General features: G+C 48.9%; 102 protein-coding genes, 4 tRNA genes, 3 pseudogenes and 1 riboswitch (1 of these 110 running past the window's edge). Of the genes and pseudogenes, 56 read left to right on the forward strand and 53 right to left on the reverse strand.

All coding sequences use genetic code 11. The annotated features are described in order from the left end of the window. Positions 1-4,016, forward strand: a 4,016-nt coding sequence (locus tag H8L32_RS21215; RefSeq protein ID WP_186949269.1) for a beta strand repeat-containing protein, incomplete at its 5' end; no start/stop codon positions are given. Positions 4,017-4,604: 588 nt separating this feature from the next. On the opposite strand, the gene H8L32_RS21220 is transcribed toward H8L32_RS21215, so the two are convergent. The 3 genes from H8L32_RS21220 to H8L32_RS21230 form a co-directional block, all read right to left on the reverse strand. Then, positions 4,605-4,680: transfer RNA gene (locus H8L32_RS21220), tRNA-Asn, on the reverse strand. 76 nt (positions 4,681-4,756) lie between these two features. Further along, positions 4,757-4,832 (reverse strand) — tRNA-Asn (locus H8L32_RS21225). 59 nt (positions 4,833-4,891) lie between these two features. Next, positions 4,892-6,106 carry an amino acid aminotransferase gene (locus tag H8L32_RS21230; protein WP_186949270.1) on the reverse strand — a complete coding sequence of 405 codons (1,215 nt, stop codon included), beginning with the start codon at positions 6,104-6,106 and terminating at the stop codon, positions 4,892-4,894. Positions 6,107-6,204: 98 nt separating this feature from the next. On the opposite strand from H8L32_RS21230, the gene uvrB reads away from it, so the two are divergent. Continuing rightward, positions 6,205-8,310, forward strand: coding sequence for an excinuclease ABC subunit UvrB (uvrB, locus tag H8L32_RS21235; RefSeq protein WP_186949271.1), 2,106 nt, complete (start codon positions 6,205-6,207; stop codon positions 8,308-8,310). A gap of 9 nt (positions 8,311-8,319) precedes the next feature. Further along, positions 8,320-8,817, forward strand: coding sequence for a DinB family protein (locus H8L32_RS21240; RefSeq protein ID WP_186949272.1), 498 nt, complete (start codon positions 8,320-8,322; stop codon positions 8,815-8,817). Between the two features lie 52 nt (positions 8,818-8,869). Here the strand turns inward: H8L32_RS21240 and H8L32_RS21245 are convergent, their stop codons facing one another. Then, positions 8,870-10,147 (reverse strand): GGDEF domain-containing protein, encoded by a 1,278-nt coding sequence (locus H8L32_RS21245; RefSeq protein WP_230412346.1) that lies wholly within the window; start codon positions 10,145-10,147, stop codon positions 8,870-8,872. Between the two features lie 392 nt (positions 10,148-10,539). Between H8L32_RS21245 and H8L32_RS21250 the strand changes: the two genes are divergently transcribed. Both H8L32_RS21250 and H8L32_RS21255 read left to right on the forward strand, forming a co-directional pair. Beyond that, a complete protein-coding gene (locus H8L32_RS21250; RefSeq protein ID WP_186949274.1) occupies positions 10,540-11,109 on the forward strand; it encodes a DJ-1/PfpI family protein in 570 nt (189 codons plus the stop codon). A gap of 58 nt (positions 11,110-11,167) precedes the next feature. After that, positions 11,168-11,512 (forward strand): ribbon-helix-helix domain-containing protein, encoded by a 345-nt coding sequence (locus tag H8L32_RS21255; RefSeq protein WP_186949275.1) that lies wholly within the window; start codon positions 11,168-11,170, stop codon positions 11,510-11,512. 121 nt (positions 11,513-11,633) lie between these two features. Here the strand turns inward: H8L32_RS21255 and cphA are convergent, their stop codons facing one another. After that, entirely contained in the window at positions 11,634-14,204 is a 2,571-nt protein-coding gene (cphA, locus tag H8L32_RS21260; protein ID WP_186949276.1) for a cyanophycin synthetase, read from the reverse strand. Between the two features lie 219 nt (positions 14,205-14,423). Beyond that, positions 14,424-16,601, reverse strand: coding sequence for a cyanophycin synthetase (locus H8L32_RS21265; protein WP_186949277.1), 2,178 nt, complete (start codon positions 16,599-16,601; stop codon positions 14,424-14,426). Between the two features lie 450 nt (positions 16,602-17,051). Here H8L32_RS21265 and H8L32_RS21270 point away from each other — a divergent pair, with 450 nt between their 5' ends. Next, positions 17,052-19,322 carry a cyanophycin metabolism-associated ABC transporter gene (locus H8L32_RS21270; RefSeq protein ID WP_186949278.1) on the forward strand — a complete coding sequence of 757 codons (2,271 nt, stop codon included), beginning with the start codon at positions 17,052-17,054 and terminating at the stop codon, positions 19,320-19,322. 4 nt (positions 19,323-19,326) lie between these two features. After that, the gene (locus H8L32_RS21275; RefSeq protein WP_186949279.1) at positions 19,327-19,797 is read left to right on the forward strand and encodes a cyanophycin metabolism-associated DUF1854 family protein; all 471 of its coding nucleotides are present in this window, start codon (positions 19,327-19,329) and stop codon (positions 19,795-19,797) included. A gap of 39 nt (positions 19,798-19,836) precedes the next feature. Here H8L32_RS21275 and H8L32_RS21280 read toward each other — a convergent pair whose 3' ends face one another. Further along, on the reverse strand, positions 19,837-20,334 hold the full coding sequence (locus tag H8L32_RS21280; RefSeq protein WP_186949280.1) for a GNAT family N-acetyltransferase: 498 nt from the start codon (positions 20,332-20,334) through the stop codon (positions 19,837-19,839). A gap of 264 nt (positions 20,335-20,598) precedes the next feature. Here H8L32_RS21280 and H8L32_RS21285 point away from each other — a divergent pair, with 264 nt between their 5' ends. After that, positions 20,599-21,036, forward strand: coding sequence for a hypothetical protein (locus H8L32_RS21285; protein ID WP_186949281.1), 438 nt, complete (start codon positions 20,599-20,601; stop codon positions 21,034-21,036). Positions 21,037-21,283: 247 nt separating this feature from the next. On the opposite strand, the gene xth is transcribed toward H8L32_RS21285, so the two are convergent. Continuing rightward, positions 21,284-22,057 (reverse strand): exodeoxyribonuclease III, encoded by a 774-nt coding sequence (xth, locus tag H8L32_RS21290; RefSeq protein ID WP_186949282.1) that lies wholly within the window; start codon positions 22,055-22,057, stop codon positions 21,284-21,286. A 578-nt stretch (positions 22,058-22,635) separates the two neighbouring features. Between xth and H8L32_RS21295 the strand changes: the two genes are divergently transcribed. After that, a complete protein-coding gene (locus H8L32_RS21295) occupies positions 22,636-23,496 on the forward strand; it encodes a substrate-binding periplasmic protein (RefSeq protein ID WP_186949283.1) in 861 nt (286 codons plus the stop codon). 212 nt (positions 23,497-23,708) lie between these two features. Here H8L32_RS21295 and H8L32_RS21300 read toward each other — a convergent pair whose 3' ends face one another. Next, a complete protein-coding gene (locus H8L32_RS21300; protein WP_186949284.1) occupies positions 23,709-25,217 on the reverse strand; it encodes a leucyl aminopeptidase in 1,509 nt (502 codons plus the stop codon). 50 nt (positions 25,218-25,267) lie between these two features. Here H8L32_RS21300 and lptF point away from each other — a divergent pair, with 50 nt between their 5' ends. From lptF to H8L32_RS21320, 4 genes are all read left to right on the forward strand, one after another. Next, positions 25,268-26,401 (forward strand): LPS export ABC transporter permease LptF, encoded by a 1,134-nt coding sequence (lptF, locus tag H8L32_RS21305; RefSeq protein ID WP_186949285.1) that lies wholly within the window; start codon positions 25,268-25,270, stop codon positions 26,399-26,401. Then, on the forward strand, positions 26,398-27,531 hold the full coding sequence (lptG, locus tag H8L32_RS21310) for an LPS export ABC transporter permease LptG (protein WP_186949286.1): 1,134 nt from the start codon (positions 26,398-26,400) through the stop codon (positions 27,529-27,531). The genes lptF and lptG overlap by 4 nt, the downstream gene beginning before the upstream one ends. Then, positions 27,531-27,902 (forward strand): sirohydrochlorin chelatase, encoded by a 372-nt coding sequence (locus tag H8L32_RS21315; RefSeq protein WP_230412347.1) that lies wholly within the window; start codon positions 27,531-27,533, stop codon positions 27,900-27,902. The genes lptG and H8L32_RS21315 overlap by 1 nt, the downstream gene beginning before the upstream one ends. An 82-nt stretch (positions 27,903-27,984) precedes the next feature. Further along, complete coding sequence (locus tag H8L32_RS21320; RefSeq protein WP_186949287.1) at positions 27,985-28,755, forward strand: substrate-binding periplasmic protein; 771 nt, start codon at positions 27,985-27,987, stop codon at positions 28,753-28,755. 25 nt (positions 28,756-28,780) lie between these two features. Here the strand turns inward: H8L32_RS21320 and cobA are convergent, their stop codons facing one another. The 7 genes from cobA to H8L32_RS21355 are packed head-to-tail and all read right to left on the reverse strand — an operon-like array spanning position 28,781 to position 35,591. After that, positions 28,781-29,497, reverse strand: coding sequence for a uroporphyrinogen-III C-methyltransferase (cobA, locus tag H8L32_RS21325; RefSeq protein WP_186949288.1), 717 nt, complete (start codon positions 29,495-29,497; stop codon positions 28,781-28,783). 51 nt (positions 29,498-29,548) lie between these two features. After that, a complete protein-coding gene (locus tag H8L32_RS21330; protein WP_186949289.1) occupies positions 29,549-30,865 on the reverse strand; it encodes a sulfate adenylyltransferase subunit 1 in 1,317 nt (438 codons plus the stop codon). Continuing rightward, a complete protein-coding gene (gene cysD / locus H8L32_RS21335) occupies positions 30,865-31,800 on the reverse strand; it encodes a sulfate adenylyltransferase subunit CysD (RefSeq protein ID WP_186949290.1) in 936 nt (311 codons plus the stop codon). Before cysD ends, H8L32_RS21330 begins: the two co-directional genes overlap by 1 nt. A 12-nt stretch (positions 31,801-31,812) precedes the next feature. Further along, positions 31,813-32,526: a phosphoadenylyl-sulfate reductase gene (locus tag H8L32_RS21340; RefSeq protein ID WP_186949291.1), complete on the reverse strand. Its 714-nt coding sequence runs from the start codon at positions 32,524-32,526 to the stop codon at positions 31,813-31,815. After that, the gene (locus tag H8L32_RS21345; protein ID WP_186949292.1) at positions 32,523-33,044 is read right to left on the reverse strand and encodes a DUF934 domain-containing protein; all 522 of its coding nucleotides are present in this window, start codon (positions 33,042-33,044) and stop codon (positions 32,523-32,525) included. The genes H8L32_RS21340 and H8L32_RS21345 overlap by 4 nt, the downstream gene beginning before the upstream one ends. Positions 33,045-33,061: 17 nt before the next feature. Next, on the reverse strand, positions 33,062-34,768 hold the full coding sequence (locus tag H8L32_RS21350) for a nitrite/sulfite reductase (protein ID WP_186949293.1): 1,707 nt from the start codon (positions 34,766-34,768) through the stop codon (positions 33,062-33,064). A 49-nt stretch (positions 34,769-34,817) separates the two neighbouring features. Further along, positions 34,818-35,591 (reverse strand): sulfite exporter TauE/SafE family protein, encoded by a 774-nt coding sequence (locus tag H8L32_RS21355; protein WP_186949294.1) that lies wholly within the window; start codon positions 35,589-35,591, stop codon positions 34,818-34,820. Between the two features lie 555 nt (positions 35,592-36,146). Next, positions 36,147-36,351, forward strand: a riboswitch (FMN riboswitch). 105 nt (positions 36,352-36,456) lie between these two features. Between H8L32_RS21355 and ribB the strand changes: the two genes are divergently transcribed. The 3 genes from ribB (at position 36,457) to H8L32_RS21370 (ending at position 38,625) form a co-directional block, all read left to right on the forward strand. After that, positions 36,457-37,140 carry a 3,4-dihydroxy-2-butanone-4-phosphate synthase gene (gene ribB / locus H8L32_RS21360; RefSeq protein ID WP_329605217.1) on the forward strand — a complete coding sequence of 228 codons (684 nt, stop codon included), beginning with the start codon at positions 36,457-36,459 and terminating at the stop codon, positions 37,138-37,140. Between the two features lie 63 nt (positions 37,141-37,203). Next, positions 37,204-37,398: a hypothetical protein gene (locus H8L32_RS21365; RefSeq protein WP_186949296.1), complete on the forward strand. Its 195-nt coding sequence runs from the start codon at positions 37,204-37,206 to the stop codon at positions 37,396-37,398. Between the two features lie 303 nt (positions 37,399-37,701). Then, a complete protein-coding gene (locus tag H8L32_RS21370; RefSeq protein ID WP_186949297.1) occupies positions 37,702-38,625 on the forward strand; it encodes a methyltransferase domain-containing protein in 924 nt (307 codons plus the stop codon). 107 nt (positions 38,626-38,732) lie between these two features. Here the strand turns inward: H8L32_RS21370 and H8L32_RS21375 are convergent, their stop codons facing one another. Together H8L32_RS21375 and yiaA are read right to left on the reverse strand one after the other, a co-directional pair. Then, the gene (locus H8L32_RS21375) at positions 38,733-39,188 is read right to left on the reverse strand and encodes a hypothetical protein (protein WP_186949298.1); all 456 of its coding nucleotides are present in this window, start codon (positions 39,186-39,188) and stop codon (positions 38,733-38,735) included. 59 nt (positions 39,189-39,247) lie between these two features. After that, complete coding sequence (gene yiaA / locus H8L32_RS21380; protein ID WP_186949299.1) at positions 39,248-39,688, reverse strand: inner membrane protein YiaA; 441 nt, start codon at positions 39,686-39,688, stop codon at positions 39,248-39,250. A gap of 263 nt (positions 39,689-39,951) precedes the next feature. Here yiaA and H8L32_RS21385 point away from each other — a divergent pair, with 263 nt between their 5' ends. After that, positions 39,952-40,896, forward strand: a complete 945-nt coding sequence (locus tag H8L32_RS21385) for a peptidylprolyl isomerase (protein WP_186949300.1) — start codon at positions 39,952-39,954, stop codon at positions 40,894-40,896. Between the two features lie 98 nt (positions 40,897-40,994). Here H8L32_RS21385 and H8L32_RS21390 read toward each other — a convergent pair whose 3' ends face one another. The 5 genes from H8L32_RS21390 to aat all read right to left on the reverse strand — a co-directional run bounded on the left by H8L32_RS21390 (position 40,995) and on the right by aat (position 45,124). Beyond that, positions 40,995-41,336, reverse strand: coding sequence for a hypothetical protein (locus H8L32_RS21390; protein ID WP_186949301.1), 342 nt, complete (start codon positions 41,334-41,336; stop codon positions 40,995-40,997). Between the two features lie 147 nt (positions 41,337-41,483). After that, complete coding sequence (locus H8L32_RS21395) at positions 41,484-42,527, reverse strand: aldo/keto reductase (RefSeq protein ID WP_186949302.1); 1,044 nt, start codon at positions 42,525-42,527, stop codon at positions 41,484-41,486. 19 nt (positions 42,528-42,546) lie between these two features. Then, entirely contained in the window at positions 42,547-43,593 is a 1,047-nt protein-coding gene (locus H8L32_RS21400; RefSeq protein WP_186949303.1) for a quinone-dependent dihydroorotate dehydrogenase, read from the reverse strand. 86 nt (positions 43,594-43,679) lie between these two features. Next, on the reverse strand, positions 43,680-44,411 hold the full coding sequence (locus tag H8L32_RS21405) for an arginyltransferase (protein WP_186949304.1): 732 nt from the start codon (positions 44,409-44,411) through the stop codon (positions 43,680-43,682). Then, the gene (gene aat, locus H8L32_RS21410; RefSeq protein WP_186949305.1) at positions 44,408-45,124 is read right to left on the reverse strand and encodes a leucyl/phenylalanyl-tRNA--protein transferase; all 717 of its coding nucleotides are present in this window, start codon (positions 45,122-45,124) and stop codon (positions 44,408-44,410) included. The genes H8L32_RS21405 and aat overlap by 4 nt, the downstream gene beginning before the upstream one ends. Positions 45,125-45,312: 188 nt before the next feature. Between aat and H8L32_RS21415 the strand changes: the two genes are divergently transcribed. Continuing rightward, positions 45,313-46,515 carry an ammonium transporter gene (locus tag H8L32_RS21415; protein ID WP_186949306.1) on the forward strand — a complete coding sequence of 401 codons (1,203 nt, stop codon included), beginning with the start codon at positions 45,313-45,315 and terminating at the stop codon, positions 46,513-46,515. 77 nt (positions 46,516-46,592) lie between these two features. Here the strand turns inward: H8L32_RS21415 and H8L32_RS21420 are convergent, their stop codons facing one another. Next, positions 46,593-47,165: an NUDIX hydrolase gene (locus H8L32_RS21420; RefSeq protein WP_186949307.1), complete on the reverse strand. Its 573-nt coding sequence runs from the start codon at positions 47,163-47,165 to the stop codon at positions 46,593-46,595. A gap of 127 nt (positions 47,166-47,292) precedes the next feature. Here H8L32_RS21420 and H8L32_RS21425 point away from each other — a divergent pair. Then, a tRNA-Met gene (locus H8L32_RS21425) sits at positions 47,293-47,369 on the forward strand. 137 nt (positions 47,370-47,506) lie between these two features. On the opposite strand, the gene H8L32_RS21430 is transcribed toward H8L32_RS21425, so the two are convergent. The 8 genes from H8L32_RS21430 to H8L32_RS21465 form a co-directional block, all read right to left on the reverse strand. After that, the gene (locus H8L32_RS21430) at positions 47,507-48,235 is read right to left on the reverse strand and encodes a hypothetical protein (RefSeq protein WP_186949308.1); all 729 of its coding nucleotides are present in this window, start codon (positions 48,233-48,235) and stop codon (positions 47,507-47,509) included. 159 nt (positions 48,236-48,394) lie between these two features. Further along, on the reverse strand, positions 48,395-48,862 hold the full coding sequence (locus H8L32_RS21435; protein WP_186949309.1) for a hypothetical protein: 468 nt from the start codon (positions 48,860-48,862) through the stop codon (positions 48,395-48,397). 234 nt (positions 48,863-49,096) lie between these two features. Then, positions 49,097-49,852 (reverse strand): IS21-like element helper ATPase IstB, encoded by a 756-nt coding sequence (istB, locus tag H8L32_RS21440; protein ID WP_186949310.1) that lies wholly within the window; start codon positions 49,850-49,852, stop codon positions 49,097-49,099. Continuing rightward, positions 49,852-51,417, reverse strand: a complete 1,566-nt coding sequence (istA, locus tag H8L32_RS21445; protein ID WP_186949311.1) for an IS21 family transposase — start codon at positions 51,415-51,417, stop codon at positions 49,852-49,854. Before istA ends, istB begins: the two co-directional genes overlap by 1 nt. A 292-nt stretch (positions 51,418-51,709) precedes the next feature. After that, positions 51,710-52,099: a helix-turn-helix domain-containing protein gene (locus H8L32_RS21450; protein WP_186949312.1), complete on the reverse strand. Its 390-nt coding sequence runs from the start codon at positions 52,097-52,099 to the stop codon at positions 51,710-51,712. A 397-nt stretch (positions 52,100-52,496) separates the two neighbouring features. After that, the gene (locus H8L32_RS21455; RefSeq protein ID WP_186949313.1) at positions 52,497-53,735 is read right to left on the reverse strand and encodes a Shedu immune nuclease family protein; all 1,239 of its coding nucleotides are present in this window, start codon (positions 53,733-53,735) and stop codon (positions 52,497-52,499) included. Between the two features lie 170 nt (positions 53,736-53,905). Beyond that, positions 53,906-55,111, reverse strand: coding sequence for a phospholipase D family protein (locus H8L32_RS21460; RefSeq protein ID WP_186949314.1), 1,206 nt, complete (start codon positions 55,109-55,111; stop codon positions 53,906-53,908). 152 nt (positions 55,112-55,263) lie between these two features. Then, the gene (locus tag H8L32_RS21465; protein WP_186949315.1) at positions 55,264-57,228 is read right to left on the reverse strand and encodes a hypothetical protein; all 1,965 of its coding nucleotides are present in this window, start codon (positions 57,226-57,228) and stop codon (positions 55,264-55,266) included. A gap of 502 nt (positions 57,229-57,730) precedes the next feature. On the opposite strand from H8L32_RS21465, the gene imuA reads away from it, so the two are divergent. From imuA to H8L32_RS21490, 7 genes and pseudogenes are all read left to right on the forward strand, one after another. Then, positions 57,731-58,477, forward strand: a complete 747-nt coding sequence (imuA, locus tag H8L32_RS21470; protein ID WP_186949316.1) for a translesion DNA synthesis-associated protein ImuA — start codon at positions 57,731-57,733, stop codon at positions 58,475-58,477. Between the two features lie 19 nt (positions 58,478-58,496). Further along, a complete protein-coding gene (locus tag H8L32_RS21475) occupies positions 58,497-58,694 on the forward strand; it encodes a hypothetical protein (protein ID WP_186949317.1) in 198 nt (65 codons plus the stop codon). A gap of 35 nt (positions 58,695-58,729) precedes the next feature. Then, positions 58,730-58,858, forward strand: coding sequence for a hypothetical protein (locus H8L32_RS28375; protein ID WP_408058960.1), 129 nt, complete (start codon positions 58,730-58,732; stop codon positions 58,856-58,858). A gap of 353 nt (positions 58,859-59,211) precedes the next feature. Continuing rightward, positions 59,212-59,580, forward strand: coding sequence for a CU044_2847 family protein (locus H8L32_RS21480; RefSeq protein ID WP_186949318.1), 369 nt, complete (start codon positions 59,212-59,214; stop codon positions 59,578-59,580). A 142-nt stretch (positions 59,581-59,722) separates the two neighbouring features. After that, positions 59,723-60,223, forward strand: a pseudogene (locus tag H8L32_RS28380) (S1 family peptidase); the annotation flags it as partial. Positions 60,224-60,433: 210 nt separating this feature from the next. Beyond that, positions 60,434-62,047, forward strand: a complete 1,614-nt coding sequence (locus H8L32_RS21485) for an NACHT domain-containing protein (RefSeq protein WP_230412348.1) — start codon at positions 60,434-60,436, stop codon at positions 62,045-62,047. Between the two features lie 13 nt (positions 62,048-62,060). Beyond that, positions 62,061-63,245, forward strand: coding sequence for a hypothetical protein (locus H8L32_RS21490; RefSeq protein ID WP_186949320.1), 1,185 nt, complete (start codon positions 62,061-62,063; stop codon positions 63,243-63,245). Between the two features lie 564 nt (positions 63,246-63,809). Here H8L32_RS21490 and H8L32_RS21500 read toward each other — a convergent pair. The 7 genes and pseudogenes from H8L32_RS21500 to H8L32_RS21530 form a co-directional block, all read right to left on the reverse strand. Continuing rightward, positions 63,810-63,941 (reverse strand): annotated as a pseudogene (locus H8L32_RS21500) (IS66 family transposase); the annotation flags it as partial. 586 nt (positions 63,942-64,527) lie between these two features. Further along, positions 64,528-65,199 (reverse strand): hypothetical protein, encoded by a 672-nt coding sequence (locus tag H8L32_RS21505; RefSeq protein WP_186949322.1) that lies wholly within the window; start codon positions 65,197-65,199, stop codon positions 64,528-64,530. A gap of 56 nt (positions 65,200-65,255) precedes the next feature. Next, the gene (locus H8L32_RS21510; RefSeq protein WP_186949323.1) at positions 65,256-65,699 is read right to left on the reverse strand and encodes a hypothetical protein; all 444 of its coding nucleotides are present in this window, start codon (positions 65,697-65,699) and stop codon (positions 65,256-65,258) included. Between the two features lie 535 nt (positions 65,700-66,234). Then, entirely contained in the window at positions 66,235-66,708 is a 474-nt protein-coding gene (locus H8L32_RS21515) for a 3'-5' exoribonuclease (RefSeq protein ID WP_186949324.1), read from the reverse strand. 110 nt (positions 66,709-66,818) lie between these two features. Further along, positions 66,819-66,992, reverse strand: a complete 174-nt coding sequence (locus tag H8L32_RS21520) for a hypothetical protein (RefSeq protein ID WP_186949325.1) — start codon at positions 66,990-66,992, stop codon at positions 66,819-66,821. 72 nt (positions 66,993-67,064) lie between these two features. After that, positions 67,065-67,553 carry a cyclic-phosphate processing receiver domain-containing protein gene (locus H8L32_RS28210; protein ID WP_329605214.1) on the reverse strand — a complete coding sequence of 163 codons (489 nt, stop codon included), beginning with the start codon at positions 67,551-67,553 and terminating at the stop codon, positions 67,065-67,067. A 55-nt stretch (positions 67,554-67,608) separates the two neighbouring features. Beyond that, the gene (locus H8L32_RS21530; RefSeq protein ID WP_186949326.1) at positions 67,609-68,394 is read right to left on the reverse strand and encodes a metallophosphoesterase; all 786 of its coding nucleotides are present in this window, start codon (positions 68,392-68,394) and stop codon (positions 67,609-67,611) included. Between the two features lie 113 nt (positions 68,395-68,507). Here H8L32_RS21530 and H8L32_RS21535 point away from each other — a divergent pair, with 113 nt between their 5' ends. Further along, positions 68,508-68,981: a 3'-5' exonuclease family protein gene (locus tag H8L32_RS21535; protein WP_186949327.1), complete on the forward strand. Its 474-nt coding sequence runs from the start codon at positions 68,508-68,510 to the stop codon at positions 68,979-68,981. A 28-nt stretch (positions 68,982-69,009) separates the two neighbouring features. Here H8L32_RS21535 and H8L32_RS21540 read toward each other — a convergent pair whose 3' ends face one another. From H8L32_RS21540 to H8L32_RS21550, 3 genes are all read right to left on the reverse strand, one after another. Further along, positions 69,010-69,501 (reverse strand): hypothetical protein, encoded by a 492-nt coding sequence (locus H8L32_RS21540; protein WP_186949328.1) that lies wholly within the window; start codon positions 69,499-69,501, stop codon positions 69,010-69,012. 36 nt (positions 69,502-69,537) lie between these two features. Further along, positions 69,538-70,128 (reverse strand): hypothetical protein, encoded by a 591-nt coding sequence (locus H8L32_RS21545; protein ID WP_186949329.1) that lies wholly within the window; start codon positions 70,126-70,128, stop codon positions 69,538-69,540. A gap of 68 nt (positions 70,129-70,196) precedes the next feature. Next, complete coding sequence (locus H8L32_RS21550) at positions 70,197-70,955, reverse strand: hypothetical protein (protein ID WP_186949330.1); 759 nt, start codon at positions 70,953-70,955, stop codon at positions 70,197-70,199. A 74-nt stretch (positions 70,956-71,029) separates the two neighbouring features. Here H8L32_RS21550 and H8L32_RS21555 point away from each other — a divergent pair, with 74 nt between their 5' ends. The 7 genes from H8L32_RS21555 to H8L32_RS21585 all read left to right on the forward strand — a co-directional run bounded on the left by H8L32_RS21555 (position 71,030) and on the right by H8L32_RS21585 (position 79,902). Next, positions 71,030-71,272, forward strand: coding sequence for a helix-turn-helix domain-containing protein (locus H8L32_RS21555; RefSeq protein WP_186949331.1), 243 nt, complete (start codon positions 71,030-71,032; stop codon positions 71,270-71,272). 1,084 nt (positions 71,273-72,356) lie between these two features. Continuing rightward, a complete protein-coding gene (locus H8L32_RS21560; RefSeq protein WP_222619450.1) occupies positions 72,357-73,373 on the forward strand; it encodes an HlyD family efflux transporter periplasmic adaptor subunit in 1,017 nt (338 codons plus the stop codon). 102 nt (positions 73,374-73,475) lie between these two features. Then, the gene (locus H8L32_RS21565; protein ID WP_186949333.1) at positions 73,476-73,736 is read left to right on the forward strand and encodes a hypothetical protein; all 261 of its coding nucleotides are present in this window, start codon (positions 73,476-73,478) and stop codon (positions 73,734-73,736) included. 197 nt (positions 73,737-73,933) lie between these two features. Next, a complete protein-coding gene (locus H8L32_RS21570; RefSeq protein WP_186949334.1) occupies positions 73,934-75,121 on the forward strand; it encodes a radical SAM protein in 1,188 nt (395 codons plus the stop codon). After that, a complete protein-coding gene (locus H8L32_RS21575; protein WP_186949335.1) occupies positions 75,118-76,809 on the forward strand; it encodes a hypothetical protein in 1,692 nt (563 codons plus the stop codon). Before H8L32_RS21570 ends, H8L32_RS21575 begins: the two co-directional genes overlap by 4 nt. Before the next feature lie 55 nt (positions 76,810-76,864). After that, positions 76,865-78,985, forward strand: coding sequence for a peptidase domain-containing ABC transporter (locus tag H8L32_RS21580; protein WP_186949336.1), 2,121 nt, complete (start codon positions 76,865-76,867; stop codon positions 78,983-78,985). 116 nt (positions 78,986-79,101) lie between these two features. Then, positions 79,102-79,902 carry a TIGR02391 family protein gene (locus H8L32_RS21585; protein ID WP_186949337.1) on the forward strand — a complete coding sequence of 267 codons (801 nt, stop codon included), beginning with the start codon at positions 79,102-79,104 and terminating at the stop codon, positions 79,900-79,902. An 82-nt stretch (positions 79,903-79,984) separates the two neighbouring features. Here H8L32_RS21585 and H8L32_RS21590 read toward each other — a convergent pair whose 3' ends face one another. Then, positions 79,985-80,317 (reverse strand): metallophosphoesterase family protein, encoded by a 333-nt coding sequence (locus H8L32_RS21590; protein ID WP_186949338.1) that lies wholly within the window; start codon positions 80,315-80,317, stop codon positions 79,985-79,987. A gap of 224 nt (positions 80,318-80,541) precedes the next feature. Here H8L32_RS21590 and H8L32_RS21595 point away from each other — a divergent pair, with 224 nt between their 5' ends. The 3 genes from H8L32_RS21595 to H8L32_RS21605 are packed head-to-tail and all read left to right on the forward strand — an operon-like array spanning position 80,542 to position 86,667. Then, positions 80,542-84,903 (forward strand): P-loop domain-containing protein, encoded by a 4,362-nt coding sequence (locus H8L32_RS21595; RefSeq protein WP_186949339.1) that lies wholly within the window; start codon positions 80,542-80,544, stop codon positions 84,901-84,903. Next, on the forward strand, positions 84,900-86,345 hold the full coding sequence (locus tag H8L32_RS21600) for a hypothetical protein (RefSeq protein ID WP_186949340.1): 1,446 nt from the start codon (positions 84,900-84,902) through the stop codon (positions 86,343-86,345). The genes H8L32_RS21595 and H8L32_RS21600 overlap by 4 nt, the downstream gene beginning before the upstream one ends. 40 nt (positions 86,346-86,385) lie before the next feature. Continuing rightward, positions 86,386-86,667 (forward strand): hypothetical protein, encoded by a 282-nt coding sequence (locus H8L32_RS21605; protein ID WP_186949341.1) that lies wholly within the window; start codon positions 86,386-86,388, stop codon positions 86,665-86,667. 47 nt (positions 86,668-86,714) lie between these two features. On the opposite strand, the gene H8L32_RS21610 is transcribed toward H8L32_RS21605, so the two are convergent. From H8L32_RS21610 to H8L32_RS28215, 3 genes are all read right to left on the reverse strand, one after another. Then, positions 86,715-86,936: a hypothetical protein gene (locus H8L32_RS21610; RefSeq protein WP_186949342.1), complete on the reverse strand. Its 222-nt coding sequence runs from the start codon at positions 86,934-86,936 to the stop codon at positions 86,715-86,717. Between the two features lie 37 nt (positions 86,937-86,973). Continuing rightward, complete coding sequence (locus H8L32_RS21615) at positions 86,974-87,396, reverse strand: hypothetical protein (RefSeq protein ID WP_186949343.1); 423 nt, start codon at positions 87,394-87,396, stop codon at positions 86,974-86,976. Positions 87,397-87,695: 299 nt separating this feature from the next. After that, on the reverse strand, positions 87,696-89,360 hold the full coding sequence (locus H8L32_RS28215) for a methyl-accepting chemotaxis protein (protein WP_329605215.1): 1,665 nt from the start codon (positions 89,358-89,360) through the stop codon (positions 87,696-87,698). Between the two features lie 581 nt (positions 89,361-89,941). Here H8L32_RS28215 and H8L32_RS21625 point away from each other — a divergent pair. Further along, the gene (locus tag H8L32_RS21625) at positions 89,942-90,547 is read left to right on the forward strand and encodes a lysozyme inhibitor LprI family protein (RefSeq protein ID WP_186949344.1); all 606 of its coding nucleotides are present in this window, start codon (positions 89,942-89,944) and stop codon (positions 90,545-90,547) included. 157 nt (positions 90,548-90,704) lie between these two features. Continuing rightward, a complete protein-coding gene (locus H8L32_RS21630; protein ID WP_186949345.1) occupies positions 90,705-91,088 on the forward strand; it encodes a VOC family protein in 384 nt (127 codons plus the stop codon). Between the two features lies 1 nt (position 91,089). Here H8L32_RS21630 and H8L32_RS21635 read toward each other — a convergent pair whose 3' ends face one another. Then, a complete protein-coding gene (locus H8L32_RS21635) occupies positions 91,090-91,524 on the reverse strand; it encodes a hypothetical protein (protein WP_186949346.1) in 435 nt (144 codons plus the stop codon). 584 nt (positions 91,525-92,108) lie between these two features. Here H8L32_RS21635 and scpB point away from each other — a divergent pair. The 13 genes from scpB to H8L32_RS21700 all read left to right on the forward strand — a co-directional run bounded on the left by scpB (position 92,109) and on the right by H8L32_RS21700 (position 107,799). Beyond that, positions 92,109-93,266 (forward strand): SMC-Scp complex subunit ScpB, encoded by a 1,158-nt coding sequence (gene scpB, locus H8L32_RS21640; protein ID WP_186949347.1) that lies wholly within the window; start codon positions 92,109-92,111, stop codon positions 93,264-93,266. Continuing rightward, entirely contained in the window at positions 93,256-95,097 is a 1,842-nt protein-coding gene (locus tag H8L32_RS21645) for a pseudouridine synthase (protein WP_230412350.1), read from the forward strand. Before scpB ends, H8L32_RS21645 begins: the two co-directional genes overlap by 11 nt. A gap of 310 nt (positions 95,098-95,407) precedes the next feature. Beyond that, a complete protein-coding gene (gene rimP, locus H8L32_RS21650; RefSeq protein WP_186949349.1) occupies positions 95,408-95,893 on the forward strand; it encodes a ribosome maturation factor RimP in 486 nt (161 codons plus the stop codon). Beyond that, entirely contained in the window at positions 95,890-97,449 is a 1,560-nt protein-coding gene (nusA, locus tag H8L32_RS21655; protein WP_186949350.1) for a transcription termination factor NusA, read from the forward strand. Before rimP ends, nusA begins: the two co-directional genes overlap by 4 nt. A gap of 47 nt (positions 97,450-97,496) precedes the next feature. Continuing rightward, positions 97,497-100,373, forward strand: coding sequence for a translation initiation factor IF-2 (gene infB, locus H8L32_RS21660; RefSeq protein WP_186949351.1), 2,877 nt, complete (start codon positions 97,497-97,499; stop codon positions 100,371-100,373). Between the two features lie 57 nt (positions 100,374-100,430). Further along, on the forward strand, positions 100,431-100,820 hold the full coding sequence (rbfA, locus tag H8L32_RS21665) for a 30S ribosome-binding factor RbfA (RefSeq protein ID WP_186949352.1): 390 nt from the start codon (positions 100,431-100,433) through the stop codon (positions 100,818-100,820). 56 nt (positions 100,821-100,876) lie between these two features. Then, positions 100,877-101,809 carry a tRNA pseudouridine(55) synthase TruB gene (truB, locus tag H8L32_RS21670; RefSeq protein WP_186949353.1) on the forward strand — a complete coding sequence of 311 codons (933 nt, stop codon included), beginning with the start codon at positions 100,877-100,879 and terminating at the stop codon, positions 101,807-101,809. Positions 101,810-101,932: 123 nt separating this feature from the next. After that, positions 101,933-103,765 carry a translational GTPase TypA gene (gene typA, locus H8L32_RS21675; RefSeq protein WP_186949354.1) on the forward strand — a complete coding sequence of 611 codons (1,833 nt, stop codon included), beginning with the start codon at positions 101,933-101,935 and terminating at the stop codon, positions 103,763-103,765. 120 nt (positions 103,766-103,885) lie between these two features. Continuing rightward, positions 103,886-104,749: a DMT family transporter gene (locus H8L32_RS21680; RefSeq protein ID WP_230412351.1), complete on the forward strand. Its 864-nt coding sequence runs from the start codon at positions 103,886-103,888 to the stop codon at positions 104,747-104,749. An 88-nt stretch (positions 104,750-104,837) separates the two neighbouring features. After that, positions 104,838-106,226 (forward strand): prephenate-dependent tRNA uridine(34) hydroxylase TrhP, encoded by a 1,389-nt coding sequence (gene trhP / locus H8L32_RS21685; RefSeq protein ID WP_186949356.1) that lies wholly within the window; start codon positions 104,838-104,840, stop codon positions 106,224-106,226. 82 nt (positions 106,227-106,308) lie between these two features. Next, positions 106,309-106,605 carry a DUF1294 domain-containing protein gene (locus tag H8L32_RS21690; protein ID WP_186949357.1) on the forward strand — a complete coding sequence of 99 codons (297 nt, stop codon included), beginning with the start codon at positions 106,309-106,311 and terminating at the stop codon, positions 106,603-106,605. 91 nt (positions 106,606-106,696) lie between these two features. Further along, positions 106,697-107,080, forward strand: coding sequence for a cupin domain-containing protein (locus H8L32_RS21695; protein WP_186949358.1), 384 nt, complete (start codon positions 106,697-106,699; stop codon positions 107,078-107,080). 47 nt (positions 107,081-107,127) lie between these two features. Then, positions 107,128-107,799, forward strand: a complete 672-nt coding sequence (locus tag H8L32_RS21700) for a hypothetical protein (protein WP_186949359.1) — start codon at positions 107,128-107,130, stop codon at positions 107,797-107,799. A gap of 240 nt (positions 107,800-108,039) precedes the next feature. Here the strand turns inward: H8L32_RS21700 and H8L32_RS21705 are convergent, their stop codons facing one another. After that, the gene (locus H8L32_RS21705) at positions 108,040-109,026 is read right to left on the reverse strand and encodes a DUF4214 domain-containing protein (RefSeq protein WP_186949360.1); all 987 of its coding nucleotides are present in this window, start codon (positions 109,024-109,026) and stop codon (positions 108,040-108,042) included. Between the two features lie 174 nt (positions 109,027-109,200). Between H8L32_RS21705 and H8L32_RS21710 the strand changes: the two genes are divergently transcribed. Beyond that, complete coding sequence (locus H8L32_RS21710) at positions 109,201-109,743, forward strand: hypothetical protein (protein ID WP_186949361.1); 543 nt, start codon at positions 109,201-109,203, stop codon at positions 109,741-109,743. Between the two features lie 100 nt (positions 109,744-109,843). Here H8L32_RS21710 and H8L32_RS21715 read toward each other — a convergent pair whose 3' ends face one another. Both H8L32_RS21715 and H8L32_RS21725 read right to left on the reverse strand, forming a co-directional pair. Next, positions 109,844-110,128: a hypothetical protein gene (locus H8L32_RS21715; RefSeq protein WP_186949362.1), complete on the reverse strand. Its 285-nt coding sequence runs from the start codon at positions 110,126-110,128 to the stop codon at positions 109,844-109,846. 924 nt (positions 110,129-111,052) lie between these two features. Further along, positions 111,053-111,232, reverse strand: a complete 180-nt coding sequence (locus H8L32_RS21725; RefSeq protein ID WP_186949364.1) for a hypothetical protein — start codon at positions 111,230-111,232, stop codon at positions 111,053-111,055. Between the two features lie 89 nt (positions 111,233-111,321). Here H8L32_RS21725 and H8L32_RS21730 point away from each other — a divergent pair, with 89 nt between their 5' ends. Then, entirely contained in the window at positions 111,322-111,669 is a 348-nt protein-coding gene (locus H8L32_RS21730; RefSeq protein WP_186949365.1) for a hypothetical protein, read from the forward strand. Between the two features lie 362 nt (positions 111,670-112,031). Beyond that, a pseudogene (locus H8L32_RS21735) lies at positions 112,032-112,376 on the forward strand (helix-turn-helix domain-containing protein); the annotation flags it as partial. A gap of 177 nt (positions 112,377-112,553) precedes the next feature. Here the strand turns inward: H8L32_RS21735 and H8L32_RS21740 are convergent. From H8L32_RS21740 to dusA, 3 genes are all read right to left on the reverse strand, one after another. Further along, positions 112,554-112,629, reverse strand: a tRNA-His gene (locus H8L32_RS21740). A gap of 107 nt (positions 112,630-112,736) precedes the next feature. Next, positions 112,737-113,303, reverse strand: coding sequence for a hypothetical protein (locus H8L32_RS21745; RefSeq protein ID WP_186949366.1), 567 nt, complete (start codon positions 113,301-113,303; stop codon positions 112,737-112,739). 307 nt (positions 113,304-113,610) lie between these two features. Continuing rightward, the gene (gene dusA / locus H8L32_RS21750; protein WP_329605216.1) at positions 113,611-114,651 is read right to left on the reverse strand and encodes a tRNA dihydrouridine(20/20a) synthase DusA; all 1,041 of its coding nucleotides are present in this window, start codon (positions 114,649-114,651) and stop codon (positions 113,611-113,613) included. 312 nt (positions 114,652-114,963) lie between these two features. Between dusA and H8L32_RS21755 the strand changes: the two genes are divergently transcribed. Further along, positions 114,964-115,343, forward strand: partial view of a Crp/Fnr family transcriptional regulator gene (locus H8L32_RS21755; RefSeq protein WP_186949367.1) — the 5' portion only. It continues 340 nt past the right edge of the window; 380 of the gene's 720 nt are visible here — the first part of the coding sequence; its start codon is at positions 114,964-114,966; its stop codon lies beyond the right edge, outside the window.

Raw genomic sequence — 115,343 nt, forward strand, 5'->3', positions numbered from 1 at the left:
AAAACGGTGTGAACCTCAATGCACAATCCACAGCAACAGCAGTGGCCCGTGTAGTGACAGACACCATCAACCTGGGTAACGGTAACGATACACTGGTCACTTACGGTGCGATCAACCTGGCTGGTGCACAACTGTCCGGTATTGAAAACATTACCTCTAATTCAGCCGTGGTCATTACAGCTAGCCAGTATGCAGCCCTGATCGCTGCACGTGCTGCATTGAACCTGTCCGGCCCTGTGCTGACTTTCGCTGGTGCCGGTCCGCATCAACTGACTATCGTTGATGATGTGGCGGGTGTGAATAATATTGATCTGTCCTATATATCCATCACTGGTGGCGTATTGGTCTATGACGTGACATCAGCTTCCAATGCGACCGGTGGTGGTATCAATAACACGACGACTTCCGGTACTGTAACGGTATCTGGCAGCGGTGCCGCGATTGCAGGCACGATAGGTACGAGCCCGACGAATGGCGGTGGCCAGGCTTCCAATTCCACCGCGTTGACTGCGGGTGGCACATTCAACGGCAAAGCCGGTCTGAATGAAAATTTCACCGGCAGTGTCGCGTCGCTGGTTGGCACTACCGTCAACGGTAACAACGGTGACTCTGACACTATCACCATCTCTGGCGGTGGTACGGTGAATATTGGTAGTGGTAATACCATCACCAATATCAAGACACTGACGATGGACAGTACCGCTGCCAATGTTGTTTTCTTCTCAGTAGCGAATTCTGGCATTACCACCATCAATGGCGGCTCAGGCAGTGATTATGTTGATCTGGCGAATAGTGGCAACTCCATGCTGGCTGGCAATGTCAATCTGGGGGCTGGCACCAATACCCTGGTCATGGAAGGCAAAACCTATACCGGCACCTTTGTGGCTGGTTCGGGCACATCTGATACCTTGTATCTGTTCAATGGCAGCAATATCAGCGCGGCCAATGTCAGTGGTTTTGAAGCCGTCAATATCAACAATAACGCGTCTGTCACCATGACAGCGGCACAGTTTGCCGGCTTTACCACCTTCACGGCCGCAGGCACAGAAACAGTCAACATCACGACTACCGGCAGTATTACTGGTAATAGCAATGTAGAAAATTATGTACTGGCAAATGGCGGCAACACCTTCACCGCAGCAAGCGGTCTGGTTTCTGTAACGGGTGGCACGGGTAATGACACCATCACTGCGAGCTCAGCCATCATCGCTGCTGCTGCAACCATCAATGGTGGTGCGGGGACGGATACTCTCAATGTCGGTGCTGTGACAGCGGCTCTCGACCTGTCTGCCAAAGTCAGTGGTGTAGAGGTCATTAACGTCACTGGTGGTACGACGCCAACCTGGACCGTGACAAATGAGAATGGCGCAGGTGTAACTCTGAACTACACCAAGTCTGCTGCTAACGACATCAACAACATCACCCTTGGCTCAGGCGGTCAGACCCTGAATATCCTGGGTACAGGCACAGGGCGCACGACCATCACTGGCGGTTCTGGTGCGGATATCATCAATTTGTCTACCACTGCAACTGGTGCGGATGTCATTGCGGTTGGCTCAAACATCGCTGCTATTGATACGGTCAATAATTTCAAGGCAGCAGGTGCCGACATTTTTGCTACCGGTGTTTTGCCAACTTCATTGTTTAATCTGACTATTGCCAATGCCGACAGCAGCAGTCTGGCAGCAGCCATCGCTACAGCAGCAACTGCAGCGGGTGCGAGCCTGGCAAATACAGGTCAGGCTTATACCATCACCGTGAACAGCGGTACCGCGGCAGGCATTTATGCCTTCCAGAATATTGGCGGCAGTGTCGGGACAGTTGATGCCAGCGATTTCATCGTCAAACTGGGTGGCACAACAGGTACTATCTTTGCCACGGATTTTGGCATTGCCAATGCGGTTTCAGTCACAACAGGCGGTACTTACAACGGTACGGCGAGTACCAACGACATCTTCATGTCCACCATCCCTGGCCTCAATGGTACTACCATCGCTGGTAATGCTGCGGACACCGATATACTGACCCTGACTACGGCAGGCACAGTCAGCATCAACAATGGCTCGACTGGCGGCACACTCAGCAATCTCAAGGTATTGAACCTGGCTAATGGTACCAATACCATCACCTACAATACTTCTGCGGGCTTCACCACCATCAACGGTGGCTCAGGCAACGACACCTTCATCCCTAATACTGCCTTGCTGCCTATCGTGATCAATGGTGGCCTGGGTACCGACACCATCGTGCTGTCGGCAGCCTATGCTGCTGTTGCCTCCGGCTCGGGTACTTTCGCCGGCAATGTGACAGGTTTCGAAAAATTGCGTCTGACCAGTGGCACCACCCAGACCGTAGACGTACAAACCCTGGGTAACTACACCGACATTACTCTGGGCGCAGGTGCTAACGGGCTGACCTTGAGCAACCTGGCCAGTAATAGTACCGTGACACTGACGGGTTCCAGTACCGCAATGACCTTTTCCAATCCGGCATTTACCGGTGGTGTCAACGATATCGTCAACCTGGTACTGACAGATGCCAGTACTACTGCCGTTGCCTTTGCCACCACTGGCATTACGGCATCCGGCGTCGAGACTTTCAATATCACCACCGTTGACGGCCAGGCCACGCCTACAGGTCTTTTCAATGACACGCTGACCATACTCGGTAACTCGGTCAAGAACATCTATGTCAGCGGCAATGCAGGCCTGACCATGCCAGCCACCAGCACCTCGCTGATTAATGTCGATGCCAGCGGCATTACCCTCGGTGGCTTTACCTGGACAGCCAATGCCCTGACAAGTACGGCGACCGTCAAAGGCAGTGCCACCGGTACCAATACCGTCAACATGAACTCCGCTACGGCGGGTGTTGACTACACTGGTGGTAGTGGTAACGACAATATCACGATCAACGGCACGGTTTCCAGCACAGCGGCATTGGGTGGCGGCAATAACAGCCTGGCCTTGAATGGCGTGACCATCCTCGGCACTTATACTGCTGGTAATACTGGTACAGACAGCCTGGCGTTCTTCTCGTCCATACCAGATATCAGCAATGCCACCGTCACAGGTTTTGAAAACCTGACCGTGGTCAATAATGCCAACATCACCATGACAGCAGCGCAGATGGCGCAATTTACCGGCACCGTCAATGCATCAGGAACCGAGACCATTAACCTGACAACCGCTGGTACGGTCACAGCCTTTAGTACCGTAGAAAAGTACAACCTCGCCAACGGCACTAACAACTTCACTTCAGCCAACGTGGCTGTCAGTGTTATTGGCGGTACCGGTACGGATGTCTTCAATTTCACGGCCAACCAGATCGCCAACTTCCTGACCACCATTGATGGCGGCAATGGTATTGACGTTCTCAATGTTGGCACCACCAGCGTCCAGAATCTGGACTTCAGCACCAAGATCGCCGGCATAGAAATCATCAGCGTGGCGGGCAGTACAGGTACAACCAGCATCACCAACCAGGATGGTGCGGGCGTGACCTTGAACTATACGAAGAGCACAGGCGACAACACCATTATCATGGGTAGTGGCGGCCAGACCCTGAACCTGCTGGGTTCCAGCTCCTCTTCCACGACCATCACAGGTGGTGCGGCGGTGGATACCATCAACCTGCAGTTCTCCGGTGCTGGTTCTGAAACGCTGATAGAAACCGGTGCCAATATGTCGAACAGGACACAGGTCGACATCGTGGGTAACTTCAACTCCACAGGCACTGACTACTTCAAGACTGGCGTCAATGCGTCGATTGTGGGTTCCTTCATCATTGGTAATGCCGACACGGGCAATTACCAGACCACCATCGCTGCAGGTCTTGCCGTCGTTTTGAACCAGGCAAGCCAGGCTTACCTGATCACCATACAAACAGGTACAGCAGCCGGTACTTATCTGTTCCAGAACACCGGTACAGATACCAGCCAGTTTGACAATACTGACTTCTTTGTACAATTGACGGGAACGATTGGTACCATCACTACTGGCAATCTGATTGCATAAGAGGGCATTGTTACCGGGTAGCCAGGGCGTATTGACGGTGCCATTGCTGCTGGTTATATCCGCTTAAGCGTATCTGATGATACGAGCAGAATAGCCTTGGAATGAGTGTGTTTGGAAAAAGAACGGCCCGGTCAGATTGTTGACCGGGCCGTTTTTCTTTATGGAGAAAGATGCGCCTGCTTCGCGTTCAGCTTTAGTAGCCGGAAGGGGAAAATGGGCCGCAGCAATGTAGCAGGCAAGCGAACGGATTGCAATCCATGCACGGGAAGTATCTGCTCAGAAAATGATGATGGCTAAACTAAAGAGTATCTGTTGAAGCAGAGGGATTTTTGCGAGCTTGCTTTTGAATGCTGACTGGAAGAGAGGGGAGGCTTGTACAATTTTTGGGGGCCGGAGATGTACTTTAACCGGTAAATTTGTAGCAGCCGCCATATCTGAATTGCCTGTTTGATTTTACGCCGCGTACATAAAAAACAAAGCTTTGAATTCTGACAGACTGACTGTGCCATGGAGCATGGCGGAAAAAGAACGAAAAAAGGGCGGAAAAAAAAGAGTTACTGGCCTGGGCAAGTAACTCTTTCCTAAATTTGGCTCCCCGACCTGGACTCGAACCAGGGACCTGCGGATTAACAGTCCGTCGCTCTACCAACTGAGCTATCAGGGAATAGAAGATTTGATCATCTTCGTTAAACTTTTTTGTAGTGATTTTTTATTAAGTTCACTACTTACTTCAAATTCTGTGGCTCCCCGACCTGGACTCGAACCAGGGACCTGCGGATTAACAGTCCGTCGCTCTACCGACTGAGCTATCAGGGAACAGAGACAAAGATTATATTCGTCGGACCCGTGTTTGTCAACACTCTGGCCAAATCGAATTACAAAACCTGAGTAATCGCTGCTATGACATTGTCTATATTTTTGCTGTTGAGGGCAGCAACGCAGATGCGTCCTGTATCAACGGCATAGATGGAGTTCTTGTCGCGCAGCTGGCCAACCTGTTCTTTTGTCAGGCCCGAATACGAGAACATGCCGCGTTGCTGGATGACGAAATCAAAGTTGTGGCCCGGTGCCTTGTCCTTGAGCTTGCTGACGAAGGCAGTGCGCATTTCGCGTATGCGTACACGCATGCCTGCCAGTTCTTCTTCCCACAACTGACGCAGTTCTGGTGTTGCCAGCACAGTTGCCACGACCTGCCCACCATGGGTAGGCGGGTTGGAGTAGTTGGTACGGATCACGCGTTTCAATTGTGACATGATGCGTGCAGCTTCTTCGGCGCTGGATGCGGCAATGCTCAGGGCGCCTACACGTTCGCCATACAGTGAAAAAGACTTGGAGAAGGAGTTGGATACAAACAGGGCACCGCCAGCCTCTGCAAAGCGGCGTACGACCTTGCCATCCGCTTCGATGCCGTCACCAAAGCCCTGGTAAGCCATATCGAGGAAAGGAACCAAATTGCGTGTGCTGACGACTTCAATCACTTGTGTCCATTGATCATCAGTCAGGTCGGCACCGGTAGGGTTGTGGCAGCAGGCGTGCAACAGGACGATAGAGCCTTCAGGCATGGATTTCAGTGCATCCAGCATGCCGACGAAATTAACGCCACGGGTGCTTGCATCGTAATACGGGTAAGAATTGACCTTGAAACCAGCCGATTCAAACAGGGCACGGTGATTTTCCCAGCTTGGATCGCTGATCCAGACTTCAGAAGTCGGGCTGAAACGTTGCAGGAAATCAGCACCCAGCTTCAGGGCACCTGTGCCACCGATGGCTTGTGCGGTAATCGCCCGTTTTTCCCTGACGACATCGCTGTCTGCGCCAAATACCAGTTCCTGCACTGCCTTGTCATAGGCCGCCAGGCCTTCGATAGGCAGGTAAGTGCGTGGAGAGAATTTTTCCATCAAAATAGCTTCCGCTTTTTTGACGCATTCCAGCAATGGCACTTTGCCATTGTCGTCATAATATACACCTACGCCCAGGTTGACCTTGGTGGCGTTCTGGTCAGCATTGAAGGCTTCGGTGATGCCCAGGATAGGGTCGCGGGGGGCCATTTCTATGGCAGAAAACAGGGGGGAAGAAGCAGGAGCGGTCATCGTGATAATATTGAAAGAGTTGTCGTTGCCGACAGTAAAGGTTGGAATCAGGCAGATTGCATAGTACAGCCACCTATTTTAGCAAAGGTAATAGCATCATGGCGGTAGCACCAGTCAATTCAGTCGCTTTGTCAGAACAGCTGGACGAAGCAAAATTTATCAGTTTTCCAGATTCACCCTATCAGCTGTACCAAATGTTTCAGCCAGCCGGGGATCAGCCAGCGGCGATTGCGCAACTGGTAGAGGGAATCAGTGACGGTTTGTTTTTTCAGACACTGCTGGGGGTGACGGGGTCGGGTAAGACCTATACGATGGCGAATGTCATCGCCAGAACCGGCAGGCCGGCGATTATTTTTGCACCTAATAAAACCCTGGCGGCACAGTTGTACAGTGAGTTCAGGGAATTCTTTCCACGCAATGCGGTAGAGTATTTTGTCAGTTATTACGATTACTATCAACCAGAAGCGTATGTTCCGCAGCGCGACTTGTTTATTGAGAAAGATTCTGCCATCAATGAACATATAGAACAGATGCGTCTGTCCTGTACCAAATCGTTGATGGAAAGGCGTGATGTAATCATCGTGGCAACTGTCTCGGCCATCTATGGTATCGGTAACCCCAGCGAATACCACAAGATGATTCTGACCCTGCGCGCCAAGGACAAGGTCAGCCAGCGTGATGTCATCGCCCGCCTGATACAGATGCAGTACAAGCGCAATGAAGTCGATTTTGGGCGTGGTACTTTCCGTGTGCGTGGTGATACGATCGACATTTTCCCAGCCGAACATGCTGAAATGGCCGTGCGTGTGGAAATGTTCGATGATGAAATCGAAAATCTGCAATTGTTTGACCCGCTGACCGGGCGCATCAAGCAAAAGATACCGCGTTTCACGGTCTACCCCAGCTCGCATTATGTGACACCGCGCGAAACTGTCTTGCGTGCCATCGACACCATCAAGGAAGAATTGCGTGAGCGTCTGGATTTCTTCCGGCGTGAAAACAAACTCATAGAAGAGCAGCGCATAGAACAGCGTACCCGTTTTGACCTGGAAATGATGGCCGAGATCGGCTTCACCAAGGGCATTGAAAATTATTCGCGTCATCTGAGCGGTGCCAAGGCCGGTGATCCGCCACCAACCCTGGTGGATTATCTGCCGGCAGATGCCCTGATGTTCCTGGATGAGTCACATGTACTGACCGGTCAGTTGAATGGCATGTACAACGGCGACAGGGCGCGCAAAACCAATCTGGTGGATTATGGCTTCCGCTTGCCGTCGGCGTTGGATAATCGTCCGCTGAAGTTTGCCGAATTCGAAAGCAAATTACGCCAGACCGTATTTGTTTCGGCCACGCCGGGTGATTATGAAGACAAGCATTCTGATCAGACGGTAGAGCAGGTGGTCAGGCCTACTGGCCTGGTGGATCCGGAAATCGAAGTACGGCCAGCCCTGACCCAGGTCGATGATCTGATGAACCAGATTATCGAACGTGTAAAAAAAGAGGAACGTGTACTGGTCACGACCCTGACCAAGCGCATGTCAGAACAGTTGACCGAATTCCTGGGTGAAAACGGCATCAAGGTACGTTACCTGCATAGCGATATCGATACGGTTGAACGGGTAGAGATTATCCGTGATCTGCGTCTGGGTACGTTTGATGTGCTGGTCGGTATCAACCTGTTGCGCGAGGGGCTGGATATTCCTGAAGTGTCTCTGGTGGCGATACTGGATGCGGACAAGGAAGGCTTCCTGCGTTCTGAACGCAGCCTGATCCAGACCATAGGCCGCGCAGCGCGTAATTTGCACGGCAAGGCTATCTTGTATGCCGACAAGATGACAGATTCCATGCGGCGCGCCATAGGCGAAACTGAACGCCGTCGCAACAAGCAACTGGCCTTCAACCTGGCCAATAATATTACCCCGGTTGGCATACGCAAACAGATCAAGGACATCATCGACGGCGTCTACAATCCACAAGAAGCGCGGGAAGAACTGGCCGTGGCGCAAGAGCAGGCGCGTTATGAGGTCATGAGTGAGAAACAGATCAGCCGCGAAATCAAGCGCCTGGAAAAACTCATGCTGGATCATGCGAAAAATCTGGAATTTGAAAAAGCAGCGCAGGTAAGGGATCAGCTTGCCCATGTCAAACAGCAGTTGTTTGGGGCAGGTGGGCATGACTCACTTGAATCTGTTGGCGTTAAATAAATGATGACTATGAATACCCTTACCCTGGATGCACTTGCAAGCTTCCCGCAGCAGCTGGAAGCACATTATTCACTTATCCCGCAAGGTTTTCAGCATTGGGCACCTGCATCCTGGGATGGTGTGCCCAGCGAGCCGTTTACCGCCATTGAGCAAGTCTGTCACATCAGGGATATCGAAATAGAAGGCTATCACCTGCGTTTTGAACGTACGCTGAATGAACACCATCCCTTGCTGGCATCCATTGATAGCGAACCGCTGGCCAAAGAACGTGATTATGCCGGCCAGGACGTGGCTGAGGTGTTTGCTTCATTCCGGGCTGCCAGATTAAAAACCATGGGCATCATCCGTGATTTGCATGATGCGCAGTTGAACCGTACTGCCGAATTTGAAGGCTATGGGCCGTTGACTTTGCGCAGCCTGATTCATTATTTATGCAGCCATGATCAGCAGCACTTGGCGGGATTGCAGTGGCTGCTTGGCAAGATAGAGGCGTCGCGGAGCAGGTAAGCAGAACTCAGTTTATCAATAGGACTGAGTTCCAATATTATTTACCTGAAATTCATTTACCCGAAATACAGACCTGATTCCGCCCGCCTTGCTTGGCCAGATAGAGCATTGCATCTGCCCGCAAAAACATTTCATTCTCGGTCTTGCAGGCGGGGAAGTCAGCGACACCGCCACTGAAGCTGAAGTTTTTATGTTCACGGAGTTTGACTTCAAAAGCAATTTTGCCAAAGGCCTCGCGCATGGCATCCAGCTTTTGCTTGCCCTGTTCCAGCGTACTGTCCCAGAACACGACGACAAATTCTTCGCCACCAAAGCGGCTTAACAGGTCGCGCTCGCCCAGTTGTGCCGACAACACCAAAGACAGGCGTTTAATGACGATGTCGCCAAAATAATGGCCCCAGGTGTCATTGATGGTTTTGAATTTATCGATATCGATGATGCCATAGGCCAGCGGTTTGTCTTCCCGGGTGGCGCGGCGTATCCATTCCTGGGCTTTCTTTTGCAGGCCCACCTTGTTCAGCAGGCCGGTGGCACGGTCACGGCTGATCAGGTCTTTGCTGGCGCGGATTTTATTGATGCGGTTCAGTAACTGACGGGTCAGGACATCGGCATCATTGGGTGTCAGGATTTCATCGAAACCGCTGTCCAGCGCACGGCGGGCGAGGGCAGGGTTCAGGCTGTTTTGCAGCAGGATGATTTCGCGGCCAGGGTCAAATTCTATGTTTTTCTTCAGCACGCGCACCAGTGCTTCGGTCTGCAGGTACTGGGCTTCTTCTATGAGCACCACATCCGGTTGTACTTCCTTGACGCGCACATGCAGTGAACGACCATCCTGATAGTGCAATAGCTCTATCTGGTTGGCGGCCAGTAAATCGACATCCAGCATGGGCTTGTCGCCAAGATAGACAACGGTATTCGATTCACCGCGCTTATTCTGGGCAAAAATATTGAACAGTTTGTCGACCAGCACATCGTTGGTGATCGGTTTTTCTGCATAGGCCTGGCAGTTGCTGTCGACCAGTTTTTGTTGCAGCAGGAAGCGTTCACCCTGACGCACCGTTTGCAGATAGATGTAATTTTTGTCGGCAGGCAGGCGTTGCAGCAAATCACTCAGGAACATGGTTTGCCGACGATTATGCTGCATGTCGTCCTGCATGTTGTAAAGCACATCGAGGTCAATCACAAACAGATTATTACTCTCGGAACTTTGCACTGCCATGACGAAATCACTCATCTGGTCAAAAAACAGGATGTCGAAATCGTATTTGTGCGCGCCCAGTAATAATTCGTTTCTATTGTCCTTGATGAAAAAGGTCTGTGTGAGCAGCATTACCTGATTCTTATACAATAATCCCGCTTCCGCCATTTTGTCTCCATACGAGTGGTGCTGTGCTGAACTTCATTTTGAGGCGCTTGCTCTTAATACATGATGAATTTTATACGAGTTCTTGTCATCTCCTGTAGATAGCCAGAACAATTATGTCAGATAAGACAATTATGTAACGTTATCTGCGCATTCGCAGCTTAATTCACCCTTAAGTGTGTCTGGAGCAACAAATTGATCCACTGCAAAACCGTCCTAGCTTTGCTTGCTGGCAAAGAGGCAGATTGCCCTGATGTTGAAAGGCAATATTTTTGTCCAATGTAGTAACCAGTCATTACCACCTTGCGCAGAATTTGCTCAACAATCAGTTTCCATTTATACATAAATCAGGAGACATCATGGCTGCCAAAAAAATTCTTATGCTGGTGGGTGATTTTGTGGAAGATTACGAGGCCATGGTGCCTTTTCAAAGCCTGCTGGCAGTTGGGCATGCGGTACACGCAGTCTGTCCGGATAAAAAGCCGGGGGATTATGTTGCCACTGCCATTCATGATTTTGAAGGCCAGCAGACTTATACAGAAAAGCCAGGCCACCGCTTCACCATTACGCATGACTTTGCCAGTGTCCAGGCGCAAGAGTACGATGCCCTGTTGATACCGGGTGGGCGTGCACCTGAATATCTGCGCCTGAATCCGCAAGTGATCGCCATCGTCCAGCATTTTGCGCAGGCAAACAAACCCATTGCAGCGGTATGCCACGGCGCGCAGATTCTGGCAGCCGCCAAAGTGCTGGAAGGCATCAAGTGTTCAGCCTATCCGGCGTGCCAGCCAGAAGTTGAAGCGGCAGGCGGTCATTACGCCAATATTGCCGTGACTGACAAGAATTTTGTCACTGCACCAGCCTGGCCTGCACACCCTGCATGGATAGGGCAGTTCCTGCAATTGCTGGGTACGGAAATCAAATTGTAAATCAGGCATTGACGTATAATCATCAAATAGACCTACTTGATGTTATGCGGGAGGGATGATGTGTGAAATCTTTGTAAAAGCCGATCCGGCCCTGTACGAATCCAAGGCTCGTTCGATACGCCTGCATGGTGTCGTTACTTCGATACGGCTTGAAAAACTGTTCTGGCAAGTCTTGCAGGAAATCGCGGAGCGCGATGGCATGAATATCAATCAACTCATTACCAAGCTATATGATGAATTGATGGCTTATCGCGGGCAGATCGACAATTTTTCATCTTTCCTGCGGGTTTGCTGCCTGCGCTACACGTCACTGATGCTGGACGGCGAGATCGTCAACGACAAGCATATGCCGTTGGCTGGTTTGCGCAATAGCAAGAACGGCAGCAGCGGTTTCCTTATTTAGGGCGCTTATTGGGGTGTTGATTTAGATGTTGATTCATGGCGTATTGATCTTGGGTTTCAAGAATAAAAAATGCCGGGCTTTTTATTAAGCCCGGCATTTTTTATTGGTGCATTATCGAGATTTATCCAGCCGCAACACGTTTCGCAATATGCGCCAGGGCTTCTTCTACCTGATCGATGAGGATCAGGCAGAGGTCGCCCGCTTCCAGTCGGTCCATGGCCAGATCAATGGCGATGAATTCACCGGTGATTTCATCAACGCGTGAGGTTTTGCTGGCATTGCCCAGGCCTTCACGCAAGAGGGCGATGACTTCACCGTCGGCACGGCCGCGCTGACATTGATCCTGGTACAGGACCACATCATCGAATGATTCACCGAGGATTTCGGTTTGCTGACGGATGTCCTGATCACGACGGTCACCGGCACCGCTGATGACGACAGAACGGCGCTTGGCGGGCATGGTTTCTACCGCACGTACCAGGGCCAGAATCGCGTCCGGATTATGGCCATAATCGGCAATCAGGGTCGCACCACGGAAATTGAAGACATTAAAACGACCCGGTGCATTGTCGGCTTCATTCGCAAATGTTTTCAGGCCGGCGCGTATGCTGTCCCAACTGATATTGATGGCCCAGGCGGCGGCCACCGATGCCATCACGTTTTCCACCTGGAAGCCTATGCTGCCATTGCGGGTGATGGGAATATCGGACAAGGGGATGTTGTGGCGCATTTTGCCTTCTGCCGCCACCAGGTGACCATTTTCAACATACACGGCACGCCTGCCCTGGGCACGATGGGCAGACATCACAGGATGCTGGTGATCGGCCGCAAAGAAGATAACGGGAGAAGGGCAGTTGGATGCCATGTTGGCGACAATCGGGTCCGCCGCATTCAACACCGCGTAACCATTGTCAGCCACGTTTTGCACGATGACGCGCTTCAGCACAGCCAGATCTTCAACGGTAGTAATGTAGTTCAGGCCCAGATGGTCACCAGAACCGATATTGGTGACCACCGCCACCTGACAACGGTCATACGCCAGACCTTCGCGCAGGACACCGCCACGGGCGGTTTCAAAGACGGCAGCATCAACATCAGGGTGTGACAATACATTGCGGGCGCTGCGCGGGCCGCTGCAATCACCACTGTCTATCTGGCGGCCTGCCACGTAGACGCCATCGGTATTCGTCATGCCGGTACGCAAACCGCTGGCGGTCAGCAGGTGGGCGATCAGGCGTACGGTGGTGGTTTTGCCGTTGGTGCCGGTGACGGCAATAATCGGAATTCGTCCGTCATCATTGTCATCAAACATGGAGGCAATAATGGCTTCGCCCACCTGACGTCCCTTGCCAAAGGAGGGCGACAGATGCATGCGCAGGCCAGGTGCAGCATTGACTTCGACGATGCCGCCGTTTTGCAATTCTATGGGTTTCAATACACTGTCGCAGACCAGATCAACACCGCAGATATCAAGGCCAACCATGTGTGCAGCAGCCACGGCACGTGCAGCGACTTCGGGGTGCACATCATCGGTGACATCGGTAGCGGCACCACCTGTCGACAGGTTGGCATTGTTGCGCAAGACAACGCGCTGGCCTTTGGGTGGGATGGAATCAGCTTCAAAGCCCTGTTTAGCCAGGCTGGCAAGGGCAATATCATCGAAACGAATTTTTGTCAGGGAAGTGGAATGACCACTGCCGCGACGTGGGTCTTTATTGACCTGATCAACCAGTTCCCGGACGGTTTTCTTGCCGTCACCCACCACTTGCGGTGGGTCGCGGCGGGCGGCAGCAACCAGCTTGTTGCCGACCACCAGCAGGCGGAAATCATTACCGGGCAAAAAGCGTTCAACCAGGATGTCATCACGGAATTCGCTGGCGGCATGAAAACCTGCATCCAGTTGTTCACGGGTGGTGACGTTGACGGTTACCCCTTTGCCCTGATTGCCGTCCTTGGGTTTGACGACTACTGGCAGGCCAATTTCCAAAGCTGCTGCCCAGGCATCGTCGGGGTCGGATACCGAACGCCCCAGCGGCACGGGTACACCGGCTGCATGCAGCAATTTCTTGGTCAGTTCCTTGTCCTGGGCAATGGCTTCGGCAATCGCGCTGGTGCCATCCATTTCGGCGGCCTGTATCTTGCGTTGACGGCTGCCCCAGCCAAAGGCGACCAGGCTGCCATCGGTCAGGCGGCGATATGGAATATTACGGGCCACGGCCGCATTCACGATGGAGCCGGTTGATGGGCCCAGACGCACGTCTTCATCCAGTTCACGCAACTGGTCAAGGGCAGCGGTCAGGTCAAAGGCTTCGTGCTTCAATGCGGCCTGTATGAGTTTGTCTGCCAGTTCGACTGCAAGGCGGCCTACTGCTTCTTCGCTGTATTCAACCACTACCTGAAATACACCCGCTTCCAGCGTTTGCGTGGTACGGCTGAATGTAACAGGGCAACCGGCTTCTGCCTGCAGGCCGAGGGCGGTCAGTTCAAATACATGGGCCATGGGGATGGCGTCATCATGACCAGTCGGCTGCAAGATGCTCAATTCAGGGAACAAGGCACGCAAACGGTCTTCAAATCCGTTCAGGCCAGCAATTGACAGTTCTTCCTGGGTGCAGGTAACAATCGCTTCTACGGCCGTGTGGTGGCTCCAGAGATTTGGACCGCGCAGGGCACGGATGCGTGATACTTCCATAAAACTTAGTCCTGTTGAAAAAGGCTTTAAATGACAGTGCGCTGCATTTCTGCATGCCGGCTTTTTATAAGCCGGGGATCACAGTGTCAGAGGAATAGCAAATAAGCAGCAAATTCTAAAAAAATACGTAAATAATTATTTGTGTCAGTGTTGTGTCAGTGTTTTTAATGCCCACCAGATGCGGCATTCACTGACACGTCACTCAGTACACTCAGACACTCAGTAAGCAGGTTTCTGGCTGGAATCAAATGTCCTCAGTCCTGCGCCTATCAATTCTGGCGTGATGTTCAAAGCCCAGGCTGCAGCAACTGCTGCCAGTACGCTGTCCAGTTGCGCGACCTTGGCAGGTTTCAGCGCGCTCAGTGACAGCAGGGCAGATTCGTTTTCACCATCGGCCAAAACAATATGCTGATCACGCAAAAACACCACGCGTTCACCCAGTGCACGATGGTTGACGATGGCTTCCAGTGTCGGGTCCAGGCCGTAATAAATCACCTTGCCATCACACAGTTCTGCCAGATCCACCACTGCCGGGTCAGCTGCATTCAATACCGCCACGCCGTCCGGCAGGATGACATCAACCTGGGTGCGGATGATCTTGCGCATCTGGTCCGGGCTGTCTATGTAGTGGGCTGCCAGATCGGCATAACCTTCGAGGTCGGTTACGACACCAACGGCGCATTTGTCATAGGCCAGGCCATCCGTCAGTATGGTTTTGGCATTGGTTTCAAACACGGCAGCCTGTACCGAGCGGTTGATAAGCAAACGCTGGCCAGCTTCCCAGTTGGCGCAGTTGCCGTCGGTGACCAGGCGCTTGTTCAGGTACAGACCCTGGGCGCAGGCAACACCGGTTTCCTTGCCGCTGATATGGATCAGTGCACCGATCAGACGGGCGATCAGGCTGCAGCCTTTGGTACCGGCGACACCGACAATGCTGATGCGGCCGGTTTCATCCGGGGCAAACAAATGATTGATGATGGCCTTGCCAACCGGACGGCCTTCGCCATTCGCCGGTTTGATGTGGGCCAGCAGGCCGGGGCTGGCGTTGACTTCGATAATCGCGGCACCTTGTTCTAACATGGGGCGCGAAATATCTTCAGCAACCAGATCAACGCCGGCAATATCCAGGCCGATGATGCGGGCTGCGAGTGTCGCTGCATAGGCAATATCGGGATGTATCTGGTCGGTGACATCCAGTGCGACGTTACCGTTGGGCTGTATCAGGACTTTTTGTCCGGCCAGCGGGATGGAATTGGCATCCATGCCCTGACGTTTTAATTCCAGTATGATTTCTGCACCAGCAGCAGGGTCCAGCGCATTCAGCGGACAATCTTCGGTAGTGCCACGGCGCGGATCAGTGTTGATCTGGCTGTCGACCAGGGCAGTGATATTCGACGTACCATCGCCGGTCACCCACAGCGATTCACCTTTGCCAACGGCGACCACCTGGTTGCCAACGACCAGCACGCGATGTTCGTCACCAGTGACAAAACGCTCGACGATGACGCTCTTGCTTTCACCCTTGCGGGCTGCCAGTTCATAGGCAGCAAACACGTCTTCCTTGCTCATCAGGTTTAATGAAACACCACGGCCATGGTTGCCGTCATAGGGTTTGATGACGACCGGCAGGCCGATATCCTGTGCTTCTTCCCAGGCTTCTTCGGCACTGCGTACCAGTGAACCTTCAGGCACCGGCACGCCGCAGGATTGCAGCAGGGTCTTGGTCAGGTCCTTGTCGCTGGCGATGCTTTCGGCAATTGCACCGGTGCGATCTGTTTCTGCTGTCCAGATGCGGCGCTGGGCAGCACCATGGCCCAGTTGCACCAGGTTGCCGTCGGTCAGGCGTATGGAAGGAATGCGGCGTTCAGTCGCGGCATCGACGATGCTGGCGGTACTCGGGCCCAGGCAACGGTCATCGACCAGCTCACGCAACTCGCTTACTTTGGTTTGTACATCAAATGGGCGGTCTTCTATCGCAGCCATCAGCAGATCACGTCCTGTTTCCAGTGCAGCACGGCCAACCTGTTCTTCACGGGTGCGGAATGCCATTTTGTAGACACCGGTCACATTGGTAGAGCGGGTCTGGCCAAAACCCGTGCGCATGCCTGCCAGGTTTTGCAATTCCAGCACCACATGTTCAAGGATATGACCCGACCAGGTGCCTTCACGCAGACGCTCAAGAAATCCGCCACGCTCACCGACACCGCAGCGATGTTCTATGATGCCTGGCAACCAGGCAGTCAGGCGTTCGTAGAGGCCGGGGATCTTATTCGATGGAAACTCTTCCAGCGCACCAATATCCAGCACTGCTTCTATCACAGGGCGGTAAGTCCAGATATTCGGGCCACGCAAGTGCGTTGCGCTAAGAATGCGGATGTCTTTCTTGTTTGTTGTCATGTATGTAAACTTTTATAAGCCTGGTTATACAGACCAGATCTTGTCATTTTTTGCAGGACTTGCATAAAACTGCCACTAGGCCTTGCTGTAACTTGCCACAGCTTGCCGGAACATGTTGTCTGAGTCCAATTTTAGAGCTTTTCTTCGTTTCCCTGAATGAACTGCTTTTCCCTATAGAAGAAAGTCTTGCCAAAGTCATAATGACGCGTTGTATATCGTAGTGAAAGCGAATTGGAAAGGCACGCTTGCTGATATACTTGCGCGCCAGCGCAAAAGCAGTTCATCCTCTTGATCAGATTGATCTGATTATTTTTCTTTCGATAGAATACCGTAAATTGCTGCTTCCGTGACATGGCTTATGCCTGAAACGGAAACCAAGTTATCCCTTTTGCTAAAAAATATGTCCTGATTTTGTTCAGGACCAGCTCTTGAGCCGGAGTTCGTTTCACGATGACCACAACACAATTCAATCCCGGGCAGCCTGTTCTGTCGCTACCTGCGAGTTGGCAAGCCGAATTGAGCAAGCAGATCGCACAAGGCGAAAACGTTTTAAGTACCCTTGAGGTTGACCTCGACAGCAAACTTCGCTTTCGCAAAGGCATGCTTGTCCTGACCGATCGCCGTTTGCTGACAAAATTATCCGGCTCCACTGACTGGCAGTCATGGGAATTTCGCCAAGGATTGCAATTAAGTCATCATGACCATGCCGGTGTCGGTCATCTGGAATTGACCGATGAGCAGGGTTTGCTGGCCAACTGGCGTTTTACCCTGGGCCAGAACCTGCATGCAATACGCTTGCTGGATCAATTCAGAGAACAGTTGCAAAGCCATATCACGGGTATGCCGGTAGTCCGCGCAGAGCAAAATATCTGCCCTAGCTGCAAGGCCGTGCTGGAACCAGATCAGGAAGAATGCCCGGTTTGCACCAAGGTGATCTATACACCGCCGTCCACCTGGACGCTGTTGCGTCTTTGGCGCTTCGCTCATCCTTATCGCCTGCAGCTGTTCATCGGCTTTACGCTGATGTTGCTGGGTACGGCGGCGCACATGATCCCGCGTTACCTGACCAAGCCGTTAACGGATGAGGTGCTGATTCCTTATCAAAACGGTGCGCATGTTGATCCTAAACTGGTGGTGTTTTACATCGGTGGTTTGCTTGGTTCTGCCGTTATTGCATGGCTGCTGAGCTGGGGCAAGACTTATATCCTGGCACTGGTGTCAGAGCGCATAGGCGCAGATTTGCGTACCGCCACCTATGAACATTTGCTGAAATTGTCGCTGGAATATTTTGGCGGTAAACGCACCGGTGACCTGATGTCACGCATAGGTAGTGAAAGTGACCGCATTTGCGTTTATCTGTCGCTGCACTTGCTTGACTTCGCGACTGACGTGCTGATGTTCATCATGACTGCGGCTTTTCTGTTGCAGATTAATACCAAGCTGGCTCTGGTGACCTTGCTGCCGCTGCCATTTATTGCCTGGATGATCCATCTGGTGCGTGACAAATTGCGTACCGGCTTTGAAAAGATAGACAGGGTATGGGGCGAGGTGACTAATGTCCTGGCCGACACCATTCCGGGTATACGTGTGGTCAAGGCCTTTGCACAAGAGAAGCGTGAAGCAGGTCGTTTCCGTGAAGCCAACAAACATAATCTGGCGGTCAACGACAAGCTTAACAAGGTCTGGTCACTGTTTTCACCTACCGTGTCGTTTCTGACTGATCTTGGCATTCTGGTGGTCTGGGGTTTTGGTATCTGGCAAATTTCAAAAGGTGATATTACTGTCGGTTCTCTGGTGGCTGCGGTTGCTTTCATCAGCAATTTCTATGGCCGTATCGATTCCATGAGCCGCATCGTTTCTGTCACCCAGAAATCGGCATCGGCTGCCAAGCGTATTTTCGATATTCTTGACCATGTATCCAGCGTGCCAGATCCGCAAAATCCGGTGAAGGTAAAAGAAGTCAAGGGCCAGATAGAATTGCGTGAAGTCGGTTTCCGTTACGGTAACCGGGCGGTGAACCGTGGCATCAATCTGAACATCAGGCCGGGTGAAATGATTGGTCTGGTAGGACATAGCGGTTCCGGCAAAAGTACGTTGGTGAATTTGATCTGCCGTTTCTATGATGTATCAGAAGGCGCGATTTTACTGGATGGTGTCGACATACGCTCGTTTGCCGTATCCGACTACCGCAGCAACATTGGCCTGGTATTGCAGGAACCCTTCCTGTTCTTTGGCACCATCGCCGAAAATATCGCCTACGGCAAGCCAGATGCGACCCGCGACGAAATCATTGCCGCAGCGCGTGCTGCCCATGCCCATGAATTCATACTGCGTTTGCCACAGGGTTATGATTCCATGGTGGGTGAGCGTGGTCAGGGCTTGTCGGGTGGCGAACGTCAGCGCATTTCCATCGCTCGTGCCTTGTTGATCGATCCGCGTATTTTGATCATGGATGAAGCCACGTCTTCTGTCGATTCACAGACAGAAAAAGAAATCCAAAAGGCGCTGGACAATCTGGTGCAAGGCCGTACCACCATCGCCATCGCCCACCGCTTATCAACACTGCACAAGGCAGACTGTCTGGTCGTACTGGACCGTGGCCAGGTAGTGGAAGTGGGCAGCCATGATGAGTTGATGGCGAAAGAAGGGGCCTACTACAATCTGTATCAGGCACAGGCCCGGAATGCCGCAGAAAACGTGGCAGAGCTGGCGGAGGATTGAACACATGAGCACCACAAAATTTGAACTCAGCCGCAATGCGTTTGGCAAACTCATTCTGACCAATGAAGCCGGTGAAGTCTTTGAAGGCGTCAGCCCGGTCAGGGCGTTTCCTATCCAGTCGCCATTGATCAGCATCTCCATGGTACTGACCGATGGCCGCGAGGTCGCCTGGATAGATCAACTGGATGACTTGTCGGAAGAATCAAGGATACTGGTACTGGAAGAGCTGGAAGGGCGCGAATTCATGCCCGAAATCAGCCGCATAGACAGTGTCACCAGCTTTGCCTTGCCCTGTACCTGGAAAGTCAGCACCGACAGGGGTGAGACAGAATTTGTCCTGAAAGGCGATGAAGACATCCGCCGTATCGGCAGGGCATCTTTACTGATTACCGATAATCACGGCATACAGTTTTTGATACGCGACATGTTTGAAATAGACCGGCATAGTCGCAAAATTCTGGACCGTTTTCTGTAGTACTGCTTTGCAGCCTGTAACTGATTCCTGCCCAGGGAATCAGTTCCTGCCAGCAAATTCATACCCATACAGGTTGGTGTTTCTGGTTTCACCATCCAGTACCACTACCGCTTCCAGTACAAAGCCCAGGCTTTGCAGTAATTTGTTGGAACTGTCATTTGTCGGTGAAGTGATGGCCGCCAGCTTGGGTAACTGCAAATGGCTGCGCGCATACTCGACAGTTGCCCTGGCGGCTTCTCTGGCATAACCCTGACCCAGATACTGCGGCAGGAAAGCATAGCCGATGTCTATATTTTTCAGAGTCTCGCGTTTCACCAGGCCGCATAGCCCCATGGGCTGCGCATCGTCCTTGCGTTCAACCACATACAGACTGAAACCATTTTTTGCCTGACTGACCAGCGGGCCATTGATGATGGATTCAGTCGCCGCTCCCAGCGTGCGTATACCCTTGTCGTGAATATTCGCAATGAAGGCCGGGTCGTTGATCAGCGCCAGATAAAAGCCTGCATCACCAGTGGTGATGATTCTTAGATTCAATCTTTCAGTGCTCAGTATCCGCATTTTTCTTGTCCCCGGAGAAATGTAAAGTCTAAAGCCTGCAAATGAAAAACACCAGCACCTGTGTGTTTGATGCCGCTGGTGTCGGACTGACGGGTTTGCGTAGAGGCATTGTCATATGTCGTAATCCTCTTGATGCTTACATTGTTTTTACCAATTCCTGATTAGAGTAATAAGATCACTATCCGTTAGTTTTTATTTGTGTAATGATCTATTTAATAAATTAATGTAATAAAGGAATTTATGCAAAAAAAATACCTTTCCATTTTCCTGGCTTTCTTATTCTGTGCATGTACACCAGTTGAACAAAAGCAGGCTAGAGAGTTCGTCGCATCTAAATTGAAAGACCCGCAATCAACACAGTTTCGAAATGAGGTTTTAAAGATCGGAATACTTTGTGGAGAGTTAAATTCAAAAAATAGCTATGGTGCGTATGTGGGATTTAAGCGTTTCATCGCATCCGGTAAGCAGTTTGCTTTTGTGGATGGGATGGGTTTGGTCGCAGGCAAAGAGCCTGAACTCAATGCTGCTGAAGTGACCAAATTTGTGGGTTTTGAAATAGAAATTTTTCACATAATGGTTGAGGATTTAAAACAAGGAAAAGATAGAATTAGTGAAGCGGAAAAACAAAAATTGATTGAGTCAAAAAAATTCGCCTATTTTTGGGAAAAATACTGTTGATCAGCTTTTAATAAGCAGGTAAGTTATTAGACTGCAATAGGAAGCCAATAGATGTGTTTTTTTAAGATTTGCCAAGCATAAAATGGCGAAATTACTCTATCGCTTTTACACCTTTGCAATACTGGCAAAGGTGTATCCTTCTATGTTTTCTGCAAAATATACGGTTAGTTCAATCTTTTGATATTTAGAGAAACTGAGATTTAGTTACGTTGCTTGGAAGGCTGCTTGCAAGTACATACCACAACGATTAATTTGATAATTGTAGGGTGGCAATCACCGGCGCATGATCCGATGGTTGCTCCCACTTGCGTGGCACGCGGTCGATGACGCAGGCGGTGCATTGTTTTGCCAGCTCCGCTGACAACAGGATGTGGTCTATGCGTACACCTTTATTCAGGCGGAAACCCAGAGCGCGGTAATCCCACCAGCTGAATGATTTTTCTGCCTGTTCAAACTGCCGGAAGCTATCTGTCAGACCCAGGGCGATCAGGTTTTTCAGGGCAGTTCTTTCTTGCGGTGACACCAGGTTCATGCCTTCCCAGGCGGCAGGGTCATGCACATCGCGGTCTTCCGGGGCGATATTGTAGTCGCCCAGCAAGGCCAGTTTTGGGTGGCGTGTCATTTCATCCCTGACCCAGTTTTCCAGCGCCGCCAGCCATTTCAATTTGTACTGGAACTTGTCGGAATCCAGTGCCTGGCCATTTGGCACATAGGCGCAAATGATGCGTATGCCTTCTATGGTGGCAGCAATGATGCGTTGCTGTTCATCTTCAAATTGCGGATTGTTTTTCTGCACATCTGTGATCGGATGCTTCGATACAATTGCCACGCCGTTGTAGGTTTTTTGCCCGGTAAAGACCACATGGTAACCAGCGGCTTCTATCTCTGCCTGCGGGAATTTGTCATCCGTCAGTTTGGTTTCCTGTATGCACAGGACATCGACAGGATTGGTTTCCAGCCACTGCAAGACTTGCGGCAGCCTGACCTTCAGGGAGTTAACATTCCACGTAACTAATTTCATGTTTTTATCGATTTGATTGATGTGTTTTTATTAAAACTCACCCCTATTTATGAAATGAGTTCTACGCATCCGGATTAATGTGGCTGCACAGTCACAGCTTGTCTGTTCGATATTATACGGCGTCTACTGAAAATGAAGCGGCTCACTGGTGCCTGCAATGTCGTTGCGCCAGTTAATACGCAAAGCGAAGTCAAAAGTGAGTAAATTGCTTAGAACTCATTTCATAAATAGGAGTGAGTGCGAACAAGACGATTTGGGATGTAGTGCAAGGCGTGACGCGCAGCTAAGGCTGGTGCCTTAGCAAGCGGCACAACGCTGCAATACGCCCAAATCGTCAGTTCCCGAAGGGTTTGCCTCATAACGCGTGCTGGACTGCGTTGGACTCGTTGTCAATAGGCCCACTATTGACTGCCTCGTCCGCCTTGCCAGCCCACGTTATGAGGCAAACGCATCTCGCTCCTATTTATGAAATGAGTTCTAGTTTTGTTTTCAATTCTTGACTTTTATACTGGAGTTTCTCGATTGCATCATACTGGAATGAGACTAAAATCCAGTCTACTGCACTTATTATTCCAATTATGAACAAGTACTCAGCAGTCCTGTTTTTTTGCCTGTCTATCCTGGGTGTGCAACTTGCTGTGGCGGATGCGAATGTCATTCGCTACCCGCGCCCCTCGGCCAAGACAGACAGCCATTTTGACTATATCCATGAACTATTGACCGAGGCGCTTTCTTTTTCGGCCAATAAATACCAGTTATTACCCAGTCATGCACAGATGCAGCAAGGGCGGGCCGTGCATGAAATGAAAAACGGCACGGGGGAAGTCGATCTGTTGTGGAGCATGTCCACCGATGAAAGGGAAAAATCGCTGATTGCGATCAAGATACCCATCGATAAAGGCTTGCTGGGTTGGCGCATTCCCCTGGTACGGAGCGAACAGAAAAACCTGTTCAAGGATGTAAAAACGCTTCACGACATGCATGCCTATTCTGCAGGGCAGGAACTGGATTGGCCGGACGTCAAAGTCCTGGAAAGCAATGGCCTGACGGTGGCGACAGCTAATTCATATGAGGCATTGTTCAGCATGCTGGAAGCAGGGCGTTTTGATTATTTTCCACGCTCCATCCTGGAAATCTGGAAGGAGCAAGAACTGCATGCCGGTAAAAAACTGTTTATCAGCCCGGATATCGCGCTGCATTATCCCGCTGCGTACTATTTCTTTGTCGCCCCGAACAAACGGCAATTTGCCGACGATTTGAACAATGGCCTGGAAATGATGATCAGGAACGGGCAATTCGAAAAGATTTTCCTGAAATACCATCAAACATCCATACAGAAAGCCGGTTTGAAGCACAGAACCATACTGGAATTGCGAAACCCCTTCCTGAATCCGGCCAGTATGCCACTCAGTCGTAGTGAGTTATGGTTTAAACCATAATTTTGGTTCCGGGGGCAAGCAGGCTAATTAGGACTTACGTAAAACCGCCCCACCGGCGTTGCAGATATTTGCCGTACCAAAGTACCGTCTTCGTCGCTGCGCCTTGTTGGGGCGGTTTTGCGTAAGTCCTGCTAATAAAACTAGAAGGTCCCGGTCTGGATATTCCAGACCGGGACCTTTCAGTTCAGCTTTACGCTAGCCGGGTAGTCTGATCAGCCTGCGCGGTTGATCAGGAACGTGGTCAGCAAAGGCACTGGGCGACCAGTGGAACCTTTGGCTGCGCCAGATTTCCAGGCTGTACCAGCGATATCCAGATGCGCCCAGGTGTATTTCCGGGTGTAGCGTTCCAGGAAGCAGGCTGCGGTGATACTGCCACCGGCTGGACCGCCAATATTTGCCATGTCAGCAAAATTGGATTTCAGTTGCTCGTTATAAGCTTCTTCGATAGGCATGCGCCATGCGGTGTCGCCAGTTTGCTTGCCTGCTGCCAGCAATTCTGCTGCCAGTTTGTCATGTGCTTCGTCATGGCGGGTGAACAGGCCGGAATTATGGTGACCCAAAGAAGTCACGCAGGCACCAGTCAGTGTAGCTACATCAACTACGGCAGCCGGCTTGAAGCGTTCGGCATAGGTCAGTGCATCACACAGGATCAGGCGGCCTTCGGCATCCGTATTCAGGATTTCAATGGTTTGGCCAGACATGGAAGTGACGATGTCGCCAGGACGGGTAGCACTGCCGGATGGCATGTTTTCGCAAGTAGGGATGACGGCGATGACGTTCAGCTTCAGCTTCATTTCACCGATGGCACGCATGGTACCCAGTACGGAAGCCGCACCACCCATGTCGTATTTCATTTCATCCATGCCGGCGCCAGCTTTCAGCGAGATACCGCCAGAGTCAAAAGTGATGCCTTTGCCAACCAGAACGACTGGCGCATCCTTGGCCTTGCCACCATTGTGCTTGAGCACGATGAATTTCGGTGGTTCTACCGTGCCATTGGTTACAGACAGGAAACTGCCCATTTTCAGGGCCTGTATCTGTTTGCGGTCCAGCACTTCAGCAACCATTTTGTAGTCAGTTGCGATTTTCCGGGCGGTGTTCGCCAGGTGAGTAGGCGTGCAGATATTCGGTGGCAGGTTGCCCAGTTCCTTGGTCAGATCCATGCCGTTCGCGAGGGCTTCGCTTTGGGATAATGCATTTTTGGCAGCAGTGGCTTCTGCGGCAGAGACAGCAAATGCGACTTTCTTGACGCCTGCAGTGGATGTATCTTTCTTGCTTTTCAGTGCATCAGCACGGAAAATACTTTCGCGGAAGGCCAGTACCGCGCTACGGATGGACCAGCCCAGGTCACGATCCTTGACCGCTGGCAGGGCCAGAACGGCGTCATTGGCACCAAGCGCAGCCAGTGTACGGGCAGCAGCCTGCACGGCCTGATTGTAGGCTTTGTCGCTCACGGTGGACGCTTCTTCACCCAGACCTACCAGCAATACGCGTTCGGCCGCAACATCAGCGATGTTGCGCAACAACAGGGAAGTACCCGCTTTTCCTGTAATATCGCCGGATTTGAGGGCTGCGGCGATGTCGCCAGCCTTGTCCAGGCTTGCTGCAACGACGGAAAGTTTCTTGTTTTCGAACACACCGACCACGATACAGCCAGTTTTAATTGCTTTATGGGCAGTCGAGGCACTTTTTGCGTCGATTGTTTTTATGCTAAAGTCCACGTATTACTCCTCTTTGTAAGTCTCGTAAAACAGACATTATAATCCTACTCATGATTTTTCAGCGCGCGCTTCGACGTGAATTAAACAGTGCCGCAGGCGCAGTCTTCACTACATTGTTCACCATCACGATCTCCGTGATGCTCATTAAAATCCTTGGACAGGCAGCAGGAGGTAAAGTTGCGTCGTCCGATGTAGTAGCCCTGATCGCCTTCACCGCCCTCATGAACATGCATATCCTGCTGTTGCTGACCGGCTTTATTTCGGTACTGCTGGTGGTGACCCGCAGCTATCAGGATTCGGAAATGGTAGTCTGGTTTGCCTCTGGCCTGAGCCTGACACAGTGGATAGCGCCAGTCGTACGCTTTGGGGCACCTCTTATTATCCTCACCGGTTTGCTTAGTTTTATCGTCACCCCCTGGGCCAACCAGCAAAGCGTGGAATTTCGTGAACGCTTTGAAAAACGCTCGGATATCGCCAAGGTAGCGCCCGGTAAGTTTCAGGAATCCGCCTCGTCCGACCGGATTTTCTTTGTCGAAGAAGTCGCAGGTGATCTCAGCAAGGTGCAGAATATCTTCATCAATACGTATAAAGATGGCCGCTCCAGCATCGTCGTCGCCAAGGAAGGCATGATAGAAATCGACAAGCTGGGCGACAAGTTCCTTGTCATGAGCCAGGGTCGCCGTTATGACGGCGCACCGACGGCACCGGATTTTCAGATGATGCAGTTTGAAAAATACGGTGTGCTGGTATCCGGTCAGAATGCCAGCGTGGCCAGTGACAAGTCGGCCAAGTCCATGCCACTGATGGCTTTGGTCGAAAATCTCGACAGTACCAAGATGGGTGAATTACTGTGGCGTATTTCGCTGCCAGTGATGTGTGCGGTATTGCTGCTGCTGGCTATTCCGCTGGGTTATGTCAATCCCCGTGTCGGCCGGTCGGCCAACCTGATCGTGGCTTTATTGCTGGTGGTGATGTATCTGGCAATCACGAATATTTTGCAGGCGCTGGTGGTGCAGGAACGCAGCAGCTTTGCCATGGCGTGGTGGCCGCACCATCTGGTTGTCAGCCTGCTGGTCATTGGCCTGTTTTTCTGGCGTTTGAAAGTCAATAGTCGCTGGCATCCGCTGGTGTTGTGGTCCCGCTGCAAATCGAGTTTCCGCGGCAAAGAAAAGTGTGCAGCATGAAAATTTTACAAAGATATTTTGGCACTGAAATCCTGCGTGCCGTGTTGTTCGTCATGCTGGCTTTGCTGGCCCTGTTTTCATTTTTTGACCTGGTTTCAGAACTGCAGTCTTCCGTCAATAAAGGCGGTTACCAGCTCAAGCATGCGGTCTTGTATGTCTTGCTGGGATGGCCGGGCTATATCTATGAATTCATGCCGATTGCGGTTTTGATTGGCACTATTTATGTGCTGGCGCAATTCGCTTCCAATTCGGAATTTACCATCATGCGCGCATCCAGCATGTCGACCATGATGGCAGGCAGTATCTTGCTGAAGATAGGTATGCTGTTTGTCTTGCTGACTTTCTTGTTTGGGGAAGTGATTTCTCCGGTATCAAGCAAGTTTGCAGAGAAGATTAAACTCAATGCCATCGGTGAGGCCCTGGCGCAGGAATTTCGTACCGGCTTGTGGACCAAGGACTTGGTGCGTGAAAACGGCCTGACCGGTGAAGTGATAGGTTCACTGTTTCTGAACGTGAAAGAGATACTGCCAAACCGTCATTTGAAAGGTGTCAGGATCTTTGAGTTTGACAAGAATTTCCACCTGTCCCGCGAGGTGACCGCGACCGATGCCGAATACTTGGGCAAGAATACCTGGCGCCTGTTTGACGTGTCTGAGACATCGTTCCCCAAGACGTTGACGAGTGAAGATATCGCCGCAGTGAAAAGCCAGAAGCTTGACAGCCGCGACATTGTGTCCGAAGTTACACCAGATATTTTATCTGTCCTGTTTGCTGACCCTGACCGCATGTCTGCTACCGACCTGGCTGCATTTACCAAGCATCTGGCGGACAATAAACAGGATGGCGAGCGCTATGAAATCGCCTTCTGGAAAAAAATCACTTATCCGTTTGCGGTACTGGTGATGATGGCACTGGCGTTGCCCTTTGCCTACCTGCACGTCAGAAGCGGTGGCGTCAGCTTGAAGATATTCAGCGGCATCATGATAGGCATGGTGTTTTACCTGATCAATTCACTGTTTTCACATGTGGGTCTGCTCAATACCTGGCCCGCGCCAGTAACAGCGCTGGTACCCAGCGTGTTGTTTTTGGTGATTGCGGCCGTGGGTTTGCGTTACGTGGAAAGAAATTGATGGGTACCCAATCCGCAATGATTCTGTTTGCCCATGGCGCACGCGACCCGAGATGGGCGCAGCCTTTCCAGCGCCTGCAAAAAATGACACAGGAAAGTTTGCCAGGCACCACGGTGGCACTGGCATTTCTTGAGTTCATGCAGCCATCGCTGCCAGAACTGGTTGCCAGTCTGGTAAAAGAAGGCTGTCAGCAAGTCACACTGGTGCCGATATTTTTGGGGCAGGGCGGCCATGTGCTGCGTGATTTGCCAGTGTTGGTGGATGAACTGCGTGTCAGTCATCCTGCACTTGAGGTAAAACTTGTCAGTGCTGCGGGTGAAGATGACAGCGTGTTGTCAGCTATCCGGGATTATTGTCTGAAAGCTTTGTAGTGTCTTGTTTTTTGTGCAGCAAGCATACGCTGGCACGATTGATTGCGATTTTCTGCGCAAATATGCTAAACCCGGGGATGCCATGCATATGACATTGCTGAAACTGGCACTGAGTTCCCTTCTGTTTGCATCGCTGAATCTGGTGGCACCTGCCAGTCAGGCCGCCCGGGTACTGGCGGTAGGTACCGAATTTGCCAGCGTATTTGAACGCAATGCTGCTGGTGAATACACTGGGCTGGGCGCAGACATACTGCGCGCGCTGGCGAAGCAGAATGGTGATGACATCCGGTTTGAAATCTACCCCTGGGCCAGGGCACAGTGGATGGTTGAAAATGAACAGGCACAGATACTGATAGGTCCGTACAGGACAACAGAAAGAGAAGGCAAATTTGCCTTTGCCAAAAGAGCCTTTTATCGTGACCTGATCGTGCTCTACGTTCGCAAGGGATCAGACCTGAGTTGGGATGGCAATTACGCCAGCTTGCACGGCCCCAGGCTGGGTGTCATCAATGGCTGGATATATGGCGCGCAATTTGAAAGCATGCGCTCTGGTATCAAGCCGGTGCTGGCAAATACGCTTACCAACGGTCTGAACATGTTACTGGCAAAAAGGGTGGATTTTCTGGCCACAAATATACGCAATACCGAAGCCGCCATGAAAGCCATGGGCATCAGTAATGAACTGCAGATGATAGAGCCGCTTATGGATATCCAGGATGGCTATCTGGCTTACTGCAAGAATGCCGGTTGCGAGCAACTGCGTAGCCGTTACGATGAACTATACGAACAGCTAAGAACAGGTGGTGTCCTGCAACTGATGGCGCGCAAGCAGGGCGTCAGATTGCCGCCCTGAAGATTCTTGAGTAGTAGTCAAGATATCAGGATGATTTGCGTGCCCGCATCGCTTCACCCATCATGACAAGCACAGGTCCGGTACTGCCGGGCAGGCCATTGGCCAGATCATTCAGGCTCATGGCCTGACTGCATTCATCTGGGCGGCTGCAATTTTCAATAATGATGACAGGCAGATTGCCAGGGAAATTGGCGGTCAGCATGCGCTGCGCAGTCAACATGGCTTCCTTGCCGCCCATATACTGCACCAGGGTGTCACATTCGGGTATGCGGGTGTCGGCAGTTTCGCCAGGGGCGGTACTTGATGTGAACAGGGCGACGCTGCGGGCGATGCCACGCTTGGTCAGTGGCTGGCGCACGCTGGCAGCCGCCGCCAGGGCGGTGGTAATGCCGGGCACGATTTCATAGGTAACGCCAGCAGATTCCAGTGCCGTCAGTTCTTCGTCGGCACGCCCAAACAGCATGGGGTCCCCCCCTTTGAGGCGCACTACCAACTGATATTTAGTGGCAGATTCCAGCATCTGCTGATTGATATGCTCTTGCGCCGCTGAGCGTTGTCCGCTGCGTTTGCCTACCGGGATTTTGACAGCCTGCGGACACAGTTCCAGCATTTCAGATGTGACCAGTGCATCGTACAGCACCACGTCTGCTGCTGCCAGCAGACGGGCACCCCGTACGGTAATCAGATCTGCCGCACCGGGGCCGGCCCCGATCAGATAGACCTTGCCTGTTGCTGTATTCACTGCTGTACTCGTCACTGTATTTGTCAACGTATTTACCACTGTATTTACACTTCAGCCAATACGTATCATACCTGCCGCGACGGTCTGATGGGTCACTTCATCAATGAGGATGAAGGCACCAGTAGAACGCAAGTCCCGATAATCATCCGCAGCCAGTGCCTGGGCAACGTTCAGTGTTACAGTCGCAATATCATTCAGTTTGAGGCTGTCTGCAGGGCGACGTTCCTGGGTATTGATATCCAGCAGGGTGTCAATGGCCGTTACCCTGGCAGCAATTTGTCTGGTGGTATGTTTCAGCCAGTATTTGCGACGGATGTCCAGCGCATCTTCTGACAGCCAGCACAAATCGGCATTCACGGTTTTCAGCAGGGTTGCCGGGCGATCTGCACCCACCAGCATGTCACCGCGTGAAATATCAACATACTCATCCAGCAAGATCGTGACCGACTGACCGACGACAGCAGTATCCAGCGATGTATCCAGTGTCAGAATATCTTTGACAGTGGCAGTCTGGCCACCAGGCTGCACCAATAATTTGTCGCCCTTGCTGACTTTACCTGCTTCGATACGACCCATATAACCACGGAAATCATTTGCTTCATGGCCATTGTGACGCGCTACCAGTTGTACCGGGAAGCGGAAGGGTTCGTCATGGCAGGCGTCATACACGCTCAATGATTCCAGCAGTTCAATCAGGGTTGGTCCCTTGTACCATGCCAGTTTGTCGCTGGCCGTCACCACATTGTCACCCGCGAGGGCAGACAAGGGAATAGGGCGGATGTTCTTCAAACCCAGTTGATCTGCAAATGCCTGATAGGCAGCGATGATGCGGTCATACACGGTCTGGTCATAGTCGATCAGATCCATTTTGTTGACGGCTACAATGACATGTTCTATCTGCAGCAAATGGGCAATGGTGGAATGGCGTTTGGTTTGCGTCAGTAAATCCACACTGCCATCATCATTCAGCTTGACCTTGGAAACGTCGATCAGAATGATCACCGCATCTGCCGTTGATGCGCCGGTCACCATATTGCGCGTGTACTGTTCATGGCCAGGTGTATCAGCAATGATGAACTTGCGTTTTGGTGTGGCGAAATAGCGATAGGCTACATCAATGGTGATGCCTTGTTCACGTTCAGCTTCCAGGCCATCTGTCAGCAAAGACAGGTCTATGGTATCGCCGACGGTACGCTTGTGTTTGGCGCGTGAAATGGCATCCAGCTGGTCGGCAAAAATACCCTTGCTGTCAAACAGCAGGCGACCGATCAAGGTGCTTTTGCCATCATCCACTGAACCCGCCGTGATGAAGCGCAACAGGCCACGTTCTCTACCAACGGTGGCAGTCAATTGTTCTACGGCGTTCATTAGAAATATCCTTCTTTTTTACGTTTTTCCATCGATGCTTCTGATGTCTGGTCATCCATGCGGGTAGCGCCACGCTCGGTAATCTGGGTGATAGCGGTTTCGGCGATGATGGCTTCAACCGTTGCAGCGTCAGATGATACCGGGCAGGTGCAGGAAATATCACCCACCGTGCGGAAGCGCACGATCTGGGTTTCTACCGTTTCACCGGCACGTGGTGGCGTCAGGTCCGTCAGCGGTACCAGTAAGCCATTGCGCGGGATGACCTGACGTTCATGAGCGAAATAAATCTGTGGCAGTTCGAGTTTTTCACGGGCTATGTATTGCCATACGTCGAGCTCGGTCCAGTTTGAGATAGGGAAGACGCGCATGTTTTCACCAGCGTGCACGCGGGTGTTATACAGATCCCACAATTCCGGGCGTTGTGCTTTCGGATTCCATTGGCCAAATTCATCACGGAAAGAGAAAATTCTTTCCTTGGCGCGTGCTTTTTCTTCATCACGACGGGCACCACCTATGCAGGCGTCAAATTTATGCTCAGCAATGGTTTCCAGCAAGGTCACGGCTTGTGCCGCATTGCGTGAATCCGTTGCCGGATTGCGCAGACGCACCGTACCACGGCGTATCGATTCTTCGACCGAACCAACGATCAGACGTTCACCCAGTTCGGCTACGCGCTTGTCGCGAAAGGCAATGACTTCTGGGAAGTTGTGGCCAGTGTCAATATGCACCAGCGGGAAAGGGAATTTACCCGGGCGGAAAGCCTTTTCTGCCAGACGCAGCAAGACGATAGAGTCTTTGCCACCGGAAAACAGCAGGGCAGGGTTGCTGCATTCGGCCGCGACTTCACGCATGATATGGATGGCTTCGGATTCCAGCCAATCCAGGTGGCGATTGCTCGCAGCATCAATAAAATGGTTTTCCACGACAGTATTCATGATTTTTCTTCTTCAGACAGCTTGTTTAATTCGGATCAGTTTGCCATCAACTACATGCAGGCCACATTCCTTGGAATCGGGGTTTTCCCACCACCATCGCCCAGCCCGTACATCTTCACCTGGCTGTATCGCGCGGGTGCAGGGTTCACAGCCTATCGACGGATATCCTTTATCGTGCAGAGGATTGTAAGGCACATTGTTGCTTCTGAGATAGTGCCAGACATCGTCTTCTGACCAATCCGCCAAAGGATTGAACTTTTGCAGGCCATGGCTGGCATCATCTTCTTGCACAGCCAGTTCGGTACGGGTAGCCGACTGCGCACGGCGCTGACCCGTGACCCAGGCCTTGTTGCCTGCGAGGGCGCGTTTCAGCGGTTCCACCTTGCGTATGCGGCAGCATTCCTTGCGCATTTCCACGCTGTCGTAAAAAGCATTCAGGCCATGCTGGCTGACATAATTTTCTACCGCAGCGGCATCAGGCTTGAACAGCGTTATTTCTGTGCCATAAATTTCTTTGACTTTATCCAGCATACCCAGGGTTTCTGCATGCAGGCGTCCGGTTTCCAGCGAGAAAATCGAGATATTCAGTTTCTTGCGCAAAATCAGATCAGTCAGCACCATATCCTCTGCTGCCAGACTGGAAGCAAATACGGCTGGTTGAAAGTCGTTGGCGATTCTTTCCAATATAGCCTGTGTTGCGGAAAGACGCTCCTGAAAATCACTCATGCTTCAGCTCCTGTGCGTTCAGCACGACGGAACAAAGGATTCTTTTCATCCCACGAGGTCTGGTATTTTTCAGAAAAATCGGTCAGGCCCTTGATGGCGTCATGGATATTCTTGTCTTCACGAGTGGCAAAAGCATTGAAGCCCACACGCTGCATGTAAAACAACTGGTCACGCAAGACATCGCCGATGGCGCGCAATTCACCAGTGAAGTTGAAGCGTGAGCGCAGGTTATAGGCGATGGAATAACCACGGCCATCTGCAAATTTTGGGAAGTCCACAGCAAGCAGGCTAAAGCGGCTGATGTCTTCTTTTAATTCTTTTGCCTGCTCATCGCTGCTGAACCACACAGCAATATCAGTACGGTTCAACAGGCTTTCGCGTTGCAGCAACCATACTTTCAGCGGGATGATGACTTTGCCTGCGGGTACGCTGATGGCATCCGGGGTTTCACTCTCTGTCAGGCGCAGTACTGTCCAGTCGTCGCTGACGATGGCTTTATCTTTAATAATTTCTCGCATGATGCACTTTCTTTATTTCAGTAGCTGACAGCAGTACCGGCGTCTTCACCATGATGTTCATTGGTACGTATCGGCGTTGCATACACAAATTCCTTGAATGGCGCGATGCCCAGGCGTTGTGCAGTATCGATGAAACGTTCGTTTTCGAGACGGTCACGCACATACACCTGAATGATGCGGTCTATCACTTCCGGCATTTGTCCGGCAGCGAAAGACGGGCCAATAATCTTGCCTATGGCCGAGCTATTGCCTTGTGCGCCACCGATGGATACCTGGTAAAACTCGCTACCGTCTTTGTCCACACCCAGAATGCCGATATTGCCGACATGGTGGTGACCGCAGGCATTGATACAGCCAGACATATTCAATTCGATGTCGCCGATATCATGCAGATAATCAAGATCGTTGAAGCGGTCCGTGATATCCAGTGCGATAGGAATGGATTTGGCATTCGCCAGTGCGCAAAAGTCACCGCCAGGGCAGCAGATCATGTCCGTCAGCAAACCGATATTCGGTGTCGCCAGGCCATGGGCCTTGGCTTCTTGCCAAACGGTAAACAGGTCTGCGACTTTGACATCAGCCAGTACCAGGTTTTGCTCATGCGTGACACGCAGTTCGCCAAAACTGTATTGGTCAGACAGATCGGCAATGAAATCCATTTGTTCAGAACTGGCATCTCCCGGCGGTACGCCTGGCTTCTTCAGTGACAAGACCACAGCCGCATAGCCAGCCACCTTATGTGGTTTGACATTGCGTTTGACCCAGTTGGCGAAGGATTTATTGTCTTGCAAATGCTGCTCATAAGCGGCATCTTGCGCAGGCAGGTTTTCATAGTCTGGCGTCGTGAAATAGCTGGCCACGCGTTTCAATTCAGCTTCTGTCAAAGTAGCCGGGCCATCCTTGATGTCTTGCCATTCTTCTTCTACCTGGCGACCAAATTCTTCAGCGCCGATCGCTTTCACCAGTATCTTGATACGTGCTTTGTAGATATTGTCGCGACGACCGTACTGGTTATAGATACGCAATATCGCTTCCAGGTAGGTCATGACATGCTTCCATGGCAGGAAATCACGTATCACGCTGCCCAGAATAGGGGTACGACCCATGCCGCCACCCACCATGACCTTGAAGCCGACTTCGCCAGCTTCGTTGTGCACCACAGTCAGGCCGATATCATGCACGGCAATGGCGGCGCGGTCTTCTTTGGCACCATTGATGGCGATCTTGAATTTACGCGGCAGATAGGCAAATTCCGGATGAAAGGTAGTCCATTGACGCAGGATTTCTGCATAGGCGCGCGGATCTATCACTTCATCCGCAGCCACACCGGCAAATTCATCCGAAGTGATATTGCGCATGCAGTTACCAGAGGTCTGGATGGCATGCATTTCTACCGATGCCAGTTCTTCCAGTATGTCTGGTGTATCTTCCAGGTTGATCCAGTTGTACTGGATATTCTGACGTGTCGTAAAGTGACCATAACCACGGTCATATTTGCGGGCAATATGGGCAAACTTGCGTACCTGATTCGACGACAGCATGCCGTAAGGCACCGCCACCCGTAACATATAGGCATGGCGCTGCATGTACAGACCGTTTTGCAGACGCAAAATACGGAATTCATCTTCGCTCAATTCATTCGAAAGCCGGCGGCTAACCTGGTCGCGGAATTGTGCAATACGTTCCTTGATGATTTGGTGATCGTGCTGGTCGTAACGATACATCTTTAATTACCCATAAAATGCGTGTGTAAGTACGCGATTGCAAACAGATTCAAAGGACAAGCTTGGCAGCAACCAGAGTCAGAGTGGTTGCCAGCAGGCCACGTAAAAATTTTTCAGGTACGGCACGGGCTGCCAGGGAGCCCAGTGTGATGCCCGGCAGGGAGCCGATCAGCAGGCTGCCCAGCAAGACCCAGTCTATAGAGCCCAGCCACCAGTGTCCAAAGGCGGCAATGGCGGTCAATGGTACTGCATAGGCAATATCAGTGCCGGCGATGTGCGCAGCAGACATGCGCGGATACAGCATGACCAGCAAGGTTGCGCCTATGGCACCGGCACCGATGGAAGAAATGGTGACCAGTGTTCCCAGCACTGCACCCGAGACAATAGTCGCAATGGCCAGGTTTTTGCCTTGTAATTGCTTTTCAGGATGATTATTCAGCCAGTTCAGCATCTTGCCCTTGAACAGCAGGGCAACCACGGTCAGCAGTACGGAAACAGCAATGGAATAGCGTATGAGCTGGCCAATTTCCTTGTCCAGTGCGCCAAAATGCTTGAGGAACAAGGTAGCAACGACCGCCGCAGGCAGCGCACCGTAGCACAGCAGGCGTACCACATTCCAGTCTACCGTACCACGCAGGCGATGGGTAAAGGTGCCCGTGGCCTTGGTGATCGAAGCAAAGGCGAGATCTGTGCCCACGGCGACTGTCGGCGAGACGCCAAACAGCAGGGTAAGCAGGGGCGTCATGAGCGAGCCGCCACCGACGCCGGTCAGGCCGACCAGGGTGCCAACAGCAAATCCCGAAAATATATAGGTTAAAGTCATATGGTCTCGCGCAAAGTAGGTGCATCGTAATGAATTCAGGCTTTATTCCAAACTACTTAGTATTCATTTGCTTATATACGTATTTGATATATACAAAATCACTGACCTGATATTGTCTTTAGTTTAATTCACGAACCCGGGATAAGTGATTTAAAAGCCAGGTTAAGCAGGAAAGTTTGTACTTTTGATGTGTTTTTATCTGAATGACCGAAGCCTGCCATTGCGTCTGATATGCCCCGCACATGTATGAAGAGATCGGGACTCCTTCAAGAATGAGCATAGATGTTGCTGCGTAGAAATGCCATCTAAATCAGACAACATTTTTAACAATTGTACTTATTGGTGCTACTGCTGAGTGTTGTTAAAAATTTTGCAATAGATCAAGTTTACAGATCTGTGCGCCTGAGCCAGGTTTGAATGAATGCTTGCTCAACGCCCGTTTAAGTGATCAAACGATGTCATTGGTTTTATGTGTGAAAATGCGGTGTTTGCGCGGCCCTCGGTAAGCCCGGGAATTTTTACGTATAATCTGCATGCCGAATAATTCGGCAGGTTGTACGTCTTCAGGGCGGGGTGCAATTCCCCACCGGCGGTAAATTTGCAGTTATTTCCTTTTATGTCATGGTGATAGCTGCCGACAAGCCCGCGAGCGCTTGCAGTCAAAGGCAGATTCAGGAAGTAGCTGGATTTGTTTGCAAGGTCAGCAGATCTGGTGTGATTCCAGGGCCGACGGTCATAGTCCGGATGAGAGAAGATGCGCCTTATGCAAAGCACCTATGGTCACCACCACGGGGGCTCGCGTCTGGCTATTCGTTTTTTACTCCCTGAAACGTCTTTTGCACATTTACTTTTGCCGGAGCGTTTCATTATGTTGAATACCATTAATACCCATCCTTCTTCCAGTTCTGCTGAACCGGAAATGCTTTTCCTTAGTCCATTTGAACAACGTCTGCCCAGGGCGCTGGAAGACCTGCGCAACGGTCGCCCGGTGTTACTCATGGATGACTTTGACCGCGAAAACGAGGCGGACCTTATCGTCGCCGCCGAAAAGATCACGCTTGAATCCATGGCCAGGCTGATACGTGATTGCAGCGGCATTGTCTGTTTATGCCTGACTGACGACAAGTTGCAGCAACTCGATCTGCCCCCCATGGTCAGCAATAATGAAAGTCGCTATGGCACGGCTTTTACCGTGTCGATAGAAGCCAGGCAGGGTGTGACCACAGGTGTTTCTGCTGCTGACCGTGTCACTACCATACTGACTGCCATCGCGCCGGATGCCAGGCCTGAACATCTGGCCCGGCCTGGCCATGTCTTCCCCCTGAGAGCGGCTCCTGGCGGTGTTCTCAGCCGGCGTGGACATACCGAGGGGTCAGTTGATCTGGCTCAGATGGCGGGCTTGTCCCCGGCCGCTGTCCTGTGCGAATTGATGAATCCCGATGGCAGCATGGCCAAGGGCGAACAGATCATCGAATATGCCGTCACCCATGACATGGTGGTGCTGACAATCGATGAACTGGCACGCTATCGGGAACAAACCGGGGTGTAAAATCAGGCAAACATAAATCATATGTTCATGTCAGGAGTGACGGTTGTGCATAGAAGCAGAAAAATGTGGTTGCTGGCCACTTTGTTGACCGTCACGTTGGTGCCTGCCGCGATGCGTGCCGAACCGGCAGCCTGGTATAAATGGCGCAGCAAACTAACTGCGCATGTAGTCTGTTCCCAAACCTCGCCTGGCGAGGGCTGGGAACAGTTAAGCACCGCTTACCGTGATGCACGCTGCGAAAAGCCAAAGAAAGATTGAGGGCACAGCTTTGCAATTCATCTGGTAAATTCTTCTGCAGTTCCTCTTGCACATCACTACTTCTTTGCATAAAGTTAATTCATCGGTAAATGGCATGCCTGCATCTTTACCATAAGCAAGAATTGACGCCGATTCTTCGTTCAACTCCACGATTCGCTTCTTCATAAGCCAAGGATAATCAATCACTCGGGCCGCACGCAAAATGCTATACAGGATTGCATATTTGCCGGCGAAGAATTGACTGCCCTGCAGCACTTTTCAGACGGCAGCCACATCATGAAACCAGGAAACGAAGGAGTTACCATGTTGAACGAACGTGAGGCAGAGAGCTGCTACCTCGGTCAGTTTATTCCCCTGCAATACCATCACAATATGCTGATGGATTTGAATCGTATGGACAACTTCAAGGCGGCCATACGACGCCAGGTTTTTGAAGGTGCCAAAGTGCTGGAACTGGGCGGTGGCACTGGTGTGCTGTCCTGGTTTGCTGCGCAGGCTGCATCCAAGGTCTATTGCGTCGAATTTAACCCGGACATGGTAGATGAAGCACGTCGTTTGTTGGCCATGAACCGCGATGGCGAAAAGGTTGAAGTCATCCATGCTGATGCCTTTGAATACCTGCCGCCAGAACCTGTGGATGTTGTCATCTGCGAGATGATACACGTGGCCATGCTGCGTGAAAAACAGGTGGAAGTCATCGAGAATTTTAAAAAGCGCTATGCGGCCAAATTTGGTGGTCCACTGCCAGTGTTCATTCCTGAAGCCATCGTCATGGCGGTGCAACCCTTACAGCAGACCTATGACTTTTCAGGTTACCAGGCACCGATCATTCAATTCCAGCAGGCAGGTGTATTTTCAGCCGATACCGTGGAACTGGCACAGCCAGCCTTGTATAGCATTATCGATTTTAATCAGGACAATGAGCTGCAAATTCGCTGGGAAGGCAATTTCACCATAGAACGCGCCGGCACCGTCAGCGCCTTGCGTTTTGTCACCAAGAACATCCTGGCAGTGTTGATGGAAACCTCATCCACCATAGACTGGTTGAATAATTACATGGCCTTGCCGGTAGCACAGCCGGTGGCGGTAAAAGAGGGCGATATTCTACAAGTCAGCTTCCAGTATCGCGCAGGTGGTTCTATTGCATCCTTGCAGAATTCCATGCGTGTAGAAGTCAAATCCAGCGCATCGGCCCGCGCCCGGCATTTGTCGCTGGCATATGGTTAAACAGGTCGGCAGGTACTGATTTCACAGATATAAAAGAGCCTGTACTTGTTCATTTTTACTTGAACAAATGCAGGCTTTTTTTTAGGGTGATCCTGGTGTATGCGTATTTATTCCTGAGAAATATCTTCATTGTCCCGGGGATGCGCCAAAGCCTGTTGTATCAGTTCTTCATCACTAATCGCAGGTATTTCATCAAGTTCTTCTGGTGTCGGTTGATCCGCTAATTCAAGTGCGTGTTCACCAAGAAATGCCAGGGGAGTTTGCGTGTTCTCTGGCGCATCAGTTGGACCGATTTCGTCATTTGTCTGGTGTTCCCCACGATCATCCAGATCATATTCATTGCTGACGCCTTCACATGCCAGGGCTTGCTGCAATAAATCATCATCTGATATCGGTGGAAGCTCAGCAAGTTCCTGACCAGTTAAGTCCTCACCATCTGAATTTTGAAAAACCGGCAGACTGGCATTTGTGACTGTATCTGACGGTGTTTTTGTTTTGCCAGACTTATCCAAATTTTTTAGATAAGCAGCAAAATCGCCATTGTCTGGAGCATCATTATTCATCATCTTTAGCGTCGTTTGGTAGTCCGGATCAGCGCATCAGCAGGTGAGCGCATCAGTTTTCATGATTCATGTCCATCATGCATGGGCATGGTATCTGCGCCAGACCTGATCAGGCCCATGTCACGCACGTTTTTCTGTACCGCGACAGCGGCAAACAGGCTCAGCAAAAATGCCATGGCGAAGAAGCCTTTTTCGCTCCAGTTCAGCGTTGCATTCCATAATCCTACGCTCAGCAATAAAATCGACAGGCCCAGAGACAGCCAGCACAAACCAAAATAAATGCCGGTGACCGGTATCCCTTCCAGCTTGTCGCGCACCGATTTTTGCAGCGACACGGCAGAAAACAAGCCATACATCAGTAGCGTGAAATAATAGCCTTTTTCGTTCAATTGCATGGCTGCATTCCAGACGCCAGCCAGGTAGGTGATGCCACCGATAAACAAGGCTGCCCATGATGCGCCGACAAAGGCACCGGTTGGTTGTTGAGGCTGAGGTTTCAAGTAGGGCTCCTTCATGGTGAATGAAATTCGTCAACAAGCTTGTACCGGATTCGCCAGATTTTTGCAATATGACAAGTCAGGCTAGTGCAAAATAAGATGCGTAACGATGAAAAAATCAGCAGCAATATATCTTTTTGCACGGTGATTTTAGGTTGCCCGATATATTTTTGGTATATGGACAAAACTATTTCCTTCGCGTATGGTCTCAAATCCTTAAGCTTGCGCTTATCCCTTATTTTCCGCATCTTACCTGGAGTCAAACAATGTCTTTACGTTTTGCTGTTCCACATGCCCGAAAATTACTGATTGCCCATCTGCTTGCCAGCCTCACGGCGGCGGGTCTTGCCCAGGCTGCGCCTGTTGCTGCCAAGGCTGCACCGCTTAAATCAAAACAGACGATGGCGGATTTAATCAAGGCTTCCAGTGCGACTGACTGGCGCCCTTTGAATCCAGACAATACCTTGTATATGGAACTGGAAAAAGGCCGTGTCGTGATTGAACTGGCGCCGGATTTTGCGCCCAATCATGCACAAAACATCAAGGCACTGGTGCGGGAGGGGTATTTTGATGGCCTGGCCATCGTGCGCTCACAAGAAAATTATGTCGCGCAATGGGCAGATCCGGATGAGAAGCGGGAAATAAAAACTGCCAAACGCAAACTGGATGGTGAATTTACGGTCAAATATGCATCCAGCCTGCCTTTTACACGTTTGCCTGATGTCGATGGTTTTGCTCCGCAAGTCGGACATGCTAATGGTTTTCCGGCCGGGCGTGATCCTAAAGCAGGTACTGCGTGGCTGACCCATTGTTATGCCAGCGTTGGTGTCGCACGTGGTACGGAATCGAATAGTGGTGATGGTACTTCCCTGTATGTTGTCACCGGCCATGCGCCAAGGCAGCTGGACAGAAACATCACTGTGGTGGGTCGTGTCATGCAGGGCATGGAATTATTGACGACGCTGCCGCGTGGCAAAGGTAATCTGGGCTTTTATGAAAAAGCGGAAGAGCGCACGCCTATCAAATCCATCAAGATTGCGGCTGATGTGCCCGAAGCAGAACGCAGCAAGCTGGAAATCATACGTACGGATACTGCGACCTTCAAATCCATCGTTGAAGCACAAAGAAATCGTGGCGGCGACTGGTATAAAGTACCGGCAGGCTATATCGATCTGTGTAATGTACCAGTACCGGTACGCGCACAGAAATAAGTTGTTTGCGGTGAGTTTGGCAGGTTAAAGAAGTAAACGAGAATGCAGGCACAGAAAAATTTCTGGCCTGCATTTTTACTTTTCCACAGTGAGATTGATCAGGCAGTCTGGTCAGGCGTGCCTGCCTGTTTTGCTTTGGTAGACAGGGTAGTGACGTCAATGCCGTTTCTCATTGCTTCCAGTCCTGGTGGTTCGGCATTAAACCAAAGCCAGCCGAGATCAGTAGCGCCATTGTTGAGGCTCCATTGCTTGAATTCGCCAGTGATATACACACTGACTATGCCCAGCGCAAGAACAGCAATCATGACGATGGCAGAAAAATACGCCATTTTGAACAGCGATGCGCCAGGAAAGGCGCTGTATGCAAATGTCATCAACAATCCCATAATGGCCAGGATGCAGACGGCAAGTTTGATGATGGTGATACGCAATTGGGACATCTCGGTTCTCCGGTAAAAGGATCAATAGGCGTTTGTTGCAATTGCAACTTCATTCTACGCCATATTTACCGGATGTGTCGAATCTGCCTGACAGTAGGCAACAACGGCCCAACTGCCCGGCAGAAAGTTGCTTTACCCTGGTATTATTTATTGCCCGGGATTTTGGAGTTCTTCATGGATCTGGTTGATTCCTGCAATCAGTTCATCATTGAGACTGATTTCGAGGGCATCAATGTTTTCTTTCAATTGGGCCAGATTGGTCGCGCCGATGATGGTGCTGGCGACGAACCAGCGTGAATAGCACCAGGCCAATGCCAACTGGCTGGGTGTCAGGCCGTTGGCACGTGCCAGTTCTGCATAACGTTTGCTGGCAGCAAACACGCTGGCACGCAGGTAGCGCGGGCTCCAGCTGGGTGGGAACAGGGTCAGGCGACCAGGAGCCTGGGCATTATCCGTATATTTGGCACTGAGTTGACCAAAGGCCAGCGGGCTATAGGCCAGCAAGCCGACTTTTTCACGGTAACAGGTTTCATCCAGACCCTGTTCAAAAGAACGGTTCACCAGGTTGTAGGCATTCTGTATGCTGGCGATGCGCGGTGCACCTTGCAGGTCGGCCTGTTTGACAAATTCGCTGACACCCCAGGCACTCTCGTTTGATACGCCAAAAGCACGAATCTTGCCTTCCTTCACCAGCGCATGCAAGACAGCCACGGTATCGGCAATGGCTGTGCACGGGCGTTCCAGTTCAGGATTGAACTGTTTTTGACCAAAGATGGGAACATTGCGGCTGGGCCAGTGCAATTGATACAGATCGATATAGTCAGTCTGCAAGCGTTGTAGGCTGGTTTCTACTGCTGCGCGCAGGTTTTTTTCATTCAGGTCTGTCTCACCATTACGCATCCAGTTCATGCCGCGCGACGGGCCGGCTGCCTTGGTCGCCAGTATGATGTCACTGCGCCTGCCGGATTTTTTCAGCCAGCTGCCTATGTATTGTTCTGTCCTGCCCTGGGTTTCGGCGCGTGGCATGACGGGATACATTTCAGCCGTATCGATAAAATTGATACCGCGTTCCAGCGCATAGTCCAGCTGTTCATGTGCCTGTGCTTCGGTATTCTGTTCGCCAAAGGTCATGGTGCCCAGGCAGATCGTGCTTACATTTAACTGGCTGTCGCCTAAAAGTACTTTTTTCATAGTTGCTTTTTATCTCAATTTATTTGTTTAGCCGTATAGCGTCGGCGCATTCCTTAACCAATGCCGGTCCTTGATAAATCAGGCCAGAATACAATTGAACCAGTGCCACACCCGCCTGCATTTTCGTCACCGCATCGGCGCCAGAGAAAATTCCGCCCACACCGATGATGGGCAATTCATTTCCCAGTTCTGCCTTCAGGGCACGTATGACGCGATTGGATGCTTCAAACACCGGTTTGCCCGACAGGCCGCCAGCTTCTTCTGCATGCGGCAAGCCTTGCACCGCGTCACGGGTAATCGTGGTGTTGGTGGCGATGACCCCATCGAGCTTGTGGCGCAGCAGGGCTTCGGCAATGGTCTTGATCTGTTCTGCATCAATATCCGGTGCAATTTTAAGTGCAACCGGCACATAGCGCTTGTGCTCGTCTGCCAGACGCAATTGGGCTTCCTTTAATTGTGACAGCAAGGCATCCAGCTCGCTGGCACCCTGCAATTGCCGCAGATTCTTGGTGTTGGGTGAAGAGATGTTCACCGTCACATAACTGGCATAAGGGTAGACCCTGGACAGACAATGCAGGTAATCGTCGGCTGCGCGTTCTATCGGCGTGTCAGCATTTTTACCTATGTTTAACCCCAATACGCCTTGCTTGTCCTGATAAAAGCGTGATGCCTGTACGTTGTTGACAAAGGCATCCACACCACTGTTATTGAAACCCATGCGGTTGATGATGGCTTCAGCCTGCGGCAGGCGAAACATGCGCGGCTTGGGATTGCCCGCCTGCGCCCGTGGCGTCACTGTGCCGATTTCAATGGAGCCAAAACCCAGCGCTGCCAGGCCATCAATGTAAGCGCCATCCTTATCCAGGCCAGCAGCCAGGCCGACAGGGTTGGGGAAACGTACGCCCATGACCGTGCGTGCGTCATCGGTGGGTTTGCTGCCCAGCAGGCCACCCAGGCCCAGTTTGCTGGCACGTTGCAGTGCGGGTAAGGTCAGGTGATGTGCATTTTCCGGGTCCATGGCAAACAGGGCAGGGCGGACCAGAGAATAAAGAAGTTTCGCGGACATGAAATTATGAGGGGAATAAAAGGTGAAAAAATAATGATGGTGAATGTGGCGGATGCACAGGCCTGCATCGGACGATCAATAACGCGTCAAACCTCGCGCAATGTCTGCCAGCGTCCCTGCATCAAGGCATCCAGTGGCCGGAAATTGGTTTTGTAAGCCATCTTGGGGCTGGCCGCAATCCAGTAACCCAGATACACATACGGCAGCTTCAACAGCCGGGTTTGCTCTATCTGCCACAGTACATTGTAGGTACCGTAAGATGCCGACATATCGTCCGGGTCATAAAAGGTGTAGACCGAAGACAGGCCATCAGTCAGTACGTCGATAATGCTGACCATGCGCAAGACCTGCTGCTCATCCCTGAACTCGACCAGGCGGGTATTCACACGGCTTTGCAGCAGGAATTGCGCATACTGGTCACGGCTGTCATGATCCATGCCACCACCGGCATGGCGTTCGCCCTGATAGCGCTGGTAGAGTTCATAATGTTCTTGCGCATAGCTGAGGCTGGTGACACGCGCAGTCAGCCCGGTATGTTTTTTCCAGGCGCGACGCTGGCTGCGGTTGGTTTCAAATTCCTGCACACGTATGCGTACCGGCGTGCACGCCTGGCAGGTATCGCAATGCGGCCTATAGATGAAAATGCCACTGCGCCGGAAACCACTTTTCACCAGTTCTGAATACGCATCCGCATTGATCAGATGGGCAGGCGTTGCTACCTGCGAGCGCGCCTGCAAGCCTTCCAGATAACTGCAAGGGTAGGGCGCTGTCGCATAAAACTGTATGCTGGCGAAAGGTAGCTCGTTTAGTTGGGTCACAGACTGATCTTGTTGGTGATGGTCCAATTGCTAATGGCTGGCAGGGCGGTGGCATGTTCCAGTCGGCGCAAAAACTCGCTGCGTGCAATCGGTTTTGCGCCCAGAGATGCCAGATGCCCTGTCTCTTGCTGGCAGTCTATCATTTTCACGTCATGTTCACGCAAGAAAAATACCAGATGGGTCAGCGCTATTTTGGATGCGTCGGTAACCCTGGCAAACATGGATTCACCATAGAACATGCGCCCTATGCAAACACCATACGCCCCGCCCACCAGTTCACCATCCAGCCACACCTCTGCCGAATGGGCATACCCCTGTTTGTGCAAATCACAATAACCCGCCACGATGCCTTCTGAAATCCAGGTGCCTTCCCTGTCTTTGCGTGGTGCTGCACAGGCGCGCATGACCTGTTCAAAGGCGGTATCAAAGCGTAGCTGCCAGCGGTCATCCTTGCTGACCTGGCGCAGGCGTTTTTTCAGACTGGCGGATACCTTAAAGTCTTGCACTTGTAACACCATGCGCGGGTCGGTAGACCACCAGAGTATTGGCTGCCCTTCAGAAAACCACGGGAAAATACCATTCCGGTAGGCATACAGCAGGCGGCTGGCCGATAAATCAGCGCCCGCTGCCAGCAAACCTGCGGCACCGTCTTTCTCTGTCAGCGCCGTGCTGGGGTGGGGGAAGGGGCTATCCGTTTCCAGCCAGGGGATCACGCTGCCATCCCATGGGTATGCACCAAAAAAACGCCATCTTTCGGTGCGCAGAAGTGCAAGAGAAAACCGCTCAAACTTAAATTCTTCATTAAATCAATCACTTATCAATTTGCACCAAATTGGAATGTATTTTGCTTTATCAGTGCACCACATCCATAAATCTGCACTTTTATTGGGAGACTTTTTGCATGACTGCACAAAATAGTAGCGCCGATGCATTGTTTATCTTGCTGGGCGCCATCATGATTCTAGCAATGCATGCTGGCTTTGCGTTTTTAGAATTAGGCACGGTACGCAAGAAAAACCAGGTCAATGCCCTGGTCAAGATACTTGTTGATTTTGCCGTATCCACCATTGCCTACTTCTTTGTGGGTTATACCGTCGCTTATGGCGTACAGTTTTATTCCGGTGCCGAGCTGCTGGTTGCCAAAAACGGTTTTGAACTGGTCAAATTCTTTTTCTTGCTGACCTTTGCCGCTGCCATACCTGCCATTATCTCAGGTGGTATTGCCGAACGGGCAAAATTCCATCCACAACTGATTGCTACCGCCTTGCTGGTCGGTATTTTGTATCCCTTCTTTGAAGGCATCGCCTGGAACCAGCGTTTCGGCATACAGGCCTGGCTGAAGGCTGCATTTTCTCAAGAATTTCATGATTTTGCCGGTTCTGTCGTTGTGCATGCCTTTGGTGGCTGGGTTGCCTTGCCCGCCGTCCTGCTGCTGGGCGCACGTCGTGGCCGGTATATGAAAAATGGCGCGATTGCCGCTCATCCGCCTTCCAGCATTCCTTTCCTGGCCCTGGGTGCATGGATACTGACGGTAGGCTGGTTCGGCTTCAACGTCATGAGTGCACAAACGCTGGACAAAATGAATGGCCTGGTTGCCATTAATTCCCTCATGGCCATGGTCGGCGGTACGCTGGTAGCGTTCTTGATGGGCAAGAATGACCCCGGCTTCGTCTATAACGGCCCGCTGGCTGGCCTGGTGGCGGTCTGTGCCGGTTCCGACCTTATGCATCCGCTGGGTGCACTTGTCACCGGTGGCATCGCTGGTGCCATCTTTGTCTGGATGTTTACCTGGACCCAGAATAAATGGAAGGTGGACGATGTTTTGGGTGTCTGGCCTCTGCATGGTCTGTGCGGTGCCTGGGGTGGTATCGCCGCCGGTATTTTCGGCATGAAGTCTTTGGGCGGTCTGGGTGGCGTCAGCTTCATGTCGCAACTGCTGGGCACCTTGATGGGTGTGGCGATTGCGTTTGCTGGCGGCTATGTCATCTATGCCAGTCTGAAGAAACTCATAGGCATACGCCTGGACCCGGAAGAAGAATTTGAAGGTGCAGATTTGTCTATCCACAAAATTTCATCCACTGCTGAACGCGAAACCAGTTGGTAAGAAACGACGAAAAAAATGGGCGATCAATTCATTCAATTCGCCCATTTCTTATTTCTGCCTGCCAATCTCAGGTTTGTTTATCCGCCGTGCCGCATCGGTTTGAAAATATCATGTGCATGCAATTCGTATTGCCCGCCCTGTTGTACCTGCGCCAGATTGGCAAAGAAAAACTTTAACGTATGTGTCGTGGTAGGGAAGGCGATGTCTTCCCATGGGATCTGTTCTTCAGAGAATAGCGCCACTTCCAGACTCTCCACGCCGGCCGCATAATTCAGGTCAAGCAGCGTGGCGCGATAAAACAGATGGACCTGATGTACATGTGGCACGTTCAGAATCGAAAACAGTTCATGCAATCTGATATTTGCACCGGCCTCTTCTTCAGTTTCACGCTGCGCCGCCTGTGACGTAGTCTCATTGTTTTCCATAAAGCCGGCAGGCAGCGTCCAGTAGCCCAGGCGCGGCTCAATTGCACGCTTGCACAGCAAGACCTTGGTCACGCCATCTTCTTCCCATACGGGAATAGACCCAACCACCATCTTCGGGTTTTGATAATGGATAGTGCCGCAAGCCGGACAGACAAAACGTTCACGGGTGTCATCGGCAGGAATTTGCAAGACGACTGGGGACGCACATTCAGAACAGAATTTCATGAGAAAAAGAGTGAAAATTGGCGAATCCTCAGAGTGTAACACCTGTCCGCCCAACTGCTGCAATAGTCCGAATCCCATAAAAGGATTGCGCAGAGCAGCAAAACAATGTATAGTTTCATTCTTCAGACGCGGGGTGGAGCAGTCTGGCAGCTCGTCGGGCTCATAACCCGAAGGTCGTAGGTTCAAATCCTGCCCCCGCAACCAAGTTTTAAGCCCTTGATCAGAAATGATCAAGGGCTTTTTGCTTTGCTACTGATGCTAAAAGCCTTTCGGCATTGTACATTTCAGTAATTTGGACTATTCAAGCAGTTGTAAATTTCACCAACATGTTTTTGAGGCATCTATTTAATCAAGACGGTTTTCGTTATTTTTAATGATTGCAAGTAAAGCCCTCGCCAATGCGCAAGTAACGCACGCGGAAAAGAAAAAGTGACAGCCACTTTATCAAGATATCTAAAGCTTCCCGCACATGGTCCATTAGCTGCCAGACATCCAATCAAAATAGGTCTCCCATCAACTGCTCTAAAATTCTCATCCATCGGAAGGTAGTAATAATTGCCTGCATGTTGACCACTTTGGTATGTAGCATATTCAAACAATCTTAAGTCTTCACGAACCACGGTTTTTGATGAATTCTTTTTTATATTAGCGATTTGATCTTGTTCCCACGCATCATTTTTTATGTCATTAGTCGCACCAAATTGCAACTGTAAAATTCCAATTATTTTTTTTGTCGATTGCACTTTTGATGAACTAAATTCCATGTCGTCTGTGATATCCAAACTTATGCTAGCGCTGTATGCATATCCTTTTCGAATTGATTGAGGATTTGGGCCATGTGTATTTGGTGTTTCGACAGATACTCGAAATTCTTCCGGAAAACGTAATTTCGCTTGATTCTTATTTTCATCTTTAATCAACACTATTTCGTTAACAGTTCTCCCGTCATTAACAATGCCATGCAACCTAAGATATTCACTTGTATTTGACATTACCGGTTTTTGTTCGCATCCTGCCATCAAAAGTACGGGTGCAAATAGGCAAAGAATCGATGAAGATAATCTTTTCATAGTTATCGGTGTTTCGTTAAAAACTGTTTCCATTCACTCACTGACAATTGCCTCGAATAGCTTCTGAATTTCATTTCCTGATTTTTTAAAGCGACAGTATTTTTTCAATTTATAGGTCGAGGTGGCATGTCGAGCACGGATGCAGTATTGTCCGAGAACTTATTGTGAATTAAGGGATTTTTTTAAAATTTGAAATTTTTCCACGCTACCGACACGGTCAACCGGCAAAAGTGTTTGGATGCAAAAGTTTAAGTTTGTGGTCAATGATTGACGTAATTCATTTGAGAAATGATATTTCTCCTTAATTCGCATGTCGATGAATCTCGGTACATATACATGGCTACATTTTTTCAAATTAGATGTATATCTTTCAGCGAGATCCAGGTCTACAGGGTGACAATTTGCTGAGCCCATATAGAAATTAAATAGCTGCTCTTCGATTTCAGAATTTGATTTTAAATTCTGAAGTAGCCATGCCTCCACTTTCGGTGTCGAAAACCCTTGCATTCCATTTCCACATTTTTCAATAGCCGTACCTAGAGAACTTATTTCTCCTTGAGCTGCGGCTATTGCCAACCATGTATTGGCTACACTGTACCTTTCGTTCATTCCTTCACGAATATACATTACGACCATTGCGTGGATATCTGCGTATTCTCACCAAAAAAGCCACCTTTTCGCACCTAAAATTAGCCATAGATTGGCATTTTAAGGTAGCCACATTTTGGTATGTCAAAGCCGCCACCAATTCTCAAAGGAACGTAGCCGCCAATTCTCATGTAGGTAGCCAGGGCATTTATAATGCCTTTGATGTTAAACAAAAAAAAGGACCCGAAGGTCCTTTTTGCATGCGATCGAAAACTATTTCTGCGCAGATTTTTTTTCCTTAACCGTTTTTCCTCGCATAGTTTCGCCTCGTAGTTTTACATACTGCGAACTGTGAACAAGTCGGTCTAGAATGGCATCAGCAATTGTTTTATTGCCAATGTAATCATGCCAAAGCTCCAACGGAATTTGGCTAGTGATGATAGTCGACCGAGATCCAACTCTGGAATCGACCAATTCCATAAGATCACCTTGTGATTGGTCGGGAACCGGTGCAAGTCCCCAGTCGTCGATAATGAGTAAATCATACTTGGCTAATTGATTGAGTCGCTTCACAAATGTTCCTGTAGCGCGCGCTGCAAATAGGTCGTCTAGCAATAAAGGCAAGCGTACAAAATATACACTCATTCCCTGACGGCAAACTTGATTTCCAAGCGCGCAAGACAACCATGATTTTCCAGTGCCAGTTGGACCCGCAAAGATTACGTTTATGTTCTGCCGAACCCAATCCCCATTTGACAAACTCAGCATAAGAGGTTTATCTAAATTTCTAGGTTGCGCATAGTCGATGTCCTCAACACATGCGCTCGTGTGTTTTAATTTTGCATTTCTTAGCAGTGCAGTAAGCCGCTTGTTGCTGCGGTAGGTGGTTTCATAATCCACCAAACCTCCAATGCGGTCTTCGAAACTCAAATTTCGAGCACTTGGATTTGGAAGTTGACGCTCGAGTTCTTCTGCCATTCCAAAGAGCTTTAACTCTTTTAATTTTTCCAGCGTTTGATTGATTAGCATTATTCGCTTTCTAGGCTTAGAATATTTTTATAGTAATTTTGACCGCGCAGATTTTCATGGTCTGTCGCCGTTGTCATGGATTTTGACTCATTCACCGGATTGGATTCGTCAATTTTGCTATCAAGGTTTCGAGACAAGATTGTTTTGATCCCATCGGTGGACATTGCGCCGCATGCTAAGGCATATCTGCAAGCTGCGTTGAGTCTGACATTGCCATATTCAAGTGCGATTTTTTTAAAAGCCCCTTGCACACGATAACCAACGTTTCTGTTGTTGACTTTTAGAAGTTGATGACGCATGAATTGCTCAACATGTTCTCCAAGTCCTGCGGCCCATTTGAGACAATCTTCAACGTTCCAGCCATCGAAAATTTTATGTTGAGGTGGTTGATGATTCCTATCGGTTGTTTTCCCTCCCTTTATTTGTGACTTGTCGTGACTTGCGATTCGTTTGCCTTTGTAAATAATTTCAATTTTTTTTTCGGTCGCCCTGATCGACATTTCTAAGTTTCGATAGGTATATGGCACACTGTAATAATGGTCATTGCAATTGACGTGATAATCCTCGCCAGCCCTGGAGATGGTCCAAATTGCGAATTCGTATTTGCTATCTGGCAGGCTTCGCAACGTTGGCTTTTCGATTTCCTGCCAGTTAGAATACCGCGACCCTGGAAGCTGTTTAAATGGACGATGATTCATGTCTTCTAGCAACAGTGCAATTTCTGCATTGAGCTCTTCGAGCGAAAAAAACACTCTTTTTCGAAGCACAAACAAAATCCATCGCGTAATTATTTGCACCGTTAGCTCTACTCCGCCTTTGTCACGCGGCTTATAGGCTCGCGCAGCCAATGGGTGAATGTGATAGTGCCTACAAAGCGCCTTGTAAGATTCATTAATCAGGGGCGTGTATAAGCTGGTCTTGATAACAGCAGATTTCAGATTGTCATGAATAACTAGCTCGGGAGTGCCGGCGAAATATTCAAACATTCGCACATGAGACCCGAGCCAATCTTCAAGGCGCTGGGATTCTGATGCTTCGCAAAAAGTGTAATTTGAGGAACCTAACATCCCGACAAATATCTGCACATTCCGCGTAACACCAGTTTTCGGGTTGGTAATTTTCATGGTTTGCCCTGCATAATCAACCATGCATATTTCGCCGGCGATTCTGGTTCTACGAAGACTTAATTTGAGCGTTTTTTTATACTGTTTGTACTGCCTGCAAAAAGCACTATAAGAAATAAGATGACTTTTATTTTGATCAGTCACTAACTCCCGGTACATTTGAGAACGTGTAAAACCCTTTTTCTTCGATTCAACATGGACAAGCGCGTATTCAATTTCCGGATCAGGGCGGTTATTTTTATTCGCGCTCTTTGGAAATAAATTTAATTTCAGTTGATCGTCATAAAGATCGATTGGCAGCGGCCAGGGTAGTTGCGCGAGTTGAAATCTCGTTAGGTAATCGGCTACGGTTTTTCGCGCAACATTGCATATGACGGCAGTGACGCGCTGAGATTTTTTTTGATCAAGGAGGCAATGCAAGACGTCACGTATTTTTTGCATCTATATCCTCTTTTTGTATCTTATGTCTGCCTGTTGCCAGCAATCGTTGGCAAGTATGTTTTTTCACAAAAAATCCTTTGCATAGATTAATTTTTGAGGGCGCGACCCCTCCCAGACATGAAGTCCAGTTTAAGAAATTTTTGGGGACGTAGAAAGGCAGGCTCACACACCGCTTGACAGCTCAGCATGTAAGTTGTAGAGTGAGATCAAAACCCGTCAAAGTTTTTGAAGTCCCACTGAAAACCCCAGTTCGCCAACTGGGGTTTTCTTTTTAGCCTCTCAGTTTTTCAAGTTATGAGGCTGGCATTTTTTTATCCTTCCAATTTTTACACGCGTTTATCAAAATCTGCTCTATTGCCACCAAGTCTTCATCTCCTAGTTTTGTTATATTTGCTGCAACTTGATTGATGGTCTTAAGATGCGTCATGCCCACGTCAACGGGCATCTTTATTGTTCTTTGAGAGTCCTGTGCATATAAAATAAATTGTGCCGCTTCGTTCTCTGTCATTGAGAGTGCATCAGTCAATTTCTTTAGAAAAATATAATCTGCAGGTGTGCTAATTCCCTGTTCGATTCGCCAAAGGTATGGGGCGGTGCAATGGGCGAGCTTCGCCATCTCGCGCAAGGAAAGCTTGGCTTCGAGTCTTTTTCTTTTTAATTCTGTGCCTACTTTTGTTTGCATATGAAGGAGTAAATGTATTTAGGCAACATCATGCACTAAATCAGCGGTTACTTCAACTGGTTACATTAAAATATCTTTTAAAATCAAATACTTAGGAATAAGAAAAAAAATTTAATTTTCTTTGCGAAATCATTGAATTCCCACATTTTCTAATCAAATTTTCGTTTTCACTCAAGATTGTCGTATGGATTCATGGCATTCGCAGCAATGTCACGTAACGGTTCATAGCGTCGAAAAATAATGTGTTAGATACCAGGTCGTCTGGCGATCTCACGAAATGGAACCTGGTCACGAATGTGCCAGTATCGAATAAGACCCAGTAATGCCACGTCCTACCCATCAAGATAAGTAGTATGGTGAGCTAAACGTGATTCAATTTTCAGTGCAAATCAACAACCTATCGACCAGCTTTGAATTGTTGAATCACGAACTGTAGTCGTCGCAGTAGATCATCATAGGTTATAACGTCAATGATATTCTTATTCTGCCTACGGAAAATTTCGAAATCACGTCGCTGCGCATCAGTCAGTTCGTGATCCCGCCCCATAATGATAATGCCGCACGGGTTAGTAATCTTGATCCGCAATCCAAGTGGCAACCTGTCTGCGTACTTTTTCGTCAGATAATTTTCGCCAGCCATTCCCCACCGACAAAGATGGAAGATATATTTCTCTACCTGCATTATCGAACCGGTGAGTTCTCGAAGCGGAATATGATTTCCTCTATAATGTGCGTCTGTCATCACACATTTTCTGAGTGGCTTCTTAATCTCAATGACATCTATGTTACCCGTCGCGTCAACAAGCATTATGTCTAATTGTTTGTCGGTATTGTTTCCTGGATCGTTGAGTGGCACCGACTTAAACGCCGCGATGTATTTTGAGTTTAAAAGGCGTACTATATCTAATATTTGTTTTTGCCAAACGTGTTCGGAATAACCGTCTTCGGATTCAAGCATGTCTTGCAATTGGGAATATAAAAACTCAAACTTGGCGACTTCCGCCTCACGAAATCGTCGAATGTAATTCTTTGGCTGCGTCTTTATGCGTTTCTCCAAATAGTTACTAAGCATTAGCTCGGCGTCTACCGACGCATCGGTGTACTGACGGAGCACTGCGCTAACCCTAGCGGCGACGTAACGCTTTAGCTCATAGCCAGTCGGGAACTGCTGGACGAGCCGTTCGTACTCTGCGACGGGAATAGCATCAGGAGCCTCCCCACCAATAACGATGCGACTGGGCATTAGTTTTGCGGCGACACGGAGGATAGAGGTTTGCGCCTCGGTGCTAAACCATTTCCACGTTGGCTCTGCACTGCACGCGATCAATATGGGTATCTCAATGTCTAGGATATCGGAGTCAAATACGAAATAATTATCGACGGCAGTGGCAACCGTAAATCGCATTACGTAGTCATCCATTAAAGATGGATGGTCATCGTCGACCTGAGACCTTGCATTGAGTTCATCCAGATAGGCTTGCGCAAAATTTGCTCTGGTCAAATGATACGTGCCCTTGATGAACAGCTCTTCTCCACGATTGAACTTACTGTGGACCCAGGAGTCATCATCCCTAGGACGATATAACAAATGAAGCTCATCTCCCGAAGCTTCAAATTCGACAGCCAATTTAGTCATATCGATCAATTAGTTTAGTAAAGGTCTGCACTCGCAAACCGAAATAAGAATGACAGTTTGTTGCGGCCGAACCCGGTCAATGCCATGCAGCTTGAAACCTTGTTCAACTATAAGTTACACACTGTCACGCCAAGTGCTGTCGCCGTTTACTTACTTTTTCAAGTGGTTGCTCATTCCTTCTTTGCTCTCTCTTCATAGAAGATGGCATCCAGCATAGCCGCACGAGCATGCCAAGCCTTTCGCTCCAGGAGGCCTGAAGGCTCAGGTGACTGCCACCACGGCGACTGCATGAGACGAACAATCACTTCTTCCCAATATTGCTCATAGTTAAGCTTGTCGGTCCTTGTTATTCCTACGTCTGCAGCAAGCTTTCGCATGTTTTGGGCATCCACACACAAAAATACATCAGGACGCTTCATGGCAAGGAGCCTGGTCGCCGTTGCAAGACCATCCTTCCCGTTTGGATACGCCTTCAGGTACCGCTCAATATAGGCGTCATAGTGCCTTCTGCCGATGTCCCCCTTAAGCGGAATCTCATCAAGTGCAAGTGAATAAGCTTCGTTCCCAGAATTGATCAGCCCAGCGAAAGTTCCGGCCCCTTTCATGCTGCCAAACCATGGCCAGTTCTTAATTACCGTCACCTTACTTGGAAGCCCTGCAATCCCTTTTCGTACTGCAAGATCCATGTCATTGAAATGGTCGTAGGTCTGGAAATATTCCCGAATCTCTTCAATGAATGAAAGCCGCTCCTTGAATCCGTGATATCGATCCTTTTTGACTTCTGCTAGGTAGTCTTGCCAGCCCATCGACATCACTTGGGAATGGACTGCTGGTTTAGTAGTGGCTTTATCTCCGTAGATGTCAGCCACTTTTTTCAGTTCAAGTGTTTTAAGGCTCCACAACTTTCGATAACTATCAGCTTCATTTTGATCGATTGTCTGAGCGCAACTCCAATATTGATCAATGACCTCAGCTATATCCTGCTTCAAATTGGTACTGCCGTCACGGCTGGTAATCAGAACCGATAGCTCTGAATTTTTCGTCAAAGCACCGACAGTAAGGTTCGGACTTCCAATGACAACTTCCCATCCGTCGTTGCTCCAGAAGAGATAGACCTTAGGGTGAAATACTCCATTAGGTTGAAGCTTAAATTTTACCTTTGACGACCCCACGAACTGATCAAGAACGTCGGGGTGTGTTTGGTAGAAATGCGTGCCAATGACGGCTTGAACAATTTGATCCTTATGCATCACCAATGATTTAAAGACTTCAGTGTCAGAGGAGGCCCATGCAGTGGCAATGGAGATGCAAGGATATTCTTCTACAAGCCGTTTCAGTTGTTGCCTTAGTATCGCGTTGGTACTGATAAGTTTCATCTAATTCTCATATCTAGCAAGTCAAGTAATACAGCCGTTGCATGGTCATGGTCCGTCATTCTGATTTTGCTGTCAGATTAAGTTTGACCCAATGCATTTTATTAATAATGATTTTCCCATCGAATAGCAGGACGCTTCCTCTACTTTCCATCTCAATAATCTCTAAGTATCTTGGTCACTTTGGATTCAACCCATGTACCAAATTCAGTTACGTGTCGCAGAACACCTACAATTTCCAAAAGCAAAAATACAAGAATTGCTGCCCCAACAAAATACTTGGTTAATCCATCTGGCAAATGGTGTCCACGAAATATTTCTATGGCTCCCAATAGCACAAGAATTGTTGGTACGGCAGTTACAAGATGTCGAATGATTCGCGCCCAAAATCGTACCTTTCGTTCTTTTCTAAACTCACTTTCTCTTCTAAGCTCGTCCGCTGCGTGCTCAGCAGTGTCGGCACGTTGAATCACTTCTTTCATTTGTAGAAGCAACAATTCTTTTTCTTTGTCATGAACTGCACTTTGTTCATCGATAAGTTTTTCTGCGCTCTCTCTATAGGTTGCACTAACTCGTTCGACAATCTCATTCAATGTGGAAGCATCGATTTCGTCTGATCCTTCGTTTTGCAATTCGGCATCCCTGAGCAATTTGTCCGATAATGTTGAAATAACGAGTGATGTCGCTTCGTCTGTCGTTATCCGCTTTTCATCTTGTAGGACTTTCAAATGCTTTAAAAATCTATCCCAGGTTGATTGGGATGGACGCATTGTTGCGGCACACAAGCTGATAAGCTCCCGCAATTTGAAATCCACATTTAGGTTTGGTCTCTTTAGCCATGCTATATTTGCTAGCGCACGAATATGAGCAATTGGCTCGATTCCCGATTCGTGTTCATCATCCTGCCACCAGGCAGAACCATTTTTTATAACAAGAGGGGATGTCGTCGCAAAAATTGCGTTGGTTTCCTCGATCCGCATGGACCTTTTTCCTTTACGTAGAATCAGTACGCCTGCGACACAATCCACGTCATGTACGACTCTAGGCTCTTGCTCGTCTTGACGAATTTGGTTTGCAAATCTGAGGGCCAAAGCTGATTCGTTGTATGTATATGCTGGAACACGTGAAGGAAGTGTGCGAATGCGAAGGCCGATGGATTTGATATCAGTTTCAAGAAGTGCTGCCATCTGTACGACGTCGCCTGGGGTGTAGCGTTTTGTGAGAAAATGACGTGCCATTGGCACTTGTTTTAATGAGGATCGCCCATTCTGCGTGGCGAGCTTCTCTTGATACATTGCCAGGATTCTGTGTATTTCTTCAATGGTTTTGTCAAACACAATGCATTCTGCGCCAACAGTTTTGAGGACGTCTATTGTTTCTCGCATAAGAATATTTGCTGCGTCCCCTTCATAGCCAATTGCTTGACGAACCAAGGTGCTGTCGAAAACTACAGTCAAATTCTTAAACGTTTTTTGATTCGGGTTAACGTTATTGCTAAATGCAGCATGATATAGAACTAGACCTTCAAGCATTCTCTTCAATACTATCGAGAGCGCCAAATCATTGGCAACTATTGTTGACACGAATTCAGCGACAATGCCAGCTAAAATGTCATCCTTATGGGTAAAGTTATTTGGTTGGATTGGTTCGTTCAGCAGCAAACTAACATGGGCACGTTTGATAAAGTCAATTAGTGCGTCTAGAGCAGCATCGGTATTCTCAAGTACTAATCCACGAAGAGCTGCATGCTTCAGTAGCTGTTCAGCTAATCGGTTCTGTTCAATGCTTATCGCTGCCTTATCGCTTACGATATTCTCGGCTGAATTATATTCCGTGCTTGTCTTCCAATATCTCCCTGACTCGCGTCTTAAATTTCCTTTGGATATAGCTCTTCGTAACAAGGAAGTTATTGTTTGTTGCGGCACTTTGATTCCATGCTCTTTCAATATTAAATCTTGTACATCAGCAACAGAGAAGTGATCTGATTTAATTTTAGGCAGAACGTCCATTGCAAGTGGCATGAACATTCCTAGATGGTCACTGCCTGCATCAATTTGTGCCTTTAACAAAGCTATTGTGGAAAGCCCTGAAGAGTTAACGTTCTGTACGATTTCGATCAAGATGCATCCCCTTTTTTTAAATCACAAAAATAGAAATAAAGATCCGATTAATCAATATGATAGTGACCAGTGACAGGCTCATTCAGAAATCGATCCGCTTCGGCCAAGTCACCGCAAACTCGAACCCTATATCCCTGATTTTGAAAAGTGGCTGCAATGCTGCGCACGCAGAACCTCTTTCCGACGCGTGGAGCACCAGTGATCAGAATCGCACACTGACGAGAAAACTGAGCAAGCAATGGATTGGGTTGTAACTAATTGAATAATATCTTGTTATTTTTTTACATAAATTACATATAAAGCTAGATATTTAAATAATTGTTAAATAGTTGCAAAAATGATCCGTTAACTTGGCATAGCGGAAAATCTCCCTCCAACCGCCTCCATTTCCAAGAAATCAACAATCGGAAATGAAGATGACATTTAATTTTTTTTTTTGCATATACTGTACATTCATTCAGTATTTAGCTAATTCAAAAATTATTTCGTCTGCAACAAAATCATGATTGCCCAGTCACTAATCCCGCCAAATCTATCCAGCGTGCTAGGCAAAATGCCACACGCCATCTGGCGTGCGAGCGAGATGGCTGTCTATAAAGCATCAACGCTTTCCTCTGGCTTCAAAGCTTTGGATACAGAGTTGCCAAACGATGGTTGGCCACGCTCTTCTTTGATTGAGCTATTAGTCCAGCAAGCAGGCATAGGCGAAATGCAGCTCTTGAAGCCAGCTCTGGCAACGATCGCCAGGTCACAGCGCATCGCCCTTATCCAGCCGCCCCATGCCCCCAATGGCCTGACATGTCAAAATTGGAATTTATCCGCCGAGCGGCTCATGTGGCTCAAAGCCAAAACCACCGCCGATGCCCTTTGGACAACCGAGCAAATTTTGAAAAATGGTAGCTGTGGTGCAGTACTGCTGTGGCAAACGAATATCCGCGCTGAAGCCTTGCGTCGATTGAACCTGGCAGCACAGACGACCGACACTTATTTCTTTCTCATGCGCCCAATATCAGCGCAAAGAGATACTTCTCCGGCACCACTTCGTTTAGCCCTCCGACCGGCGCGAGCGGGTATCAATGTGGAAATCGTCAAGCGGCAAGGACCACATTCAGACCTTATCCATTTCATTAACCTGCATGACATGCCTGTCAGTCGCCACAACAACTCAACGGAACACGATCATGCGCATGTGGATTTGCCTGCACCTGCGATACTTGCCACTGGCAGCAATCAGACCATCCTGGTCTGAGCCTGGCCCCTATGTTTTGATGGAGCAAGACCGTGCCCTGACCGCTACCCGGGAAGCAGCAGTTGCTGCAGCCGTACCCGACGCAGTCATGATTGATCGTGATCTGCACAAGGAAGACATTGCCTTTAACACCATCGCGATGGCGCTATTGCGGTTTGCACCTGAAGTTACCTACGCTGATGATTTCTGCGTCCTCATGACGTTACTGCCAGTCTGAGTCTGTTCCGTGACCCACGAGCTATTTGCAGACAGATCAAGAAATGTATTCGAATGCTGGGATTTACCGCCACGATGGGCACCGCACCAACAGCCATGGCAGCCTGGCTTTTATCAAGGTTCCCGACCAGCAGAAAGTATCCACAAGCAAGACGAGTTATCTAGCTTGACACGATGACAAGATCGCTGGATCGTTACCCGCAACCAGTTGTGAGGCTTCCGCTCGACATCAATGCCTACTATCGGGCATGGGCAGACGTGTTCTGATTGTCAGCAAATCAGATTCTTGAACAAATCTTGCGTGGCTACTATGAAACAGAGGAATTGGCTCACTCGGATCAAAATTGTACTTAAGGGAAAACTCGAATTTATCGGTCTCCCAGCAAATACTGGAACCCCAAGTATTTGATTTTATTGAAATTTCGTATTCGCGGGAACGTCGAAATCTAATACACCTACGTTTTCATAGACAAATTTGCATTGTACGGAGCATAATACTTCCTAAACACGGGAGGCATATGACTACATACATCGCTTTCGACAACCCTGACGGGTCACGTACGCTCGTTGAAGTCGCCGCAGAAGAAGCGGCCATCGGTTTCGGCGCGCCCGTGCGAGCAGGGTTGATAGACCGCGCAGGGGATGCTGTTCGTGCGGCGAGTGTTTCCTTGCAAGACGCTCTGGCCGCGGCGATCCGCAATAACGCCCAAGCACTGCACCGGGGTGTTCAGGAAATTTCGCCGCCGCCCACAGAAGTCGAGATTACTTTCGCTTTGAAAGCTACCGGCGAACTCGGGAACGTTGCAGTAGGCAAGGCCGGCGCCGAGGCGAACTACACTTTGAAGCTGGTTTGGAAGCCCTCCGCCGTCAAACCACCAGGAGTCTAGATGTTTGAATTCCAGAACTATTCCGATTTGCGAATTCGACGATTGATCTCTTTGTATTCCGCTCGTGAAGTTCTTCCCGCGCCAGTCGGTCTAGCTTTCTTGCTAACCGGCTGCCGCAGCCTGTCTTAGCTAGGTTACTACAATGTACCGCGATCTGCATACCTCAGTTGTACGAGTGCTAGCAAGCAACGGTAGTACGGCGGGAACGGCGTTTTTTTGCCTGCCAAAAGGGTATCTGGTGACATGCAGTCACGTGCTTGACGTCCTGGCCGATAGTGACCAGCTAGTCGAATTGCGGTTTTCACCCGAGGTCAACGTGGAAACGGTTTGCTTGAAGGCAACGGTGTGCTGGCAATGGAGTTCCACGTCAAAGCAAGACGACATAACAATCCTTCAGTTGGTGGATGACATACCTGCGCGTGCGGCACCGCTCTCGTTCGGTGCAGGCAAGCCGCGCCTGGGTGCGCTCGTGGATGCATGGGGCTACCCTGCTCACAATCCAGAATTCGGCATGCCCGGCCAAGCCGAGTTTGTGGGCATGACACGAGAGCTAACCACTGGTGCGGAGGTGTATGTAGTGCGTGGCGACAGTATCGCCCGCGGGTTTAGCGGTGGCCCGTGTGTGCTGCGTGAGACCGGGGAGGTTCTGGGGGTTGTCACGGCCTTGACTACAGCGGACCGGGAAGGGCGTTGGCCCCTAGGATGCTTCGTTACGCCAGCGGAATCCGTGCTTCGACTCTGCCCAGTCCTTACAGTGGGAACGCCGCCCGCAGTACAGGCGCTCCTCCAACCTTGGGAGGAATGTTGGGAGCCGTTTCAGAAGTACATTGGATCTTCTGAGTTCGGGAGTGCCTTGGATGTCGACTACAAATTTCCGTTGATTGAAGAATTGTCGGACACCGCTCCTTGCTCAGTAGAGCCGGTTGAACTCTTGAGGCAGCAGTTGGCTTCGCACGAGCCAAAGTTGATGATCATTGTGGGTGCACCTGGTACTGGCAAATCGCGCCTGTTAGCGGAATTGGCTCGTGCGGTCAGTTATGCGGACCGTGACTCGGCGTTACCGCAACAACTGGTTCCCATCCTGGTTACGGCGCGCTCTTATGCTGCAGCGCGTGGTAATTCGCCAGCAGAACACTTTGCAGAGAGCTTGCGACTCGACGGAGCGGTAGCCACCATTAAGGCCTTGGACGCTCAGGCCGTCGAAACGCTGTTTCTAGACGGACGCTACCGTTGCTTGGTCATGATCGATGGCGCCGATGAAGTTTCGAGTCCAACGGGCCGCAAGCAGTTTTTCAAGAAAGTAGCCGCCGATGCGCGGGCACTTCTACATGAAGGCCATCTGGTCGCACTGTCCACGCGTCCACTGTATGACACAAAGAGCGACCTGCTGGATGGCCTCTGTACCGTTTATAGACTACCGTTTTTTGACCAGGGGGACTCGGCTCGCCTCGCCGATAGCACGCTGGGTTCTCTTTCCGAGGAGTTTCAATCCACAGCTACATTAACGGGACTTATCGCCAGCCTGGACACACCTTTACTGTTGAACCTGGCAATGGCGTTATTCTTGCGGCGCCCCACAAAGTTTCCCGCGACGATTATCGGCATCTATAATCAATTCCTCGAGTTGATGCGGGAGGGTTGGAAGGACGCGCCTGCGCCATCGGCTGATATTGTGGAAGTTCTTGGGAGTGCCGCTCTTGGGTCTTTAACTCCCAGCGACAGCGGTGGTCATGTCGAAGAGTGGCTCAACGAGATCGACCATGCAATCCAGGATGCATTCCGTACTGTGCGCGAAGAATCACGCCTCGGTGTCGACGACACACTTTGCAAAGCGCAGGCCGTAATCAATTTCGGATTGCAATCCTCCGGACTTATGTACCGACAAGCGGATGCGATCCATTGGTCACACCTACTTCTGCGAGATTACCTCGCTGCGATGCGCTTGAGCGCGATCGTGAGGACGGACGAGCAGTGGGTGCAACACTTTCTGAATACGCAACACGGCGATTCCCTCAGACGTGAGAGTCTAATCCTATTTTTGGTAAATGAGTCTATTACAGGATGCGCTGAGAGACTACTGCGAACCACTCGCGACGAGTGGAATGGATTCCCGCTTTCGCTGTTGTTGTTTATCAAGGACTGTTTGCACCGCGGTGCCATTTTCAGTTCCGACTTTCTCGATCAGCTGTTCTGCGCATTTGAAGAACTCGCGTTGGAAGATCAGCACAGCTTTGGTAGTTGTAGATCATTGTTTTCCGGCGACTATGGCGTCTTCTCGCACCTGTTGGCATTGCAGCGAATTGCGCAAGCCCAGTCCGCCATACTGAGAGCAGTAGACCGCGCCGGGCGCGACTGCATGATGTCTGAGTGGCCTGAATCGAGCCGTTCAAGAACATTCACACCAAAGATTCTTTACGCAGGTCCGTTGGCGACCATGCGTGCTATCTTTCCCCGTGATGAGAATTAGCCCAGGAGGACACATGTACTTGTCAAAGCTTTCAGTCTTGCACCCCAGCGAAACGAAAAACCTACGGAGTTTCCTGGACGAGCACCCGAGTGGCGATTTACTCGTCGTCATCAACTCAACTTCCCAGGAGGGAGAATACGCATGGCTATCACGTCGAGGCAGCAAAACACAAGAGGGCTGCGGAGCTATCAACGAATCAACCAAAACCGGTGTTGAAGTAGCGAGTCATAGCACCAGAGTCTTCCACGGAGACCGTCTCGCCTTTGTACGGTTGTTAGACCAACTTGCCGATCGGGAGCGCGCAGGTTGGAGCCGTTCGACCTTCGCAAGCGATTGCAGGTTGTCTGCAGCAGATGGACTGCATGATGAGCAGGCATGGTGCGAGACCGCCTTTGAGCACGATGGCAGGCCAAGCGAACATACGGCGTACGTCGTACAAGTGCTCGGCAGCCAAAATTACTTTGCCTACTTCAACTTCAAATGGGTCGGAGAAGACTCAAGTTCAGTTAAGAGTTGCCATGATCTCAAGACGTGGGCAAGTGCATATGTGCCGCGAATGTATGGCGAGCGCGATGTTGAACGCTGGGTCTTTCTGTGCAAGGAAGACCTCGAGACGTTTAGCCGTGTTGCGGTAGACTATCGCCGCGCATTCACATTGATGGACTACTCGTTTGAGGTTTTTCGGGCAGGAGGTAGTCCAAAACGGGACCCGACGCTTCATCCGGGAGTCGGCAGCGCTGCTGGCACCGGTCTTCGTGCAATCTTGCAGTCTGCACTGGGGCGTCTGGGAATGAGCACTGCCGAAACCTGGACGCCTAAAGATCAAACCATGGTCAACCGCCTGACCAAAGTACTCGCGGACAAGGCGAGTGGACCAATCGACATGACAAAATCACCGTTGGCGCTACCAAAGTTGAAGTCATTGCTATTGAAACACCTAAATCTAAGGAATATTCCTCCTGCCGCACTGACCCAGAACGAAGTCATTCGACTTTACCTTGGCCTCGCCCGATTCTATGAAGGTTGGGATAAGGTAAGTTGTGAAGCACTGTTCAGCAGTAATATGCGTACGTTCAATATCGAAGCGATCAATGAGTGTTTGACCGATGACAAAGTACAACACAAACTCGACAGAGCTCGTCAACTGTTAGTGGCCGAATTAATCTCTAATGGAATCGAGGTTGACGATAGCCAATGAAGGGGCGCGCAGTTCCTGCTCATCATTTTCGTATGCTCATGCCAGCACCTGGCGTTGCACTGACGAGACGATTGTATTCATTGAATTCGGAAATAGATGGTGCGAAACAACCATGTCGCAGGCACCACTACCGCGCAAGGTTATAGCGACGAATTGTCATCATTGTTGAAACTACAACCGCCAATGTTCCACTTAATTTCTTGTTTGATCTTCATAATGGTCTTCCGCGTGACAACGAAGATCGTACTCGTATCAAGGCAATCATTAGTGCTTGAGGTGATAGCATAGCAAAAGCACATTGGACCCGTGGCATCATTGTCGATGAGAACGGTAATTTGCAGGTCGATGTTGAGTTATATATCCTTGCCGTCTACCGTGGCAAACAGGAAACGCGAATCGCAGCGGCTGAAAAAGGGGTCGACCAACTTAATGAGCAACTTGAGTATGTCTCCCATTTTCAGGAGTGTGAGCAGGAGTATGCGAATAAACTCGGAGGAAGAAATCTCGCTGGAATAGCTTTCATTAACTAAGTTCTGCCAGCGTGGACAAACAGTCGTGGTGCGGTATTTGGCCCAGTGCTTCGGCTGCCGTCGGGTGTTGATTGGCTGCATGCAGATCAAAGAATTTACGGCGTGCATGCGCCAGACAAGCTAGCTTGGTGATGCCATGACCAAACAGTGCTTTGTAGCCAGAATAATGTTGTGCATAACATTACGCGGGTTATGTTGCGCCGAAATTTAGGTTGCGGCGGCGGTTTCGAGTCAGGATTTGCCCAATGTCCGCTTACCGGTCCCCGCACATAAAAAAACGACCTACAAACTAAATTTGCTTCAGAAATGCCATCAGTGAAGGCAGCGTGGTTGCAAGGCGTGGCGCCGCAGGCAGGCCCGATATATCAACGCTGGCATCCTCGCCTTAAGTTGCCGGTTCTTTGGTTCGCCGTTGTTCAACCTATCAATAGCTTCAAGGAAATCCTGTTCGATCTTATCTTGAGGCGGGGCTTCTTTTTTTAGCCTTGGCATACTTACCCTCTAGGATTGAAGTAACATGGAAATCAAGTGTTGTTAGGTCAGCTTCGAATTTCTTCAGAATACTCCTGGCTTGCACGTTTCACTCGTGGTAAAACAGATTTGACTTTACTGATCGATGAACGCCCTGAATCACGGTCTGACGGATTAGATCCAACTGACCGGACGTTAGTTCGCCGTTGTCTGCCTCATATGCGGACACATGCTCTTCTCGTATGTCATGACTGCGCTCTGCTGCGCCAGAGATAGGGAATTTACATTTTGACGGCATGTGACAAAAGTCCAATCTGATCATTCAATGTGAATTCGGTATGCCAGTTTTGCTGACTGTAAGCATACCCGGGAAATTCCAGCGATAAAGATGTTTCTCGTTTCAAAATTCTCTTGGTCAACGTGGCAAGGACGTGTAAGTCTTCAACTCCACGGATCTCGATAGGCGCACAAATACTGACGTAACGCGACCAATTTGACCAATCGACCGAAATGGTAGGCGTAATGATAATGGCATTATCTGGGTCATAAGCAATGCGACTCCGCTCTGCACGCAGCGCTTCAAAGTAAGCATCATCGTTTCTAAGCATGGATGAATAGGACACGATTTTCTTGCGCGATTTCCCAACTTTGCGATAATTTGGGCTGTGTCCTTCCATAAAATCCGTCTTACTTTGATTTTCTGTCTTGGCAAGAGCACTATAGGCACTCTCGTCTACCATACTTTTATAAACATAGCGGGGATGTGTCCATGCAACATTTACCCGGTAGTCGTTAAGAATAAATAAGACATCGTCCCACCAGGACAGTTTTTCTGGATTTTCAATATCGTATACATGGCGAACGACGATGCCATTTTCAAAATGCCGGTCACGAGCATTTTTATGGTGAAGCTTGGCCTTTCGTTTTAACTCTTCAATGTGTCTGTTTTTCATTCTTTCTTTGCCCTCAATAGTGTTTTAGATTTGCTCATCACCTGGCTTGCAATCGGCTAAGGCACAATGTTTAGTCGCTCTAACTCAGTTATCGCCTGCAGAACTTCGCGTTGGTGAGTTCTGATTTTATTGAAATACGCTATGCCTGAGACGATCTGATCTTCCCGCTGTCTATCGACCGATCCATAAATGATTGAACCGTATAGTGGTGTAGCAGCATTGGCATTGTAGCTTGCCTCTGCGCAATGCTTCAGACGCTCATCAACTTCGCGCTCAACGTGGTGGCGTAGTTCAGCATCCGTCTTGTCCGCGTAGTCAAATGTCATACCTGGACAGCGCCGAATGACTTCCCAGACAGGCACCGGAATGGACAGCATTACCCGATTATTGGAAACCTCAAACTGAGCACCTTCTAGCTCCAAGTAGACATGCCCATCATGGAATGCTTCAGAGTACAAATGGAAATTAGGCCCATGGGCGAGGCTGCTTTTGGTCGACATCGTCGTACTCCTTCTGGATATCACAAATTTGGATGGATGGTTCCCATGCTGATTTGTCCCGGGTCCTTGAAATTCCTAAGAAATTGGAACAATCTCCAAAGACTCAATAAACGCTCTTTCACGATCTGGTAACTGTGCTTGGTCGATCAACGACCGGTCGGCACTCCGATAGAGCATTCCGCATGCTCTACCATCTAATTTGGTCGCTGCTGATTCACACTCGATACTGGCCCAGTTAAGACTCGGATGACGGCACCTTTTCTGACATTAAAACGTTCTCCTCAATCGCCCGAATCCCTGCCTCCATCTTTACCCTGGCGGAAGAGTTGGCAGAATGCACGGACATCTTGGGTGGCTTGAAGCCATGCAGTCGACAGCTTCCTCTACCCATATGCTAATGTGGAATGATCAACGTGTGCCCAGGTAAGATGGCAAAGCCGTCTCTAGTCACAAAACCATTGATATTTTTTTGATAATGCAATCTGCATCAATGCTGCAAAAGGGACAGGAATTTTTCATCGTTTAGGTCGTATCATTATGAATCTGTCGAAGGGCGTTCTCGGAAAGCATAGCGATTTGCCTGTGCGTCGTAGAGTGCGTGATGCTCGGGCAGACTGTTCTTCTGGTGGAATTCGTAGCGCAGTAATTCGTTGATTTCATTCGCTACTAGCCGTGGACGGCACCAATTTGGTACCCGATAGTCCAGGGCATCGGCGAACAAATCCCAGTCGGTTTGGTAGTCAAAACAGATTTCAATGTCTGCCCCACGTGGTCGGACCAAATGCAACCATGACAGAAGACGACCTCGAAGTTCTTCCGCACTGCAGGCGGCGTTCGCCATCATGCCCAACATTGGAATCACCACCATGCGGACGAAGGGACTACACACCTGTTCAGGATACGGCACCTCTGCATAAAATTCTTCGCCGGACGCTGACGCAAGTCCAATACTGATAAGATGTGTATCAATAAAGTCGGTAAATTCAGTGTCAACAAAGATTTTTAGCATATGCAAGATAAGAGAAACGCGAGTGCTCCATGAATCTTATTTCGTACACGGCACTCAATGTGTGCAAATTCAAGTTGATTCTGCCAGTAGTTATCGCGTCAATGCGGCTACTAACTGCTAACCAAAATGAACACCCTTTCAATCGCGTTTCCGGTCATTTGATATTTATCACGGCCAGCTTCAAATTGTACGTTACTCAATTCAAGATAAATCTTATCGTCTTCAAATGTTTTCATATATAAATGAAAAATTGGTCCATGCGCCAGGCTAATTTTTGGTGACATTGAGATTCCCGTTTAAAACCGAAATTGCTATCACTGAAGAAATGGTCGTAATTCAGCCAGTTTAGTCCAGATTTAAAGTAGTCCTTGAATTGCCCGGATTCCCGCTTCCATCTTTTCTCTAGCAGAAGAATTGGCAGAGTGCACGGCCATCTTGGGAGGCTTGAAGCCATGCAATGCGACAGCTTCCTCTATCCACACCACTACATCATAACCAGTGCCACGTTCATCATTGCCCAGATCATGGTCCAAGCTGATTTCGGCTACCGCATTAGTTTTTAGCAGGTCAATTGCCTCGTTTGGCCAATATACGCGTACCCATCCTTCTGGCGTGATACGTTCGTCATCTAGGAACACGCGTAGGGCCAGAGAGGCCGGATCGGATAATGTCCTGGCAGTGCGCACCAGATGGTCATGCTCAACTAAGCGCTCATAATCCTTACTGCCAAATTCACGTCCGACAGGTGTGACATTAGCCCAGAAAGAATCTTCTTTTCCCAATTCAGGACCAGGAAGCTCTTGGAGGTAATCATCAATCAGCTGTTTCCGTGTTTTATTAGTCATGGCAAAAACTCCTTGTGCTCGTTATCAAATATCGAAATTGTCTTTGCTTGGAAAACTATTCTGGAAGTTCAATAATCAGATTTGGGTCGAAATGAGCGTTCTCAGGTGTGCCCGCCCTGGTCTTATACCCGCAGGGATTGCACACGACACGGCACTGACCGATCTCATAATCAAACGACTCATGCATGTGGCCATGTATCCACAGATCGGCCTGCGAAGCAATCTCATCCAGATTCGAGGCATAGGCAGCAAACACCATGTCTTGCGCGTAGCGCTCCGGGACGGATTTCATCGACGGTGCCATATGCGTAACAACCACCGTTTTCCCGGCGAAAGGCTCCGCCAATTTTTGCTTGAGCCATAATTTATGTTCGGAATGAAACTTTGCTGTATCTGCAGACCTGAGTTTGCGATAACCTACGCGAGCCAAACGGATGCGTTTGTAGTCGACCATTACAGCTTCTGCCTCGCGCATGGCAATCTGTCTGTCATCATCACCAAATAATCGGAAATCCGTCCACAACGTTGCACCGAGAAACCTCACATTATCGAGAACGAGTTCATTGCAGTTCAAGAAATGCACATTGCCAGACGCTATGCATGCAGCCTCAATATCTTCCTGCACGTGGTCCAAATGTTTGCCATACGATTCATGATTACCATGAACATAGAGCACAGGTATGCCAGAAAATGTTTGTGCAGCCCATTCCACTGCTTTCGCACCGGTATCAATATCTCCGGCCAGCACCACCACATCCGGGTGACAGATGGTAGGATCAATGGTGGGAGCTGCCTCACGCCACAGTTCGTGATGAAGATCTGATAAAGGCAAAATACGCATGGTCACTTTCAATAATTAAAATCCTGTTTGTATAACGGATGGGAATAAGTTCACCTTTAAGTGCTGAACTCGGATGTTTGCAAATAAATTTCGCTTCTGTTCATTAACTACCTATGAAACGCATATTCATCGACACAGAATTCACGGACTCCTTCGACCTGCACCTTGTCAGCATAGGCTTGGTGAGTTCTGCAGGCGAGGAATTCTATGCCGAGGTGCCGTTTCCAGACGCGAGTTGCTCCGCTTTTGTCCGCGAGGCAGTCATTCCACTGTTAGGCAGGATACCTGACGCAGTGATGTCCAAAGATAGCTTATGCCAGCAGCTCCTTGCCTGGCTATCTACTGTTCGCCTGGTGAACTCGGATATAGAAATTTGCTTTGACTACCAGACCGATTGGGATTTATTTATTGACGCTATCGATTATCACGTTCCGGTTTGGTGTCGCCCGTGCCTGATTGCCAGTAACATCAATGAAGTCGTGAAATACGAGTTTTATAAGAAGCATGCATTGCCTCAACATCATGCTCTCTATGATGCCAGGGCGAATCTGGCGGCTTTTCAGGAAAGCGATGATGGTCGTCTTTAATGCAAGTCTAGTAGACCCTGTCCTTCCATTAATTCATCAAGTCGGAGAACGCGAATTTCAATCGCATCTTGCGTTTGGTGCTAAAGTCTATTGAATCTGGCGATGTCAATATTTGGCTGTACCACTCAAAGCGTTCCTGCAGGTTGTGAAGTTCATGGGCGAACCGCTCATTTTGCACTCTGGCGTCCTTGATGCTGATCAATCCCAACAATTGACCAAGTCTTACAGTGCGCTTGAAGAACTCAGCCCGTTCGATCATCCGTAGTCTCAGGTCTTCCAGACCATCTTTCTTGACGCTGGCCAAAGCCGAACGCAACAAATTGCGTTCATCACGTATTAGCAAGTCTATGTACCTTTCAAAATGCTGTTTCATGACAAGTGGTAATTCCTCATCGGCGGCCGGCTCGTCCATCACTGCTTGATCAAGTGTATCCTGGCCTGATAGTTCTTGTGCACCGGTCAATGGTCGTGGCAAGGCTTCTGTAGGGAAGTACTGTTCAGAAGATGCATTGGTTTCCAAGCTGATTTCCTTCATAGGCTGATTGTTTTGTTATTTTTAGTCCGGTAATTTTTGGCCGGACAGGATCAGACCAATTTTATGACTCCAGTCTTCTGCTGAATGTTTCCCGACGCCCATCGTGACGGAAGGTGTTTGCAAGTCGTCCAAAAAGAATTTGATCTGGTAATTATTGGTTTTTGTTACGACGGCATTCCCTTGTACTTTGGTCTCTTCCTTCCAAAGGATGCTCCATTTACTGACTTGTGCGAAATCAAAGACCCATACACATTTGCCGTGAAACTTATTGAACATGATTTTTTTGGCTTCCGTGTCAAACATGACCAGGTCGGTGCCACTGGAGAAACCGAATGCCTTGTCCAGTCGGAAATTGCTTCCATAGGCTTTATTGGCGGCTTCAACAGCGGATTTCCTTCTGCGATCCCCGCTTCGTACCAGATACGTCAACCAAGCAATGAAGCCACCTATCACGACATAGGCTGTTAATTTTTGGTCCCAGCGCGAGTCGCCTCCGACTATCAAACCAAAGGCCATGGCGGCGGCAGTCAAAAAGAATACGCCTCCGAACAAGTTCGTCAGCGTGTTCGTGGCAGCGGCAGAGTTCAAATCGCTTTGAGTGGGGCGTTTCATATTAGAAAAAGGTACGAAATTGGGAAAAACTGGCTGTTGATCTAACCTCCAGGTGAGGCAAAGTTCGACTATTGTCTGCTCACATCCGCCTGGGTGGGTACATTCACGAACCAGAATCGGTAATCCTGCGCTTCATTCCAGTTGTATCCCAGTGTCATCATGATGCTGCCTATGTAATAACTGCCATTGGGATTGAAGAACAGGTCGTAACCGGGCTTGTTAGGGAACAGATGCTGTGGCGGTAGTGGTCCGCGAGTACGTTGTGCGCCGGTGTGCTGCGCGCTGCTGACGATGCCAAAGCTTTTCCACATCAGGCCAATATCCTTGAATGGTGTATTCCGCACGATGTCGTCACCGCACACGGCGATATTGTCGTAATTGACTGCGCTTTTGGGATCACTCCATACGGTGAGTGAAACGGCGATGCAATCAATTGCTGAATAGCGACCAGGCACGCCACTTGGTGGAATCGCGTAAAACCATTTGGGTAGTTTGTTGACGGTCACAGCCACTCTCGGCCATTCGTTGGAGCCACTTGTAGAAATGATGTCTTTTATGGCGATATCTCGAAGGTGAAGGCGTCCATCGGTGGATGTGCTCCCAGCCTTGGTGTTCCCGGTTTGAACGGGCGCAACGATGGCATTACCGACGGCATTGATTGAGGCGTTCAATCTTTCAGCAAATGTCGGGCCGGATGCCTGGGTAGTTTGAGGTTCCGTAGCTTGCTGTGCAGCGGTTGGGGCTGTAACACATCCGGTGAGGGCGACGACGCTGGAAGGAAAAAGGACGAGTGCATACCTTAGCATGCAGTCACTGCTGAATTTCATTGCCAATATCCTTTTAGTTAATATGGGGAAGATTGCCCGTGGTTTGATTGCCATCATATCGTGAAAATTGGCTAATGCCAATTAATTCACCTCATGCCCAAGATAAAGTGCTGATCGCGTTCGGCGCAGCCGTGCGGCATATCCGAAAAGAAAATGGTATTTCCCAAGAGGAATTGGCTCTGAAATGTGAGATTGACCGCTCTTACATGGGGTCGATTGAACGCGGACAGCAGAATTCCGGCCTTCTTCATATATCCAGAATTGCTAATGCACTCGACATTTCTATAGCTGAATTAATGTCAACGGCGGGGCTGTAAAAAAACGACCTAGAAGGAATAGGTTCCTACTCAGTCCAATTCTGACCCAATGGCTTTAGCAATATCGAGTAAGCGTTGAATGGCCGCAGCTCACTTAGCCACAAGTTCTGACCGCTAATTGCAATCAGATAACTCGAATTTTCGATACTTTTTTGTCACAAGTAGGCGGGCGCTGCTGGCCCAAAGCATGTGCGCAGGTAAGCAACTTAGGCAGTAATAAAGAGCTTTTGCCAAACTACTGCCATTTGCTGCCCTCAGACGTTTCTTTTGCATCTATGCGTGCATTGGAGCCTACCAATTTAGTGGCAGGTGATTCTGGTCAAAAATTCCGGCCACCATTACAACTTCTATTTCGTCGACCTTCCTAATATCACGACATTTGTCCAGGAACTTTGAGTCACCAGGTGGCATACATAAGCCATGGCATCATCGATTTCATTTGTTGATAAACGTATCAATTATTATAATTTAAGAAATAAATAGACAAAATAGCTATCTTTTGAAATAATCAACAATATGCTTAGTATTATTATAATTTTTCCTCATTGAATTCACTGAAATTGTGCGAAAAATATATTCAAAATAGACCTTTTTAAATAAGGGCGCTGATTCTAGTGCCGTATAAAGAGGAATGTGCGCATGCAAATTGATGAAAACATTCAAATTGATCGAGTGTTAGTTGAAGGTGTGTAGTAATTGAAAATATTTCTTATTGGAAATAGTTCTTTGGAGTATTATTGTTCTAAATGCTATTTCCCGTCGAGGCATAAAATGATTAAACGCTACTCCGTTTTGGTAATCAGTTTAAAAGAGTCTCGCCGTGCTTTTTAGACGGGAAGCCCTTGAGTCCAAACAAACAAATTGGAACAATCCCGCGAAAATTACCGAAGGTGCTATGCACCCTAGCATCCCTTTTATTGCCATATCGATAACTGCGTTATTGTTGACGTTTTGTCTCACGGCACGCATTCCGCGGAAGATGCTAATCAGTGGCCACCTTGAACCAAGGTCGGGTCTGGTAACAATTTCCAGCAGCACTCAAGGTTCCATTCAGTCTGTTGGTGGAGTCGATGGACAAGTTGTAATGCAAGGTCAACCGATCTTCGAGATCGGTACTGACAAATACATTGGCAGTGATTCAACTGCAAAACGCGTATTGAGTTCCATCGAAGAGCAAAAGCTCACCTTAAAGCGTGAAATCAGTCTGCGCGAACAACAAAGCAAACAGCGAGGATTGGCACTCAGTGCTCGTATCAATGGGCTGCTGCTTCAACGTGCGAATTCTGCGCAAGACCTCGTTTTATCGCGTCAGCGTTTGTTGGTGACTGACGCTGAGTGGCAGCGCAGCCTCGAACTTGGTCGAAGCGGGTTGATACCCAAAGCTACTGTCCAGCAAAAGGAGTTAGAGAACCTTGAGGCAAAATCGCGGATAGAAAATTCAGAGCGCGTACTTGCGATGATTGACTTGGACATCCAAGCAGCCCGCTCAGAGCTTGATGGTCTAAAAGCTCAGTTGGGGCCTGACATCGAAAATTTGAAACGTTCACTTGCTGCAAATGATCAAGCAAGCGTGGAAGCAGCGATGCGCAGTGGCTTGACGATCACGGCCCCTGTTGCGGGAACTCTAACGCTACTGCATCGCAATATTGGCGAAGCAGTTCAAGTAAATCAGATCTTAGCCACGATCATTCCTGCTGGCGATGTAAGTGAGTCGGGAAAGATCAACTTAGTCGCAACTCTATTTGCGCCAAGTCGTGGCATTGGGTTTATTCAACCTAAACAACCCGTTACGATTAAATATCAGGCCTTTCCATATGAAAAATATGGTGTTGACGTGGGAGAAGTGGAAAGCGTCAGTCCAGTGGCTGTTGCCGTCCAAGATATTCCGATGATGTATCAGCGCCAAGCTGCACAGCGAGGAGCAGATGCGGAGAACTATTACAAAATAGTTGTACAACTGTCCGGTAAATCTACAAATCGATACCGAAAAGATCTCACTTTAAGAGCTGGTATGACCTTCGAAGCTGAGGTTCGCCAAGATGAGCGATACATTTGGGAATGGATTTTCGATCCATTTCTGCGTGCGCGAACATTTTTTTGAATTTGATAGAGACGTTTAGTTCGAATGAATTGCGTCTTTTATTGAATAACGCGATGTACCCGGCGTGACTCAGGGTAAGTTACATAATTGGAGTTTTTAGAAATGAACAAATTTGATCAACTAGACGCTGCTTTGGGTAATGAAGACTTAACACGCTCAAACAATAGTGAGGTGGTTAAGCGCTTATTGACTCCTGCGGAGTGGGATGATGTGGTCGGTGGGGATGGGTATAATCAGGGAGGTAACTATACCCAGACCAGTGGTAGCTACACCCAATCCGGCAGCGGTAGTCATTCGCAAACTGGAGGCGGCAATTACACTATGGCGACTCCTGCACCATCACCAGTCACAGGTACTCCCTAAGCTCTTAGATCTGCACTTGACGTCCAAAATATTCCAACGCTTCGGATTTTCAGGTGTGGGTTTATTCTAGGAGACAAAGCGGTTTTTCACCATTAGGGACCGCTGAGACGTTTAACTGACTGCAATTCCAGTGCACTGGTTAAATTTATCGGCGGTACCTAATTGATTTATTTATTATCTCACCATCGAAAAAATATATGCCATTTGACACATTACAGGTAATTCTAAAAGTATCTGAACGATGTAATCTAGCATGCACCTATTGCTATTATTTTTATTCTGGAGATGATACTTACGCAAAAAAACCGCCAGTGATGAAAGAGTCTACAGCAGAAGTAGTCGCCGCATTTCTCGCGAATGGGGTACGTGAATTAGGTATATCGCGTGTCCTTATTGCTTTTCATGGTGGCGAACCACTATTACTGAAACCAGAGCGATTTCAGGCCTTTTGCGATATTTTTAAGGTTGCATTAAGCCACGTCCAACTAGCTTTTCAAGTTCAAACGAATGGCGTACTTATCAATGACGAATGGATAGCCAAATTCCAGGCATATGACGTCAATATTGGTATCAGTATTGATGGTGCCGAGCCAGAAAACGATAAATTTCGCATTGCCAACAATGGCAAGGGTTCGTATTCCGAAGTTGTAGCTGGTTTGCGCAAAGTTCAAGCGGCAGCTCAAGGGGAAAAAGCTCTTACAGCACCAGGCACAATCTCAGTCATAAATGCAACTTTCGATTATCATAAAATCTTCACGCACCTCCACGAAGATTTGGGAGTTGAGCAAATCTCATTTCTACTTCCTGATGTCCAGCACGATACAGGTTTGCCAATGAACACTCCAGCCGAAAACTATGGCGACATACTTTGCCAGATATTTGACGCCTGGCTTGAGAGTGGGGCAAAGGCAAAAGTGCGTCAAATTGATCGTTTCTTAAGTTTCTTTCAACACATCAATGAAGCTTCTATCCCTACCGATTGGGGGGGGCAAGCTCGAGGCACGCAAATCATTGTGATCCAAAGTGATGGAGAGTTGTCAATCGATGACTCCTACATGGTTGCGTTAGATTGGCGGCAGTCACAAAAAACGCCACATGTAGAACAGACTAGCCTAAAAAAATATTTGGAACAACCCGTATTTACGGACATAGCGAACTTTCGTGCGACGCTACCGAATGACTGTAAATCGTGCTGTTGGAATCGTGTATGCGGAGGGGGTGATCTTGAAAATCGCTATTCAAAATTAAATGGCTTTGATAACCCTAGTATTTTTTGCGATGGATTGAAAAAGTACTACACACACGTAACGAAATATCTCATTGCGAATGGTTACTCTCGAGCAGAAATTAATAGACGCCTTTTAGGTGAGGAACGTATAGCATGACGCATATAGATATGGGAGAGATTGGCGTTTTAAGAGTGTTGAGATTTGTGTCAGTTTTAATTTTTTTTTATGCCTTTTCATCCTTAGCGGTCGCTCAATCTGCAAAAATAACTTTAGTATTTAAGCCAGGTCAAAAAAATGTCGAGGCACGTTTTGAGTTATCACAAGCAGTGAGCGTACTGCGGTTTTCCGGTAATGGTGAAGTTCGTTTGAAATCTTGGGTCCCATTAGAGGGAGCTCATTTGAACTCTGATGGAACGGAAATACTGCTACCGAAGACAACGAAGAGAATTATTGTTCAGTTGAATGCATTTGAACGGGATGGTTTGATTGATCGCGTCTATACGCCAGTTATCCTATTTGGTGATGGAAATGCCGCTCAGGTCTATTCAGAATATTTACTTCCCAAAGGTGGAGGTTCAGTAAACCTTGCTAATCCAGGCGTGGTGCTAGGAAATGCAGTGAGCAAGGGAACGACGATTTGGCATGCCAACGACGCTGCCACATATATTGTTACTGGCCAAGCAAATACGAACACTAGCAGCGAATACATAATCACATTGGATAATTCACTTCCGATTTGGATTGCTCAATCATTGAACAAACAAGTGGCTGCACTAATGGACTTGTACACACAAAAGTTTGGCAATCACCCAAAGCAAAAGCCGTGGATTGTTGCTTCGTATAATCCTGTTGCTTCTATAGGTAATTTAGGTTTTCGTGGTGACACCAATCCTGGAATGGTGCGCCTGAATTTGATGGGGAAAGGCTGGGAGTACGAAAATACTGAGCAGTCTTATCAACTAGCCAGCTTTGTTGCACATGAACTATTCCACCTTTGGAATGCAGAACTTTGGCGTGCTCAGAACAAAGATCCAATTTGGCTCTACGAGGGTGGAGCAGACGCCGTTGCACAAGATGCATTGTACCGATTAGGAATTACCAATGCTGATCGATACAGATATCAACGCATGGATAGTCTAGTTGGCTGTAGTACAGTAAAAGGTGAAACTCTCGCCAACAAGCTCGTCAGTGGTGGTCGCACACATTACAAGTGCGGTGCGGCTATTTTCTATCTTGCTGCAGCAATGAGTGGAGAGAAAAGCCTTGATATCGGCCCATTAGATTTATGGGCCGACCTATTTATCCAAACCAAGGCGCAACGCAAGTATTCGGTCTCGGATTTGCTTCATGTCGTAGAAAAACGCAAAGCTCAATTAGCTACCCGTGACATCGCTAGCCCCCAATCTTATCTTAACGAGTTGATCGAATCAAAGCTACCTTGGAGCGAAGCGCTTGCAAATGGTCAGCAAACATTTCGTATTCATCAGATTAATCCCAAGGAGCCAATATCGTCAAACGTTGCTGCGGTGCTGCTAGATAAACTGGTTATTGACAGGGTTACCGATGATTGTAAGGGAGCGACAAGCGTCGCATACGACAATCAAATCTATCAAGTTGAAGCACTGAATTCATGCCATAAAATTCGGCAATCAGTGACACTAACCCATCTTGGAGGACATTCTATGCGTGAAAATGCTCAGTTGGCGATGACTTATGCATTCGATCAGTGTTCAAAAGGCCTTAATCTACATTTCAGTGGCAAGGAAGGTATTTCATTAGATCTGACTTGCTTGCAAACGCCATCAGTACCTACTGGATTGTTTGTACCTGATCTAGATCACTGAATAATTTTAGCAATTTTGCATACATTTAGAAATATTTCGGTACAAGACTATATCCATGAAGATTGTTTTCCAGTCTGAGGCTGCTGAATGTGGTCTAGCTTGCCTAACTATGATCGCTAATTGGCATGGCAACGGACTTGACGTTGTGCAATTACGCAATCGGGTGGGCGCCAGTCCGCGCGGCATGAGCCTTAGGCGTCTAGTGGCAGCTGCCGATACAATTGGACTAATTGCTGCTCCAATGCGTATGGGACTTGACGCACTGAAGGCTATCAACAAGCCATGCATACTACATTGGGATTTTGATCATTTCGTTGTTATGCGGTCTTTTTCAAGAGGTCGTTTTGAAATTTACGATCCAGCAACAGGTGTCAGGCGACTCTTGCCAGAAGAAGTTTCACCTCACTTCACTGGAGTTGTTGTCGAGTTTTCCAAAGCAACTTCCTTCATGCCGGAAACGCCTCGGATACAGCTTCGAATATCGCAATACTTTGCTCAAACGCAGGGCCTTCTGCGCTCCCTGATGGGTATTGGAATTATAGCTCTCGCCCTGGAGCTATGTAGTCTGCTAGGTCCGTTGTACATGCAATTTGTTATCGATAATGTAGTGTCCTCAGCAGATTTCGACCTACTAACAGTTTTCGCGATCGGATTTGGCTTAATCCTATCATTGCAAGCTATGTTGGCCTATCTTCGCTCATGGACGATCTTAATTCTGACACAGGATCTCGCATTGCAGTGGGCAACAAATATCTTTGCTCATCTAATCAAATTACCGATGGAGTTTTTCGAGCGCCGTCGCCTTGGTGATATCGTTTCACGTTTTGGTTCAATTGGCGCAATTCAACAAGCGCTCACCGTTAGCGTTCTAGAGGCAATACTTGATGGTGTAATGGCACTTGCTTCATTAGTAGTAATGTTATTTTATTCGCCGATGCTATCGTTCATCTCTATCTCAGCACTCCTTGCACAAGGGTTGGCTCGACTCGTTGTTTACAACAATCTAGAGCGAATGTCTAAGGAGCGCCTCGTGATTGCGGCCAAGGAAAGTACTTATTTTCTTGAAACCGTTCGAGCTATGCTGCCGCTGAAGCTTTTTAACAACGAGATGCAGCGTCGACAAAATTGGCAAGGTTTGATGAGAGGGGTTCAGCAGCTAGATCTGCGCAAAGGCAAGGTTGACATAGCTCTAGGTTCGGTAGTTGCATATATTGGGGCGTTGGAAAATATCATTGTAATTTGGGCGGGTGCGCGGTTGGCACTTTCTGGTGAACCCTCAAGTTACTTCACCATCGGTATGCTCATCGTTTTCCTCAGTTACAAAATGCAGTTTTTGCAACGCACGAATAGTATTTTAAAGTTTTTGGTCGACTTCAAGATGATACGCATGCATTCTGAGCGTTTGGCAGACATTGTGTTGACCGCACCTGAACCAATGATCGAGAAGGCAGACCTCACCCATTTGCCGGCAATGATTGAATTGCGTAATATCAGTTTTCGCTACGACTGCGGCGAGGCTTGGGTACTGCGAAATGTGAACTGCTGCATCCGAGAAGGTGAAAGCGTTGCGTTGACGGGCCCAAGTGGCGAAGGTAAGACAACATTAGTAAAAATTATCTTAGGTTTGCTGACACCGATAGAAGGTGAGGTGTTGTACGGAGGGGTAAGGATTGAGACACTAGGAATAAAAAATGTTCGCGGAATGATTGGCACGGTAATGCAAGAAGATGTACTTCTTACTGGTACCATCCAAGAAAACATAACATTTTTTGACAATGAAGTCTCTACCGAATTTGTTCAAAGCTGCGCTCAGATCGCTCATATACACGACGCAATTCAACGAATGCCAATGGGATACCATACGCTTGTCGGTGACCTTGGTTCAGGGCTCTCTGGCGGTCAAAAGCAGCGATTGCTGCTTGCTCGTGCTTTGTGTAAGCGCCCAAGAGTACTAGTACTTGATGAAGCTACGAGTCATTTAGATGCAGAAAACGAAGCTGGGGTCAATAACGCACTTGCTGACCTAAGTTTGACACGGATTGTGGTAGCACATCGTCCAAGCACAATAGCTTTTGCTAACAGAGTCCTGAACGTAGCCAATGGTTTAGTTAACGAGAAAGTGATTGTTCCGCATCGTGGTACCTCGAAAGTTGCAACTGAAAGTTCACCAGTTTAGAAATTGGAATACTTTGTTCGAAATATGTTTAAGGTTATTCAAGTGGAATACTCAAAATGCCTAAACCTGCAAAAATAGTGGTGCTGATTATATAGGCACAATCAAAAAGACGAACCATGGCATATCTCCCCTGTTTTGCTTCAGCTGAGCTTGAAGCTGTGTGCAAAGTTCTCGCCGACACGACGAACGGCCTCACCGGAAGCGAGATCGCACATCTGCTCCTGGAAATTGGCGTGACTGACACCGATCCGACAATTACCAAGTGGAAGCGTCTGTACAACGCAATGGTAGGCAAACAGAACCAAGTCCAAGCAGGCAATTTCTTGATTCAGTTCATCAACAAAGCTATGGCCCCAGCCAAATATGTTTCGGCACCGGAGCTATTTCGCTGGCGTCAGGATGGTCTTAACGTTGCTCTTGCATTCTCAGGCTATAGAGTACGAGATGATGGCCTAGTTGCACGTACGACTCGAGAATCAACCGTAGATGGTGCTCGTGCTCGCGCTGGTCGTTTATATTCCCTGCTTGAAAGCAGGGGCCTTCACACCGAAGTGCTCAAGTATTGCAAAGCAGAGTTACTCGAAGAAAACTACTTTCATGCAGTGCTTGAAGCTGTGAAGGGTATTGCGGAACGGTTACGAGTCATGTCAGGGCTTGGCTCAGATGGTGCTGAACTCGTGAACACTGTTTTTTCGGTGAAAACCCCAATCTTAGCCATTAACTCGCTTAAGTCTGACACTGAGCTGAGCGAGCAGAAGGGAATTGCAAACATGTTGGTCGGTATTTTTGGTGCGATACGAAACCCTGTGGCACATGCGCCTAAAACTACTTGGGTAATGCCAGAACAGGATGCAATCGATGTGTTTGGAATTCTGTCCTATGTTCATCGAAAACTAGACGGCGCAACGAAAATATAATAATTTGTAATTAATGGACAACTATTTTCTTAAATAACGAGATTCTTAAATAATTTGGTGCTTTTCTTAAATAACGTGAACTTCACCACTTATAACCGCACGGATTGTACACAACACGGCGCTCTCCAATTTCATAATCAAATGACTCATGCCCATGAATCCAAACATCCGCTTGTGAGGCGATCTCATCCAGATTCGACGCGTAGGCAGCCGATACCATGTCACTGGCGTAGCCCTCCGAGACGGACTTCATCGACGGTGCCATGTGGGTTACGACCACCGTTTTCCCGGCGAAAGGTTCGGCCAGTTTTTGCTTCAACCATGATTTATGCTGTGAATGAAATTTGGCAGTGTCAGCCGATCGCAATTTGCGGTACCCGGCATTTGCTAGCCGGATGCGCTTGTAATCGTTCATGACTGCTTCTGCCTCCCGCATGCCAATCTGCCTATTATCATACACAAGAATCAATCTAGAACATTAGAAAAGGCATCAGATGCGGAGCGTTGTACGCGTATTTAAAGTTTTTATCAGGATTTTTTAAACTCATATTTTGTGGATCCATTCTAAATTGCACCGCTGGGGTCCACAAATCAACGACGCGTTGATTTGTAAGGTGCTGCACGAATACAGGAAGCGCAGTGAATAGAAGAATTAAAAGAAGCGCTATACCAGCTAGTGGCTACATGTATCAGACACTCGTCGGCATTCGTCTCCTGTGTGAGTGGCTAGATAACCCAGGAAAATATGAATGGGTGCAATTCGAAGCAGATGATCTGTCTGCTGCACGCGGACTTGATGATATCGTCGCCAAAAGATCTGATCAGCTATACGAGCTCATTCAAGTAAAATTTACCGTATCTCCATTGGAGATGGACTACGCGCTTTCATGGGATTGGCTTACTGAGAGGTCCGGGAAGAAGGGCAAGTCATTACTTGAAAAGTGGTCAAGTGCCGCATTTAATGTGGGCTTGGAAAATACGGCTGATTTAAGACTAATCACCAACAGGCGCCCAGACGCCATTTTCAACGCACATTTACTCAATGGAAGAGTGGACATCGACTCTCTTCCTTTACAGCTGCGTGAACAAGTAGAAGTACACGTGGGTGGCAACCTGAAGGCAGTCCAATTCTTTGAGAGATTTGAATTTTCCCATAGTTATGCAGACTATGAATCCTTAGATAGGAACGTAAGTACTGCAATGGAAGGACGCCACACTGACCATTTGGGCTGGCTGGCACTTTGTCGACGTGCCAATTACTGGAGTGTATATAAGAATGCCCCTTCGCCGGATGGGCGAATCACGCTGGAGATTCTACGAAGCACAATATCGGAACAGCAACCTCGCCCACTGAACCAAGAATTCAGAATTCCAGATGGCTACTTGCCGCCAAATCCTGAGTTTGCAGATGATTTTCTAAAACAGGCTGAAGAACGTGCTTGGGATTTGCGTGTGTTATGGGGATCGCCAGGTCAGGGGAAAAGCACATTCCTTAGCTACGTATGCAAGCGTTTGGAAGAGCAAGAACTTCCGTTTATCCGCCACCACTATTTTCTGAATTTACAAGACTCGTCAGAGCGACTTAGCCTTAAAAATGTTGCCCACTCTCTGATCACACAGATGCAGACAAACAATGGGGATATCGTCGCTCCCCTCTCTGACTGTGCAGAAAACTTGCGCGCCTGGATTTCTGCGTGTGGTGCAGCATATGCGTCACAGGGCAAGCGGTTTTTTGTGATTATCGATGGATTGGATCATGTCTGGCGTGAAAATGATCAGGAGATTGCGCCGCTTGAATCACTATTTGCACAGTTATTACCACTTCCGACGAATACCACATTGATTTTAGGATCCCAACGAGTCGATAAGACACAGCTGCCGAAACGCCTGAATCATTACCTGGAATCTAATCATTGGGTAGAGTTGCCACGCATGCACTTACGCTCTATAAATGCTTGGCTATTATCTCAATACGATGCCGGGTTATTTAAGATTAGTGAAGACGAGGACGCGCAGCAATTGTTACAGCGACTCTCATCTGAATTTGAGCGTGTTAGTGAAGGACACCCTCTTGTTTTGACATATGCATTCATGAAGTTGGTACCTGATGGGCAGGAACTGAATCTTGCATTATTTGACGATGACGCTCTCGAACCTAAGGGGGACGTCAGAGCCTATTACAACTCACTGTGGCAACGTCTTTCTTGGGAGGCGAAGGATGCGTTGCATCTTATGGCCGAAGATGGATTTATCTGGCCGTCAGGAGCACTTGAAAGCTGCCTCAATTTAACAAATTCCAACTTGGAAACAGAAATCGGTCATCTGATGGCCATAGTCGACGCTGGGCTGGTCGCTTTTCATGGAAGTCTTTACGTATTTATTTCAGCTCAGCCTAAACATAATCAACGTGTTCAGGAACTTTTGCCAAACGTGCTTTCTTGGCTGGAAACTAGTGCCCCACCATATCTTAAGTGGGCATGGCTATGGCTCTACCAGTCGAGAATTGGAAACAATGAAGAGCTCATTCGAGGAACAACCCGATCTTGGGTTGTCGAGGCATTAGTACAGGCCTACCCCTCATGGCAAATCTATCGTATCTTGACAACGGCAGAGGAAGCAGCCTTCCTTAATGGGAATTACGAGCAGGCCATTCGGAAGCGAGCATTGAAGAACCGACTTAACTATGGATTAGACTACCAGGTGGATAATTCCAGTCAGCTAAGAGAATGTGCGCTGCGCTTGACAAAGGACAACTATCCAGCGCTCCTGCTTGCATCTGAGATCGGCCAGTCAAGTATTTCTGACCTGTACCAACTGGCCATGCTGTATCTTTCTATGAGTCAAACAGCTCGTGCCAAAGAAGTTCAAGGGAGGATGCGCCAAAGAATCAATGACATGATCCATTCAACAACGCTTGAGACGAGCGATTTTGAGGGCTTTTTAGAGAATTACTTGGAGGTAGCGGCGGGAACAGGGCAATATGAGTCAAAGAATGTAGTTAAGTGGCTTCGGACTCGAAACTCTGCGCCAAAGATATTCTCCCGTTTTCTGAGTGGTGCTGGCGCCGGAAATAGTATCAGGCCATTCATAGAATTAGCTCCGATACCTATGCCTATTCGATTGCGGCGAATTCTGGAAATTGAAGCTATTCGGACTTCTGCTTGGTCAGGGGCAAAACTACACGAGTGGAACGAATTTAAATACTTCAAAAAACATCCACTTTCTATATGTTGGCGATACTTGCATCAAGGCATCTCCAATCAGCAATTACCGCCATGCTTGCCTGTTCATGAAGCACTTAACACTGAATATGGACATTATGAGGAAGATCAGTTTTCGAACTACCTCCACTTCACTTTCTTCGCATTAGTGGCTCGTGTATTGCAACTGAATGGTGCGCCCAGCCAGCAAGGGCTTGGTATTCTCACGCAAAGAAAGTGGCTTGGCAGAGTGTTGGGGCAATTGGCAAAAGCAGCGCATATCTGCGGAGCCAAATTCTTACGCGGCGAGGTACCAGAGTTCTCGTTGGTTTATCAACAAATTCGGACCGAACACCCATCTGCTAATGATCACCATAGCTGGTCTGATCTCCGAACAGTTAAGAAAACTCTGGTATTGATCTCAGCAGATATTTTCTTCCTTTCTCGATCACTCTTTGACATCGAGCACGTATCGGCCAATGAATGGGCGAAAAGCAAGGAATCGGTATTCTTCGCAGATGTAGATTGGAGGGAGTTAATTCTGGCACGTGGATTTCAACTTCTACCTGAAGACGTAGTAGCGTCGGACATAGAAGCTGAGGAGCGTGCGATTCACTCAGAAGTACGCCGGCTTAATGAAAAATGTAGTGATCTGTCGAGCTTATGTAACTGGGCAGTTGCTTATGGTCTCACTGATATTGCGAATAGGCTGTTAGCGTCCACCTATCGATGCGGAATCGGGTATGGATGGCGCAAGGATCACCAGGTTGCTCGATTACTAGAAGCGGTAGATGAAGTGTCAAATTATGATGTTAGTGCAGCAGTCGGCGCGATCAATAAGCTTGCCGCTATCTACACCAATATCGATGAAATGACGGAGAGTTCGGATGCTAGCAAGTCAGACTTAGCGCCTTTATTGCTGAAATTGATGCCTGAAGCTTACGTTCGCTATTACAGATTTTGGTTAGACCGATGTGAGTGGTATAGTGCTGAAAACACGTTCGCAGTGTTCGCCAAGAAAAGTAATTTAGCAGACCCCGTCGCTCAAGTTTCGGCTGCATTTTTGTGGGATTCACAAACGCAAAGTTCTGTGCAATCAAACCCTGAAGTTCAAGTTGGCGCTTTACTTATCCCTTGGAAAACTCTCATATCCCCAAATTCGAAAGAACAAGCATATTCTCACCGCAACCAAGATGTTGTCGCTGACATATCGATGATGCCATTGGTACACGAATATCCTCCAAATAAATTGCAAAAATTTTTGCTTGCCGTTGACGCTACAAAACAATATACGCATGAAAGGAAATGCATTAACGAGTGGTTTGTTTATTGGGCAGAAAATGGGGATAAAGGAAATTTGCTTAGTGAACTTGAAAAAGCATTCAATCAGAATTTACTGAAGGAACGTGGCGCAGACTTGTTCGACTTGGTTTTCCCACTGAGTTTGAAGCTTCAAGGTGCAAAAAAAGCTTTTCGATGGCTTGTAGAGGCTCATCGATACAAACGAGGGTGGTCGCCGCAATACTATGGAAATCCCCAAACGTTAGAGCGTATCGCACTGGTTGCCAAGCATTACCGAGCACGTTGGTCAGAATTTGTAGTCAACTCTGCGGTAGCAACTCCCAATTGGTATAGGTCAGATCTGGACATTCCAGACGTTGCTTTAGTGAGTTTATTACTGCAGGTCGGAGAAATTGCGCGTGCGGTGAGTGTTCTGCAAACCTTGATAGAAATTACTCTCGAGGAATTCGAAATGCAGCCACTTAAACAACCCTTATGGTTGCAAGGAGTTGTTATATGAATCCAAAGCAAATTGCAGAACTTGGAGTCGCCCGACTGGGCCTGCCAATTCCGATGGCAAAATTAGTAACAATACAATCCATCGCTGTAGCGCTACGAAATAAACAAACTGAAGAAATCTATTCGGACGCGCTTATTGATTGGGCCGGTAGTAGGAGGCTTGAGTCAGAATGTCTAGAAGCATTATGCCCATTACTAATTACTAAACCCAAGCCAGCGCTTGCTACACGCATGCAGAAGGCAATCAAATATCCTTCGCTTGCAAGTAATCTTTTACTGTCAATTGCCACAAACAAGCCGATTTATAGAACGAATTGGAAAGAATGCCATTCAGGTTTGGTGCCAGAATTACTGGGTCTTACTGAACAGGAAAGCGTATTACGCGCTGGATTTGTGATTCCCTTAAGCTTCACTGATAAATTAGAAGAGTTGCAAGAAATTTCGGGGCTGCCGTTCATTCGTCAATGGGCGTATGAATACAAATTATTATCAGAAAAAATGGGAATAAGAATCGATGAGCATCAAGCTGATGGATATCTGGCCTATTTTCTAGACTCAGGACGTGAAGATGTAGGTCAATTTGTCGCGCTCCAGGGACATCTGGCTAGATCAGCTTATCTTCGTACTCTGGCTTGCGCTAAAGATGTGTGGAATATGCCTGATGAAGAATCTTATTTTTATGCACAAGCTACATTTCCCGCAGAACCTGCCTTCTTAATGTTAGTGCCACAGGCATTTCCAGATTGGGCTCAGGATGTCCATAATCAATCTGCGACATTGGCTTCAAATGCAATGGCACTTGCAAGTGCTGTTGTGCAACGAATCGAAGAAGCAGAGCAGGCGAAACTCATGCATTGTTCTTTGTCGGTGATTAATGAACCTCAATTCCATGCCGAATTAGAAGTTTTCTCATTTATAAAGCTCGCGGACAATATAAAACCAGGTAAGGTAATTAACTTTTATCGTAACCTGCTAGGTAAGGTCTTTCCATTGCAAACTAATAATCGCTCGTTCATATCTAGAAAAATTTCACGCGATGTCACTCGACCTTTGGGGTTCGCTCCTTTGATTACGCCGCTTATAGGTCAGGAAGTAGGATACCTGCAAACGGAATTTCTATGTAGATTATCCTATATGCCTTTATCAACAAATAGTATCCCTGCGCTGGAGCTGGTCGGCCAGCAAGATAAAGCCATTCTACGATCAGGTGGGCAGAATGTCGGAACATGGAAATGGTGGCGATGGAACTGGAAACCAAGTCACCCCAAAGGTTGGCCATCACCAACGGCATGCTGCACATATCTTCAGCCAGCGGTTGTGCAGAAAATGGCAAACGACCTAGGCGGTAGTTTCGAGAGGGTTTGGGTATTAACCACGTGGCATCGGCAGAAAGAATATGGAGAGTGGGAAAGATCAGAACGAGTAGGTAATTTAACAGAATGACCAAGATTCGGCGTATAACCCTTCGAGGTGGCTACGTTGCATGAGAATCGGTGGCTATTTAGAAATGAGAATTAGCGGCTGTTTTATGATGCCAATTGGTGGCTACTTTGAAATAAGAATCGCTGGTCACTTTGCGGTAAGAAATCATGGCTACTTTTATGAGAATACGCAGATATCGCCGCCTTCAGCTTGTTTGCGAATTTTGGCGACACAAAAATCGGATAAAGTTTCGATTTCTCCATCCTTGGAACAGCTTATGTATTCACTCGAGCATATAGAGTATAAAAAGCTGGCGATTAATATGCTTGCAAAAAAAACGTAAACGTATTTGAATTTAAAATGAATAGAATATTTAAAAGCCATAATAATTCAACTAAGGCGCAAGGAATATACTTCAATTTGGTGTGCCGCTATCTCTGGTTGATACTCGTGCAGGTGCAAATAACCTCGTGTAATAGCACGCACCTTGAGCGTCGAAATTTCAATGAACATCTCAAAATCATGCCTGACACGCAGCAAATTGTTCAAACAGAGTTTGTCTGGCACGACACGATATTGATCTTCAAGGGAGTAGTTGATTTTTTCAGCCATGCATTCGAATACGCATGGTTATGCGCAATTGCACGGACTAATACCAATTTCCCGCAAGCTTTGCTGATTCAATACTTTTAATATCTTTGACGCGAACGGCAAGGCCTGAACCGTGTGGTGCGGCCCAGGAAAACCCGGATGGTTGATACCAGGTTTTCGCTTGAATGATGACGTTGGCACCCAGTTCACGTGCACGTAATGCCATGGCGTTGAATGAATTGGTTGGTGATCCATACCAGATATTGCCTACTTCTATTTGGGATACCACATCGTATTCGACATGTGGTGGAAGTGCCTGCGCAGTAATAAATACGCGTTCATACGTTGGCGGCAATTGGGTGCTCGCAGGGGACGAGTTGATTGTATTCTTCATGATCATCGGGCTATGTGCGGAGCAGCCTGCGAGACTCAAAAGTGTAGCCGTAAATACCCCTGCCAGTTGTCGTTTATTAAAACTCATATGTTCCCCTTTTCATATGTAATGACGCCCAGCCTGATGTGGTGGGCGGAATTGCAAGCAAAGATAATGTGATACGGCATTTTAATATTGGCTGATTAAAAAGTATGTTTTATATTTCATATGCCAACTTCAAGGAAATTACGATTCGTCACAGGTTGGAAAGTCAAAAATAAAAGCAAGCATCAAATGTCTGATGCTTGCTTTCATGGGGTATTGCTTTTACTGGGATATCTACGCAACGCAGTACAAATTTTCGATATAACTAGAACGCATTTCTTGAATAGTGACGCGTGCGAGTCCTAAACATCCTTCATCGCAGCCGTAACCTGCAAGGTGCGGGGTTGTGCGCGGAATACTTGTGTGGCGGCTTTGGCGCGTGATGCGATGTTGAATAAGGTGCTTTGGTCTGCTTGATCGGATACCCCTGTCTTGAAAACGCTGACAACATCGGATTGTTTTTTTGCCTGACCCTGCATGGATTCTGCTGCTGCGGCAACCTGTTCTACCAGGGCTGAATTTTGTTGTGTAGCGCTGTCCATTTCGACGATGGCCTGGTTGATCTGTTCTATACCCGCGGTTTGTTCAGCACTGGCCGAGCTGATCTGGGCCATGATGTCAGTCACTTTTCTGACGCTGGAAACCACTTCATCCATCGTCAGGCCGGCTTCATCCACAAGTTGGCTGCCGATACCGACTTTTTCTACCGAAGTGTCAATCAGGATCTTGATTTCTTTTGCTGCGGTTGCTGATCGTTGTGCCAGATTGCGGACTTCAGATGCGACGACCGCAAAGCCGCGTCCCTGTTCGCCAGCGCGAGCAGCTTCCACGGCTGCATTCAATGCCAGGATATTGGTCTGAAAGGCGATGCCATCAATGACGCTGATGATATCAACGACTTTTTTGGATGATTCGGTAATTGATGACATGGTTTCTACCACGCGCGATACGACCTTGCCGCCTTTGATGGCGACGTCTGATGCGTTTTGTGCCAACTGGTTTGCCTCGCGTGCATTGTCAGAATTCTGTTTGACGGTACTGGTCAGTTCTTCCATTGAAGAAGCTGTTTCTTCCAGTGCACTGGCCTGTTGTTCTGTGCGGGCAGACAGGTCCTGATTGCCGGTGGCGATTTGTGTCGATGCAGTGGCAATCAATTCTGTCCCACCACGAACCTGGCTGACGATGCCGATCAAATTCTCATTCATGTGTTCCAGGGCGCGGAACAATGAGCCGATTTCATCCTTGCCTGTGATATCGATGGCGCTGGTCAAATCGCCATCGGCGACGGTTTTTGCGATGTGTACGGCTTCATTAATCGGTGTGACAATGCGGCGCGTAATTGACCAGGCAATGGCCATGCTGAGCAGGGTTGCCAGAATACCGACTGCCAATATCAATTGATTGGCGGATTCTGCGGTTGCCTTGGTTTCTTTGGCAGATTCTGCCATTAGCTCTTCCTGGAATCTGATCAGTGTTTCCATCGCATTCAGGTAGGCAAGCTGTTTCGGGCGCACCTCTTTGAAGAGTAATTCTTTGGCCTCGTCTTTTTTTCCTTCAGTGACCAGCTGTATCATTTTTTCCCGGCCGGGTGCGTATTGTGCCCGCTGCTCTATGGCCAGTCTGAGTAATTCTTTGGCCTGAGGGTTTTTTATGGAAGTTGATAATTTGTCGATTTCAGCAGTAATTTCCTGTGTCGACTTGTGGACGCTATCGATCTCTTTTTTTATATCGGCATCGTCACTCATGAGCAGTATGTTGCGCAGGTTGCGTGCCTGCAGATTCACACTTTTTATCGCTTCATTCAGGAGGTAAATTTTCTGATAGCGGTCGTTGACGGTCAGATCAATTTCAGTGTTCAGCAAGCTAAGGCGTGAAATCGCGATGACGACAACAATGACCAGCAGGAAAATAACTGCAAAAAAGCCTAAATACAGACGCTGACCAATTTTAAGATTTACGATATTCATTTTTAATATCCTCGTGAAGGCCACGTTAGTGGTCGGAGTTCGTTAAAAAACTGAATACGGCGAACGTGAGCCACCGTTGATAACGACATGTCAAAAAACTGATGCGCACTGAGTGTTTATCGTCTTGAGCAAGTGAGGCGCTCAAATTCCTTCATTTTTCTTATTGCAGGCAATGATGAGGCTGGTAAGGTGGATTGTGTAATTTGCAATTCAAATGTATTTTACACATTGAGCAATGAGAAAGTCCATGTGAAATACATATTTTGTGTAAAAAAAGATATTTTTCGTTAATTATTTGCCCATGGGTAACAATGATCGGTACACATAAGCCTGCTGGTTTATTGATGTGAGCAGCAAGTGTTTTCTGTCGAGCGTCATATGCAGGCAGCGGGCTGAGGCCTGTTGTCACGCGGGTGCATGTCGGAATTTGATCCGCTTCTTACTTGTAATTGCCGTATTTTTGAATAAGCTGGCAGTTTTCCGGCTTGTGTTTTGTGAGACATTTCATGATTTTTCGCCAATTCAGCCAATTTCGCATCAGCCTTGTTTTTTGCATGATTCTGTTGGTGCAGCTAGGCACCGTGAGCATTTCATCCGTCTGGGCGGCCAGCTTTGATTGCACCAAAGCCAGAACGTCGACTGAAAAGGCGATCTGTGCCGCCCCGGCTATCTCCAGTCTGGATGCCGAAGTGGGACAGGCATTCAAGACTGCGCAGGCGTTGTGGCCTGATGGAAACTGGAAAGATTTTTTGCGGGCAGAGCAACGCGAATGGCTAAAGACCCGTGATGCCGAATGCAAGTCTGATGTGACTTGCCTGAAGATGGATTACGAGCGCCGGCTGGCATTTTTGCGGCATCCGCATTTGAAATACATGGGGCGCTATGTGGCTGGGACTTGCCCTGGCAATGGCACCTATCTCGACGTGACACCCAGTTATCCCGCAGATGGGGTAGAGGTCTTGTTGTATATTTGCCCTAATTCTGCCGGTAATGTGCTCTTGCAAACGGCTGGCAAAGTAAACCCCAATGGTGAGCTGCATTTTGAAGACGCCGGTTGCTCGCGCAGTCTGCGCTTTGAGCAGGATGCGATAACTTTGTCGGCGGCGGATAAAGGGCGTTGCGCATTATCGGTTAGAGATGACCGCTTCCGGCGGGATGCTCGTAAATCGCCGTATGAAAACGAATAGTTGCTACTGTATATAGGCTATTGGCCCTCGCTTAAGCTTACGCTGGCGGCGGTATTGGATGCGCCACTGCTATTGGTGGCGCTACCTGTGCTATTAAATGAGTAAAATGAAATGATTGCCCTGTGCTTTCATCTTCAGCTTGTCAGGGAGGATTCTCATGTCCATAGAGCTTGATCATGTAATAGTCCCTACACGGAATAAACTGGTGTCTGCCAAATTGCTGGCGGAATTGCTGGGTGTGCCATGGGCGCCGACTTCTCTGGGGCCGTTTGCTCCGGTGTTTGTCAGTGATGGCCTGACCCTGGATTTTATGGATACCGAAGAAGATTTCCCCATCTATCATTTTTGCTTTCGCGTCAGCCAGCAAGACTTTGACGCGATATTGGGGCGCATACAGGCAGCAGGTATCGCCTACCGGAGTTCTGTCCGTGGCCCCATGGACGGGCAAATCAATACGGACTATGGCGGCAGCATGATTTACTGGAACGAGCCGGACGGGCATCAATGGGAAATGCTGACAGTCAGTTATGCGCGTCAGTAGTTCAGGGCAGTGTAAAACAGAAGCGATGGTTTTCGAAAAAACGAAATGCACTATCTTTGATTTCAGCGAAATTTACCTTTAGGTCACCTACGAGCTCAGCGGCATCTACCTGACCATGTGCCCACGTATCAACGCAATCTACTGCTCCATTTTGTTGTAATAATGACCTTATTTGTGCTGAAATCTGGCGTGTGGCTTCAATGCTATCTTTTTCTTCATGAAACCATTCCTCAGGTTCGCCAAAACCAAGTTCTACACTTTCAGCAAGTAAGTGCCGAAAGTCGCAACTACAGCCCGCTTTTGAGGCAAGGAACCATTTATTCTTAAACTGTAGGTACTTTTCTTCAGGGATGCCGGGGAGGTTTTTTACAAATTGAACGAGTTCGCTGTTAGCTAGTGACAAGTCATTATCTGACGTAGTACTTAAGATCGTCATGAAGCACATGGTATTTAGATATAATTAATTGCCGAATGCCAGAGATTATTTCATAAGTATTGAGTATAAAAATTGCTTTTATGGCAAATTAATGGAGCGAAGCGCGAATGTGCAAGGCTTGTGCCGATTTCCCGTGCAAACTTCCGCAATGCGTGTTAATCTCGCGCCTCACGTTTTGGCGTGGGGGTTGCAAGAGGGCTTGTGGTTGGCTCTTCGGTGGTGGGTAAGTGTTCAGGAAGCGGGTGTCAGTTATATTGCGCCAGTGCCGGGGCAGGTAATTTACCGCTGCTGATCTGAAATTCATTAAAAAGCCACGTCATATCGTGGCTTTTTTATTATTTGATGACGATATTTTTGATTGTCTTTGAATTTCTGGACTACAATCCAGTGTCTACTAATTTTAGGGATTGCGCGCCGTTTGATTCTGTGCGTGACCGATCAGTCCCTAGTCGCCCGCAAGAAGGGCGTTGCTGCCAGGTTGGTAGCAACATAATTTATTTAATACAAAACTGGTGTGGGTCGAAGCAGCTGTTTCTTCAGTTGCTTTGCTGCATAACATCAACTAAACCCGTGTAATTATTTGCATGAATACTGCTGAGGCAAAGCGAGTCCTCGAAACAGCCTTGTTATGCGCGCCTGAGCCGCTAACGGTCAATACCATGAAAAAGCTGTTCCAGGATGCGGACGATCAAGGTGATGTGGTCGGCGCAGATACCATCAAACTGATGCTGGAAGGTTTGCGTAACGACTGGTCGGACAAGGGTATAGAACTGGTGGCGTTGTCTACCGGCTGGCGCTTTCAAAGCAAGCCGGAAATGCGTGCCTATATCGACAGGCTGAACCCGGAAAAACCACCCAAGTATTCAAGAGCCACGCTGGAAACTCTGGCTATTATTGCTTACAGGCAACCAGTTACCCGTGGCGATATTGAAGAAATCCGTGGTGTGACCGTGGCTTCGCAAATGATCAAGACGCTGGAAGACCGTGGCTGGATAGAAAGCATAGGCCATCGTGATGTGCCGGGACGACCGTCCTTGTTTGCCACGACCAAGCAGTTTTTGGATGATCTGGGTCTGTCGTCGCTGGATCAGTTGCCGCCTTTGCAGCAGGTGACCAAAGATGCGGCAGAAGAGGCTGTGCCTGAGCTGACCGCATTGGATGAAGGCATGTTTGCCGCCGTGAATGAGGCGGATGCTGAAAACGCTGCTGATAGCGCAAAGGCTGCAGAAGTCAACGCGGACGAAGCCGATGTTGCTGGCTCGGTGGCTGATGATGTTGCATCATCTGAAGTTGTGCCAAATGAAGTCGAGGCCGGTCAGGCAGCGGCTGAACTGGTTTTGGTTGAGGATGTCACCGCAGCACCAGATCTGGATGTGAAAGCTGGGCAGGAAGTTGTTGCTGATCAGGCGCTAGATATCTCTGCGACCGATATTGTCGCTGACAGTGATGCTGAAGTAAGGCTGGCACTGGCAACAGAGTCCGTTCCTGCCACAGAAGAACACGTAGTAGAGCAAGAACAAGCAGTAGAGCAGGCTGCCTCTGTACCAGAGGTGGCAGACGTAGTGGCCGGGGCTTCCATCATGGAGTCCGGCGAAGAATTGAGTGATGTTGGGGGGGAAGCTCAAAACCTCACAGAATTGCGTGATCAGGTGGCTGATGTAGCAGCGCCGGATAGTTTACCAGGCGCGGCAGATAGCCAGTTGCCTCCATTAGAACTAAAGAATGAATCCAATGAATCCTGAAGATGTGAATGCTGACCAAGCAGATAGTGGTGCGGGCGCAAATGACCAAGGCCCGGCTGGCGCTGATGAAGCAAAGCCTGCCAAGCGCGGTGTGCGCGGTCCACGCAATATGCGTCGTTCCCGACCGAAGACTGAAGGCGCAGAGGCAGCAGTAGAAGCTGCTGGTGAGGTAATTCCAAGTGCGGAAGCTGCTTCAGATGACGCGCCGGTAAAGAAAGCACGTGCGCCAAGAGCGCCGCGTGCCCCGCGAGTTGCCAGTGCAGAAGCAGGTGAAGACAAACAGCCAGTGGCTGAACAGGTAGTTAAGCAATTAAATGAGCAAGTAAACGAGCAGGTAGCGGCTGCAGGATCAGTCCAGCCGTCAGCACAATCAGCGGCCGAGCCAGCACTGCGTGGTGAGCGTGCAGAGCGCACCGAGCGAGCGCCACGTGGCGACCGCGCAGAGCGGGGTGAGCGTCCGGCGCGCGGTGACAGGACAGAGCGTGGTGACAGGACCGAGCGCGGACCGACCGAACGCGGCCCGCGTCAGAATGCCGCCGGTGCTGCTGGTGGCAAGTCCAAGCGTCCGCAACAGCAGACGCGCGGTGGTCGTCCGGCAGGTAATAATGCCGATGACGTGTTTTCTTTCGTAACGTCCGAAGCATTTGATGTCTCGTCTCTGGATGATGCCAAAGGCAAGGGCCGCGCCAAGCCGGTGCGCCGTGACCTGACTGCAGATGATGATGCACCGAAATTGCATAAAGTATTGGCCGAAGCTGGCCTGGGTTCCCGTCGCGACATGGAAGATCTGATTGTTGCTGGCCGTGTATCTGTGAATGGTGAGCCAGCCCATATCGGCCAAAGAATTCTGCCGACTGATCAGGTGCGTATCAATGGCAAGCCCATCATGCGCAAAGTCAGTAAAAAACCGCCGCGCGTGTTGATTTATCACAAGCCGGCTGGCGAGATTGTCAGTAATAGTGATCCTGAAGGCCGTGCCTCGGTATTTGAAAGTCTGCCGACCATGAAAGTGGGCAAGTGGCTGGCAGTGGGGCGTCTGGATTACAACACCGAAGGTTTGCTGCTGTTCACCACATCCGGTGACCTGGCTAACCGGCTGATGCACCCGCGTTATGGTATTGAGCGTGAATACGCCGTACGTACCCTGGGTGAGCTGGAAGAGGGCATGCGTCAGCGTTTGCTGGCTGGCGTCGAGCTGGAAGATGGTCTGGCGCAATTCTCCAAAATTACTGATGGTGGTGGCGAAGGCGTCAATAAATGGTATCGCGTCATCATTGGTGAGGGCCGTAACCGTGAAGTGCGTCGCATGTTTGAAGCGGTCGGCCTGACAGTGTCACGTCTGATACGTACACGTTATGGTGCCATGACCTTGCCGGCCAATCTGAAGCGTGGTCGCTGGGAAGAGCTGGAAGAAGATGCAGTGCGCAGTCTGTTGAAACTCAGCGGTCTGGAAAAAGCCGGTGGCGACAAACCAGCACCAAAAACGGGTAAATCGTTTGGCAATAAGGCGCCTGGCTTTGGCACTGGCCCATTTACCCAGAAGCAGGTCGGCTTCCCTATGTCCAGCGGACGTGGTGAAGGTGGTCGTGGCGAATACGGTGCGGGCCGTGGTGGTAATGGTCCGAATGGTAATAAGGCAGGTGGTAATGCCGGTAACGCTGGCAATAATGCGAATGCCAATGGCAAAAAACGCAGCCGCCAGCCAGATCCTTTGCAGACTGCGCTGGGCTTCCCTGATGCCGGACAGCAACGTCGTGGACCTACCTCGCGTGGTAGTGGCCAGGCCATAGGGCAGGGGATTGCGGCGCGCAGGCGTTCTCGCGGTGCCTGAGCACCTGCTTTTGCCCTGTTTTATGGCAGATGACCGTGTTGAAATTACCTCGTTTTCCATTGCGACGAGGTAATTTATCGTTTATAATCTTGTAGTTAGCAGAATTTGCCTTTATTGATTTCAAATCTTGGCGCTACAAAAAAGATGGGCAGTAGCCCATTTTTTTTTGGTTTTCCCGATTATCGGCTTGATGTGGCAGTTGCGGAGCGACGCCCATTACGTGAGTTTTGCCGGTTTTTGGGTAGCGTATTTCGTGGCGCATAGTGGCCTGGTTTGTGAAATGTGAAGCAGTGTTTTTCGGAGAATAAGTTTGGCTTTGTTGGATTTGATAGAAAAAACCGTCAATGGTACCGGATACGATCTGGTGGACTTTGAGCAGGCCGAGCGCGGTCTGTTCCGGGTTTATATTGATTTTTTACCGGAAGACCTTGAGCGCGGCAATATCACGGTGGAAGACTGCGAAAAAGTCAGTCACCAGTTATCGCATGTGCTGACGGTTGAAAACGTCAATTACAGTCGCCTGGAGACTTCTTCTCCCGGTCTCGACAGGCCGCTCAAAAAAGTTGCAGACTATGTGCGTTTCGCTGGTGAGAAAGCCAATGTGAAATTGCGTATGCCCATGCCGGGCACGCCCAATCGCAAAACTTTCGAAGGCGTTCTGCACGAGCCTGAAGGTGAAAATCTGAAGCTGGAATTTGAAGTAAAAGATGGGTCGGCCATGCTGGAGTTTACGCTCGCCGATGTGGATAAGGCACGCCTCGTGCCGCAAGTGGATTTTAGGAGTCGCAAAGCATGAGTCGTGATTTGTTGTTATTGGTGGATGTGCTGGCGCGTGAAAAGAACGTCGATGAAGAGGTTGTTTTCGGATCGCTGGAGCATGCTTTGGCGCAAGCGACAAAAAAACGTTTTCCCGGTGAAGTTGATATTCGCGTAGAAATCGACCGTGATACTGGTGAATTCCGCTCTTTCCGTCGCTGGCATGTAGTGCCTGATGAAGCAGGCCTGCAATTGCCCGACCAGGAAATCCTGCATTTTGAAGCAGTCGAAGATGATCCTGAAATCCAGGTCGATGATTACATCGAAGAAGAAATTGAATCGGTAGACTTTGGTCGCCGCTTTGCCCAGGATACCAAACAGGTTGTCTTGCAGCGTATCCGCGACGCGGAACGTGAACAGATCCTGGCCGATTTCCTGGAGCGTGGTGATTCACTGGTAACTGGCACCATCAAACGCATGGAACGTGGCGAAGCCGTGGTTGAATCCGGCAAGATCGAAGCCCGTTTGCCACGTGACCAGATGATCCCTAAAGAAAATCTGCGTGTTGGCGACCGTGTCCGTGCCTACATCCTGCGTATAGACCGCAATGCACGTGGCCCGCAAGTTATCCTGTCCCGTACTGCGCCAGAATTCATCATGAAACTGTTCGAGCTGGAAGTGCCAGAAATCGAACAGGGTTCATTGATTATCAAGTCTGCTGCGCGTGACCCTGGTGTGCGTGCAAAAATCGCGGTGTTTACTGCCGACAAGCGTATTGATCCTATCGGCACTTGCGTCGGTATGCGTGGTTCACGCGTACAAGCTGTAACTGGCGAGCTGGGTGGTGAACGTGTTGATATCGTCTTGTGGTCTGAAGACCCGGCGCAATTCGTTATTGGTGCACTGGCTCCGGCAAATGTGTCCTCCATCATGGTGGATGAAGAAAAGCACGGCATGGACGTGGTTGTCGATGAAGAAAACCTGGCAATTGCAATTGGCCGCAGCGGACAAAACGTTCGCCTGGCAGCTGAATTGACAGGTTGGCAAATCAATATCATGACCGCTGAAGAGTCTGCCAATAAAGCTGAGCAGGAAACCGCCGGCATCCGCAGCCTGTTCATGGAAAAACTCGACGTGGATCAGGAAGTCGCCGACATCCTGGTTGATGAAGGCTTTTCCAGTCTGGAAGAAATTGCTTACGTACCGATCAGCGAAATGCTGGAAATCGAAGCCTTTGACGAAGATACCGTCAATGAGTTGCGTAACCGTGCCCGCGATGCCCTGCTGACAGAAGCAATCGCTTCCGAAGAAGGTCTGGAAGGCATGGATGATGAACTGGTCAACCTCGAAGGCATGACCCGTGTCACCGCAGGCAAGCTGGGCCTGGTTGGTATCAAAACGCTGGCAGCTTTTGCCGGTTTGGCATATGACGAATTTGGCGCGATCCTGGCATTGTCAGCCGACCGCGCCCGTCAATTGATTAAAGAAGCATTTGAAGATGTGACTGATGATGAGATGAAACTCATCGACGCTAAATATGATGATCAGGCCAAGGCGTTGTTAGCCAAAGCCTGGAAACTCGTAGAAGCTAAGTAATTCACGGGTTTGAATCTCATAACGCGCACATAGAAAAAGAGGACTGAATGGCGAGTAACAATGTAGCCCAATTTGCCACCGAGCTGAAGATGTCAGCAGATTTGCTGCTCACGCAATTGCGTGCGGCGGGCGTCAGTAAGAGCTCGACCTCAGATTCGCTGACAAAGGAAGACAAAGATAAGCTCCTTGAGCATCTGCGTCGTTCCCACGGCGTATCTGCGGACACAGAAAAGAAAAAAATCACCTTGACTCGTAAGGAAACGACCGAGATCAAGCAGGCGGATGCTACTGGGAAATCTCGTACCATTCAGGTTGAAGTTCGTAAAAAACGTACTTTCGTCAAACGTGATGATGCTCCTGCTGATGAAGCACAGGGCGCAGCAGTGGTCGTTGATCCTGCTGAACAGGCACGCAACGAAGAAGAAGCGCGTCACGAAGCAGAGCTGATTGCACGTCAGGAAGCGGAATTGCTTGAGAAGCAAGAACGTCTGGCCAAGCTGGAGGCTGAAAAAGAAGCCCAGGCCCAGGCCATGCGTGAAGCTGAACTGGCCGAAGCTGCCAAGGCAGAGGCTGAAAAGCTGAAAGCCGAACAGGCTGCTGCGGCTGCCAAGGTCGCTGACGTTAAATCGCCGGATGCCAAGTCTGTAGAAGTAAAGCCTGCGCAGGTTGCTGTGGACGAAGATAAAAAACGTCTGGATGCAGAAGACGCGAAGAAAAAAGCAGCGACCGACGCCAAAGAAGCGGTTGAGCGCGCTGCTGCGACTGAAAAAGCCCGCAAAGCTGTAGCGGATGAAGTTGCGCAGATTAAAGAAATGATGAATGCAGCACGCCGTCCGGCGAAAGCACCTGAACCGGTTGCTGCTGCACCTAAAGTTGCTGAAGGTACCTTGCACAAGCCTGCTGACAAAAAAGTCGCAGAGAAAAAGCCAGGCGCACCAGCAGAGAAAAAAGACGAAAAGAAACCAGTTGTTGCAGACAAGAAGGCGATCAAATCCGCCAACGTGTCTTCCACATGGCAGGATGACGCTGCGAAAAAACGCGGCGGTGGCCTGAAAACCCGTGGTGATACATCTGGTGGCCGTGATGGCTGGAAAGGTGGCCCTAAAGGCCGTCGCAACAATCATCATGATGACCGCGAATCCAACTTCCAGGTACCGGTAGAAGCCATCGTTAAAGATGTGTTTGTACCTGAAACCCTGACAGTGGCTGAGCTGGCACATAAAATGGCAGTCAAGGCATCCGAAGTCATCAAGCATTTGATGAAACTGGGCCAGATGTGCACCATCAACCAGGTACTTGATCAGGAAACAGCAATGATCCTGGTTGAAGAGATGGGTCATAAAGCCTTTGCTGCAAAACTGGATGATCCTGAAGCCATGCTGACGGATACCACAGAGCACGGTGAATATGAATCCTTCCCACGTGCACCTGTCGTGACTGTCATGGGTCACGTTGACCATGGTAAAACATCCCTGCTGGATTACATCCGTCGCGCCAAAGTCGCGTCTGGTGAAGCTGGTGGCATTACGCAGCATATCGGTGCTTATCACGTAGAAACGCCGCGTGGCATGATCACTTTCCTTGATACGCCAGGCCATGAAGCGTTTACCGCGATGCGTGCCCGTGGTGCCAAGGCGACGGATATTGTTATTCTGGTGGTAGCTGCGGATGACGGCGTCATGCCGCAAACCAAAGAGGCGATTGCCCATGCGAAAGCAGCTGGCGTGCCGCTGGTCGTTGCTATCAATAAAATTGATAAACCAGGTGCCAATGCAGACCGCGTGACACAAGAGTTGATCGCCGAAAGCGTCGTGCCTGAAGAATACGGTGGTGATTCACCATTCGTGCAGGTATCTGCAAAAACTGGCCTGGGTATCGATTCCCTGCTGGAACACGTCTTGCTGCAAGCTGAAGTGCTGGAACTGAAAGCACCGAAAGATGCACCTGCCAAAGGTCTGGTCGTCGAAGCGCGTCTGGATAAAGGTCGCGGTACTGTTGCCACTATTCTGGTGCAGTCCGGTACCTTGAAACGTGGTGACGTGGTGTTGGCCGGTTCTGCTTATGGTCGTGTCCGTGCGATGCTGGATGAAAATGGCGCGAATATCTCCGAGGCTGGTCCATCCATCCCGGTAGAGATTCAGGGTCTGACAGAAGTGCCGTCCGCAGGTGAAGAAGTCATGGTCATGGCGGATGAACGCAAGGCACGTGAAATCGCCTTGTTCCGTCAAGGTAAATTCCGTGACGTCAAACTGGCGAAACAGCAGGCAGCCAAGCTCGAAAACATGTTCGAAAACATGGGCGAGGGCGAAGTCAAAAACCTGCCTATCATCGTCAAGACCGACGTACAGGGTTCACAAGAAGCGCTGGTGCAATCTTTGGTCAAACTGTCAACCAGCGAAGTGCGTGTACAGGTTGTACATGCAGCAGTTGGTGGTATTTCCGAATCCGACGTCAATCTGGCAGTGGCTTCCAAAGCGGTCATCATCGGCTTTAACACCCGTGCTGATGCATCTGCCCGTAAATTGGCAGAGTCTAACGGCGTTGACATCCGCTACTACAACATCATTTACGATGCGGTAGATGAAGTCAAAGCAGCTTTGTCCGGTATGCTGGCTCCAGAAAAACGCGAACAGATCATTGGTATGGTCGAGATTCGTCAGGTCTTCGTGGTCAGCAAGGTTGGCGCGATTGCCGGCTGTCTGGTTACCGATGGCGTGGTCAGGCGTACATCCTCTGTCCGTTTGCTGCGCAACAACGTGGTTACCTGGACAGGCGAGCTGGATTCGCTCAAGCGTTACAAAGACGATGCCAAAGAAGTCAAAGCCGGTCTGGAATGCGGTCTTTCACTGAAAGGCTACAACGAGATTCAGGTTGGCGATCAGCTTGAAATATTTGAAGTACAAGAGATAGCACGTACTCTGTAACTCAAGATAACCCCGGACCAGTTCCGGGGTTGTGGTTTATGGAGATGTAAGAAAATTATGGCAAAACATAGCAAAAATATTCCCGGTCGTGGCCTGCGTGTAGCAGACCAGATTCAACGTGACTTGGCAGAAATCATCTGGTCTGAACTGAAAGACCCGCGTGTAGGTATGATCACGCTGACAGAAGTGCAACTGACTCCCGATTACGCCCACGCAAAAGTGTATTTCACCACGCTGGTGGATGACCCTGTTGCGGTAAAAAACACGATTGAAGCCCTGGCGAAAGCATCTGGTTTCCTGCGCAATCAGCTGGGTCTGCGTCTGCATATCCATACCTTGCCGCAACTGCATTTTGTGCATGACACATCTACTATCCGTGGCATGGCCATGTCAAAACTGATAGATGAAGCCAATGCCACACGCGCCAAAGACGACGGCGAAAACTGATTCCAGACTGATTGATACACAGTGAATGCTCAGCCTGGCAACAGGCTGCTGACAACATGACGACTCCGCAGATAAAAAGAAAGCGTGTGCCTGTGCACGGTGTATTGCTATTGGATAAGCCAGTTGGTTTTTCCAGCAATGATGCCCTGATCAAGGCCAAGCGCTTTTTGAATGCCGCCAAAGCCGGGCATACTGGCACGCTTGATCCATTTGCTACTGGTTTGCTGCCGCTGTGCTTTGGCGAAGCCACCAAGTTTTCCCAGGACCTGCTGGAAGCAGATAAAACCTATACCACGGTCGTACACCTTGGTGTCACCACGACAACGGGGGATACTGAAGGTGAGGTGCTGGAAGAAAAGCCGGTTGATGTCAGTCTGGAGCAAATCCAGCAAGCATTGCAGCAATTCACCGGCCCCATACAGCAAGTGCCGCCCATGTATTCCGCACTCAAGCGCGATGGCAAGCCCCTGTATGAATATGCGCGTGCCGGCATTACGCTGGAACGTGAAGCGCGCAGCGTTATCATTCACGAGCTGGAATTGCTGGCCTATGAAGCGCCTTTCCTGAGTCTCAAAGTCAAATGCAGCAAGGGCACTTATGTGCGGGTGCTGGGTGAAGACATAGGTGCAACGCTGGGTTGTGGCGCGCATCTGAAGGAATTGCGCCGTATCGGTGTGGGTCATCTGGTATTGGAAAAATCCATTACCCTGGAGTATCTTGAAAGTTTGCCAGAACCTGAGCGTCTGGCATTGCTGGACCCGGTTGATGCCTTGTTGTCCAGCTTTGACCCGGTTTACCTCACAGATGAGCTGTCGCGCCGCTTTCTGCACGGCCAGCGGCTGGCATTAAATAAAGAAGAAGTCACATTGCCCATTGAAACTGGCCGCGTTCGCGTCTATCGTGAATCGGATGGACAGTTGCTGGGTTCGGCCCAGTTGCAGGAATACGGCATACTCGCGCCAGAGCGCCTGATTGCCACTGAACATTAATTGTGTCATCGCACGGTAGCAACTCCTTGAAATAATAGGAGTTTTTCTACTTTTGCGCTGCAACATGTTATAATCGCAGGTTATCCGATTTACCCAATAGATTTACCCAATAAGAACGCTATCATGTCTACTTCAAAACGCGCTATCCGTAACATCGCCATTATCGCTCACGTCGATCACGGCAAAACCACTCTGGTTGACCAGTTATTGCGTCAGTCCGGTACTTTCCGCGACAACCAGCAGGTTGATGCCCGTGTTATGGATTCGAATGATATCGAAAAAGAGCGCGGTATCACTATTTTGTCCAAGAACTGTGCTGTTGAATACAAAGGCACACACATCAACATCGTCGATACCCCTGGCCATGCTGACTTTGGTGGTGAAGTAGAACGTGTTCTGTCCATGGTGGACAGCGTTTTGTTGCTGGTAGATGCACAAGAAGGTCCAATGCCACAAACGCGTTTCGTTACGCGTAAAGCACTGGCTCTGGGTTTGAAACCTATCGTTGTCGTCAACAAGATCGACCGTGAAAACGCAGATCCACAAAAAGCCGTCAACGCGACTTTTGAACTGTTCGACAAACTCGGTGCAACTGACGAACAACTTGATTTCCCTATCGTCTACGCATCCGGTTTCAAAGGCTATGCAGGCCTGGAAGATTCTGTGCGCGAAGGCAATATGGAACCTTTGTTCGACGCTATCCTGGAACACGTTCCTGCGCGTGAAGATGATCCGGACGGTCCTCTGCAATTGCAAATCACTTCCCTGGAATATTCTTCCTATGTTGGTAAAATCGGCGTTGGCCGTATCCTGCGTGGTCGCGTCAAGGCATTGCAAGACGTAGTCTGGATGAATGGTCCTGAAGACAAGCCAACCAAGGCACGTATCAACCAGGTATTGACATTCAAAGGCCTGGACCGCGTTCTGGTTGATGAAGCACTGGCAGGTGACATCGTCCTGATCAATGGTATCGAAGAAATCGGTATCGGCTCCACCATCTGCGCACCGGACACGCCTGAAGGCCTGCCGATGTTGAAGATTGATGAGCCTACACTGACCATGAACTTCATGGTGAACAGTTCCCCACTGGCTGGTCGCGAAGGTAAATTCGTGACTACACGTCAAATCCGTGACCGTCTGGAACGTGAATTAAAATCCAACATGGCTTTGCGCGTTGTGCAGGCAGAAGGCGATGATTCCACGTATGAAGTTTCTGGCCGCGGTGAGTTGCATCTGACCATCCTGATCGAAAACATGCGTCGTGAAGGCTTTGAATTGGCTGTATCCCGTCCACGCGTGGTCTTCAAAATGGTGGATGGCGAACGTCATGAACCATATGAAAACCTGACAGTAGACGTAGAAGAAGCCAATCAGGGTGGCGTCATGGAAGAACTGGGTCGTCGTCGTGGTGACCTGCAAAATATGGAACCGGACGGCAAAGGTCGTGTCCGTCTGGAATACCGTATTCCAGCACGTGGCCTGATCGGCTTCCAGGGTGAATTCATGACATTGACGCGCGGTACGGGCTTGATGAGCCACGTGTTTGATGAATACGCACCAGTCGACAATTCCAAAGGCGAACTCGGCGGCCGTCGCAATGGCGTGCTGATCTCGCAAGATGATGGCGCAGCAGTTGCCTACGCTATCTGGAAATTGCAAGACCGCGGTCGTATGTTCGTCAGCCACAATGACCCAGTGTATGAAGGCATGATCATCGGTATTCATTCCCGTGACAATGACCTGGTAGTGAACCCGATCAAAGGCAAGCAATTGACCAACGTTCGTTCTTCCGGTACAGATGAAGCGGTACGTCTGGTTCCACCTATCCAGATGAACCTGGAATATGCAGTTGAGTTTATTGACGACGATGAACTGGTTGAAGTCACACCTAAGAGCATTCGTCTGCGCAAGCGCTTCCTGAAAGAGCACGAACGTAAAAAGGCATCACGCGAATAAGCTGATTTCTTTTGACTGATGCGGCTGGCAATTCTGCCGCATCTAGATCAACCCGTTTTGCTCTAGCCAGTTTGGCCAGAGTCAAACGGGTTTTTTATTTGGATCAACATGCAAAATAAAATGACTCACCGCAAAGCGGTGATGCTGATGATTTGCGCTGCCACTCTGTGGAGTATTGCCGGTGTATTTACCCGTCATCTTGAAGTGGCACGTAATTTTGAAGTGACTTTTTGGCGCAGTTTTTTTGCCGCCGTGTTTATTGCCGGCGTCATGCTGCGACAATATAAATGGGCCTTCATCCCGCGCCTTAAATTGCTGGGCAAGATAGGATTTCTGTCGGGCTGCATGTGGGCCACCATGTATAGCTGTTTCATGATCGCACTGACCATGACCACGGTTGCCAATACCTCCATCATGGAAAGTCTGACACCTTTGTTCACTGCTTTTCTGGCATGGATGATATTACGCCAGCATATTCCTGCGCGTACCTGGTGGGCGATTGCTGCCGCCGGTCTGGGCATGTGCTGGATGTTTGCCGGCAGTTTGACAGAGGTGGATAGTCGTGGCCTGACAGGCATGCTGATTGCGCTGGGCATTCCGTTCGCGTCTTCAATAAACGTCATCATCCTGAAAAAAGGTGGACATGCTGTTGACCTGGTACCAGCCGTGTTTGTTGGTGGCAGTCTATCGGCACTGATCATGTTGCCATTGGCCTGGCCATTTCAAACCTCATTGCATGATATTGCTATCCTCGCTATTTTGGGCTTTTTTCAACTGGGCCTGCCTTGCATGTTGATGGTCAAGGCATCGAATAGTTTATCTGCGCCAGAGATCGCCTTGCTGTCCTTGCTGGAAGTATTGCTGGCACCAATCTGGGCCTGGCTGGGTGCGGGCGAAGTGCCTGCACAATCCAGCATCATCGGTGGAGCAATCGTGTTGACTGCGCTGGTCTTCAATGAATTGGCCGACATGCGCAAGGATTGATCTGCATCAAAGCTTGTACCGATAAATTTTGAGCTGACAGGGCAGGGACTTATGATCGCGAACATTTTTCTTTTCGGATCACCCTGCCATGACTGTAACCTCAGTAAAAAACGCAATAAAATCCCCGGAACTTCTCTTGCCCGCCGGTTCGCTGGAAAAAATGCACGCCGCTTTCGACTTTGGTGCCGATGCTGTCTATGCAGGCCAGCCACGTTATAGCCTGCGCGCCCGCAATAATGAATTTTCTACCCTCGATGTTTTGCAGCAGGGCATAGACGGTGCCCATGCACGCGGCAAACTGTTCTTCGTCGCCAGCAATATCTTCCCGCACAATAGCAAACTCAAAACCTATCTGCGCGATATGGAACCCGTCATCAACATGAAGCCGGATGCCCTCATCATGGCTGACCCTGGCCTCATCATGATGGTGCGTGAAAAGTGGCCAGAAGTGCCGGTACATCTGTCCGTGCAGGCCAATGCCGTCAACTGGGCCGATGTAAAATTCTGGAAAAAGATGGGCCTGACCCGCGTCATCCTCTCGCGTGAATTGTCGCTCGATGAAATAGAAGAAATTCGCCAGCAATGCCCGGATATGGAGCTGGAAGTGTTTGTCCACGGCGCCTTGTGCATCGCCTATTCTGGCCGTTGTTTGTTGTCTGGTTATTTCAATCATCGCGACCCCAATCAGGGCACCTGCACCAATTCCTGTCGCTGGGATTACAAGGTGGAAAATGCCACCCAGAATGAAACCGGTGATCTGGCACGCATCCCGGTTGAAAGTATCAAACTCAATTACCAGCAGGCACTGGAAGAAGCCAATCAATCTTTTTCTGCCATGGGCGACATGCCACGCCATCCTCTGGCAGATAGGCCTTACCTGATAGAGGAGGGTGGTAAGCCAGGTCAGTTCATGCCCATACTTGAAGATGAGCATGGCACCTACATCATGAATTCAAAAGACTTGCGCGCCGTTGAGCATGTGGAGCGACTGGCTAAAATCGGCATCGATTCACTGAAAGTCGAAGGTCGTACCAAGTCTTTGTACTACGTCGCCCGCACTGCTCAGACCTATAGACGTGCGATTGATGATGCGGTTGCCGGCCGTCCATTTAACACCGACCTGCTGGGGCAGTTGAATGGTCTCGCCAATCGCGGTTATACCGACGGTTTTTATCAGCGTCACCATACGCAAGAACATCAAAACTATATGGAAGGCGTATCAAAGGCACACCGCAGCCAGTACGTAGGGCAGGTTTTGCAAGTGGCAGATGGCTGGGCCGAGGTTGAAGTCAAAAACCGCTTCGCCGTCGGTGACGAGATAGAAATCATTTCTCCAAATGGCAATGAAATTTTCAAACTGGTAGAAATACGCAATGGCGATAATCAATCCCTGAACATGATAGGTGGCGCAGGGCATAAGGTGCGTATTCCGCTGGATGCCAAATATGAAAAAGCATTGCTGGCCAGAATGTTGTGATGGCTGACATGTTTGGCATGCAATAATCTACAGTTTCCACGCCGCATCCTGATGTGGCAAATTGCTGCAATGTAGATTCCTTATGTCCGCTATTGACCCCCGCTTACTTTTGCCCGGCTTGCTGCTCATGGTGTATGCCATCATGAGCCTGGTCACGCTATGCATGTATGCCATCGACAAATCTGCAGCAGGCAAGCGCGGGCCAAGGATTTCCGAGAGAAGCTTGCTGCTATGCGGCCTGGCAGGCGGCTGGCCGGGTGCCATCGTGGCACAAAGTATTTTCCGTCATAAGACACAGAAAACCTCTTTCCGACGCGCCTTTTTTGCCACGATCATCCTTAATCTGGCCTTACTCATTGCCGTTATTGTCATATCATAAACTGTTATTGTATTATTGATATAAATACATCTGAATAAGCTGATGGTGCTGGTTGTTCAGTATGCGTCATGCAATCTTCAGGGGAATGGCTATGCAAATAGATCCGGTAAAAACCTATATCGCCCTTGCGCCGGACGGGCAGTCCACTGTGTTGCCTGGTGGCGATGCTTTCTGGAGCCTGCCCATGGCAGAAATAGATCAGTATGGGAAGCACTGGTTAATTTCTGAATACGCCTTCGATGCTGATTGGCCCAGTTGGGAAATGCACCCGCATGCCGATGAGTTTGTTTACATGCTGTCCGGCGCTGCCGACTTTGTGCTGAAAGTGGACGGGGCTGAACAGCATATCGCGCTGAAGGCAGGCAAAGCTGTGCTGATACCCAGGGGTCATTGGCATACCGCCAAAATGACCACGCCTGGCCGCATGTTGTTCTTTACCCGGGGTGAGGGAACAGAGCATATGTCGGTATCCTGATCATCAAAAAAACAGATTATTGAAACTAACTCATTGCAAGGTTCAGTATGACTAGCGATAACGAACAAATCGAGAAAAAAGCGGAAGCCAGCTTATCTGCGCTTCAGCTTGCGCCAACATCATTGGCAACACGGACCTCAGTACCACTGGAAGTGCAGGCTGCCACGCCACCACCGACTGAACACACACCAGGTACGCCCTTGTCTCCGGCAATCATCAATAAGGCATGGACAACCGCCGCCATACTCTTGATGGCTTCCATCCTGGGAATTCTGTTCATCATCGGGTTGAGTGTCTGGCAAACGCTGGCCTGGCTGCGCGATACCAAAGATCTTGGAAATATGTTCATCGTCACATCGATAGGCTTGATTTATAACAGTATTTTGCGCGACATTGCCGCACTGACAGGCATCGCCCTGGCAGCGGGCGGCTTGCTGGTATCTTTTTTGACGATCAATCAAACCATCGGCGTCGCTGCCACCGCTAACGAGAAAAATCTGGCCGACCTCAAGACCAACTCACCCGGCGTGATCGCGATTGTTTTCGGCTCCCTCATCATCATCGCTTCGCTGTATTTCAAAGGTGAATTTAATTTGAAGGATGAGGGTATGTCGACTGGAACGAAGAGTCAAACCAGTGCTGAGCCAAAAATTGTGCCGGTAACTGCCGGGGATGTGAAGCCGGAAGCTCTGCATGAGCCAAATGGAGGTCAGAAGTGAGTGGAATTAATTTTTTGATCTTCCAGAAACTGATTGAGTAATTCTTGAAAACTGAAACTGCATATAGTTAATTTGTATAACAGCCCGGCAAATCATTGGCTTGCCGGGCTGTTTCTACTCTTGATTTAAGAGTTTTTTTTGGGGGGGCGCTGTAAGGTATAGCGGTTTAAATATTCTCAACAATAGGTATTTAAACCCGCGCTATGAGTAGCGACAATGCATTTGCAAAACGGGTGTAGATCAGCCTAACCACTGGGTAAATTCAATCCCATTTTTGATTGCTCCAATGACGATGGCTTGGTTTTCCGTGCTTTCGCAGAAACTTGCCAGTGCGCCCGCTGCCGTAATTTTTCCTGTGTTCAATTGATCTGCCCAGTAATCAAAGCCAGCTTTGTCTGGTGCTCGATGCAGAACATTTTGATAGAAGTTGGTGACAAGTGTTGTTGTGGATGGATTGGCGCCATATAGTTTTTGGAATTCTGGAGACTGCATAAAGCCAGCTGCAATTTTTGTCAGATTTGAGCCTTTATCCATATCATTGATCCAATAGCCCAGCCCTGATAGATCGGGTTTGCGATCAAAAGCCGCCTGATAGAGGCGATATGCTTGGCCAGCATTGCCTGTTATATCGAAAGCAATAGTCGTATCTGTAAATTTAACTCGTTCAATGCTATCAATTTCGTAACCACCAATTCCCTTCATGAGTATGAAGTGACCATCTCTGGTTGCTATTGCGTATGCGCTTTTCGAGTCGGATATTTCATAGGTATCAAGCTTGGTAGTTGATCCGGCAATTTTCTTGTACGGAATGGCATCTGCATATAACTGAACACGATAGACGCCGGAGTCATAGTTAATTCTATTGTATATATTTAATGATAGTGTTGTCTCTGTATCGAAATACAAAAGATCGCTAAATCCTGAGGACTCGCCAATTGTGTACCTATACGAATAATAGAAATCATCATTCTTGGGATTGAAAAGTGTAATCGCCTCCCACAAGCCTCCCGATGTATTAAAGTAGTTCTCAATTCGATAGATGTAGCCAGGTTTGAAAGTAACTGAATACGTTGCCGCATCAATTAATTTTCTATTCGGATTTAGAGATCCCTCCAGCTTGGCGTCGGGTGTAAATATATCGCCATCTGGCACGATCGTTACTACGCCTTTATTGACTGGGAATGCGGTTGTGTAACCAGGAACATTATATAAAACCGTGCTTGACATGTTTACCTCATAATTAAGAAGAAAAGTTATTTTTTACTTAATTATATTTGAAATTGTCACACTTTGATACAAATAATTCCTTTGTATATTTGCTTCTTGCATTGCTTGGTGCAATTGAAGGATTGTCAAACTAATTATTGATTTCGCGATAATGTACTGAAGCTGGTATTGAAAGTGCGTGGGTTGACTTCTGTTTTACTTGCTAACGCTGGGCGATGTCAGTTGAAAGCTGAAGCGTGGCTTTGCCGAGCTGCTGATCGCGCGATGGATATCTATTCGTATGCATTCGTTTATAACGTAATCGCTTGCACTTATTTCGTCATTTTTAATGTATTTATCATGTTTGAAATCGGAATAAGCACTCTATTTAATAATCTAGCTTCGTTTATGCTTATTAATAGTACGCATGTATACAATATAGCAATCATATACCTACAAATGTTAGAAGGTAGATGCTCAGTAGGCATAGTCACTGGTCGAATATGGCTCGCCAATTTAACTTGTGGCTCACTCATAAAAGCAACTTTTCTTGTGGGGTTTATTTTTAATAGGATATGGGCAGTGAGTACTTTTAGAAAACTGGGTAAAGTGATAAGCCCGATTATCAAAAATACAGATGAAATCATCATTCCTTTATCGTTAAATCGCCATGGCAATATCGAAAGCAACGTGAAGATTGTCGCTGCAAGTATTGAAATTGCAATTGTCACTATATAAATGGGAAGAATGTATTCGTCATTCTTAAGCAGTTCTTTTGTTACAAGTCTCAAATGCCTTAAAAGAGCGTTAAATTTCCTAAATTCATCCTGATGAATAATCAATGCCATTTCAACCCCCTAATTTCTCTATACCCTCGTGCAGCAACGCGCAATAAAGATTTAGCTGCCAAAATAAAAAAGACGCCGCCAGTACTCCACTCATGCACGGTTACGATGTAATTCTTCAATGCCCCATGTAAGGTGCAATTTGCGAGCAGCTCAATTGCCGAGAGAGAGATAATAATTAATGCCGAATAAGTAACTTCCTTTAAGAGTGTAATTAAAGACGTGAGAAATTCATTTTTTTTACTTTCTTCTTGAATTGAGTCTTCTTCGCTCTCCATCCGATTCCCCGACTTACGTGTTAGCGTGATTGTGATCTGAAATTTTTGAGGAAATCCGTCTTTAACAGTAATTTATTTTATTGTGCTATTAAACTACAATTATTTTAGATTATCGTGCTTTTCGGAAATATTTCTCTCAGTAGAGACGCTTCTCGTTTAGTTTTTATATAAAGATCTACAATTAATCGCAATTGCATATATTCTGCTTTTTTCCGGGTTCGCACATTTTTCATTCGCAATAAATTGAATAATTTTTAGGCGGGTAGCGCCCACTTGTAAATATAGCATGTAAATTAACTATTTAATGCAATAATCGCCAGCATATGGACAAATCTTGTTATTTGGTGCGATGGAACAGATCATAAAATAATAAAACCGCCTGGACAGCTTCCTCGCCTGGCGCTGGTAGTAGGGCAGGGGTTTTGCCTCTTAAATTCAGCGACTGCTGTCTTCGAACCCGGGGTTTTTGCTTCAACTGTCGACGAGAGCTAACTGGCGCACAACAGGAACAGATTTTAGGATTGGCGCATTAACTAATACACTTTCGGATTGACCTAAGCATTGTTAGCGGTTTCTACACTTTCTATTTTGGCCGTCTCCTGGGAGATATCCGAGCCGCAATACCTACACTTGATCGCTTCTATTTTGATGTCTTCGGCGCAAAACGGACATTTCTTAGTTGTTGAGTCAGTCACCCTACAGTTGCAAGCGGCTCGATTTCAGTGAGCCAAATTGACTCAACAAAAGAAGCGTTAGTTGCGTCAGTCGCAGCAGCAAATCTGGACATTTCTACCTTGAGACTCGTTAGCTGGCACGATCTTTGGAGATCGTAATGGTATTGGTTCTGAGCAACTTAATCAGTTGCCTGGATCGATGAAGTGAGAGAACAGTTGATCAAGTCGATCCAGGCAGTGAATCAGAGGACTACGTACGGTTTGTCAGATACGTTGTGTAGGTATCGATGAAATCATAACTGAATTCTGCGACGGCTTTGCCAGTTGTACCGTCTGTAGCTTTACCTCCTGGAACAAAGAGGTTTGGTTGATGTTTTATGAGCAGTTCCAATAGATATTCTGCTTTTGCACGCGCGTCAACAAGTTCCATTTCGTACCCCTTCCATGGGTAATTGATAAAAGTGAATCATTTCAAATTTAGCATGCTTTATTGATATCAAGTGTTAAAAATATATAAACATGAGCAATTCAGGAAATGAACCACTTTTTTCGCGCAAGCCCACGATTCAATTATCGGACGAACAGCTCACGAATGCACGCAGGATCGAGGCTGCACTCCTGCAGCAAGTGCACAAAACCAAGGTTTGCACGATAGCTGATGCCTTTGGCGTGTGCGAGACAACCGCTGGTCGGTGGGTGAACGATGGCGAGCTAACGTTCCTGGCAGTGATTGGCGTTGAGGCTGTGCCGGCAGAGCATGCCTATTCGCCGAGAATTGTGGAAGCGCTGATGACGATTGCGGGGACGAAGATCGCACAGGCGGGTAGTGCTGAAGAATTCTTCGCCAGCCTGAAAGTGTCGCAATGACGATGTTTAATCCTGCCGCGCGGATTGAGGAAATTCACCGAAAAAATCAGATCCCACAAATTGCACCTTCAGGGATGTGGTTTTGTTATGGACCACGTTTCCCCAACAGCAGTGGCCAGTCACGATCCTTCCAGCAATTCAAGAATGCTGTTGGTGACACTGTTTGCAAGTTTTGCAAATTGTGCCGAGGTATGAAATGAACTTATTTGGATTGATTGCTCTGAATGTAAGCATCGATTTCCTTAGTTGTATTAGTTTCGATTTGATCTGACAGTTGGTCCTTGCAAAAGGAGAGATTACCCGGTTTGATAGAGGTGCGAATCTTTATTAAACCAGCACGAAAGTGCCATAGGAGTAATCTCATGAATAGTATTTCTCAAAACGTCATTAAACACAAAGTTGGGCTGCTCAACCTTGCTGCCGAACTAGGTAACGTGTCCCGTGCCTGCAAAGTAATGGGTTTTTCGAGGGACACGTTTTACCGTTATCAGTCTGCCGTTGAGAGCGGTGGAGTTGAAGCTCTGATCGATTCCAACCGGAGGAAGCCAAATCTGCGCAATCGTGTTGATGGTGTCGTTGAAGACACAGTGAAAGCGTTTGCAATTGAACAGCCAGCATATGGCCAGGTTAGAGTTTCCAATGAGCTACGTCGACGTGGGGTGTTTGTTTCGCCCTCTGGTGTGCGTTCAATCTGGTTGCGACACGATGAGTGCACATACTTTGCCCCAAGTAATTAGCAGAATCCAATTCAGGAATTTTGAAACAACAAAGCCCACATTCAGTGGGCTTTATCGTTCTCCGTTGCAAAATTTTGATTTTCGTTGTAAAGTTCCGAAAATCAAAGTTATCCACAGGGAGTAAGTACTTGATTTATATAGTATTCTTGGGGTGATCGATGGGGTTCGAACCCACGACAACAGGAATCACAATCCTGGACTCTACCAACTGAGCTACGACCACCACTGTGTTACACCCTTGCATTTGCAGCGCAAGAGAGCTACGCATTATACGAGGAAACGGGCTTTTTGGCAATACTTTCTTTATTGGCAGTCTGCCCGGGACTTGTTTTAGCCACCACCGCCCATACCGCCGCCCATGCCACCACCACCCATTCCACCGCCACGCTGGCGTCCCATGCCGCCTTTTTGTTTGCTGTCGCCGCCGGATTCAGGGCGTTTCATTTTGTCCGGGTCCTGTGTCGCTCTCAACGACGATAGCAGGAACATTTGCAGCATTTGTCGTTGTTTGTCGTCCAGGGCGTCATTGATGGTCAGCACCAGTTCACGCATCTGTTTATTTTCTTGCGCGGTGGTTTGTTCTTCCTGTTCGATTTGCGGTGTCAGTTCACGCAGTTCTACATTGTTTTGTTCCAGGCGCTGCTCCAGCTCTACCTGCATGCGTTCACGGCGTATATCGCGCTGGCGACGCATGGCTTGGAGTTTGTTTTCTGTCTGTTGCCACAGCACTTGCTGATTGACATTCAGGTTCAGTTCTTTCTTCAGTTCATTTGCTTTTGCCAGCAGGCCGTCAAAGCGCAAGTCCATGACGGGGTTGGCATGTGCCAGTTGAGCCAGTAAAGGTGAACAAACCATACCCAAAGCAAAAACAAATTTAATGGAGGCTTTGTGCAGCATATGTGGATTCCTGTTTATCGACATGTTGAAATAAAAAAGCCTACGCAAGTGATTGCGTAGGCAACCTCACTGTCGCAGTGAGTTGAAGGATCGTGCGAGAAAACAGGGTCAATATATGCCTGCGTTTGCCGGTGCCGACAAGCTATTACAAATTCTTACGTATGTACTGATAAGGACATAAAACAGATCATTAGCGTTACATGAATCTTTACAATCTATACGTTTCTCTACAGTTTGATACAGACAAAATGCGCGTCCATCCTGAATCTTTTGGATCAGGATTGAAGATGGACAGCGGAGAATGTTTTTATTCGGAGAACTGCTCTTCGCGGGTTTTTTCCTGCAAGGCAACTTGCTGCATGCGTGTGGCTGCTTCCAGCAATAATTCTGGATTGCCGAGTGCAAGTTTTTTGCTGTCAGACAAAATTTGCCTGAAGCTGCGTGCCCCAGTCATGCCGGTCATCAGACCCAGCATGTGGCGCACAACGGTGTTCAGGCGCAGGCCTTTGCCGTCGTTGCCATACAATTCCAGCTGGCGGTGTATGTAAGGCACCATGCAGGCCAGGATTTCTTCACGGGTTTTTACCGGGCTATTGTCGCCATAAAAGCGGGCGTCAAAACTGGCCATGAAATACGGATTGTGATAAGCCTCGCGGCCTATCATGACGCCATCCACATGTTGCAGATGCAGGCCCATGTCTGCGGTCGTTTTGATGCCGCCGTTGAGGATGATTTCCAATTGCGGAAATTCCTGTTTCAGACGATAGGCATAATCGTATTTCAGCGGCGGGATTTCGCGGTTTTCTTTGGGGCTCAGGCCCTTGAGGATGGCATTTCTGGCGTGTACGATAAATGTCTGGCAGCCGGCTTCTGCTACCGTGCCGACGAAGTCACGCATGAATTCATAGGAATCGACATCATTGACACCTATCCTGTGCTTCACGGTCACGTCGATGGAGACGGCATCTTTCATGGCCTTGACGCAATCTGCCACCAACTGTGGTTCAGACATCAGGCAGGCACCAAAGGCGCCTTTTTGCACGCGTTCAGAAGGGCAGCCGCAATTCAGATTGACTTCGTCGTAACCCCATTCCTCAGCCATTTTGGCGCATTGTGCCAGGTCAGCAGTTTCGCTGCCACCCAGTTGCAGGGCAACAGGATGTTCGTCCGGATTGAATTCCAGATGGCGTTGTGCGTCACCGCGCAGCAGGGCTCCGGTGGTGACCATCTCGGTATAGAGCCAGGTATGACGGGTGATATGGCGATGGAATTGGCGGCAATGTCTGTCAGTCCAGTCGAGCATGGGGGCAACAGAGACGCGGCGCGAAGGTATTGCAAGTTTATTCACGATAAAACAAAACAGCGATTCTCAATCCTCTATTGTAACCTGCGCGGGGACTTTTACCTTGCAGTCTGGCCTTGCAGGCTAGAGTAGTGAATCATGCGCCTCTCAACGCGGCTTCCAAAGACAGTTCCAAAGTCAGTTCTAAAGTCAGTTGAATATTACCGGGATTTATTTCAATAAAATTACGTTCTTGGAGTCACATGTGTGCGCAAGAGCGCATAGAAAATTTACATCACGTGATAGCCTCTATGCAGGAATCTGCTTGCACTCACGCAAGGTAGAAATGTCAATGGAACCAAGGGCTTAAAAACGCGAATGCTTCAACCTCACAGCCCTTTGCAAAATCATCTGCTTGCTGCCTTGCCTGCTGCCGAGTTTAATGCCCTGGCAGCCGGGTTGGAACTGGTGTTGATGGCAGCCGGCGATGTACTGTATGAATCCGGCGTGAAACAGCAATTCGTTTATTTCCCGACGACTGCCATTGTGTCCTTGCTGTATGTGCTGGAAGAAGGGGTGTCAGCCGACATTGCTGCTGTCGGTAAAGAGGGTGTGGTAGGTATTTCCTTGTTCATGGGGGGTGATACCACTCCTAATCGTGCCGTGGTTCAAAGTGAAGGTCACGCCTATCGCTTGCGAGGGCCGATTCTGAAAAACGAATTTGACCGTGCCGGCCCGCTCTTGCGGGTGTTGCTACG

It is taken from the genome of Undibacterium hunanense (genome assembly GCF_014284335.1).
In the GTDB taxonomy this organism is placed as follows: Bacteria; Pseudomonadota; Gammaproteobacteria; order Burkholderiales; family Burkholderiaceae_D; genus Undibacterium; species Undibacterium hunanense.

What these genes read in the sequence shown, in the direction of transcription:
- H8L32_RS21230 (WP_186949270.1), bottom strand. Translation starts at nt 6,106, where the DNA reads ATGACCGCTCCTGCTTCTTCCCCCCTGTTTTCTGCCATAGAAATGGCC.
- uvrB (WP_186949271.1), top strand. Translation starts at nt 6,205, where the DNA reads ATGGCGGTAGCACCAGTCAATTCAGTCGCTTTGTCAGAACAGCTGGAC.
- H8L32_RS21240 (WP_186949272.1), top strand. Translation starts at nt 8,320, where the DNA reads ATGAATACCCTTACCCTGGATGCACTTGCAAGCTTCCCGCAGCAGCTG.
- H8L32_RS21245 (WP_230412346.1), bottom strand. Translation starts at nt 10,147, where the DNA reads ATGCTGCTCACACAGACCTTTTTCATCAAGGACAATAGAAACGAATTA.
- H8L32_RS21250 (WP_186949274.1), top strand. Translation starts at nt 10,540, where the DNA reads ATGGCTGCCAAAAAAATTCTTATGCTGGTGGGTGATTTTGTGGAAGAT.
- H8L32_RS21255 (WP_186949275.1), top strand. Translation starts at nt 11,168, where the DNA reads ATGTGTGAAATCTTTGTAAAAGCCGATCCGGCCCTGTACGAATCCAAG.
- cphA (WP_186949276.1), bottom strand. Translation starts at nt 14,204, where the DNA reads ATGGAAGTATCACGCATCCGTGCCCTGCGCGGTCCAAATCTCTGGAGC.
- H8L32_RS21265 (WP_186949277.1), bottom strand. Translation starts at nt 16,601, where the DNA reads ATGACAACAAACAAGAAAGACATCCGCATTCTTAGCGCAACGCACTTG.
- H8L32_RS21270 (WP_186949278.1), top strand. Translation starts at nt 17,052, where the DNA reads ATGACCACAACACAATTCAATCCCGGGCAGCCTGTTCTGTCGCTACCT.
- H8L32_RS21275 (WP_186949279.1), top strand. Translation starts at nt 19,327, where the DNA reads ATGAGCACCACAAAATTTGAACTCAGCCGCAATGCGTTTGGCAAACTC.
- H8L32_RS21285 (WP_186949281.1), top strand. Translation starts at nt 20,599, where the DNA reads ATGCAAAAAAAATACCTTTCCATTTTCCTGGCTTTCTTATTCTGTGCA.
- xth (WP_186949282.1), bottom strand. Translation starts at nt 22,057, where the DNA reads ATGAAATTAGTTACGTGGAATGTTAACTCCCTGAAGGTCAGGCTGCCG.
- H8L32_RS21295 (WP_186949283.1), top strand. Translation starts at nt 22,636, where the DNA reads ATGAACAAGTACTCAGCAGTCCTGTTTTTTTGCCTGTCTATCCTGGGT.
- lptF (WP_186949285.1), top strand. Translation starts at nt 25,268, where the DNA reads ATGATTTTTCAGCGCGCGCTTCGACGTGAATTAAACAGTGCCGCAGGC.
- lptG (WP_186949286.1), top strand. Translation starts at nt 26,398, where the DNA reads ATGAAAATTTTACAAAGATATTTTGGCACTGAAATCCTGCGTGCCGTG.
- H8L32_RS21315 (WP_230412347.1), top strand. Translation starts at nt 27,531, where the DNA reads ATGGGTACCCAATCCGCAATGATTCTGTTTGCCCATGGCGCACGCGAC.
- H8L32_RS21320 (WP_186949287.1), top strand. Translation starts at nt 27,985, where the DNA reads ATGCATATGACATTGCTGAAACTGGCACTGAGTTCCCTTCTGTTTGCA.
- H8L32_RS21330 (WP_186949289.1), bottom strand. Translation starts at nt 30,865, where the DNA reads ATGAACGCCGTAGAACAATTGACTGCCACCGTTGGTAGAGAACGTGGC.
- cysD (WP_186949290.1), bottom strand. Translation starts at nt 31,800, where the DNA reads ATGAATACTGTCGTGGAAAACCATTTTATTGATGCTGCGAGCAATCGC.
- H8L32_RS21340 (WP_186949291.1), bottom strand. Translation starts at nt 32,526, where the DNA reads ATGAGTGATTTTCAGGAGCGTCTTTCCGCAACACAGGCTATATTGGAA.
- H8L32_RS21345 (WP_186949292.1), bottom strand. Translation starts at nt 33,044, where the DNA reads ATGCGAGAAATTATTAAAGATAAAGCCATCGTCAGCGACGACTGGACA.
- H8L32_RS21350 (WP_186949293.1), bottom strand. Translation starts at nt 34,768, where the DNA reads ATGTATCGTTACGACCAGCACGATCACCAAATCATCAAGGAACGTATT.
- H8L32_RS21355 (WP_186949294.1), bottom strand. Translation starts at nt 35,591, where the DNA reads ATGACTTTAACCTATATATTTTCGGGATTTGCTGTTGGCACCCTGGTC.
- H8L32_RS21365 (WP_186949296.1), top strand. Translation starts at nt 37,204, where the DNA reads ATGTGGTTGCTGGCCACTTTGTTGACCGTCACGTTGGTGCCTGCCGCG.
- H8L32_RS21370 (WP_186949297.1), top strand. Translation starts at nt 37,702, where the DNA reads ATGTTGAACGAACGTGAGGCAGAGAGCTGCTACCTCGGTCAGTTTATT.
- H8L32_RS21375 (WP_186949298.1), bottom strand. Translation starts at nt 39,188, where the DNA reads ATGAATAATGATGCTCCAGACAATGGCGATTTTGCTGCTTATCTAAAA.
- H8L32_RS21385 (WP_186949300.1), top strand. Translation starts at nt 39,952, where the DNA reads ATGTCTTTACGTTTTGCTGTTCCACATGCCCGAAAATTACTGATTGCC.
- H8L32_RS21390 (WP_186949301.1), bottom strand. Translation starts at nt 41,336, where the DNA reads ATGTCCCAATTGCGTATCACCATCATCAAACTTGCCGTCTGCATCCTG.
- H8L32_RS21395 (WP_186949302.1), bottom strand. Translation starts at nt 42,527, where the DNA reads ATGAAAAAAGTACTTTTAGGCGACAGCCAGTTAAATGTAAGCACGATC.
- H8L32_RS21400 (WP_186949303.1), bottom strand. Translation starts at nt 43,593, where the DNA reads ATGTCCGCGAAACTTCTTTATTCTCTGGTCCGCCCTGCCCTGTTTGCC.
- H8L32_RS21415 (WP_186949306.1), top strand. Translation starts at nt 45,313, where the DNA reads ATGACTGCACAAAATAGTAGCGCCGATGCATTGTTTATCTTGCTGGGC.
- H8L32_RS21420 (WP_186949307.1), bottom strand. Translation starts at nt 47,165, where the DNA reads ATGAAATTCTGTTCTGAATGTGCGTCCCCAGTCGTCTTGCAAATTCCT.
- H8L32_RS21430 (WP_186949308.1), bottom strand. Translation starts at nt 48,235, where the DNA reads ATGAAAAGATTATCTTCATCGATTCTTTGCCTATTTGCACCCGTACTT.
- H8L32_RS21435 (WP_186949309.1), bottom strand. Translation starts at nt 48,862, where the DNA reads ATGTATATTCGTGAAGGAATGAACGAAAGGTACAGTGTAGCCAATACA.
- istB (WP_186949310.1), bottom strand. Translation starts at nt 49,852, where the DNA reads ATGCTAATCAATCAAACGCTGGAAAAATTAAAAGAGTTAAAGCTCTTT.
- istA (WP_186949311.1), bottom strand. Translation starts at nt 51,417, where the DNA reads ATGCAAAAAATACGTGACGTCTTGCATTGCCTCCTTGATCAAAAAAAA.
- H8L32_RS21450 (WP_186949312.1), bottom strand. Translation starts at nt 52,099, where the DNA reads ATGCAAACAAAAGTAGGCACAGAATTAAAAAGAAAAAGACTCGAAGCC.
- H8L32_RS21455 (WP_186949313.1), bottom strand. Translation starts at nt 53,735, where the DNA reads ATGACTAAATTGGCTGTCGAATTTGAAGCTTCGGGAGATGAGCTTCAT.
- H8L32_RS21460 (WP_186949314.1), bottom strand. Translation starts at nt 55,111, where the DNA reads ATGAAACTTATCAGTACCAACGCGATACTAAGGCAACAACTGAAACGG.
- imuA (WP_186949316.1), top strand. Translation starts at nt 57,731, where the DNA reads ATGATTGCCCAGTCACTAATCCCGCCAAATCTATCCAGCGTGCTAGGC.
- H8L32_RS21475 (WP_186949317.1), top strand. Translation starts at nt 58,497, where the DNA reads ATGGAGCAAGACCGTGCCCTGACCGCTACCCGGGAAGCAGCAGTTGCT.
- H8L32_RS21480 (WP_186949318.1), top strand. Translation starts at nt 59,212, where the DNA reads ATGACTACATACATCGCTTTCGACAACCCTGACGGGTCACGTACGCTC.
- H8L32_RS21490 (WP_186949320.1), top strand. Translation starts at nt 62,061, where the DNA reads ATGTACTTGTCAAAGCTTTCAGTCTTGCACCCCAGCGAAACGAAAAAC.
- H8L32_RS21505 (WP_186949322.1), bottom strand. Translation starts at nt 65,199, where the DNA reads ATGAAAAACAGACACATTGAAGAGTTAAAACGAAAGGCCAAGCTTCAC.
- H8L32_RS21510 (WP_186949323.1), bottom strand. Translation starts at nt 65,699, where the DNA reads ATGTCGACCAAAAGCAGCCTCGCCCATGGGCCTAATTTCCATTTGTAC.
- H8L32_RS21515 (WP_186949324.1), bottom strand. Translation starts at nt 66,708, where the DNA reads ATGCTAAAAATCTTTGTTGACACTGAATTTACCGACTTTATTGATACA.
- H8L32_RS21520 (WP_186949325.1), bottom strand. Translation starts at nt 66,992, where the DNA reads ATGTCACCAAAAATTAGCCTGGCGCATGGACCAATTTTTCATTTATAT.
- H8L32_RS28210 (WP_329605214.1), bottom strand. Translation starts at nt 67,553, where the DNA reads ATGACTAATAAAACACGGAAACAGCTGATTGATGATTACCTCCAAGAG.
- H8L32_RS21530 (WP_186949326.1), bottom strand. Translation starts at nt 68,394, where the DNA reads ATGCGTATTTTGCCTTTATCAGATCTTCATCACGAACTGTGGCGTGAG.
- H8L32_RS21535 (WP_186949327.1), top strand. Translation starts at nt 68,508, where the DNA reads ATGAAACGCATATTCATCGACACAGAATTCACGGACTCCTTCGACCTG.
- H8L32_RS21545 (WP_186949329.1), bottom strand. Translation starts at nt 70,128, where the DNA reads ATGAAACGCCCCACTCAAAGCGATTTGAACTCTGCCGCTGCCACGAAC.
- H8L32_RS21550 (WP_186949330.1), bottom strand. Translation starts at nt 70,955, where the DNA reads ATGAAATTCAGCAGTGACTGCATGCTAAGGTATGCACTCGTCCTTTTT.
- H8L32_RS21555 (WP_186949331.1), top strand. Translation starts at nt 71,030, where the DNA reads ATGCCAATTAATTCACCTCATGCCCAAGATAAAGTGCTGATCGCGTTC.
- H8L32_RS21560 (WP_222619450.1), top strand. Translation starts at nt 72,357, where the DNA reads ATGCAAGGTCAACCGATCTTCGAGATCGGTACTGACAAATACATTGGC.
- H8L32_RS21565 (WP_186949333.1), top strand. Translation starts at nt 73,476, where the DNA reads ATGAACAAATTTGATCAACTAGACGCTGCTTTGGGTAATGAAGACTTA.
- H8L32_RS21570 (WP_186949334.1), top strand. Translation starts at nt 73,934, where the DNA reads ATGCCATTTGACACATTACAGGTAATTCTAAAAGTATCTGAACGATGT.
- H8L32_RS21575 (WP_186949335.1), top strand. Translation starts at nt 75,118, where the DNA reads ATGACGCATATAGATATGGGAGAGATTGGCGTTTTAAGAGTGTTGAGA.
- H8L32_RS21580 (WP_186949336.1), top strand. Translation starts at nt 76,865, where the DNA reads ATGAAGATTGTTTTCCAGTCTGAGGCTGCTGAATGTGGTCTAGCTTGC.
- H8L32_RS21585 (WP_186949337.1), top strand. Translation starts at nt 79,102, where the DNA reads ATGGCATATCTCCCCTGTTTTGCTTCAGCTGAGCTTGAAGCTGTGTGC.
- H8L32_RS21590 (WP_186949338.1), bottom strand. Translation starts at nt 80,317, where the DNA reads ATGAACGATTACAAGCGCATCCGGCTAGCAAATGCCGGGTACCGCAAA.
- H8L32_RS21600 (WP_186949340.1), top strand. Translation starts at nt 84,900, where the DNA reads ATGAATCCAAAGCAAATTGCAGAACTTGGAGTCGCCCGACTGGGCCTG.
- H8L32_RS21605 (WP_186949341.1), top strand. Translation starts at nt 86,386, where the DNA reads ATGAGAATCGGTGGCTATTTAGAAATGAGAATTAGCGGCTGTTTTATG.
- H8L32_RS21610 (WP_186949342.1), bottom strand. Translation starts at nt 86,936, where the DNA reads ATGGCTGAAAAAATCAACTACTCCCTTGAAGATCAATATCGTGTCGTG.
- H8L32_RS21615 (WP_186949343.1), bottom strand. Translation starts at nt 87,396, where the DNA reads ATGAGTTTTAATAAACGACAACTGGCAGGGGTATTTACGGCTACACTT.
- H8L32_RS28215 (WP_329605215.1), bottom strand. Translation starts at nt 89,360, where the DNA reads ATGAATATCGTAAATCTTAAAATTGGTCAGCGTCTGTATTTAGGCTTT.
- H8L32_RS21630 (WP_186949345.1), top strand. Translation starts at nt 90,705, where the DNA reads ATGTCCATAGAGCTTGATCATGTAATAGTCCCTACACGGAATAAACTG.
- H8L32_RS21635 (WP_186949346.1), bottom strand. Translation starts at nt 91,524, where the DNA reads ATGACGATCTTAAGTACTACGTCAGATAATGACTTGTCACTAGCTAAC.
- scpB (WP_186949347.1), top strand. Translation starts at nt 92,109, where the DNA reads ATGAATACTGCTGAGGCAAAGCGAGTCCTCGAAACAGCCTTGTTATGC.
- H8L32_RS21645 (WP_230412350.1), top strand. Translation starts at nt 93,256, where the DNA reads ATGAATCCTGAAGATGTGAATGCTGACCAAGCAGATAGTGGTGCGGGC.
- nusA (WP_186949350.1), top strand. Translation starts at nt 95,890, where the DNA reads ATGAGTCGTGATTTGTTGTTATTGGTGGATGTGCTGGCGCGTGAAAAG.
- infB (WP_186949351.1), top strand. Translation starts at nt 97,497, where the DNA reads ATGGCGAGTAACAATGTAGCCCAATTTGCCACCGAGCTGAAGATGTCA.
- rbfA (WP_186949352.1), top strand. Translation starts at nt 100,431, where the DNA reads ATGGCAAAACATAGCAAAAATATTCCCGGTCGTGGCCTGCGTGTAGCA.
- truB (WP_186949353.1), top strand. Translation starts at nt 100,877, where the DNA reads ATGACGACTCCGCAGATAAAAAGAAAGCGTGTGCCTGTGCACGGTGTA.
- typA (WP_186949354.1), top strand. Translation starts at nt 101,933, where the DNA reads ATGTCTACTTCAAAACGCGCTATCCGTAACATCGCCATTATCGCTCAC.
- H8L32_RS21680 (WP_230412351.1), top strand. Translation starts at nt 103,886, where the DNA reads ATGACTCACCGCAAAGCGGTGATGCTGATGATTTGCGCTGCCACTCTG.
- trhP (WP_186949356.1), top strand. Translation starts at nt 104,838, where the DNA reads ATGACTGTAACCTCAGTAAAAAACGCAATAAAATCCCCGGAACTTCTC.
- H8L32_RS21690 (WP_186949357.1), top strand. Translation starts at nt 106,309, where the DNA reads ATGTCCGCTATTGACCCCCGCTTACTTTTGCCCGGCTTGCTGCTCATG.
- H8L32_RS21695 (WP_186949358.1), top strand. Translation starts at nt 106,697, where the DNA reads ATGCAAATAGATCCGGTAAAAACCTATATCGCCCTTGCGCCGGACGGG.
- H8L32_RS21700 (WP_186949359.1), top strand. Translation starts at nt 107,128, where the DNA reads ATGACTAGCGATAACGAACAAATCGAGAAAAAAGCGGAAGCCAGCTTA.
- H8L32_RS21705 (WP_186949360.1), bottom strand. Translation starts at nt 109,026, where the DNA reads ATGTCAAGCACGGTTTTATATAATGTTCCTGGTTACACAACCGCATTC.
- H8L32_RS21715 (WP_186949362.1), bottom strand. Translation starts at nt 110,128, where the DNA reads ATGGAGAGCGAAGAAGACTCAATTCAAGAAGAAAGTAAAAAAAATGAA.
- H8L32_RS21725 (WP_186949364.1), bottom strand. Translation starts at nt 111,232, where the DNA reads ATGGAACTTGTTGACGCGCGTGCAAAAGCAGAATATCTATTGGAACTG.
- H8L32_RS21730 (WP_186949365.1), top strand. Translation starts at nt 111,322, where the DNA reads ATGAGCAATTCAGGAAATGAACCACTTTTTTCGCGCAAGCCCACGATT.
- H8L32_RS21745 (WP_186949366.1), bottom strand. Translation starts at nt 113,303, where the DNA reads ATGCTGCACAAAGCCTCCATTAAATTTGTTTTTGCTTTGGGTATGGTT.